We start from the raw sequence: 104,922 nt of genomic DNA, 5'->3' as shown, positions 1-104,922 counted from the left end.
GGTGCAGCACGGCCTCGGCCAGCGCTCCACCTTCGCCTGCGCGCCGACCTGCGCACCCACCGCCACCCTCGGGGACTCGGCCGATACGTTCGGCACCGTCAGCGCTCAAATGCAGCAGCGCGGCACCCTCGCGGGCAATCAGTAGGAGGGGTTGGTCATGGGCGCTGTTCTTCGCCTGCCACGGCGCCTCTGGGGCGATCAGCGGGGTTCCAGCCTGATCGAGTTCGCCCTGGTCTTGCCGCCGATCCTCCTCGTCGCCACGACCATTCTCGAGGTCTCAGCGGCGATGATAGCCCAGCAGGTCCTCGATACCCGAACTGCCGATGCGGCCCGCATGATTACCAAGGGAGGCCTCGACGGCCTCACGGTTGCCGCGGCCTCCGACAAGATCCGCGCAACGGTGTGCCAAGGGGAGGTCCTTCCCTTTCTCACGGGCGCGGCTTGCACCAGCGGCCTGCAAGTCGGGGTGCAGGCGGTTGTCGGCGGTGCCGCCATTCCGCCCGCCGTCACAGGCGGCGCCATCAACGGCGCTGCCTTCTCTGTCACCGCCACCACCGGAGCCTCGGTCTACCTCATCCGGACCGGCCTGACGCTTCCGTCCATGAGCGCCTACTGGAGCAGCTCCCTCAACAACCTCAGCAACGGACGGCGCTTCATCATATCCGGTGCAATAGCCAAGGTTGACCCCTATGCCAAATATGACAGCACCGGCTCCTCGCCGGCCCCCGTATTCTGACGACTTGCCGCGTCTTCGCAGCCTGCGGAGCGTGTTGAACGACACACGCGGCTTGGGTCTGGTCGAATTCGCGCTCGTTCTGCCGATCATGCTCTTCGTCTACGTCATGGCTGTCGGCTTCTCCGACATCATGATGGTGAGGAACCGGGTCGTGAACGCCGCCTATGCTGTGGCTTACACATCGGCAATGGATAGCAGCATCACGAATGCCGAGGCCGCTGCGATCCTCTCCGCCGGCCGGGCACTGCTTTCTCCGGTTGAGGGGAGCTCGTCGATCATCGTCTCCAGCGTAGGGCCGAATGCCGCCAAAAACGGCTACGTCGTGCGCTGGAGCGACGGCCTGGGCGCATCTGGTCTCGCGGTGGGCTCCGCCTTCGTCTTCCCCAGCGGGGCGGCTGGATCGTTTGGAGCCGTGAACAACAAGCCCGTGCAGGTCGCCCTTGTCACGGTCAATTACAGCTCGACCCTCGCTTCGATCTGGAACAGCCTGCCCTGGAAGCCGTTTGACGTGCCGGTGGTCAACACCATGAGCGAACAGGCCTACGCCCTGCCGCTCGCCTCCGGCGGCGCTGAGTGGACAGCGCGCGTTCCCTGAGGCCGAGGATGCAGTTCGGGGCGTCATGAGCCCTGGAAACGCAAAAGGGGCGCTCCACGGCGCCCCTTTTCAATTTCCGCTCGGCTAGCCTGTTTCCGCGCCCGGCTACATGCCGGGCTCGAGCGCGCTCCGGGCCGTCTGCAGCGCCGCTTGATCGTCCATGATCGCCGCATACTCGATGGGATTGTGCTCCTCCAGGAAGCGGAGCGCCGCCAGGTGATACGCGCTCCCGCCATCCGCCTGCTCCCGGACGAACGCCCAGGCGGCCTCGTCCGAATCGAACAGCGCGTCGGGGAGATCCGGATCGTCCATGGTGTCGATCTTGTTCAGGGTCCAGGGGCCGGCCTCGCCATCCCCGTTGTCGAAGATGGCCCACCCCTCGCCGGCGGCCTGCTTGTTGTCGAACCCAGACTTGTTGCTGACCTCGAGCCCCATCTCCGCTTCCTCTCAGTAGGGCGTGGGGGCGGCGAAGCCCCGCGGCACTTCGTACTCGGCGTCGTACCCAGGCTCGGGCTCGGGCTTCCGGCGCGCCGCGAGCAGAGCGGCCTCCACGACAGCGAAGCTCTCCTCGAAATTGAGCAGGTTCTCCGGCGCCTGAAGATCCGCGACCAGCCTGCCGATCGAGTCCTCGAGCGCAGGCCCGGAAATCCCTGTGGCGAGGTCCCGGAACAGCCGTTCCACCCCGGGGATGCTCTGCTGCTGGACGCCCGCCCACTGCGTGTCGAGATGCTGCTTGTAGCCGCGCGCGCGGCCCATGGCTTCCTGGCGCTGGGCCATAGGCGCGTCCGGGTCGGCCGCCACCGCCAGCGCGGCATCGGCCCGGCGCACCGTGGCCTCAAGCGCATTCATATGCTCCTTCCACACGGACATGGCGCGCTCCCGGGCCATGTCCAGCATGACGGTCTGGGCGAGGCTGCTGCCGGGAGCGAGCATCGGTGGAGCAAGCTCGCGGGTTCGGGACAACTTCAACATGATGTCACTCCTTAAGCTGCCAGCAGTCTACGCGCCTGGCTGACGCGGCGCGCGGTGTCGCCCTGCATGGCAAATTCCGTCACCCGGGCGGAGCGCAGGGTATTGCAGAGATCGTCCAGGACACGGCCCAGGAGGGCCCTGTCCTCATCATCGATCGCCGCGCCGTCGATCACGTCCCGCATGCACTCCTCGATCGGCGCCAGCTCCTGCGCGACCTTGTCGGCGATCAGAGCTGACATGCGCTCCTGCACAAATTCGCGCACGACGGCGACGCCGGCGGCCGCCACCTGCTCATCCGTCATGTCGTCAGGCAGCTCCGCGAGCCTGGCCACCAGGAACGTCAGCACCGAGTCCGCAAGGCCGCTCTTGAGCCCGGCATTCTCCGGCAGCTCCAGGAAGGCCTCGATATCCTCTTCCCGGATGCCGGCAAGGGCCCGCTCCATGTGCTGGGAGGCCGCGATCTGGCGGATGCGCTGCTCCGTGGGCGGCTTCACCGCGACGAAGTGGTTCAGGCGATAGAAGGGCACCTTGGGCACGTTGCCGGTGAAGAACGCCGAATAGCGCACCACCCGCACCCCGCCCTCCTTCGCCATCTGCGTTCCGCGCGAGGCGTCGGTCTTGGTGCCCACCACCAGCGTGAACTGGCCGTCCTGCTGGCCGTTGAGGTCGTTCACGTTGAGACGCGGCACACGCTCGGCGCGGCTCTGCGCCGAAATGTCGAACTTCGATCCGATCTTGCCCCGCCGGTGGGTCATCTCCATGGCCGACGACACGAAGGCGGAGCCGGCGGCACCGGAGAACTTCTTGTAGGTCTCCGATTCCTCACCGCCGGTCATGCGGCCTGCATGTCGGAGGTTGGTGTTTTCCCAGGTCGCCTCGGCCTCGTTGGGGTCGCCCTTCTTGAGCGCCGCCAGATCCTGCGTGCCGAACGTGATCGAAACGCCGAAGGAGCGCGCCTGCGCCGGGGCGACGGCAAAGCCCTCGACGACGTAGTAGCCGTACTCGTCGCAGAGGATGTTGTAGGGGATCTCCGAATTCGACGGCCGGCCTTCGATGATCTCGCGCCGGAACCCCTCAAATGGCGTGTCCAGCAGCGAGGCGAGCACGCTCTTGATGCTCGCGACCGCCAGCTTGCCCAGCGCGCCTAGGCTGCTCGGCGAGCGCTCGAGCGACGGCAGGGCCGTGTACATGATCCGCCTGTTGAGCATCAGGTCGCGATAGTCGATCTCCCCCTCGAGCACGTTGAAGACGTGGCCGTACTCGAAGGTGAGGAGGGCCGTGGACCGCACCAGCTGCATTGTGATGTAGCCGTGCTGCTCATAGACCTTGGCCCGCGCCGCATCGGCGCCCTGGTTCTGCTGCGGCGTCGGGCGTCGCGGCCCACGCGCACCGCCGGCGGCTTCGGGGGCGGGCGTGGAGCCGCGTGCCATGGCTTCGGCATGCCGCTCGGCCCACGCTGCGATCGCCGCGGGACCTTCCTCGATCGCCGTCTTGATCTCCTGGTCCGACGATGGTGCGAGGACGTTGGCCGTCTTGGGCTTTGCCATGGCATAGCCCGGCAGCTGCTCGACATAGAGCTTGATCGGGCCGGAGACTTGGTCGAGCTGGAGGCGGGCGAAGTCCTGGGGTGCTTCAGCGCGCAGGTCCACCACCGTGCCGTCGTGGCGCTCGAGGAGCCCGAACCAGATCAGGTTCTCGATCCGGTCCAGGTTGTAGAAGTCCACCAGCAGACGGGGGTTGAAAAGGACATAGCCGCGTTCGGCAAGGAAGGAGAGGAGCGGCATGACGGCGGCGTTGAACATCACCGCGCGCTCCGACCACACGTCCTTCTTGCCGTCCGGAAGCATGCCGTTCATGAGCTCGGCCTTCATCGCCGAGCTGCCCAGGCTGAACGGGTTATAGGTATTGGACATCTTCGTTGCGGTGGCGTCGAAAATGTCCCGGCCACCCATGATGTAGTTGATGAGGAACAGCTCCTCCTCACGGCCGAACAGGCGGCAGATGCGGTAGATCGAATCGAACGACTGCTGCGACGCCTTGCCGTCGATCATCACCGCACCGGAATTGAGCATGAGGGCATTGAAGATGCTGCCCATCATCTCTTCCGTCTTACCCGAGCCGGTGGTGCCGGCTACCAGCCGATGCGTTCGGGTGTCACCCGGTGTCGCCCACACCTCTTCCAACTTCTCGGTGCGGCTGGACCGGGCCGCGCCCAGGTAGACCAGCCCCTCGCCCAGCGCGCCTGTGGAACGGTCCTTGTACCCCTTCTCCGCGAGATAGCGGGGCACCCGGAACGGCAGGTCCCAAGTCCGGCCCTTGTAGCTGTAGCCGATGAGCCAAATGAGGAGCGCCGTGAAGAACACCAGCTCCGCCAGGAACGGCACCGGCGAGAACAGGAACGCGATGAGGGACAAGGTCCCGAACACCCGGAGCGTCCCTTCGGGCGAGCCGATCGCGTCCAGGAATTTCTTGCGGGTGGACCGGCCATCGTCCCGCCGGGAGATGACATCGACCTCCTCGTGCCGCTCGATGCCGTGGTACCGAACCCCTGCCATTCAGGCCTCCGTCGCGACAAATCACGATAAGGCCCGATACTCGCTCATAAACGGCTCGATTGGTAGCCGGTCACACTCCTCTCCAGGCCTCATTGATGCTTGATACAACAAATCGAGACATGCCAGAGCGCCTCCGGCGCCATGAGGGCACTGCTCTCGGTCCCGCTGGCTGATTTTCAGCTAGCGGTGAATTTACCACCCCGCAAAAGCGGGGTGAGCTCACCGTCCAAAAAGAACGGCAAGAACGTCACTCGGTTTTCACCACCCCCCAAGGCGGGGGTGTGCTCACCCAAATGGCTGCGAGGCGCGCGCCAGGCAGCTCTGCTTGCTGTTTTCACCACCCCGCACCTGCGGGGTGCGCTCACCGCCAGTCGATCGCGCTCGCGACGTCGATTCGTTTTCACCACCCCGCAATGGCGGGGTTAGCTCACATATGGCCTGCAGCGCTGAGTGTTTTTCCAGTTTTCACCACCCCGATTTGCGGGGTGCGCTCACCTGCGCGCCGTGCTGTTGAAATGCTCGCTGTTTTCACCACCCCGCAAAAGCGGGGTGCGCTCACCCCGGCCGCTTCTTTTTCTCGCCGCGCTTGAGTTTTCACCACCCCGCAAAAGCAGGGTGCGCTCACCGGCAGCCGTCTTCACCAGGCCCCCCACATAGTTTTCACCACCCCGCACCTGCGGGGTGTGCTCACCGATCAGCAATGCGGCGGTGTTCCAGGTGTTGTTTTCACCACCCCGCACCTCCGGAGTGTGCTCACCGCTCGTTGATAACGGTTGCAAACGGTTATCGTTTTCACCACCCCGCACCTGCGGGGTGTGCTCACCCTGCGAAATCCGCCGCTCCTGCATCGTCATGTTTTCACCACCCCCAAAGGCGGAGTGCGCTCGTCATGCCAATTACAATCGTCAGGCCATCCATGGTTTTCACCACCCCGCAAAAGCAGGGTTCGCTCACCCTTGCCGAGCGTACTCACGCCGTTCGCCCAATTTTCACCACCCCGCACCTGCGGGGTGTGCTCACCTGCCTTCAAGGGATCATTGGCCTGCTCCAAATTTTCACCACCCCGCACCTGCGGGGTGTGCTCACCCGATCCCAAGGGAAGCCCATCATTGTCCGCCCGTTTCCCGAGGCCTGGACTGCCGCAAATCCGAAACTCAGCTGCATGGCTCGAGCACCACTTCCTGGTTTCCGCTCCAATAAGGCGGCCTCAACCTGCCCACGCTCTGCGTCCAGCCGGAGCCGAGATCACAATCCGCCGGCATGGTCCGCCGCAGCCAAGCCATGGGCTCTGCTCCCGTCTGGACTTCCACCTTGGCGACACGCCCCCACCCGTTTCGTGTGAGCTTGCCAAGCGCGGTGATCCGCGCCACGAGCGCCTTGACCCGCTCGGCATCGCCGACACAGAAGGCGTCCACGTGATCGGCCCATTGCGTGGGGATATTGAACGCATAGGCCTTGTAGCGACCGGAGCCCAGATTGATGCTCGAGATCTTGCGGCGGGCCGACCAGATGCCGGCGGCCAGGTCCTGGGCGAACGCCGCCTCGTCTGCACGACGAACCATCGGCACCTGCCTGACTTCGCCCGCGGGACAGATCGTGAGCCAGCTCGCCTGCCACACCCATCCCGACCCGGTCTCGAACCGGGCGAGAGGAAGATCCTCTTGCCCGGCAAACCCAGCAATGCCCCGTTCCCGATCTTCCTCAACGCGCGCCCAGGCCAGCAGGCCGTCGAGGTGGATCGGATACTCCGGCACGATCAGGGGCCGAGCCAGATGCCATCGAATGTGCAGTGGTTCCATCATGCGAGCGACCCGCTCAGCTCCTCGATGACAGCAGCGTCAGCGCCGTCACGGGCTTCATTCCAGGCATCCATCACCTCCTGGATGAGGCTGCTGTCCGCCAAGCGCCTGTCGCCGGGATCGGCGCCCAGCGCAGGGCCGAACACATCCGAGCTCGCGCCGTCACTGCGCCGGATCACGAGCTCCGGCACGGCAAAGCGCCCGAAGCCGATCTGACCAAGCCCGCCGATGCGCTGCTCCCGCACCCAGCGCTGAAGCGCAACGAGCAACAGCCCGGCATGGCGGGGACCGCCATTCACCTCGAAACGAAGCGAGAAATGCACGCCAGGATTTACCGACTCGACTGCAGTAAACGATTGCAGCCCACGCAGCTTTTCTTCTTTTTCTCCCTCCGCTTCAGAAACCTCTTCGCTGGGTGCCTGAGCGTCAGCGCCAGCAGCCTTGCCCTTTTTTCGAGCGGTGGCCTCCTTTTTCCTAAGAGCGCTATCCTGGTACTCGCCGATCAGGTGGCGGTGGTCCTCGCCCAGGATGCGCGTCTGATAGGCAGAATCCGCGAGAGAGAGAAGATCATCGTTGCGTCTCTTGAACGAATACCTCGTCAAGGAATGGCCCGCCCCCGCCACGTACTCCACCGGCACATAGGGCACGAAGCCGTGCGTTGCCGGCGTCACAGCCCAGGCTTCATCGACCCGCAGGTTGCTCCGGCGGATGCGGGTGCCCCCGCCGAACAGCCCGAAGTAGGCATGCGCCTCGCCGGCGAGAATGTCGTCGAACGGGGCGGAAGAGCCATCGGGATTGCCGGTGGCCGCTCCGCACTGCATCACGTTGTAGGCCTTCACCGAAAGGGACTGCCCCTTCTCCAGGAGCGCATCGTAATACTCGCGGGCCGCGCAGCGACGCAGGCGCCCACGGATGGAATTGGCGGGGATGACCGGAATCCGGGTGAAGCCCGCCGTCCGCTCGGGTTCGGCGGCGCCGGATTCAACGAGCCCGCCCACGGGGAAGGCATTCTTCCCGATGTACTGGCGCCGCGTGACCATGGCCGGGAACAAATTCTTCCCCTTGGCCAGGTACGACGACTCGAAACCCTCGAAGTTCACGTAGTTGGTGCCAGGCTCCGTGATGTGGAGCGGCGACAAGGTGGTCAGAACACCATGGATCACGTAGCTCATTGATCGTCTTCCTCTTGGGTCCCAGCAATGTTCGGAGGTTGTTCGGGTGTCGGCCGATTGCGCTTCACAAGGCTCGCGAGGGCCCACAGCTCACCCGGATTGAGGGCGCGGAGACGCGCCAGGTAGGGCCTGGCCTCGGGCACGGCTTCCATGTCGCTGCGGATGACACCGTGACGCAGCGAGCTCGCTTCCCGATCCAGCTCCACGAAGGGATGCGGTGGAGCCAGCTCGGCCGCCTGTTGCGCCTTCGTCGGCTTCCGCGGGCGCTTGCCTCCGGCCGGCACCTCGGCCGCGCTTGAGGCAGCCTGAGCCGCCGATTGGGCGGCCACGGCCACCTGAAAGGCCACGCCGGCCTGTTCGCACCATTCGATGGCCGCCAGCAAGACCGGCCGGCGAATTCGCATGATCCGCTGGCCCAGACGGACGATCAGGAGATCCTTGGAAACCGTCACGGGCGTCCGCCAGATGAGATGCTGCTGCATCGTCGTGGACACCACCGCCACGAAAGGCGGCTCTGGCGGCGTCAGGAAGAGCCAGGCGCGGTGGGCATCCTTGGCGAGCGGAAAGATCCCGTCCCGCGTGACCACAGCCTTCTGGAACAGCTTGAGCGCTCCCGCGCCGAGCAGCACTGCGCATGCCCCGCACACCACGCCGGAGCGCGCCGCAAGCGACAGATCGTCGGTGAAGGTGGGTCCGAACGGCGAAGGGACGGCAAGATCGCCAGCTGCGATCGGTTTGCCGCAACAGGCGCAAACCGACGCATCATTCCAGGGCGAGCCAACGGCGGAAAGACCCCCGCCCGCAAGGGCAATGTCGGACGGGTAGATCACTGGCGGTGCCTCCCCCAAACCGGGCGAAGCTGGCCATAGCCGCGACTGCAGTAGCGGCCCACGTGCCAGACCCCGTCGAGGCGAAGGGCCGACCGAAGCTCGACCCCGATCGCCATGAGCGCAGGCTGCGGCCCGGCGAGGTGGGACAGGCGCTCGATTTTCACGAGCTCCCAAGGATGCTCGGCCAGCTCGATATCATTGCCATCCGGATCGACTGCGATACCGGCCTCGCTGGCATGCAGATCGCTGAGCTGGCGCGCCAGCCCGCTGGTGACGGCAGCGAGGACTGCGGCACGCACCTCGGGCAGCTCCACATCCTGGGGCGACCGGGTGATGCGATCCCTCACTGAAAGCCACCATTGGCGCATGTGCCTCGTCTCGAACACGAGGGAGGCGATCCTGTAGCTCTGAGGAGCTGCCGCGACGCCGACGCGGTTGCTCCCGGTGGTGAGAGCGATCGCGAGAGGCAGGGATGCGTGGTCCGAGACGAGGCGGCGCACGTCACGGACATGGCCCTCGACAAGATCAAAGCCCCGCTGGCCGACCCCGTAGATCCGCACACCGCCGCGCGTCGATCCGAAGCGCACCGGCGCCATTCCGGAGACCGGAGAACCGTTTCTGTAATTGAAAAACTCGCTCGGAATCGGATTGCCGGCGTCGCCGTTCAACCGCGCCAGAAGGGGCCTGAAGGATGATTTGTCCGGCCCGCCGAACAACCGTTTGGCCGCATCGTCCGGCACTGAGAGCTGCATATCTATCCACATTGCCGATTTCCAGACGCGCTCGTTGATATTGATAAATGCTCATCATACGTTATCGGCCATAATCTGATTACGTCAATGGACCTCAATGAAGAACATCACCTGCTACACCCCCACTCTTCCCGAAGTGGCCAATCGCTCCGCCTACGTCCGGGCGCAGATCGAGAAGGCCCTCAGCGCGGGAGCTCATCTCAAGCCCTTGCCTCCCGCGCCCCTCCGGTTGACCGTCTCCATGCCCCCCGCCCTCGCCTTCCAGCTCGAGGCGATCGCCAAGGCCCAGGGCGTCGCGCCCGGCCAGGTCGTTGGCATGCTGCTCGCCGGCCTCGGCGGGGGATCGCCGACAGTGCCAAAGAGAGGCGACGCCGAAGCAGACGCGGCCGGTCTCCGCCGCGAGCAACAGCAGCTCTTCCGAGCGCTCGTGCCCCACCTCGAGGGAGGACGCATCGTTCTCGCCGAGGCCGGAACAGGGACGGGAAAATCCCGCGTACTGGCCAAGACCGCGCGTCACCTCCTCACGCGCCGCCCCGGCGTGCCGGTCATCATCACCGCACCGGCAATCCACAATCTGGTCCACCTGTTGCAGGAATGGACGGAACTGGCGCGGGGCGAAGATCCGTCCGTCCGCCCGCTCCGCACGGCAACCGTGCTCGGCCGAGGCCAGTTCATTGATCGCGAGGCGCTGGGGGCGTTCCTGCGAACGACCGAAGGCAAGGAATTCCTGCAGGTGGCTCACTGGCTCACCGAAGGCTGCCGGCCGGGCCTGACGGCCGACACCGCCCGGCTCGCGGAGCATCTTCCAGGCGTCTCCGGCTTGGTCGCCGATCTCAAGGTGCTCGCGCCGCAGCTGCCGGCGGATCGCTTCGCGCTGGCTCCAGATGACCAAGGCGAAGCTGCCGCGCCCTACATGGCGCTGCGCGACGCCGCACAGGACGCCTCGGTCATTTTCTGCACGCACGCCATGGTCGCCATGCACGCGATCCTGCAGCGGCGGGCCAGCAGCCGCGACGACGCAGACGAGGCCCGGGAGGCACAATCCGGCATTCTCCCCGCCGCGCAGGCCTACCTGGTCGATGAGGCGCACCAGCTCGAGGACAACATCGCGAGCACGGCTTCCCGAGGCCTCTCATTCGTCGCGCTCAAAGCGGTGCTGGGAATCGCCAGCCAAACGCGAGGGCTCGGCGACGTGGCCGCCGAAGTCCTTCAGACGCTCGCGCGAACGATGGATACCCTCGAGCAGCTGCCGGACGATCTCGATCACTCGAACAAGCGCCACCAAGCCCTCTGGAACAAAGCGGCCAGTCGCCTGTCCGATCTGCACGATCACCTGTCATCGCTCGATGCCGCCATTGATCGCTTGAAGCTCCAGGTAGACCCCTACGTGCGGCGCCAGGTGCGGCGCGCCGGCGCCATTCTTCGGGCCGGGCTCGCCCCATCCACCATGAACACCACGCGTGTCAGCTTCAGTCCCATTCGCCGCTGGCCGACGCTCGAAGTGGGGCCGAAATCCGTCCGGCACATTCTCGAGCATCTGTGGAGCAGCGTTGATACCGCCGCTCTGGTATCCGGCACGCTGTTCCTGCCCACCGACGCCGGCTACAGCGCTGGATACATGGCGTTCAAGCTGGCCATTCCGAAGGACCGGCTTGCGGAGACGCCACCCATCCAGCCGGGCTGGATCACAAGCCCCAAGCTCATGCTGCCGGCAGCAGGGCTGGGGCCCAACCTGGTGCCGCCATCGGGCCGCGATATGACGGAAGCGAGCATGAAGCTCTGGCTCGCCCCCGTTGCGAAGGTCGTGCAGCGCGCCGCGCAGTCCGCCTACGGTGGCACTCTCGTGCTCATGTCGGGCTATGACAGGGCGCGCGTGCTCGGCGAAGTCATGGGCGATTGGCCCGGCCTGATCGTGCAGTCCTCGAGCACGCCACTGGAACAGTGCCGCGACAGCTTCATTGCCCTCGCCCGTGCCGGTGAACGACCAGTCTGGATCGCGACCGGAAGCGCCTGGACGGGTTTGGACCTGCGGGACACCATGATCCCCGACGATAGGGCGCACGAGGACCGCTTGCTGAGTGACCTGGTGCTGCCCAACATCCCCTTCGGGGCATTGCAGACCTCGACGCACCGTGCCCGAACTGTCGCCTTCGGCGCGCACTTCGAGTTCATGCAGGCCGCCTTCCTGCTGAGGCAGGGCCTGGGGCGCCTTATGCGTCGCCCTGGGCTGGTCCGTCGCCGGATCTGGATGCTCGATGGGCGGCTCCTGGTGACGCCGCCAGCGCCGTCCGCACGGCAATCCCTGAGGGTCCTATTGCCCTACAAGCAGCGCGAGACCTTCCAGCTCGGCACATAGTCGGCACCATCGCGAGCCCGCCTTGGGCCGCTAGCCGAAAATCAGCTAGCGGTGGTGTTACCACTCCCAAGCGGCAGGTCGAGGCGCCCTCACACGCCCCCGGCCGGCGCGATCGTCTCCGGGTCCTCATCACCGGCCCCGGCCTTGTTCACCCGGCGCGCAACGATCCACTCCTGCAGCGCCGGCGGCGGCCGCCGAAGCACGTCCTTGCCGGCGGTGCCATCGAGCCAAGCGGCGAAGGCGTCAGGATGCAGCATCGCCGGCATGCGATCGTGGTAGCGGTCCATCCAGTCGTCAGCGTCGCGCACGACGATTGTGCAGCTGGTGATGAGCTCGCCCTCAGGGCTCTTCCAGCGTTCCCAAAGGCCGGCGAAGGCGAGCAGTCCGCCATCTGCTGCCGAAAAATAGTGGGGCACCCGGTCCGCCTTCTCGCCGGTCCACTCGAAGAATCCCGACGCCGGGATGATGCAACGCCGCGCGCGGAACGCCCCCCGGAACATCGGAGACGTGTCCGCCGTCTCCACCCGGGCGTTGAAGGTCGCCGGCATGCCCCTGAGCGGCTTCTTCCACCAGGACGGCACGAGGCCCCATCTTGCGGACACCAGCTCAGGCTCGCGCTCGCCCGCGATCAGGATCTGCACTTCGGTGGTCGGGGCGATGTTGTACCGGGCCCGGAGATTTCCGCCGCCTTCGGGTAAGCCGATCGGGCGGCTGAAGGCGTGGATCTGGGCCCACGTGTAGGCCTGCGAGAAGCGGCCACACATCGGCTCAGAGATCCGCCGGCGGCTGCCGGCGGGCCCGGTCGGCCATCCATGAGGCCGAACCGAGGACGCCCTGCGCCAAGGCCGGAACGTACAGGTCGGCATTCAGCTTGGGGAAATGCAGCGCCAGGCCGAACGGCTCGAGCTCGATCTCCGCCAGCTCGGCCGGCGTGGCGCGCTCGAGGCCCTGCACATCGCTGGGCACCAGCTCGAGCAGCGCACCGCCCATGAGGCCGATGATGAGGCGGCCGCAGGTAGGGTCGAAGAAAGCGCTCTCCGCCCTGGGTCCGCGCAAGCGGGCCTCGCCCTGCTCCCTGGCCGCCTCGTAGTCCATTGCGCCGTTTCCCGGGCGGGCTCGCCCTGGTGCGAACTCCGGACCCTACGATGCCCGCGCCGGCCGGCGCCCTGCAACCTTCTTCTTCGAGGCCGGCAGAGGTGCGGCCGGCGGCGCCTTCTTTCGCACCTGGCCGAGGCCGCTCTGCTTCGCCAGCTCCGAGCGCGCCGCCGCGTAGTTGGGCGCGACCATGGGATAATCGGCCGGCAGGCCCCACCTGGCCCGATACTGGTCGGGGGTGAGGTCGTAGCGGGTGCGCAGATGACGCTTCAGGGACTTGAACTGCAGCCCGTCCTCGAGGCAGGTGATGAAGTCCGGCTGCACCGAGCGCTTCACCGGAACGGCCGGAACGGGGCGCACTTCCTCGGCCGGCTCGGGGGCAGTCAACTTCCCGAGCGCCTGGTGTACCGTCGCGATGAGCGCGGACAGATCACCCTGTGCGACCGAGTTGTTGCTCACGAATGCCGAGACAATCCCGACTGTCCGGTCAATGTTCTCATCCGCGGAGATTGACGCGTTATCCTCGGCCATGGGGTCCCCCTGAGCAGGAATGCTCTCCTCACCATCTTTGACCTGATTTGCGGGCGCGCTGCAACTGACGGCTCCCATTGACGAAGAGACGTTGCCCGAGGACAAGAGGCGCGATTCAGATTTTGGAGGTCACATGCTGGGGCGTTTTCTTGTTGCCGCTGCCATGTTCGGCGGCATAGTCGTTTCGGCACAGGCTCAGACCCTCGCGGTGGACATAAAGGCCAGAGGTTTCACCAAGGCGGACGTTGAAAAGGCGATCGACGTATTCCGGCAAAACTGCCAGCCATTGGGCGGGAAGGGCTGGAGCGACATTTCCAAGGTAGAAGCCGAGGTCTCCGAGGAATACGCACCCCACCGCACCGCGAAGGGGTGGAAGACTACCGTTTTCCTCAAGTTGCGGCTCTCGAACGATCCCAAGAGCATCCCGGCCGCCGACAGGGACGCGGGCGTCATTGCTGGGCAAACCCTGCATTTCGCCCTAGGCGGTGGCACCTCGCCCGGCTTCTTCGCCACCAAGCGCGCCTCCCAGCTGCTCTGCGGGCTACCCGTCAACGACAGGGGCGGTGACGAATTCAAGGCTGTTCCGGCGTTCTCGTTCCTCGAGCGATAGCGGCAGAAGCCCTAGACCGGCGACCTTGTCCTCTGGCCCCTGGATAAGAGCCGCGGGCCTCAGGGCTGAAAGCCCCCCGGTTCCGGGGTCGGCTCGAAGCCATCAAGGCGATCGAACAGCTCCCCCGCGAGATCGTCGCAGACAGCCTGGATACCGGCCCAATCGTGCCACCGGGGATCGAGGTGTTTGTACTCGGTGAGATCGGTCTCGCTCAGGTCGAACGGCTGAGCGTTCGTGATCTGCGCCAGCAGCTGCTGCAGCGGCGATTCTCCGTTCTCCTGGGGATAGAGGTCATCGAACGTCCCGAGGGCATCAGAGGCCGCCTCCGTGCCCAGGGCGGCGGCCAGGGCAGCGAAGTCGATATAGTCGCGGGTCGCATTCCGCTTGAGGATCAGCACGGCCTTGATGCGAAGGATCTCGGCCGCGGTGGGAAGCGTGATCCGCGCGCCGTGGCGCTCGACCACGCATGTCTCCAGCGGCTCTCCGCGGATAAGCTGCCTGATCCCCGTCTCGATCCCGTCGAGGCTGCCGAGGATCAGGACCGGGCGGCGGACCCGCGCGGTCTTCCAGCCGGCCACCGATTCCAGTTGGGCCAGCACCTCGTCGAAGCGCGAAATTAGATCCGTCAGCACATGGTCCGCGTCCTGCGAGACCCGATGATGCGCGTGGACGGCCGACGCCGTTCCTCCGACCAGCACCGCATCCGGCAGAATGCTCTGCAGGCGTGAAGCGGCGATCAAGACCCGCTCCCAATCAGGCAACGTTGCGGTGCTTTTCGACATAGTGGTTCCAGAAGTGATAGCGCTGGGCATAGGGGTCCGAGACCCGGGCCGAGCAGACGCGCTTGATCTTGTCCAGCAACTCCGGCTGCCGGCGGACCGCGTTCCGCAGCTCCAACCAATCCCGCATACGCCCACGCTCAATCACGTCGTCGATCGCGGCGAGCGTGTATCGCTGGTGGTTCAGGTGGCGATGGAACATGGCGACGCCCTATAAGACCGACCTCGAGTCTCGCATAACTCTTGCGCCAAAACGAGACGTGGACAGGCGCTCGGTGTCCGGATGGAGAGGCGCAGGAAAGACCTGACTGCCATTCAGATCCAAAGAAAAAGGGCGCCGGCTTCCCGACGCCCTTTAACCTCTGCGGGGACAGTACGCCTCACCAGCCCTTGTAGCTGGGGACGCCCATCGGCACCGGCTGCACCATCGGCTGCGGCGCCACATAGACCTGATGAACCACCTGCGGCTTGGGATGGGCTTCATCCCAGATGGCTTTCAGCCGCTCAACCGAGAAGCTGAACATTTCGCGTGCGAAGCGCCACTCGGCATCCCCGAGGCGTGCGTGCCAGCCCTTGACGGTCTTGATCCGGGCAATCTCGAACGCGGCAGCGATCTGCAGGAAGCCGAGGTTCTCGGAGGTGCGCTCTTCCCGGTTGAACAGCCGGTCAAGATCCTGCGCGAACTGCGCGGCCACGGTGCCGTAGCAGGGCAGCTCCTGTCGCATGACCGCGAGCATGGCCTCAGCAAACGACTTCGTCTCGACATGCACCAGATTGCCGTCCAGACGGCTGAGAGCGTCCAGCCACTGGCCGGCGAACTCTCCGTTGAACTCCTCACCCGCAAGCAGTCGATCATAGAGGGCGAGGAACTGGCTGACACGCATCCGATAGCGCACCGGGTCGCCCTGCCGTGCAAGGCTTCGATCGTCATAACCGGCGAGCAGATCGCTCATTTTCGACATGACAGCCCCCAAATTCCTACCCAACGCAACCTAGAGTAGCCCAACGCTAAGGCTTTGACAAGACCTAATTTTTTAGGCTGAACAGCCGATCTTTATCAGCTGTTTGGACCGCTTCCCCCAGCTCGTTTGTCCGAAGCCCCCATCATCCCCCGCAAGCGCGCTCCCGCGCCCGAGAGGAGATTTGCGGACCCCTGGGCCCCATGGTGCCCCGCAGTCCGGAGACCACCGGCCGCGTTCCCCATGCCGCGGGCGACATTGGCAATGCCTCCCGCAGGATTGACCGGCTGCATCACGTCGCTGCCGAAGCGCGCCGACCACAGGCTCTGCACGCCGATTTCCACCCAGCGCAATGCTGCGTCGCCAAGCTCGGAAATGAGCGCACAGCTGTTCGAGACCACGATCGTGGCGGCGATGCCGTAGACCACGATGGCGGCGACCGACGTGATTGCCGACGTGACCGGCCCAGCGTCCAGGGGGATCATCAGCGCGAACACGCTGAAGAACATGCTGTTGAGGATCGCGAAGGCGGCGAACATGAGCAAGAGCGAGACGATCAGGCCCATGATGATGAGGATTGGTCGAGCCAGCAGGCCGAAGAGCAGGAGATAGCCCTGGCGGCTGGCGCCGATCAGCGAAGGCTCGCGGGCGGGGAAGAAATGCGTGAGCACCCAAATCGGAACCGCGATCAGCGCCTCGAGCCCCACCACCAGCCAGCTGATGACGGCCCCGAAGAAGTAGACAAGGGGAAGGAGCGGCAGGACGCCGCCAATCCAGAAGCCAGCACCAACCAGGATGATACCGAGCCCCCACGAGGCTGCAGCTGTCCGCTGCAGCACACCCGTCACGAAGGGAATGTTGAACCCGGAGGCCACGTCGGAGACCACGCTGCCCCCCAACGCCCAAAGGCCCGCGTCCACGAACCCGACCCCGATCTGCGTCAGGTTGAGGAGCGGATCACTCCACTGCGAGGTGCCGTTGGTGCCCGTGACCTGCAACTTGGAAAGAACCCACCGGAAGGCGGAGGAAACGCCCGCCGCGCTGGAATCAGGAACGCCCACCTGGCCGGCGGTTTCCGAGGGCGTCGCCTTGCCGAAATCGGCGAAGTCGGCATCGAACGACCGCATATAGCCCACGTCGCGCTCGTAGCTCGCGGCGATGACCTGCCAGGTGCTCCCCGTCAGGCGCGGCTGCGCGCCATAAAAGCCGGTGGAGAGGGGCTGGAGGATCGAGGACAGGCTGACCGGAACGGTGAAGGAGAAGTTGATGCCGTTGACGATGTTCTGGAAGAACTGCGCGATGTTGATGTTCGCGCGCTGCCACGAGATCGCAAAAACCCAACCGGCGGCGGCCGTCTGATCCAGGTAATCCTTTGCCAGGTTCTGGATTTGGCCGCTCGCGCCGGACAGCGTCGAGTTGACCGAGTTGCGCAGCGCGCTCTGGGCCGCGGTGACGCCCTGCTTGATGGTCGTCTGCACCTGGGCATCGTTGCGCGCCTGGGTGTAGACCAAGTTGGCGATGCTCTTCGCGGACGCGTCAATCTGCCCCCAGGCCGCGTTCAGCCCGCCGTTCACGGCATTGACGGCGATCGCATTCATGACTTGCCAGGTGGCCGCGTCGGCGGCGGACGTGACCGTCTCGACGTTCCCCCACGCGTTGTTTTGCCCCTGCAGGGCCACTTCCGAAGCCAGGGTGTACTGGACGGACCCGCACAGCGTGTTCGATCCGTTGAACCACGTTCCCGAGTCCGCGAAGGTCTGCGTCGTCGTGATGGTGCCGTAGCCGGTGGCCTTGATCGGCTTTGCGACGATGGGCGAGCCGCGGGAGGCGCTTCCCTGCCCGAAAACCTCGGCAATCTCGTTGAGCCTGTAGGCGCAGACATAGCCAATGGCTCGGGTCCGAATGGCCCCGGCAATCATGCCCCGCAGCTTGTAATCGTCCTCGGGCACGGTCGCGACCTGGCTGTAGCCGCCGGAGGCGATCATGGGCGAAATCTTGGCCCAGAGGTTGTCGGCTGCACCGGAGCCCCAAACAAGGATCTGGATCACCAGCAGCTGCGCCAGGGTAAACCCGGAGCTCACCGGCAAAATCATGATGGCCCCCAGCCCGACGCGGGCCACGGTGTATTTGACGCTGTTTCCGCCCATCGCCTCGCCTTCGCGAGCGGTATCGGCGACCCCCACATAGATCGTGTAGGTGATGAAGATCGAGCCGACGACTGCCACCGCAACGTTGAAGAAGGCCGCGGCAGTCGCGATCATGTTCGCGTCAGAACAGGTCGTGCCCTTCCAAATCGTGTCCACCGTGCAGCCAAGCACGCGGCGCAAGGAGATCAGGGCATAGTCGTTCTGGACCGGATTGAAGATATTGGTGAAGCTCTCGCCTGCCACGGCCGGCCCTCGCGCTCATTCTAGATGAACGACGATCAAGCACGATAAGCGGCGATTTGTCGAGGTTGGCACACCCTGCGGATCATCCTACCGCACGCGCATTCAATCTTTATACAACTTGCGGTTTAGGCCTCTTCAGCTAGACTGAGTTTGGGATCGGCTGCAACGCCGCTGGCTCCCGCATCCTAAGGCGTATCCGCGATGGGACCCACCTCTTAACGCGTCAAAGTCCCAATGTCGCTTTGGCTAAGAATTCCGCACAGACGGTCAACACACTGAGGGGGCTCTCATGAAAGCGCTTTGGACAGCAATAGCTTTGGGCATATCTCTTGCGTCCGTATCCCAGGTACAGGCCCAACAACCACCCCAATCCTACGGAAGCGATACCGTTAAACGCAGCTTCACCATTGTCCCACGAGATATTGATAAACAAACTTTGGGCGGAGGCACCTTCTGCCTCACGGTTCTATATCGCAATAATTACTACTATTATTATAGTGAAAACTATGCCGAAGCCAATACAACAGACGGCCCTTGTGAGAGCAACGGCCCCCGTACAGACATGAACATCGCCCTCAACTGGAAATACAACGGCGATCGACTACAAGGAAAGAGCTGCGATAATACATCGCAGTGCGACTTCAGCGAACGGAACTACGGCATCGGTAAAAAAATTGATTGCGCCAGTGCCACCGCAGGACGGAACGGATGGAGTGCTAGAGTTTCGACCGACCCGGTATCATGCCCCTAAGGCGTCTCTGAGGGCTGGAGGCCGGTGCGCCGGTCTCCAAATCAAGCGGCCCTGTTAACCGTCAGCCCGACCTTGTATCCCGCGTCGCCCGCCATTTTCACGAGCATGTCGAGGCTGAACTGCGCAATCTTGCCACGCTTCAGATCGGAGACGCGAGGCTGAGCCACGCCAAACAGCTTGGCCGCCTCGGCCTGACTGAGCTTCATCTCGGCAATATAGTCGAGCAGCGTTGTCATCAGCTCCGCCCGGAGCTTGAGGTTTGCCGCCTCTTCGGGAGTATCCGAGATCGCATCCCAGACGCTGGAATAGCGGTTATCACTCATCGACCGATCTCCTTATACCTCGCCTTTGCCAAATCTATATCACGAGGCGCTGTCTGTTGGGTCTTCTTCTGAAAGCTGTGAAGTACGTAGATAGCGTCATCGAACTTGGCCACGTATATCACACGGAATTCGCCATTGGCCTCTTTAACCTTGATCTCCATAGCGCCGGGGCCGATGGTCGTCATCGGACCCCAACTGGCCGGCTCTTTCCCGCGTTGAACCTGCTCCAGCTGGAAGCCAGCTTCCTGCCGCGCCTCCTCGGGAAAGTCCTTGAGATCCTTGAGAGAGGTTCCCAGGAAATCCAACGGCTTCAAAATCGGAGACGCCGGCGGCCCCGCGACTTCAGGTTTGGACTTGGGCGGGGATCTGCGAGCGGCCATAGGCAAATTATACAAGTTTTTATATAATCGTAAACACCGGCGATCGAAGCGCGCCGACCGTGCCGCGCTATGGGCGTCCCACTACACGGCAGCTTTCTTCCTGAGCCGAACGCCCGCGCCTTCGCCGTTCTCCGGCACGAAAATGATACCAGCATCCTCAAGCGCCGTCCGGATGGCCTCGGCGGTCTCTGCGCGGCCACCAAGATCGCCGTCGCTCGCCTCGAGGCGCTTAATCGTCGGTTCGGAGATTCCGGACGCCTGCGCCAGGTCGCCCTGCGACCAATCGAGCAGCGCCCGCGCCGCCTTCACCTGCCTAATTGATACTTTTAGTATTGACATCGGCGCCCCTGCCCATCATCAATACCTTTAGTATCAAACATCGGGGTCGGGAGCAAACGGCATGTCGTCAATCACCCACCGTTCCAGCACTGTCGGGCGCTGGCACACCAACCGGCGGACGCAGACCTCCAGCCGCGTCATGGACGTTGATGAGCGGAGGTTTCATCTCCACGTCGCGCCGCTGACACTGCCCGCGGACGCTCCGGTGCCAGCCAAGACGTGGTTTTTCGACGTAACTGAGCGCGCCCACGAGGGCGTGCGTCCCATCTTGCGCGGCTCCGGCTATTCGATGGAGGAGGCAAAGCGGTTCGCTGAAACAGCCGTCCTCCTCGCGTCGGCAGACCCCTCGGCCGCCGCCGGCCACTTCATTCCCGTCTACCCCGAAGCGGGCATCGTGCCGTCCTGCCGGCGCGCGGCGGCCTGATGCCCGAAGCGCTCATCACTTCCGAGCTCGAGCACCTGGTGCGCTCCGGCGCACCGGTCGCCATCGGTGTCTCGGGCGGCAAGGACAGCCAGGCGGCCGCGCTGGCGACCTTCCGCACGCTTGACCAGCTGGGCCACGCCGGCCCCCGCATCCTGGTGCATGCGGATCTCGGCGTGGTCGAATGGAACGATTCACTGCCCGTCTGCGAGAAGCTGGCGCGCCACCTTGGCGTGGAGCTCCTGGTGGTGCGCCGCAAGGCTGGCGGCCTGATGGAGCGCTGGGAGAGCCGCTGGGCCTCGAGCGTCGAGCGCTACACCTCCCTTTCCACGGTCACGCTCGTGCCGTGCTGGTCCACACCCCAGCTGCGCTTCTGCACGAGTGAGCTGAAAACAAAGGTCATCCTGCCCGAGCTCAAGCGTCGCTTCCCCGGGCAGGTCGTCATCAACGTCACCGGCATTCGCCGCGCCGAGAGCGCGTCGCGGTCCCGCGCAACGGTCGCCAGCCCCGAGGCTGACGGCCGGGTCTGGAACTGGCGGCCGATCGTCGAGTGGAGCGAGCAAGAGGTCTTCGCCGCCATCGCCGGCGCGGGCCTGCAGGCCCATCCCGCCTATACCGACTTCGGCATGTCGCGCGTCTCCTGCCGCTTTTGCATCATGAGCAGCCTGCCAGACATGCGGGCGGCCGCGGCACAGCCAGAGGCGCGCGAGCTCCTGATCCGCATGGTGGAGCTCGAGATCACCAGCACATTCGCCTTCCAGGGCGCGCGCTGGCTCGGCGACGTGGCCGCCCAACAGCTCGGGCCTGCGGTCCTCGCGCGCGTCGCTGCCGCGAAGGAAAGCGCACGCCGCCGCGCCGCGGCGGAGAAACGGATCACGAAGGCCATGCTCTACGTCAAGGGATGGCCCACCCGCATGCTGACGGACGAGGAAGCCGACATCCTCGCCAGCGTCCGGCGCGAGGTCTGCCAGATCGTGGGCATCACGTCCGCAGTCGTGGACCGCGACAGCATCCACCAGCGCTACGCCGAGCTGCTCTCCAACAAGACGGCCCGCAGCGGTGTAGCCTCAACCAAGACGGAGCCGCACCTTGCCCACCTCTGAAACCCTCATGCGGCTCGGCCGCCTCCTCGAGCGGGTGCGGGAGGCTCCGGAGAGCAGCCGCGCCCTGGATATCGATATCGCGCTCGAGCTCGACGGATTCGAGCGCGAAGGAGACGGCCTGATCGGCCAGCACCAGGAACAGGGCGGCCGGGTCGTGGGCGCTCCAGAGCACCTGGCCCCGCGATACACCGGCTCGCTCGACGCCGCGGTGGACTTCGTGCGCCGCCGGCTGCCGGACCTGGAATGGACGTGTGGCAAGAGGCAGGGCGTCCATATCGGGCGGGTCCGGCCCTCGCCACTGTGCATCGTGGAAGACGACGCCGCTACCGCGCCCCTGGCGCTCATGGCGGCCGCTCTGGGCGCGCTGGATCAGCTCGCGCGCGCCGCCGAAGATGGAAAGGTTCTGGCATGACCGAAGTTGTGAACGGGTACGCCATCCGCGTGACGCAGGCGGCGATCGAGGGTTTCCTGGCTCTGTACGGCGACCGGAGCCGCTACCCTGGCGACACCGCCGATGAGCGCCGCCGCGACGCGGCGCTGGCAGCCCAGCGCCTCCGGCTCCTGCCCAGCGAGACCGGTGGTGTCCTGCTGACCGCCGTCACGACCGACGCCCGAGCTGAGCTGTCCTTGCACGGCTTCATGGAGACCTACGAGCGCAATTCGGATGAATGCACCGCCGTGATGTTGCAGCGCCTGCCCCTGGCGCTGACGCCGTTCGTCAGCCGGGTGGAAGAGGGCGAGGGCCAGCAGTGCTGACCTTCGCCGACTGCGAGCCCCAGGATTTCCTCCGTCTCGCCCTCGTGGACGGAACCGAGATCCTGGGCAGCCACATCGTGCAGGCGGGCATGCACTTCCTGCACGTTCGTGACGGGTCGGTCTATGGAACCATTGCCGGCCCATTCGCCCCCCAACAGGCCGTTGAGCGGACCGCAACGCGGTCAGAGATCCTGCAGGACCGGAAAGCCCGCCTGCGCGGCACGCCATTCCCGGGCCGGGCTCCGGAGACCCGCGAGGATTTCTCCTATCGCCTCGAGCTCCTTGCGCGGGCGATCGCAAGCGAGACGGACGACGCGCGCCGGCAGGAGCTGCGCTACCAGTTCGACGACGTGGCCGACACCATCTGCCTCGCCACCGCCAAGCGCACATGGCTGCTCGCGGCCGGCCGCTTCGCGCTCACGTCCAACATGCCGCCCACGCTGCGGGACCTGTGGTTTGACGATGTGGCATCGCCCTCTCTCATCCGCCGGCCCCGCCCCCGCGACTTCGACCCGAATCGCTCCGAGCGCGCAAAGCGGGACCGCGTCCCGGCCGAAATCCTGGCGGAGCCGCGTTCCATCCCGAACATGCTTTCGGCTCTCAGGAGCCGGGGCCTCAAGGCCGTCATCGCGCTCGCGGGCGATCCCGCCTACGAACGGGCGCGCATCCAGGTTGATCTGGCGCCGGGTCGGCTGACGCGTTTCGACCTCGATGCCTCGCGCGCCGGCGGCGTCACATCCTGGCGGTGCCGGTGGGCTGGAAACGACAGCGCGGCGGCGAGGAGACGCCACCGCGCTGCAGTAAGATCAGACGCCTACGCTCTCATGATTGAGACCGTAGGCGGACGCACCAGGTGATTTAGACGCTGGTGCCGCCGATGCCGGCGAGGACCGGGGCCGCAGAGCCCATGAGGATAGCGGCGGCGAACAGAGTGTATTTCAGCATGGACATGGGACAACTCCAGGTCAGGGGTTGGGGGTGTGCAGCGTCGAACGGAACCTCTCGCAGAACCAGGCCATCTGCTTCTCCTTCGAGAGCGCATCGACCTCGCCCGGCGTATAGTCGAAATCCTGAAAGCCCGGATCGAGCTCGACGAGCTTTCGGTAAAACCTCAAGGCGGGCTCCTCGACCTCAAGGAAGGAGGCCTGCTCCAGACCATTGTAGATGGCCTGCCAGAGGTAGGGGAATTCCTCGACCAGCGCCCAATGCTTCCCGAGGGCATCCTGCTCGAGGAACTGCGCCTTCAGCTGATCGCACGTCACAACCTGGCCGGCGGCGTTCGGGTAGCCGCGCTTGTACTGCTCGAGATAGATCTGAAACAGGTTGATGACGAGGAGGGCGCGCAGACGCTTCACTCGACCCGTCGCCTCGCCGTCATGGACCTCGCTCTGCAAAAGCCGGTCGGCAAGAACGATCCCTTTTTCCGCAGCGGTCTGGGCGACGATGAGGTGGTGCGAAAACCGGCCCCCGCACCAAGTCGCCTGTCTGTTCCCGTGAATCGCCATGGAGAAGCTCACCAGCAGGCGAAAGTAAAAATACTCCAGCCGTCTGAGACCATCCTCCGGATGGTTCTCCCTGAGCACGTCGTCGAGAACACCGTCATTGATCTCGAGGAAGCGCCTGAGCGCTTCGCTACCAGGCTTCCGCTTCAGTTCGACGAGTTCCTCATGCGCCTCACGAAGGTGCGGGCTCAAGGGCGACGGAACCAATCGCTTGTAGGCCTGACAAATCAGGTTTCGCGTATAGGGCTTCGCACGCCCTGCCTGTCCGGGCCGGTTCCTCAGCCGACGACCATTCGCGAAGAGACCCGTCTCCTCATCGATCTGGGCCTGACTGAGCCCGGATACCAAGCGCATCTCCAGCAACATTGCAGTCAGCATGGGGCGTCGCTCCAGTTCTGGTTTCGGCTCTTAAAATAAGGGCTCACCTGAGCACGCAAAAGCGCATGACAGGTCAGCGAAGCTCGTTTTCGGGGGGCGGGGCGCCCGCCACGGCGCCCCCAGGAGCGATCCTGTGCCCGCTCGTAGCACTCAATGGGCGCGCTCCCATCGCCTTGACCGAGCTGCTTTCCTGGCCTCGCCATCGCGCCTTCGAGCGGGACGGCGAGACACTTCGCAATCAGAAAAGGATCTAAAATGGGCAACTTCGTGAAGCGCGCTGTGGCGGTCGGCGCCACGGCCCTCATCATCAGCGGCACCACGGCCCCCTCCGTCCATGCGGGGGGGCTGATCGCCGATCTTCTGAAGCCGGTCATTGGCGAAAAGGCCGCTCGCGAGCTCGACAAGAAGCACGAGGAGCTGGGCAAGCCGCTCGACAAGGCGGCGGCGGCCGGCGTGGCCGTCGTCATCACGACGACCACCGGCATTCCGGTTCCGCCGGCGCCCTAGCCAAGACGCTCCGGCTCGGCTGGCGCTTCGACCAGACAACCGCGGCGCCGGAGAGTGCCGCGGCCAACGAGCGGAGCCGGGAAGCCGCTCCCCGATCCCGGTACAGTCCGTCAAGGCGGCGATAGCCATGCCGGCGACACGAAAAAGGGCGGCCCATAGTCCGGGCCGCCCTTGGCAGTCTCAAGGTCCTCGGCGCTATATCCCGGACCTGATAACCCGTCCCGTCACTGACCGAACAATTGCGCCGCCCGCTGCTCCAGGTCCGCAATCGAGATGCAGAGCTCCCGCGCCAGCGTCGCGAGCCGGTAGGGAGCCGTCTCCGTGAGAGCCTGGTGGATCTGCACGCGTTCGGCGGCGGATGGCACCTCCCCAAGCAACACGGCCCGGAGGCGCGCCGACGGGAGCACGCCATAGCTCACGCTTCCATAGGCCGCCACCGATTCCAGGGCAGAACGCATCTTCGCTCCTACAATGCCGGCGCCGGCGCAGCTGCACCCACGTCAAACTCACGCTGGCGTGCGAAGTCCTCGCGGAGCGCCGCGAGGAAAGCATCGCGGGCCGGCCGATCGGGCTCATACTGGAACCCCGAGACTTCGGCGAAGTACCCGCCTGCAGTCGCATTCGTTCCGGCTTCCCGAACTCGCTCCGTGACTGACAGCGCAATGGTCCGAGCAAACACCTCACTCGGGCTAAGATAATATTCCATCCGCGTGGCGATCAGCTCTTCCGGAAGCAGCCGCGGGGCAGTCTCCGCAAACACCCGCCGGGCGCTGTCCATCACGCCGTGCTCTTCCATCAGGCCATAACGCTCCTGACGGGTCGCAGGCCGCATGTGGTCTACCGCATGGGCGAGCTCGTGAATTCCCGTTTGACCTTTGTAGGGGGAAAAGCGCACCACCGCCGCCTGTCCGCTCGGCTTGTACCGGATGTTGCCGAGAGTTCCCTGATTTAGGTCCACCTCTCGCGCCACGAGCACCTGGACGGCCTGCCCGGCAAACATCTCGGCAAGTCCGCCTTCGCCGGCAAAGCCGAGATGTTCCTGCATAGCCATCAGGCAGGCCGCGGCGCGCTGCCGGGTCTGCAGCGCCAAATCCTTGGGAATGGTGGCATCCACCACCCGCAGAGGCGCGACCCGGCCAGGGACGGGATCAGTTAGGCCCACGAACTGCAAAACCTCGTGGGACACATTGCCAGGAAGCGGGATGATACCGTCCATGGCGGTGAAGGGGAGACCCACAGCGATTTGGTCGATCGCCCGGAGCCAGATTCGATCGGCCGGTACGACCTCGTGGAGTGCGTCAACCAGCAACCGAGCGGACCCAATCAAGTTCTGCAAGCCCGGAGAGGCCTGGTCCACGAAGAAATCAAGCTCCTCCCGCCCGTCCGCCGCGGCGATCAGGCGTCGCTCATGCGCCGAAAACACCTTGCTTCCCCGCCTCAAGGCATCGAGGCCAAAGCAGATCGCCAGGGTGGCGTCGGCCGCGTCGTGATGCGTCAGAAGCCGCCGCCACAGCGGAATGGCGCCTCCCTCGAAGGGCGTGACTTCGGGCCCCGAGCCCGGCCCCTTGGTGAACCCCATAGCCTGGCGAGCGGCTTCCACCTTCCGGAGGATGTCATCCCTCTTCCAGTCGGGCACGCCGGCGACCTGACGCGCCACCGAGGATGGGTCCGGAGCGCTTTCAGGGGCCGTCTCGACGGAAATGATGGTGGCCTTCGCCTTCCGGGCAACCCGCGACGCGTCCTGGATCTTTACCACCGCGGCGCTGCCCGCCGCGTCCTGGTCATGCTCCTCCCGGAGGGAAGCAAGACGCGGCGCGCCCTCGGAGAAGCGCTTCATTTCCGCGGCTGCCTTTTCGGGCGACCAGTTCAGCGAACCGCTATCGGTTCGCCCCAGCTCCGTAATCTCCTCCTCGCGAGCGAGATACGCGATGGCCGCCGCCACCTCGCGCCAGGTCAGCCCGTCGAGCAGCTGCGGCTCGTAGTCGAACCGCTGGGCCAGAACCTCCACCTGGTGCCCCCGCTGCCCGTACACGGCGAGCAGATGGGCGCCGAAGGCGTCGGCATCGAGCTCGCCGACGGGCGCGCGGTAGGGCGGCAGCACGTCGTCGAGAGGTGCAACCTTGGCGACCTGCTCGCTGCTGCGAAGCTCCCGCATCATGAAGTCGCCGGAGGTGATGCACTCCGCCGCTGCACCCATGAGGTCCGCGAGGCGCCGCGCCTCGGCGCCGGACAGGCTGCCCATGCCGCCGGTCAGTTCCTCGATCCCCTGGGCGACCTCATTCGCCTTCTTTGCACCCTCGGTTGCGAGACCGGGAGGCAAGTTGAGCAGTTCCACGACTCCGTCGAACACGTGGACGAAGCTCTGCAGCTCATGGTGCCCGATGGTTGTCGAGGTCTCCTCGAGACCAGGCACCCGCGCGGCCAGCCGCGACGCCACTTCCGTCGAGCGGCGGGCCAGGAATTCCCAGGTTGTCGCAACACCGAGCTGATCGGCCGTGTCGAGCAGCTGCCCGACGACGGAGAGCGCGGCGTCCACGGTCAAGGCGTCCCCGGCCTCCTTGTCGAGGCCGGCCCGGAACAGGCCGCCGTCCAGCAGCTGGTCCAGCTCGTCCACCTGCGGCTGCCACTTCTCATCGGTCAGCGGCGCGGCCGTGCCGGCGCGATCGAGCTCGTAGGCCGCGTCCGCAATGCAATCCACGGCGTCTTGCGCGGCCTTCTGCCCGAGCTGGAGCACGCCGCCGGCCTGGTTGAGCTGGCGCTCGAGCTTCGTCGCCAGCATCAGCAGCGCTTCGCCGGCCTGGATGAGGTTCCACCTGGTGAGGCCGTTATCGCGCGGGACGCTCAGCTTGCGCAGTTCCTCGTCGCGGGCGCGGATCTTGTCCTGCATCCCCGCACCGCCGGGAAGGGCCGCGGCGGGCAGCCACTCTTCCATGCGGACGGCAAGCGCATCGAGCCCTTCGATCAGATCCCGGCGCGCAATCGCCAGTTGACGCACGAGCCGATCCAGCTCCCGCGCAGCGAGAGCGATATCCCGGCCGTTCAGAACCGCATCCTCATCGACGCCACCGATCAGCGTCGAAACGGCCTCCGCATAGATCTGATCCGCCTTAACCCAACCCGTCTTGAGCTCCTGAAGCTCCTGGCTATCGGCCGTCTTGGCGAAGCCGGACCGGCTGAAAACCTCTTCCAGCCATTGCACCAACTCGCCAGCGCTCGTCTCGTACAACTCCGCCACGGACCAACCCACATCCGCGGACGCCATACGGTTCGATTCACGGCTTTCCCAATGGGAGGTCCCGTCACCAACCTCTTCGCGCGCGCCAGCCCGATACTCGTCGAGCGCGTCGCGCGGCGTCCGCAGAGCGACCGGCGACATGAGCACAAGTTCCTGGCCGGGGATGCGCAGGCCACTGAACAGCTCACGGACGGCCGCTGCAGCCGCCGTATCGCCCGCCGCGCTCAAAGCCAGCACCGCCGCCTCGAGGTGATGCCGGGCAGCACGGTAGTTGCTCGCCAGATCCTGCGTGTGCAGGTCCAGGTTCGAAGGCACGGGATCGGAAGTCAGAGCCATCCGAATGCGCTCCGGCGGGAAGAACGGCGCCAGGAGCTCAGCATAATCCCTTGTGCTCTTGATGTCGCCGTAGTGGTCGAAGTCGCATCCATTGTCATAGGCGACCCAACCGGCGAGAAGCGCCCGCGCCTGCGCCTCCTCCGAGGCGGGCTCGCGAAGGCGGAGCCGGGTAAGGGGCACCCCATCGGCACGATGAACGAGGTCGAGGCGGGCTTCCGGGTGAAAATCGAACCAGCGCTGCATGATCGTGCCCCCCTCAGTCCGCATACTCTTCATCGGCCTCGCCCGGCGGATCGTCGTCCGAGGCCTCGATCATCTCGCCGCCGCCGCCGGCGTCGCCGTCCTCATCCTCATCCACAGGCACCAGCCCTTCGACGGGCGCCGGCTCCTTCGTTGCGTTGAAACGCGGCGCCTCCTTCCAGCGCGCCGGCCGGAGGTGGCTCATGAATTCCGGCTCGGCCACACGCCGATCCACCGTGATGGCCTCAGCGCGAGATCCCATCTGGTCGATGAAGAACGCGCCGTCCTGATAGCTGAGGGTCCGAACCTTCTTGCGCCGGCGCCCGGGCTCCGAGGTTTCCTTCTCGGTCACGACGGCCAGCGCGCTGAGGGTCACTTGCGCGCCCTGCGGGCCCATGTCGCCGGCGGCGACGATGAAGCTCGCCTCCTGGTTCTCCAGCTCCCTCTCGACGAACAGCCAGACGCTGCCGTCGTCGTTCGTCCAGAACGCAAACGAGCCGAGCGGCGGGCACGCCTGCACGGCGAAGAGGTCTTCCAGGAAGTCATGGGCCGAAACCGCCTTGAGGTCCCGTCCGTCGAGGCTCTTGCCGCGAAGGATGTTGCGCGCCAGCGCAATGCGGCCCACGGCATTCTGGGCCGCGCCATTCTGCTGCGTCTCACGCGAAAATGCGTTCATCGGGCCGCTCCTACTCGTCGAGATCGTCGATGAAGCCCGCCTTGCGCGCCAGGGCAACGCGCGAGGCCAGGAGCTTCGGGAAGAAGGTGGTCAGGAACCGGGTGCCCACATCGGAGAAGATCCGCTGGAACGCGCTCTCCGAGGCCTCCGGGGCCACCAGGCGGGACAATGCCGCCGCGCCGGTCGCCAGGCGCTGCTTCCGCTCCCGGTCCTGGGTTTCGACGATATCGCCCATGCTGCGGACGGACTGCCAGGCGCCGAACTCATCCTCGGCCCCCATGTCCCCCGGATCGTCGTCGAATGGCGGGAGATCATCGTCGGCCTCGTCGGCGCTGATGAACTGGCTCTGGAGATCCGCCGGCGCCGGGGGTGGCCCCGCCCGCGCGGGCGGTTCATCGAACGGAATATCGTCATCGTCGAAGGCGCTCATGCGACCGTGCTCCTGATGAGCTCTGCCAGCAGCACCGCCGCCGACACCGCGACAGTGAAGACGGCGAGGCCGATATTGAACCGGCTGTAGGGGGTCAAAGCGTTCCGGCTGCGGCGACGGACCATCACAGGCCTCCCGTCTCGAGGGCGAGCAGCCCTGCCACCACGGCCGTCAGCCGGGCACGCTGCTCGGTATCGACCTGCCGCAGCTTCATGTTCATCGCCCTGAGGCGCGTGAGCTCGATCAGCAGACCACGCTCTGCCTGCCCGGCCAATCCGGCCGACCAGGCGTCATAGGCGGTTCCGCCGCCGTATTGCTCGATCAGCTTGTCCAGCGCCTCGAGCATCGAAAGATCGTCACCGAAGTTGCCCGAATTGAAGTCAGTGCCCCCGTGGGAGCCCTTCGAGGATGCGGCGGCGACCGCCGCCAGCGAGGCCAGCGCCGGCGACCGCAGGCTCTCCACCCGGCGGGCCTGCTGCATCATGACTTCGCCCTCAACGCTCTTCAGGCGACTGTCGGGCTTCGCCGGCGGCAGACCCGCCATGTGGGCCATGACGATGCTCTTGGCGCTGTCGTCCGCCGTGGTGTCGAACAGCACCGCCGCATCGGCGCGCGAGACGTTGTTCAGGCGGAGCTTCACCGCGTCCGGCAAGGGCTTGGCCGAGCCGGGAGACACGTCCAGGCCGGCCGTCCAGGACAGGGCGGTCTCGGACCTCACCTGCAGCGCCGCGTTGACGCCGTTCATCATGCTGATCGTCTTGCAGGCGTTGACGCCCTGCCCCGTGCCGATGCCGTACTCTTCCTGCGCCTTCACGACGCGCTGATTGCGATCCTCCTGCATCAGCGTGGCGGCCAGCGCCTGGTTGACCCCGACCTTGTTCGTGTTCACGCGCTGCCCGCTGGTGTCCACCTGCTTGGTGAAGACCTTCACGGCCGAGGTGTACATCTCGTTGGAGAGCGCGAGGCTTTCGGAGACGGCTGTCTGCAGGCCCTGCACGAGGCCCACGAGCGCGCCCTGCGTCGCGATGTGCTGCTGCCGCCAAACCGGATCGACGACGAAGCAGGTCTGGGCCTGCGCGACGGCGCTCGAGACCAGCACCGCGGCCGCGGCAGCTCCGCAGAGGATGAAGGAGCGAAGAGAAGCGCTCATCGGGCACCCCCCGCCGCCGGTGCCACGGCGGGCTCGACGATCGCCGGTCCCATCGCGGCCTTGATGCGCGCCAGCAGGTAGGCCGCTGTCACGGCCTCCTGGCGGACGCCCGACTTGAGGTTGAAGGCCAGCGTCACGAGGTTGGCCGCCTCCACGCGGATCGCGTCCTGCAGGACGCCCCGCTCCGGTTGGTCCGCCATCTTGGCCGACCACGCCTCGCCGCCATCGGAGGCCAACCAGTGGGCGTTCATCGCCCGCAGCTTCTCGACTGGCCCGCCCGTGGCGTAGTCGCTGGCGATCGAGGCCATGACGTAGGCGGCCGTGGATTTCAGAGCGTCGCGCCCCGCCTTGTCCACCTTGCGTGCATCGCTGCCGGCGCCGGCGGTCTTCTCCTCGAGATCCGGCGGTCCCATGACGAAACTGATGTACTGCGCCGCCTTGGTGGTGTCGCCGGCGAACAGGGAATTGGCGTCGAACGGGCCCGACGCGCCGACACCGCTCGCCCAGGCGTTCTGGGACCCGTAGGCTCCCGGCTTCCAGGAGACGGTCTGCAGGATCTGCGCGCGAGCCTGCGGCGCTGCCTTCACCGCCGCATAAAATGACGATGCCTTGGTGCCGACCGCGCAGGCGCCGTAGCCCGTTGCCTTGTAGCGGTTCTGGGCGGCAGCGATCTCCTGGTTCCGGGCGGAGGTGGTGATGGCGCCTGCGGCCGCCTCGCCCGCCTTCTGCTCCATGAGCACGGTCTGATCGGTCGATGCCGATTCCTGCTTCGTCATGACCTTCAGCGCGGACAGCAGCCGCGCCCGGTTGGCCTGATCGAGCGCGAGCATGGCGGCCTGCGCCGACTCGATCTGGCCGCTAACGACGCCCTGCAGCGCGATCGTCTGGGCGTTGACGCGCCATTCGACCCCGGCGCACGTCTGCGCCGCCGCCGGCATCGTGCCCAGCACGAGCAATGCGAAGCCTCCGATGACACCGCCTATTGCCGCTGCGCGCATAGCTACTCCTCATCTCCGCCCACGGCGCCCGCCACCACCGAATAGAAAGCCCCGCGCGCCGCCGTCATGAACGCGGCCTGGCGCCGGGCCTGCAGCCGATCACCGGCCTCCGCGCCGTTGCGCGCCTGCGCCTTGACGGTCGGCAACGGCGCCACGGTGTCGATGTAATCTCCGGCCGTCATCGCCTCCTCGGGCCCGAGGTCGCGGCGGAGCATGAAGGGGGCCGCATCGGTGTCGCCCGCCGGCATCCCACTGGCGGCGGGCGAGCCGGAACACCAGCCGAGCTTCTGGCGCTCTTCCTTCGTGCAATAGAACGTCCGGCGCGCCTCGAGGAGGCTGACCGCCCGGGCGGACGCATCTCCGCCCGAGGTGAGCCACGTCTGATCGGCGGCTGCGACGGCCTGGGCGACCTTGGCGCTGGACTTCTCGGCAATGGCGTTGGACTGCATGCCGAACTTGGAGGCGCAAACCCCGTAGCCCTGGGCCGTGCTCGCGCCGTAGGCCGTCTTGGCCTGGACGGCGCGGGCGTTCACGCCATGCTGCCCCAGGACGGCGGCAAGGGCCTGCCGGCTCTGGCTCTCCATCGTCCGGTTGCTGTCCGGCGTGGCGTCCACCTGTTTCGTCGAGACCTTGACCGCCGAAACCAGCAGCTCGGTGGAGAGCTGCCAGGCGGTGAGGCCGGCCTGCGCCGAGGCCGGAGTGACCTGCAGGAGCACGATGAACGCCGCAAAGCAGAACCGAGACTGGAAGCGCATGCGTTCACCTCACAATGAAGGGCTGTCACCACCACTGATCGCAGGAGACCGGCCGCCGGCGACGAACCGGCGAATGGCGGCGTGTTCGCGCGGATTGTTGCGCCGGAGGAAGGCCAGAGCCTCTGTGTGGTAGTCGCTTCCGTCCTCCGACTGCTGCACCACATGCAGCCAGGCATCGCCGTCCGTCTCGAAGGGCCCGTCGAGGCGCTGCATCTGCCAATGACCGTCTTCCGACCCCGGGCATTCCGCGATCACCCAGCCTTCGCCCGAGGCCTGCGTGTTATCGAACATGGGCCCCCTCCCCTACTTGCCGAACAGGAGGGCGCCGAAGTCGGACAAGATCTCCTGCACCGTGGTGGCGGCCGAGCCCGAGGACGTGGTCGTGTCTGTGGACGACGTGGTGGTGGGCAAGGTCGTGGACGTGGGCGTGGACGATGCCGTGGTGGTGCTCGAGCTGGTGGACGAGGAACCGAAGATGCTGCCGTAGTTCGTGGTGCTCGAGCTGGTGAGGTTGTACTGGCCCGCGCCGCACGTGCTTGAGACCTTGATCGTCCCGCCGTTGCCGAGGATGGACCTCAGCGACGCGGAGAGGTTGCTCGAAAAGCAGGTCGAAGACGAGTTGAGCTGCGATATCAGGCTGTTCAGCTGCTGGTTGAGCACCTGGCAGACCTGCTGTTTCGCCGCGTTGAGCACGCTCGAGATGATGCTGTCCACGCCGCCGGTCAGAAGACCCGCCGTGTCCGGAATGAACCGCGAGAGGTCGAAGGACTGCAGAAGGTTGCTCGAGATGCAGCTGTTGGCGCCCGAGAAGAAATCCCCGGGGTTGACCTTTGCCGCGTCGATCATCTGGACCTGCCGCTGCACTGCCGCATCCGCGGCCTGTGTCACGAGGCAGTTCTCGTCGCTGGTGGTATCGGCCCTCGCCGCCGGCGCAAAGAGCACCGCGACCATGAGCACAAGGCTGGCAATACCGGAGATGATCTTCACAGCAGGGCCTCCGTCTGACCGTCACGAACCGCCTTCAGGACATCGCCTGTCGCGGCGAGCACGCGCGGATCGAACAGGCCGACAATGTCGAGGGCGCGCCGCGCGGCGGCCTCATCACTCTCGGCTCCGGCCCGCACCACGCGCCGGAGCGGCATGACGAGATGGTCGTAAACCGCGGAGGTCTCGACCTCCCGCGCGCCAACGCCCGATGTGTCCTCGTCCTGCGGTCCGTAGCCGGTGCTGCCGTCCATCGCTCACGCGCTCCTCACACCACCGACCCTGATCTGACGCCGGCCTGCGAGCGCGCCGCCGCAAATCACCACGTCAGGTAGATCAGTCTCGATGAGTGATGATAAACCACGATCTGCGATGGATTTCCATACTGAGAGATCGTTTCGACGGGGAAACGCGAGAACCAGCCGCTCCCGCGACCCGTCGTAGCGCAGCTCGGCGTGCCCTGACGGGCCATCCGAGATAGCCGCGCGCTGGAGGTCGTCTAGATCGGGGGCAGAGCTGACAACGTCCACGAAGCGGCGCACGAGCTGGGCCGCGCGATCGCGGGCCTGCGCGTCAAGATCGAGCTGCTGCTTGGCCTCCTCGCCCTCGATCTTGCTCATCGCGGCTTTGAGGGCCTTGCGAATGCAGAACACCGAATAGTGCGGCTGGGCCCGCGTGCTGCGGATCATGGAGATCAACAGCCCCTTCGGCTGATTGCCCTGCAGCAGCGCATAGATGGCATGGGCCAGCAGGGCGCGGCCGAACCGTTCGATGCCGTGCCGCACAAGCGCACGGGAAATGCCGGGGCCGCTCTCGCTGGCGGGGAAAGCCCGCAGCATCGCGGCCTCAAGATCGCCCATGGTCCATTCAGCGGACGGGTCGAGGCCCAGCAGCAAGGCTCGGATTTCCGCAGCCCGCGGCAGGAACGCCTGCACGTCAGGACGGGAGATCTCCGCAATCAGATCGCCAATCGCGGTATCCGAAATTTCGTCGTCGGAGCCCTTAGAGTCTAAGTATTTCAAATTATTTATATAATTAAGACTCTTACTAGAGGCGTCTGACCCTCCGGAAAGTTGGCGGGTGGGTGCCGAAATATCGGCGGGGACAGGCTCTTCTACGAGCGCGATTTCGCCCCCCAGAACCGACGCCGGGCGCGCTTCAAAGCCGACGAGCTGCGCACAAGGGGTGATGTCGATCGTTGTGCGGGCGCCGTCGTCGCGCACAACGAGACCCGCCGCGCGCAGAGCGCTGATCGAGGCCCGCACCGTCGAATGGCTGCGGCCGAGCAGGCGGCCGAGCTCGTCCACCGTCACATCCACGATGATCCGCTGGGCCGCCTCCATGAGGCGTGCAGCACCGGCCACCTGGAACAGGGTGAGCCGGTCCAGGCCGGTCACGCCGGGCCACGCGGCGATGCGCGCGAACAGCTCGCCGCGCTCGCTGTAGGTCAAAAAACGGGACATTGGCTCCTCCGGTGTGGAGGAGACGCAAGGAGGGGAAGGCTGTCCTAGACGCCCAGATCGGGCGCCGAAACCCACTTGCAAGCAGGCAAAAGCCGGGTATTATCTGAGAGCAATGGTTCTCAGATCGCTAGCCGTGGTGGGTCGGCGCTTCTGGATTGAAAGGCTCGGGGTTGCCGCCCCGGGCCTTTCCTCGTTTTAGATCACCCGTCGCTCATCGCATCTCCGGTATGAAAAAAGGCTGGTCCGCCCGAGGGCAATCCGCCCCTGCAGAGCGCGCGAATCAGCGCTCCGCACGCGGAATGATTGGGCAGCATGAGCAGATTCGCGGCTAGCAGCAAATGCCACGCCGCAAGTATTTGAATTAGCGGAATAATTCGCCATTTTCTACGCCCCCGCCATGGCTGGGGAATGGGTATTGGGTGCAGGCGAATCGGACATGCCGTTCTCCATCTGAAGGGCCACGTCCTTCTTCACTTCCGAGGCGACCGCCTGGGCCTCCTCGAACAGGGCGCGCATGGGCCCGTGGAGGGTGAAGCCTTTCTCGTGCTTTTCGGCGTGCGCGACGAGCTGTTCCCAGCTGGCATCATCGTCAAGATGACCGGCGATCACGCCGGCCGGAACCTTCATGGTGCCAAACTTAACCCGCCAGTTGATGTCAGTGCCGGAGACGGGCAGATCGCCCTTGCCGTGGGTCAACACCAAAATGTCCCCCGTGTTGGAGGGCAGGAGAACCGCCCCCTGGCGGTCGGCTGCGACGCCCTTGGAGAGGCGCGACAGGCGTTTCTGGTCAAACCCGCCGACCTCAATGCCGCCGTGGGAGGCTTCCGTGAGCCGGACCACGGGTTCGCCGGGGCCATCGAAGGGGTTTGGTCCGACCGAGATGGCTGCCGGCACCTTGGCGGCGCGCGTGATGCCCTCCGCCAGCCGCTTCGCCCACGTCTCGAATGCTGGGCCGGCGGCTAGCCTCTGGAGGGCGGCGGTCAAGCGGGAGCGTTCGCGCTCGGGCTCCTCATAGAAGGCGATCCGGCCCAGAGCCTGGATCATCTCCCGGCGCGGCTCCGCCGCGTTCGCGGCGTAGCGCGCCTGGGCCGCGCGGAACGTCTGCGAATAGGCGGCCCCGTAACGCTCTTCCTGCTTCGCCGCCTGCTCGCCCTGCCGGCCGGCGTTCGCCATGGCCTCGGCGTAGTCCACCGTCGCATTGAACAGGTCCATGACGCCACGGAGCACGACCCGATCGTTCGGGGCCGCCACCGTGCGCTCTGAAATGGCCTGATCCAGCTGCTTCATCAGCTTGGGCAGCTTGTTGTTTTTCAGGAGCACGGCGTGGCGCAGCTCGCCATCCTCCGCGGTGTAGATGATCTTCTCGCCGAGGCGCTGCTGCACCGACATGGAGACGGCCGCGAAAATGTTGCCCTCGAGCGTGTAGCGCTTGCGGGTGACTTCGCCGGGCAGGGTCCGATCGAAGAAGGTCTTTGCCGTGGACCGCGTGATCTCGTGCAGCTTCGTCGGGTCCTTGAGGACCATGTCCATGAGGTTGCCGAGCTGGCGGCCATGCTCCTCATCCATGCCTTCACGCAACGCGGCCAGCACCTCGAGGCCATTCCGGATCGCCCGCGGCGGAAGCTTGTTCTCCACCGGCTCCCCATCCTCGGCCGCCTGCTTTGCCCGCTTGGCGGCCTCTTCGGCGGCGAACCGCTCGCCGCCGAACATGGCGGCAAGGGAGATCGTCAGGGTCGATTGCTCTCCAGGTACGGCGAAATCGACTTCCCACTGCCCAAGGGCGAGCGGGTTTTCCTCCGCGAACCGCACGGATCGGATGACGGCGGGAACGAGCGCCGCATCCGCCTCGTGGGTCTCCCCCCAGCTCGAGTAGAACGCGGTGTCCCGGACCGCAGACACCACGTCGGGATTGAGCCCGACCAGCGAGCCGGGCTCGAGGTTGGGGACGATGCGGGCGAGGAAGAGCGCCCGATCGACCGCGTCAAAGATCCCCTTCTCCATAGTGTTGGGCCGGGGGGTGCTTTCACGGCGCCGCAGCACATCATGCGCCACGGCACTCGGGATGATCTCGAGGCCCAGCGAGCCCATGCCCGCGTCGCGGTTGAGCACCCTGTCGAACAGGCCGGCACGGAAATCCACGCCGTTCTGGACAAGATCGTCCAGCTCGGAAAACCGCTCGGCGAGGCCGATGTAATGGCCGTCGTCGGTCCACCTCTCCCGCGTTGCGGCCACGGCTTCCTCGACGCGGTCCCAGCGGACCGGGCGAACCTTCTCCGTGTAGGAGATTTCATTGAGCGTGAGAGGCTTGCGGAACGTCTGCTCGGCCGACATATCACCGGCGATGAGCATCCGGTTTTCCTTCACCCGCGCGCCCCACTCGTAACGGGACAGGCGAAGGGGGTTCTCGCCGTTGGCCTCGAGATCGGCGACGAGCAGGCGGAAGGAGCTTTCCACCTCCGCGAGGATCTGCGTCTGCTGGGCAGACGGCAGGATGATGAGCCGCCCCATGAACTTGCGGGCGATGCCCTCGGGTTCCGTCTCACGAATATCGATGCCGAACCGCTCGGCGAGCGCGGGAGCGTTGGACAGAAACGCGTGAACCACCTTGTCGCCGATGGCGTTGAGCAGGTCCGGGGCGTTGTCGATGTTGGTGGCGTTCTCGCGGGTGGCCCGCGACGCCGAGCTGAGGGACCGGTTCTTGCGATTGTACATCGCCGCCAGCCGGTCGGATGCGGCGAAACCCGGCATCGGGATCGTGTAGCGGCCGGGCTGGACCTGGCCCGTCCGATGAATGCGGCCATCGATCTGCCGCTCATGGGTGATGTCACCCTGCAGCTGCAGCTTAATCATGTTGCGCTGGCGCAGGTCAGGTCCGTTGCGCGGGCTCGCCTGCATCGAGATGCCGGACGATGCCGAGCGGTTCATCACCAGCACGTCCACATCGCCGTTGTTGAACGCGCGCACGATCTCCTGCATGGGCGGCTTGTCGCGGGGCGAAACCTCGTACCCGCCGTCCGCTGTGGCGCTCACCTCGTAGCGCCGCCGCGTCAGCTCGCCCACGGACAGCTCGTAGCGGGCAAGCCGCTCGCGGATGAGGTCGATACCGCTTGTGGTGAGGTCCCCCAGCCCCGCGTCGCGCACGCGTTCCCGGAAATCCTCGAACCAGGGCTCGAGCTCCCTGACGCGGATCTTCTGCACCTCGCCGAAGCCATTGCGCGAAGAGATCCAGAGCATGCTGCCGGCGGTGCGGGCCAGCAGGTCCCCGAGGTCGGGGAGCCGAGTGACCTTGCCCTTCTCGAGCGCTGCGTTTTCGGGGGCCTCGTCGTCCTCGTCCGTGTCGCCTTCATCGCCGGCGAGCAGATACTCGACCATGCTGTCGCCGACGTTCTCCACCACCAGGATCGGCTTCTGGCCGCTGGCGATGGAACCGAGCGTCAGCTCTTCCGCGAACTGCGCCTGGAAGGCGAACATCATGTACTGCGAGATCGTGTGGAAGCGGGTCGCCGGCGACATGGATGTCACCTGGACCTGCGAGGTCTCCGGCTTCTGGCCACCGTTCGCCCGCTCCTCCTCGCTCTTGAGCAGCTTTTCGAGGGCGGACGCCTTGCTCTTCACCTCGCCGCTCTTCTCCATCATCTCGCCGAGGAATTCGCTGACGATGTCCATCTTCTCGCGCAGGTGCTCGTATTTCTCCGGATTGAGATCGACGAGGTTGACGAACTCGCGCATGACGCCGGCCTGGTCCATCTCGCGACTGACCATCGTGCCGGCGCGCGCCATTTCGTAGGCCAGGGCCTCCTGGATGGCGAGCGGCGAGCTCTCCACCAGTTCGAGCAGCTGGTCCGTGGTCATGCCCACGTTCGGCAGGATCGGGGCGTAGAGCTTGATGTTCTTGAGCGACTTGAGCGGCGTTGCCGACGAGTAGATCGGGGTCGCGCCAAGCCGCGACGCCGCTTCCACGATCTCCACCATGCGATGACCGCACTTGGACACGTCGCCGGCAGCGCGGTGCGCCTCGTCGATCAGGAGGATCGGGGGACGGTCGAACTGCTCCATCCACCGGATGACGGCTTCGGCCTTCCAGACGCCGCCGAGATGCGACAGCTGGCTGTAGGTGCCGAGCAGCATGTTGCACGTCGCCGGGATCGTCTTCGTTTCCTGCGCCTTGCGCGCCGTCGCGGCGTCATAGCGGAACAGCACCGTGGGGGCGCCGTTCTTGTCGCGGCCCTCATAATCGAGCACCCGCGACTCCTTGCAATTGTTGAAAATGAAGGGGCGGATGTGCTTTGGCAGCTCCGCCGCCTTCAGGCCGGTCACGTCGCAGAGGTCGCGGCCGATCAGATCCTGGAACAGATCCGGGCGCTCGGTGAAGAACACCACCGGACGCTCCTGGATCAGGCCCATGGCGGCGTGGCCCGCCAGGAACCGGCCCTTGCCGACACCCATGTTGTCGGAATTCAGGAAGCCGGCGCCCCGCTCGGATGCGGCGAACGACAGGGCGAACGCATCGATCTGCTCCGGGCTGAACCGCTGCTCCATCTGCGGCAACGTCATGCCGAGGCGATGGGAGACCATCTCATCGATGTCGCCGAAGCGGCGGCGCACGTCGGCCAACGCCGCCATGATCGGGCTCGAGAGCGACCGCTGAATGCGGGTGGAGGCCTCCCCGAGCTTGCTCATCGGCTCGTAGGGCAACAGGAACGGATCGTCGTCAACGACGAACTCCGCAACGGGAAGCGGAGCGGGCATGGCCCCAACGGTGCCATCCGCAGCCGCCACGACCGACGTAAAGCCAGCCAGGGGAACCGGAGCCTCCGGTTCGGCAGGTGCGGGCTTCTCTTCCGGTGCCGCCGGCGCCGGTGCCGGCCGCCCGGCACGGGGACCGCGAACCGCCGGCGCTCGCGGCGCGCCAGTGCGGCGAGGCGGGGCGGCGCTCGTGGCCGCCTCTTCGTCCTCCGCATCCTGACCACCACCGGCCGGCGTCTCCCCAGCCCCGGCCCCGGCCGCGGGCTCGGGAACGCCGTTCGGAACATCGGCAGGCTCGGCCACGGGCCGTGCCGCAGGAGGGGCAGCAGAAGGTGTCACCGGCGGCGCTACCGGAGCAGCCCCTCCTGCGGCCGCCGCGCGCGCGGCGGCCGATGTGGCGGCCTTGTCGCGTTCGGCGCTCCACATCTGGAGCGCGGCCTGCAGAGCCTGGTCGCGGGTCCATCCCGTGTTCGACGGACCCGGGCTGGCGTGTCGCGCCACGGAGCCGGTGTCGTCGCGCCTGAGCACCGCCCAGCCACGGCGCGTCTCATCCAGGCGCGCTCGCGAGCCGTCCGCCAGGGCGACCACCCGCAGGGCGACGAAGTGGCCGAACGCTTCCGCCGCGTTGTCCGCTTCCGCCACGTCCGCCCAATTCGGGCCGGAAGAGCCTCCATCGATCCCCATGAGCCGGCGCGGATCGCTGCTCGCCTGCGCGCCGGGGGTGTAGTCGGGGCGCCGTGCCCCCACGAGGGAGCGCATATTGGCGCCGGCAATGTCAGCCCATGCGTCGAGCTCATCCGTCGTGCGCAGGACGGGGATCTCGGCCGGGGAAGCCTCCACGGCTTCTTCGGCCGACAGCGGCACCGCCCGTTGCGGTCCCACGGCATAGAGCTGGACCGGGAAGGTCGTGCCCATCTTCCGATAGAGATTGCCGTCGAGGACCGCTGCTCCGGCGATGTCATAGACCGACCGCAGCCAGGTATCGAACTCGCGGCGGGAGCCTTCCAGCTTGCCCTCGTTCACGAAGTCGCCGGCGATGACGATGAAGGCCCGGCCGTCTGCCTTGAGGTGCTGCAAGGCCTCGAAGGCGTAATGATGATCGGGCCGGGACAGGCGCACCTTGCGGCCGTGCAGGTCCGTCGCCATGCGCTGTTTGTAGTCCGTGCCAAAGGGCGGGTTCATAATCAGCATGTCGAATTGCTGACCCTTGCCCACTCCGGCGGCGAATTCCTCGAATGAGGCGCCAATCACCTCGGCACTGTTCCCCAGCGCGGTGCGGGCCCGAGCCGCGCGGGCGGGGTCGATCTCCACGCCGGTGATCTTCGCGCCATGCGCCGCGAGGGCGCTCGCCAGGACGCCATTGCCCACCATCGGCTCGAGCGCGGTCTCGCCGGGCATGGAGGACAGAATGGAGGCGGCGGCGGACGCCACCGTCAGGGGCGTGGAATACTGGTCGAACCGCAGCGTCTCCAGCCCCCTCCCCTCGCGGATGGGAAGACGGGCGTTGAGCCCGCTGGCCACGAGCCGCGGATTGTTGCCCTGTTCCAGCGACCGCTGCACGTAGAATGCGCAGTGCGCCTCCACGTGCTCATGCCAGTCGTTGAACGTCAGTCCGGCGGTGTCGCGCAGCTCGGGCGGCACCGCGTGCTCGTAAAGCTTGGTGAACGACGCACGGTAGAACCGGACGTTCTCCTCGTACATCATGCGGGCCGCGCCACGGGCGCATCCCGACAGCTCTTCGGGCGTCGTCGCCCGGAAAAAGAAGTCACGAATGTCACCCTGCCGGCGTCCGTCCGGCGACATCTCCCATTCGCGGTAGACCTTGTTGGTCTTCAAATGAAGGGCGACCCGCCCCAAGGAGGTTTCCACGACCCGCGCGCCATAGCGCGACACGCCGATGGGAGTGGGGTCGAAAAACGCCTTGTGCATGCCGAGCGTGCGCGAGAACGCAAGCCGCTGCTCGATCAGCGCCTTTTCCGAGACCTCCAACTTCTGCAGGCTCTTGGGATCGAGGCCGACAGCCTTCCAGAAGGTGCGGGTGTTGAACTTGTCGTGGGGCGCGAACAGAAGCAGCGTGCCCTTGGCCTTGCGCGTATCAACCCCCAGCCGACGCAGCTGGGCGATCCCCAGCTTCTCCGCCACCTCCGACACGGCCTCCTCGCGGAAAGCCGAGGCCTCCGGGACGAACACGCACAGCGCGGGCGCTGGCAAATGCGAATAGCGCCCCGCGAGGAATGTCGCGGCGACGCCGTGCTCCCGGAGGTTCGGGATCAGGACGGAGGCCATATGGGTAGTCCTTCTCGATCGGTTGGCCGGGGACCAAGATGCCGCCGAGACATGATGAGTGTCAATAAGTTGTGTTTTGCCGTCATAGACCACCATCCGCGGAGGCGATTAACAACGGTTCAACGTCGCTCATTGCGTCATAGACGAAATCGGCATCCGCCAGCGCCCGGAACGTCACCCGCACGGTGGCCTGAATGAAGCGGCACGCCCCTTCGGGATCGATGCTCCGGCCCGGTTCCAGCTCGAACCCGGAGAGCTGGACGCCGTAGACCGAATTGGGCTCTGCGCCGATCACGGGGCGCAGAGTCACGGCCGATCGGCCGAAGACGCGACCCACCATGGCCGCGGCCGACGCGGCGATCAGCGGCGAGATGAAGCGCGGTTCGACCCAGAGGGCCGTAATGCCCTCCGTTGTCGCGGCCTCGTTGGAGGCCAGGACCTTGCGCAGGCTCTCCACCCGGCCGGGAGCTGAATTCTGGGGCTTCACCAGCCGCAGCAGGGCCTCCCGCTGCCGCGGGCCGAATTCTGAAGGGCTCTGCGCCAGATGCCGCGTCGCCGCGGCCTCGATCGCGAGGTTGTGCAGCGTGCGCACCATGCCGGGGGTGACGTGCAGCGTCATCGAGCTCTCCACTGGCAGCCGGCGACGTGGACGATGTAAAGCGCCACGAGCTGCTGGTAGGGACCGCGCCGCTTGCGGGCGCAGTAGAAGAGGTAGGCGGCATAGAGCGCGATCAGCACCACGCCGATCAGCGTCTTCCCCGCGATGATGGCCCCGAGAAAGCCGAGCGGCCCGACCAGCAGCAGCGAGCCGTGCAACCCTGCGATCGTCGAGATGGGGACGGCGGTCCAGCGCCAGTCGGTCCACATCGTCCAGTCCGTGTTCGGATCAAGCATCGCGGCGCTCCGAGATCTCGCACAGGATGGTGGCGATGCCGGTTCCCACGGACCGGAAGGAGCGCTCTGGCAGCTCGCTCAGGGTGCCGCCGTGGTGCGCCACCAGCTCGCGGAAGGCGTCGAGTGCCTTCCACCGTTTGGCCTCGCGGAACATGACCGACGCGCTCATGACGGCGAGGAGCCGCCCGCCCGGCCGCAGGAGCCCTATGGCGCGCGTGACATGATCGATATCCGTGCCGCCGGCGAACGGGGGGTTCATCACCACCAGGTCGTAGCCCGGGAACGCGCCCGGCTGTGCCGCGCCCCCGACAAGGTCGGAGACCGCGTCGCAGGCCAGGAAGTCAGCCTGCCGGACGCTGGCGAACATCTCCGCCTCAGTGAGGGCCGCGACGTTGGCCGGGTCGATCTCGATGCAATCGACCAGGGCGCCAGCGCCGGCGGCCGGCACCGCCAGGGCACCGCGGCCGGCGCTGGGCTCGAGCATGCGCTCGCCGGCGGTGATCGCCGCACGGTCCACCAGATGCGCGGCGAGGTCGGGCGGGGTGTAGAACTGCCCCAGCGCCTTGCGCTCGCTGAACACCCGGCCGGTGGCCAGGATCTCATCCAGAACGGCTCCGGCGTCGCCCGGGAAGACATGGCCGGATTTCATCCCACCCCAACGGGCGCCCGCCTCGCGCAGAACGCGGTCGGTCTTGAGGTAGAGATCGCGCGCCACCGCTCCGGGGATACGCAGGGCGTGCCCCTCGGCAACCGCCGTGCGCAACACCCCCAGCACTTCGGGAGAGACAAGCATCATGCCCCCTTCCGGGCCTCGCCGCGCCAGAAGCGCGGGCGGGCCACATCCACATGCGTGAAGGTCGGGTAGATTCCGATCCCGCCGGCCGCGACCACGGCTGCAGCGGCCGCCACTGCGTTGGGGGCGAAGCCGGGCACCTTGATATCGGCGGCCTGCCCCATGAGGTGCATGGAGTTGCGGGCGGCACCTTCGGTGTTCGTGTTGCTTTCGAGCGTGCGGAACCCACTCTGCAGCACCAGCGGCACGGCCGAGCCGTGGATCTCCGACAAGCCCGCCTGCAGGCGGGACAGGAGTTCGATCAGTTCCGGGCGGATCTCCACTGCGGTGTCGCTGCGATAATCGCGCATCGCCCAGGACAGAGTGACCAGGCCCGCCGGCAGCCAGTCGCCGCCCGGAAGGCGGAAGTCGGCGAAGACCTCTTCGCCGGACAACCGGCGCAGCCAGAGCGCGGTGGGCCACCCCCGCCGCGCCTCAAGCGCCCGGCGCATGTCGGCGGAAACGCCCTGCCCTTCCGCGAAGGCGAGGCCCGGCAGGGAGGCCAGGAGGGGGCCTACCAGTGCCGTTCTCACAAAGTCACGTCGTGAGAACGGCATGGTCTGGCCCCCCTGCCGGAACTGAGACCACACGGGAGTGGGGCGCCGCCAGGCGCTCCGCTTCCCTGCGGTAGCCATAGCGGTAGAGCGCGCGGATCGCGGTCTCCGCCGAGATATCTCCTTCCTCGAGCTTGCGGGCGACGGTGGCCGACATGGGGCGCCCCCCCTCCCCCCGTCCGATGATCTCGCGCATCCGCTCGAATGCACCGCTGGGCCCGGCGCGCTCCACCTCAAGCCGCACGTCCTCGGTGATGAGCTGCCATTCGCGCAGGCAGATCCGGCCCCCGCCGATGCGCGGGACGAGCACCTGGGACACCAGGAGATGGGTCGAGGACACCACGTCGTAGAAGCCCGGGACCTGCTGGTCCGCCGGGAACCGCTGCGGCAGACGCCGAAACACGTGGGCAACGCTCGAAGCATGCGTCGTGGCGTAGACGGTGTGCCCGGTGTTCGCGGCCTCCGCGGCGGCCGTGATCGTCTCGGCGTCGCGGAGCTCCTGGATTTCGATCAGGCTCGGGTTGCGCCGCATCGCGTTGCGGACGCCATCCGCAAAGCTCGGGACATGCAGGGGCACCTCGTGCTGCGCGATCGTGCAGCACGCCGATGGAACATCGGTGAAAAGGAATTCGATCGGGGCCTCATAGGTGATGAGATTGCCCGTCAGATGCGTGTTGCCGGCGAGGATGTTGCGCTTGAGCGCCGCCGTCGTGGTCGTTTTCCCCGACCCCGTCTCACCCGCGATGATGACGGCGCCCTGCGACGGCGCCGATTCGGCGACGATCTCTGCCTCGAGCGCAATGTCCTCGGGCATGGGCGGCTCACTGCGGATGTAGCGCAGAACGATCTGCATCCCCACTGAGCCGTCGAAATTCATGGCGGTGATGTTGACCCGGAACCGGTACCGCAACAGATCGCCCTGCTCGTCGCGCTCCTCGGGGTCCGCGTACTGCACGGCTGTGTCGAAGGCCTGGCCGGCCATCAGCCGGGGCATGATGCTGTCGTTCGCCGCCAACGCGACGGCAACGCGCCGAAGATCCTCAATCTGCAGCCAGTGACCGGTCAACGAGAACAGATGCCCGTTGATGAAAGCGAGAACCGGCTGGCCGGTCTGAAAGATGATGTCGCTCGCGCCGAGCTTCGCGCATGCAACAAGTACGCGCCGGATATCCTCCTTCGACGCCACTCCGAAGCGCGCACCCGCAAAGCGCTGCCCCTTCGCGCCGAGATAGGTGCCGATCCACGACGCCATCGCCTAGCGCTCCGGTGGCGTCGCTGCGACCTGCGCTGCGACCTGGGCGGCCTTGGTCGCCTGAGCCGCAGCGGAGCTCGCGGGAGCCGCATTGGAAGTCGGAACGCCGGCGGGACGCTGCGGCGGTGGTGGGGGCGGCGGTTCGGCCCCGGACTGGCTGCGGGGCGTCGGGCGCGGAGGCACCGTGCGGTCGCCCAGATATGCGCTCTTGGACGCCAGCTTGAACGATGGAGAGACGATCAGCTCAAGCGTCACGTTGCCGACCGCGGCACGATTGCCGTGCTCGGTCACGCTGAGGTCGTTCCCCGTCCGGGACACCTTCGGCAGGGACACCGCCCCGCTGCCGGCGAGGCTGTGATAGAGCCTCATGCCGTCGTAATCGCGGATCAGCCGCGACAGGTTGACGGCGAACAGGGCGCGGGCCTCCTCGATCCCGTCGAGCCGGGCCTGTTCTGCCAGTTGCTCGTAGCTCGCCCGCTCCTCCTCCGTGCGCGGCACGAAGTCCGGTCCCCGAAACGGCGTTGTCGGCACCGTCGAGATGTTCAGATAGTCCCGCCAGTTGGGCACCTTGAGTGCCAGGCGGGCCGGCGCGACGATGCGGTAGGTGCCGAGCGACAGGCGCACGAGCTTGTCATTCTCCAGCTCGCCGACTTCGCGGACCTCGGTGATGACGGGGGGGATCACCATCCCTTCAACCAGGAGCGGGCGAAAATCGAAACGCCCTTCCAGCGCCGGCGCGACCTGATCGACGGAGATATTGAGGCGGCCGACCTCCTCGGAGAACCCGGCCCGCAGGCCGACCCCGCGGGCGCTGCGCGCCAGAAGCTGGCCGCGAATGCCCTGGGCCATGGCACCCGGCGCATTATAGCCCGCGACCCCGCCGGGCGGATCAACGACGGCCGCCGATGGCGTCGATTGGCCCGGGCCAGTCCCGAACTGAGCCTGCGTCTGGCCAGGAACCTGCCCGGGCGCCGCATAGAGCGCCTGGGCCTGCGGGGACAACTGCTGCTGCTGCTGCCAGCCGGTGTTCGGATAGCCATATGACGGCGTCGGATATCCGTAGGTGGGCTGCTGATACACCGGCGGGTAAATCGTCTGCGCCGCGGCCGGAACCGTAAGAGCTGCCGAAACCGAGGCGCCCAGAAGAATGAGGCTGGCAGATGACAGCAGCCGAACGCGCAACGGCACGGATTGGAGGACCATCGCGACCGGCTCCCCTGCGATCGATCGAACAAAGGTATTCGTCGATCAGGAACATAACGACTCGATAACCCTCGTCAATCCCGGGCACAAAATGGGCTGCAAAGCAGCTTATCGAAGCACAGCGGCATTTATCACGAAAAAAGCCCTCCTGCGGACGGGCGAGGAGGGCTTCGAGTTGGCTGGATAAGGGGTCGAGGATCAGGCGCAGGCCAACGCCATGCTCACGCGGGAGCACCCGCCAAGTGCCGCGCTGGTGCGCGAAAGAGCGGACGTGGACGAAGCAGCCAAAAGCACGGCTGCCTCGGCGAGCATCATCGCCTGTTCGAGGGAACACCCGGTCCCATCGTTAAGCAGGATATATGCGGCACCATCCGGAAGCTCGGAGACGTGGAAAAGCCAAGTCTTGGCGTCCACTTGCGAGATCTGAATGAAAAACCGGCGCTCGTCCTGGACATCGTCTCGACACCAAAAACGTCCATCAAGGACGGATCTCCAGCGGCCTGGTGATGCAGGTATATAATCGCTCGTATTCATCACGGCCTCTTCCACGAAGGCCGTATTTGACCCCCTCATGCTCCGGCCCTCGCATTCGTTAGAGTAGCGACGGCATATCCGGGACAAACCCTCGATCACCGCCGATAAGACTTAACAAGCTGTGCATTGCTCGTGTCAATCCTTAAGGGTTCTGTGAGAAGGGGTGTTGAAGTGCCGCGAGGCCGTCCCCAAAATGGGGGATGACTCCGGTTACTTTCTCTCGATGCGAATAAGCCGGCTTAGGAGATGGACGCATTCATCGGATGGGCGCGTGCTCTGGGCGAATGCACGTAGCGTAATAGCCAGCTCCGCATCGATAAAACTGGTAGGCAGACGCAGGACGAATTCTTGGCTGTCATCCCGGAAACTCACGGGTGGTACGCGTCTACGCCGTCGCTCCAAGTAACTTGCTGCCCCTACGGCGGGGGTGGGCTCCATGGCATGCAAAAAGCGCATGTCTGGCGAAGATATGTATGCGCGGCATGCATAGATTGAGAAACCGTTTACAAAGTCTCTCTGTAGTACAGCGTTGAAAGCTTTGTGTTTTAGGCAAATTGTATACAGCGGCGCATCCGGGCCCACGACAGTCGCATCCGTGAACAAGGCGCGAACGGTAGTGAAGGTATCTCCTAACTCTTCAATCCACGCGGTGATCGTGTCCTTTTCAACCGATGCGATCGCCTTGGAGGCCTCAAACGGCACGATTTCCCCAGAGGAGTTGCGCACAAGAGCGCGTTCACCCGAGGATGAGTATTGATACTGCAAAGCTTCTGATGGCCCCAGAACTGCGTCTGACGCACTGCCCAAGAATTGGGCTTCCCATCGCGGATACAAACCACTGTCCGGCAGCGGCAAAGGCTCAATGCCGGCCTCCGTCGTTGCCCATATCCGTGAACTCCCCCCTGCGGCATAAATGAGCGCCTGCCGGCTGTCCTCCTTCTTCTCAATCCACTTGCGCTGGACGGCGGCCAGGCGAATCCCCTCTATCGCTTCGGGGCTCAAGACGCTGACCGTCCGCGGGACCGACAACGGCTCGTCATCGAGCGGCTGCACCTGCCCGGCTAGACGCGAAAACGCAGCGGATAGCCGAGAGGCGTCGTTGCCATCGCTCGTCATCACCACAAGGTCGTGCGACAGCGCCCTGCCCCCCAGGGCAGCGATCGCCGCCACCGCCAGCAAGGCGTCTTCGTCGTCAGCGCCGCCGCCGGTTGGAAGCACCGAGCCTGAGCGCCGAACGAACGGTCCCGGCGCAACGGGAGGGCCACCCACGCGGACGATCCCCCCACCCACCGCGAAAAGTGCCGGCGCTCGATGGCCGTAGAGCAGGGCCTGCGTTTCAACCTCGCTCACGGGGCCAGCCACAAGCCGGGCCGGGAAGTGGACCGCAACCGGCGCGTCGCCGTCAGTCTCGCCCGGGCGGGCGGCGGATACCCACCTGCTGGTCAGATCGAGGAAGATCGGATCGAAATCTTTCATGGGCCTCACGTTGTGCTTCGGACCAGGCGGCGCAGCCTCACAGGCCGGCCGCGGCCTCGATCGCGGCGCGCTTGCAACGCAGCCACGCCCTCGCGGAAATCAGCTTGTCGGTGTCCGTCCAGCCCGGGCCCGTCGAACGGCGCTTCAGCCGTGAGCGGATCAGCTTCAGGCGGCGCGGCACCCGCTGCCAGTGCTCGCCGCAGATCCACTCGGTGCCGGGCCCCAACGGCGGCTCGTTTTTCCGGTCGCCGCGGGTCCGCTCGCAGAACGGAACGCAGCACCTCACCCGAATGGCAACACCAGGACCTGGGATCGTGCCGGTCCGGCAGGTCGAGCACTGCAAGGTGCCGGCCCATTGCGTCCACTCGAGCTCGCCCGAGCAACGCGAACAGCAGCCGCCCCGGAAGACAAGCCGGCCCCGCGCCGGTTCATCAATCTGCGACGAAGACTTCGCGGTCATGCCGGCCCCCCGGAACCGCTGGCGACGGCATCGCGTTGCGATTCACCATGAAGCCCGACTGGAAAAGGCCACTGGCACGGGTTCTCCGCCTCAAGGGCGGTGAAGAGCTCCGCACGCTCCGCGACGCAGGCGAATTCGCGCAGCGCAGGTGGGGCCAGGTCCGGAAGTCGGCCGCCATCCAGCACACCGTGGAACTGCTGATGCGCGCCGCGGAGACGGGCGACGCCGGTGACATCGCCGAGGCCACAGCACAGCTCGAGCACACGCTGGTGAGCCGTCACGAGATCTAGGCCAGGCATGGTGTGACCTCCTCAATGGGAGGATCGGCTTCAACGAAGGGGCGGGATCGCAGCTGACGGCACACGGCTCGGGTCACGTCGCGCCCCGGCATTTCCCATGACATTGCGTGGAAAAGGTCGCACCGGGTCCACCGGGACGGAACCCGCATGCCAGCCCTCGCCGCTTCGGTGCGCAGCTCAGAATTCCACAGAAGCTCGAGGAGATCAGGCGAGGCCAATGGCTTCGACCGGCCCTCACGTCCGCGGCCGGGCAGCTTCCAGCCGCCTCGCGTGTCCCCTGCGATCTCCGGATATCGCCACGTCTCAGCGCCCGAAGGCAGCTCGGGCCCCTTCCAGATCGCATAAGACCCCGGCAAAGTCTGGAACTTCCGGACCTCGAACCACTTCGCTGCGGCCACCACCGCGACGAAGTGGCCATAACGCGTGAAAGCCTTGGTCTGCGCCTCGACCCGGTCGAGGGTATCCTTCTCCGACTTGATCTCGAACAGCAGGATGCGTTCGGGTTCCACCGCCGCCACATCGACGCGGCGGCCGCCGCAAACGAGCTCGTGAATGATCCGGGCCTGCGGCAAGTGGGCACGAAGGTACAGGACGAGGGCGTCGCGGATCTCCCACTCCGCCGCGGACCCGCGGCGAACCCGGGCCGGCGTCTCCGCCGTCGCCGCGACGACATCAACCGCGGACATGACCAGCCGGCGGCGCGAGGCCCGCCCTCTCCGACAGAACACGCCCCGGCCGATGCCACGGCCAGAACCCCTGAGCCCCGCGAGCGGGAACAGGTTCGTCGAAGCGCTCCACGTCAGACAGGGGCCAACCGAACATGCTGTGATCCTGCCGGTCGCTGTCATTCAGCCCGGCAAGGCCCGGCGCGATCTCGTTTGCAGGCACGCCACGCCCAAGGACGGCTGTCCCGAGGACCGCCGACAAAGGGAGAAGACCGGGCGCATCGAGCGCGCGCTTGAGAAAGTCGAGCGCGTCCGCCAACAGGCCCGTGGTCCACGCATCCTCACCGGCAAGCCGGTCAACCAGGTCACGCACCTCGGCCGGCCGGACCGGCCGTGCCCCGGCGTGGATCGCGATGCGCCGCCCAACCCTTCCCGCGGGAGGACGGCGGGACCGGAACTCGTAGGGCTTTACGCGGTAGACGATCAGCGAAGCCCAGGGCTGCCAGACGGTCAGCGCCCCGAGGGTGCCATCGTCTTCGATCGCCTCGAGCACGGAAGGTGCGTTCATGACCGTCCCCTCTCAGGCGCTGGGCCGCCCCGGCGTGTTGTCGTTCAAGCCCGGCGAACCGGGCTGACGGGCGGGCCAGCCACATAGCGTGGCCCGAGACGCCGCCCGAACAGGCGGCGTCGGACGGCGAGGAGCGAGCCCGAGCAAGGGAGCGAGACGCGCGGAGAGGGCTCTCAGGAGCTTCTGCGTGACGAAGGTCTGCCAATCCAAATCCATCACAGGCCCTTCTGCGAAAGCTGGTCGCGAACGAACTGGTCGGACGCCGCCTGGCGCTGCGACGCTGACAGCGTGGCGCACCCTGCCAACAGCAGGGCAGCGGCGACCACGGCGAACCTCCGTAATGACGACATCATGGGCACTCCGGCTTCTGCGACCCACTCGGCCGCAGACCGCATCATGTGCCCGCCGTTAGCGACGATCAACGCAAATAAGCGTCGATAAACGACAACGAACGCATTTCCGCGCCTCCTACCTGTGTTACGCTGATTGCCGGACGGTAACGTAGGTTAGGAATGAATATGGATAACCGGAGCGAAGGGCCGCCCAAGGGCGGCGCCGAGGCGAGCCGGAGGAGCGAAGCGACGGAGCGCGAGTACGAGAGGCGGGCGCGACGCTTCCTCGAGTGGCTGAAAAGCCGCTCGATGCCCGCCGATTGGCAGGGGCTCGTGCTCGCCTACGAGGCCCTGACGCGGGATCTGAAGCCGGCGAGCCGGCGGCAGTACCGCGCTGCGCTGCGGTTTTGGATCGAGCGCTACCTGTCGATGCTGGCTGCAACGCAGTTCAGCGAGCAGGTGGCCGAGATCGACCGCCGATGGCGGGCGGCGCGGAAGGGGGGAAAGGCGGGCGGGGGTGGTGGGCGCAAGGGCGGCGGGCTCTTGAGACAGATGCCGGAAGAGGTTCGGCGGCAGATCGCGACAACTCTCTATGCGCTCGGAACGACCTACGGCCTCATCGCGGGTGACATCATTCTTGCCGGTCCCGTGCTCGGTTTGCGGCCGAAGGAGTGGGCGGAAACGACCCTCGAAGGCGATGTTCTGCGGGTGAAAAACTCGAAATATATCGAGGGGTTACGGGCCAACGGCCCGGTGCGGGAATTGGTGGTGGATCGGGCGAAGATGGCGCCCGACGAAATCGAGGCCATGAGCCGTCTCGTGCTCTCCATGCAGGGGCGGACCTGGGCCGCGTTGCGACCCAAGCTGCAGCCGGTTCTCAAGGCGGTGATCGGCGATCTCGTGAGCGGGGGGATCATCGCGAAACGCTGGAAACGCCTGCGTTTCTACGACGCCAGGCACCAATATGCGGCCGAGCTGAAAGCGACGCTGGATGCCACGAAGGGCGAGGTGGCGGCGGCGATGGGGCACGCCAGCGCGATGACGGCGCTGCACCACTACGGGCGGCGCAAACGCGCCGAACGGCCTTCGGCGGTGCGGCCAACGGCCGAATCCGTCGCGGCGGTGAAGGCGAACACCGTGGCGCGGCTGACGGCGCAGATGGTGAAGCGGCGGAGGACCGGGCCCGAAGGGGCGGCCGGGCCTGCCGCTTCCGGAGCCGGGGCGTCGGTGAAAGTGGACAAATAGGATAGAATTCAATGGCTTGCGTAAGAACGGGCCGATATGTCGCGACTGATTGAGGCTTATCGAGACACATAAGGCGTTGTCATCCGATATCATCCGATGTAATCGGATATCATCCGATGTAATCCGTTATCATCGATCGACGACGGAGCAATGCGGAGAGCGCGAGGACTGCAATGCCGATGACGCAGGTCGAGGCCAAGGGTTCCGCCCGCAAGCCGGGTGTTGGGAAGGCAGCGCCGCCTCGGGCGGCCAAGAAGGAGACTCCGGACGTGAACATCCCTGTCACTGCAATCGAGGGCGAGGTGGCGGACCTGTCCACGGCGCCGAAGCCGGTGGCCCTCCCGGGCCCGGCTCTCTGCGTCGCCGTGGACGATGGTCATTCGGAGACCAAGATCGCCTATCTCCGGGATGGCGTGAGCGGGCCGATCGTCACCACGTCGTTCCCCAGCCGAACCGCCCGCGGCCTGATCGAGGTCGATGCGCACGGCGGCGCAGGTGCGAACGCCTACCGCACCTATGATGAAGAAGAGCGCGTCGGCGGCGGCGATGGCGATATCATCATGATTGTCCCCCGCGGCCGAAATGCCGAGGAGACGGGCGACAATCGGACCCAGGACTATCCCACCAGCGACCGTAACCGGGCCCTCGTCCACCATGCGCTGCACCTGGTGGCGCCCAAGGGCGCTCAGGTCCGGATCGGGACCACCCTCCCCTATTCCGACTTCCACCAGCCGGTCACGGGGGCACACAACGTTCGGCTGATCGAGGCGAAGAAGGCCAACATCGCCAAGCCCGTGCGGCTCATCGACCGTAAGTCCCTCGCGAACCTGCCGCTGCCCTACGAAGTGGCCGACCACGGCGTGTACTCCGAGGGCGTCGCCGCGTTCTTCGACTGCATGCTCAACCTCGAGGATGGCGCCCTCAGCCTCAACGCTCCGTTCTGTGAGCGCTTCGACTATGTCCAGTCGTTCGCGGTCGTGGATGTGGGAGGCAAGACGACGGATATCGTCTACGGCACGTGGTCGGGAAACCCCGAGGACCAGCCGATGATTAACATCGCGCAGTCCGAGAGCCTGAAGGCCGGCGTGCTCGATGCCGCCGACGATCTCGAGAGCCTCATCAAGAACCAGTTCAACGTGCGCTCGGTGGTGGACCGGGAGAACGCGCTGGTGAAGCGGAAGGTGCCCATCTACGGCGAGCTCCGCGACATCGGCAGTCTGGTCGATGCCGCGATCAAGCCGCTCGCCACGCGCATTCGCGAGGCGGTCTATCGGCACGCCGAGGACGGAAGCGGCCTCGCCTATGTGATCTTCGTTGGCGGGGGCAGTGTGCTGCTGCAGCAGCACCTCGAAGTGCTGTTCGATGCCAGCCTCGTCTATGTGCCTCCGGAGCCGCGCTTCTCCAATGCGCGCGGCGTTCTGAAGATCATGCTCGCAGAGGGAGATGGCGCCGACCACTGATGGCCGGCGTGCTCATGGCAGCTCCGTTCCCAAGGACGGAGCGCGCGGCAGAGGGGTTAGCCGTGACGAATAAAGAAGAACTGCCCGAAGCGGCAGGCCGGAGCCCGCGGCAGGGCGAAATGGTCAAGCGAGATGGCTTCACCTGGCCGCTTGCCCTGGCTGGCTATCGAGATCTGTACGACCACCTTTACACCCATCAACCCCCCGGGCGCCGTCGCGCCGTCATGCAAGAGCTGATGCTCAGGGGTCTGCAGGCCCAGACAGGTGGAGCGCTATCGCCCCCGCCGGTCGTCACATCGCAAGCGTCGGTGATGCCGCCGAAGGCACGGCCGACCCCTGCGGTGCGTCCCCCCTCCGATCTACCGCCCACCTCGCCGGCACCAGCGGGCGGCAAGGTGAAGCTCGGGGCGGTCAGAGGGTTCAAGGCCTGAGACTTGTTCGTATCGGCCGAGGAGAAGTGTCCATGATCCGCGTCCGCACCCCGGTTGACCTCCTACGTCTCACGCGCGGGGTGTTCCTTCCCGCGGGCCTCTTCAGCATCAGCGGCCCCCTCCTCCTTGGTGAGCTGGTGCCGCAGCCCGCCGCCGGGCTGTCCATCGCGCTCGGGCTGCTCTTCGTGCTCCTGGTCTACTGCGAGCATGTGCTGGCCCCCCGGCTCCCGGCGGAGCCCACGGGTCGGGCAGATGGAAACCACGACTTCGTGCCGAAGCGGGTCCGGCACGCCTGGCACGATGCCGAAGCGATCTTCTGGCGGCACATGCCCCCTGACCTCGCCGATCACGCCCGAGCTGAGCTCGAAGCGGCGCGCAGAACGATGCGCCGCGCCATCTATGGTGGAGACTTCTGATGCGAATGCCGCGTGTTTCAATCGACCTGCCCGCGGCAGGTCTCAGCCTGATCCTCATCGTCAGCGGCGGTGGCGCCCTGGTGAAGGGCGGCGAGCCTGGCTTCCTGGTGGTTTGGCTCGGCTCGGTGTCGTTCTATCTGCTGTTTGCAGATCAGTCGGCGCGAGGGCATCGCGCGCAGCTCGTGCGCAGATACCTGATGGCGGCCGTTGCGTGCAGCATCGGAATCGCCTCCGCGGCTTCGCTGCTCGCCGGCCCGACCACAGCCAGCGTCATTCTCCACCTTTGCCTGATCGTGAACGGCGTGGCCACGGGACACGTCGCCTACGGCCTGTGGCGCGCGTCGCGGCTGGCTGGCGTGGAGGCCGCTCATGACTAAGTGGGATCTCGGCTCAAGGCCGAAGCCCTTCGCGCCGGCCTCCCGGCCGCCGGCGATCGCGGCCGCGTTCTTCGCCGGAGAGTGTGCAATCGCCGGACTGATCGTGTTCCTGGTGGCCGTCGAGCTCAGTCCTCCGGGAAGTGAGGCGGCGGCTGCTCTTCCTCAGGGAGCGGTGGTGCTGGCGGCGTGGCTCTTCACGACCGCCCTCCTCACGATTGGCGTTGGCATCTCCGTGGGCATCTCAACGTTGCTCAAGGAGCGGCGTGCCCGTGCTGCGCACCGCGTGCGCCATGATGGAGGCGCTTGATGCTCAGTCGGTGTTTTGCCCGTCTCGGTAGGTCGGTCGTCTTGCACGGGCTCGTCTTCATCGCCGTCTGCACCATCTCGAGCGGCTGCTTCATGGCGCTCACGCTGCTTGCCACCAACCCCGTGGTGGCCGCCGTCTTCCTCTACGTCGTCGCATTAATGGGACTAGCTTTTTTGTTGGCCTGGTGAGGGGCGGGCGGGTGCGACCCCGACCACGAAATGGATAAGGCGAAGATCATGATTGATGCACACTCCGTCCGGCGCGCGCCGGCCTTCTCGATCGACCGGCCGGCGGCAGTGTCTGCCGCGCTCGTAGCCCTGGGTGGCTTCTTCGCGATGCACGACGCCGGAGAAGGCTGGGATGGCGCCCTCATGGTCATGCTGGGCGTCGCCTCCCAATACCTGCTCACGGCCGACCGCCCTCCGGTGGTGGGTCCGCGGTTTGTCACGGGCCGCATGAGCATCCTCATCGCGATCCAGGTTGCCATCCTGGGCAGCTGGCTCGCGAGCCTGCTAGCGGACCCGATCGTTGCCCGGTTGGTGCTGCTCGGCGCGCTCCTGTTCAACGGCATCGTCTTAGGGTGGGCCGTGAACATGACCATCAGCAACCGTCGAGCCCGGGCCCTGGCGAAAGCTCTCGAAGATAATCGTCGTGGAGCACGCCGATGAACAGCGAACCTCGCAAAGCCCACGGTCGTCGGCTCTCGGTCAACTGGCCCGCGGTGGTGATATCTGGCTGTTTGCCCGTTGTGGGGTATCCGGCGCTGCTTCACGGTGGCTTCTACGGTGCTCTCATGGTCGTGCTGGGCGTTTCGGCGGCCTATATGATCCTGGCGCACCTCACCGTCGCCCAGATGGCTATCCGCCGTTCGCTTGTGCTCGGTCTGCTGCTCGGTCTCCTGTTCAGCACCGTGGCCGGTTCACTCGCACTGGGTTACGCAGCGTCGTCTCCAACATTCGCTCGGCTGGGGCTTCTGACCACCCTCCTGTTCAACGGGGGCGTGTTCACCTGGGCGTTGGACGCCGCGATCTATCGCCGCCGCCGAGCGATGGAGGACGAGGCCGCCGATCGCCGCCGGCGCGAGAGCGAGAGGGAGGCGAATCTTGACTGACGTTTCCTCTCATCAGGCCGCGGCACGCCGCGAGCTGCTGCAGATTTTGCCGGCCGGGCTACTTCTCGGTGTGACCCTGCTCGCGAACTTCGAGTTGTGGGAGATCGCCACCGCGACTGCCGTGTTCGCCGCCGCCGGCGTCTGCTTCGTGGTCAGCGGCGCCCTCGTCTTTGGCTTGAAGGTCGTTCTGGGGAAATTCTTCGCCCGCCACGGCGTGTCCGCGCGGGTGCGAGCCCTATGCGCCGAAGGCGCCTTCATCGGGCTGATCGTGGTCGTCTTGCTCGCCCAGCTCGTGGAGTTTCTGCCAACGGCGGATCGCGGTGCGGCTCTGCCCATCGTCGTGGCCGGGTTGGCGGCGTGGGTCGTCTTTGTGGCGGTGCTTGTCGGCGGAGCGGCTGTTGCTGCCCGGCTCCAGAGGCGTCGCCGCCTTCATCGCAACGCTCCGAGAGCGGGCACCTAAGGGAGAGCGCAGATGATCTACCCACGGAATGAATTCAACGACGGGGTGGCGGCGTTGGCGGGGTTTCTAGCGGGGTCAGTCGTTGGCGGCATCCTGATGATGGCCGCAATCCTCTATGCGAGGACAAACGACCTGGTGGGGCCAGAGTCTCCCGGGTGGACGATCGCTCTATTCGTCCCCTCGCTCGCCATCGCGCTGGTGGGCGGTTGCACGTGGCTCTTCTACCAGCTGTTCCTGCGCCTGCAGCGGCGCATCGAGCTCCGCTGACATGGAAGCGCGAGATCTCCCGCCCCCGGCGAAGCGCTGGACGCCCGAACAGACGCGCGTCCTCAATGCCGAGGGCGCGGTGTCTATCGTCCACGCCAGGTCTGGCGCCGGCAAGACGACGGTCCTTCGCGGCTACGCCAAGAAGCGCCCCCAGCGCCGCATCCTCTACCTGGTCTTCAGCAAACCGAACCAGATCGAGGCGGAGGCCTCATTTCCCTCGAACACGAAGCCCCAGACCAGCCACTCTCTCGCCTTCGGCGTCACCGGCCTGCGCTATCGCCGCAAGGGGCTGGCCGACACAAAGCCGGTCGCGGTGAGCCGCATCTTTGGGACGAGCAACGCCACCGCGTCCGCCGCCATCGGGCTGGTGAGGAAGTTCCTTTCGTCGGGCTGCGATACGGTCGCAGCGGTTGTGGACCCCCGCAACATGAAGGACCGAAGCGCCCTGCCCTATGCCGAACAGCTCTGGGAGCTGATGAAGGACCCCAACCGGCGGGACGTGCCCATGCCGCACGACGGCTACCTGAAGCTATTCGACCTCGAGGGGCACGTCGTGAAAGGCTACGACGCCATCCTTTTCGACGAGGCCCAGGACGCCAACCCTATCACCGTCAACATCCTCAAGCGGCAGAACATCCCCCTTGTGGTCGTAGGCGACCACTATCAGTCCATCTATGGGTTTCGCGGCGCAGTGGACGCGCTCGAGCAGTTCTCGGGGGAGCACTTTATGCTCACCAACACCTTTCGGTTCGGTCCAGAGATCGCCCAGGCCGCCAATTCGGTGCTCTCGATGTTCGGGGAAAGGGACCTCATTGTCGGCCGTGGCGGGCCGTCCCAGCTCCACAGGGACGGCAAGCCGGAGGGCCCCTACACGTTCCTGTCGCGCACCAACGCGGGCGTCATCCACCATGGCATCGCTTCGGGCACCAAGAAGCTGCACTTCGTCGGTGGGTTCGAGAACTACCGGACCGAGCGGATTCTGGATGCCTACTTCCTCTACGCCCGAATGCCGGGCGAGGTCCGGGACCATGAGTTCCGTGAATTCTCCCGGTTCGATCAGCTCGTCGAGTACGGCGAGGAAATCGACGACATGGAGATCAACGCGATCGTGGAGATCGTGAAAGCGTTCGGCATGACGACACCCCTCCGTCTCGACGACCTGCGCGCGCGATCCGCGGTGCCGGCCGAGCAGGCGGAAATAACCATGGCGACATTCCATCGCTCCAAGGGCCTGGAATGGGACAACGTTGTTCTGGGCGACGCATTCGACTGGTCGAAGTTCCTCGAGGAGGACCCGCGCAAGCGCCTCGCGAAGTTCCGAGAAGAGCTGAATTTGCTCTATGTGGCGGCGTCTCGCGCGCGAAAGCATCTGTGGATCAATGCGACGCTCGAAGCGATCATGCGGGCCTATCCCGTTGGCTAAGCCACCCATCGGCCTGGAGCCACCCGCGCAGGCCTCCCTTTTCGGAGATCCCGAGGACGCCCACGATGCCGGCAGCACGGTGGCGTTTCCGCTCGATGCCGGCGTTCGCGGCGACGCCCTGTTCACAGGCCCGAATTCCGAATATCGCCTTTGGCTGTCCCGCGTCTGGCGGCTCGACGCTGCCGGCGCCTTCGATGTGCCGTTCGCGCTCTGGATCGGCATGAATCCAAGCACAGCCGGCCCGCGCGTCGATGACCGCACAGTTCGCCGAGAGATCGAGTTCACCCGCAAGATGGGCCTCGAGAGCTATGTGAAGGTCAACGTCTGCGATTACCGGGCGACGCAGCCGAAACGGCTGCTCGCGAGCGACGTGTTGCCGCGCAGTCCTGATAATCTGTCAACCATCATCAGCCTCGCGGAGCGTGCAGCGCGAGTCGTGCTCGCTTTTGGGTTGCTGCCGAAGCAGCTTCGCTTTATGGCTGACGAAACGGTTCTGGCCCTCTCGTCGCGGGGTATTGAACTGTCCTGTGTAGGGTTCACCAAGGATGGCCTCCCTCGTCATCCTCTCTATGTGCCCGGCAGCAGCGAGATTGTCCCCTTTAAGCGGGGCGAATAGTGGCAAAGCTGCAACACGACGCGCGATCAACGTCGATAAGCCACAATAAGCCTTGATTCGTTCCGGAGATCGCCGCAGATTTGCGAAGGGTCAGGGTCAGTCTGGCCGGATCGCAAGGGAATTCCTCTTATGAAGCACCTGTTCGCCGCATCGCTCATCGCCGTGGCCGCCCTGGGCGCGCTTGCCGCCCCCGCCACCGCCGCGGATCTCGCCACCTATCCGATCAAGGCTCCGCTGGCGCCGCCCGTTCCCGTGATGAGCTGGACCGGCTTCTATATCGGCGGCGCGGTGGGTGCGACCTTCGGTTCGACCCCCTTCAACGTGGAGCAGTTCGGCTACACCACCAACGTGGGCGAATACGGCTCCAGCTCGTTCTCGGCCGGCCTGTACCTGGGCTACAACTGGCAGGTCGCGCAGAGCTGGGTGTTCGGCCTCGAAGGCGAGGCCAACTGGCTCAACCAGTCCTTCTCCAACAACAACGGCCTGAACAGCACCTTCCTGAAGTCGGACTGGCAGTTCGCGATCTCCGCCCGTGGCGGCTATCTGCTGACCCCGTCCTCGCTGCTCTTCGCCAAGGTCGGCTGGGCGTTCACCGACGCCAACATCAACAACATCTACACCCTGCCCGGCGTGACCTACAACGACGGCTATCGCAACGGTGTCCTCGTCGGCCTCGGCCTCGAAACCCTGATCGCCAACAACTGGACGGTCCGCCTGGAAGGCGACTACACCATCAACACGCAGAACGCCTCCATCGGCGTGCCCGCCGCCGGCGCGAAGATCCAGTTCTCGCCCGACTTCCTGACCGCCCGCCTCGGCGTCGGCTACAAGTTCTGAGCTCTCAGTCCTCCCCTCTGGCCCCTGACCTAACCCCCTTGCTTGCCAGAGAAACTGAAAGGGCGGTCCTCCGGGACCGCCCTTTTTTCTTGCCTTCCGCTGCTCCACCCGGAGATCCGAAATGACCTATCAGCCTCCCGGACTGTCCCATGATGTGCAGCGCGAACGCGCGCTGATGCTCTGCGGCGCGATCGTGCCGGTGCTTTGCGCTCTCGAGGCGGCCGGCCTGGTGGGCGACAGTCCGTCCGAGCGCATGGACCTCTTCCATGTGGATCGGATCGACAATCTGGTGTCTTTCAGCCGCCTCACCAAGGGGGACGGCACCTTTATCGACTTGCGCAGCGACGCGCCTGCGGTCCTCGCCAGCCTCGAGCTCGCCTGCATCTCGCGGCCGCTCGCCGAGGTGGTCAGCAATCTGCCGGGCCACGCGGCCTCGAGGCCGCGGCGGCCAATCCAGATGTCGCATGAGGAGGCAGCAGAATTCCGGATTGCCATCACGGCCGACGATCGCGATCTCGATGCCTGGGCCCGCCGGCGGGCGGGTCAAGTGGCGCGCCAGGAGGCCGCCGGCACCCCGCTTTCGGACTTCGCGGCGGCCCGGCGCACCCTCTACGTCCAGAACGCCCTCGTTCTGCGCCAGGTGCGCGCGTTTCGCGGTGTGGCTGCGCTTCTCGGCCTCTAGATCGGCGGACAACTCGGCCGGCGCTACGGCGCGAGGTCACAAATGAAAAGGCGCCGCGGGAGTCCCGCGGCGCCTTCTTTGTTGGTGGGGTCGTTCAGTTGCAGCGGACGAACAGGGCGTTGTTGATCTCGACTGCATTCGGGCCCTTCACGAGAACGCTTACCGATCCATCCCCGTCACCATCGGCCTCGGCGGCCGGCTTGCACTTGAGGGGCGGAGCCCGATAGGTCGTTCCCTTCGCGGTCCACTTGGGCAGCGCGCAGACGCGGCGGCCACCCGAATCGCCCTCGATCCAGCTCTTGTCGGAGATCTCGACCCATGCCACCGGGTTCGAGCACATGGCTTTGCGCTCGGCGTCCGTCTTGGGCTCTTCATTCGATTGGGAGACCACCCACTTGCCCGGCTCCATCGGTGCCGGCGGCGCGCCGGCGCCCTGGGCGGTTGCTGCCGCCCCCACCAGCGCCCATACGGCGGCCGCGATCAACCCTGCCCGCTTTGCCTGTTTCATCATCGTTGTCCCTGACCTTTTTCAACGATTTGAAGGGGTCATCAAACTTGCCGATCTGATCGCCCCACGCGTCATAGCCGCTTATCACCTCTGTTGCGAAGAGCTCGGCGCCAAAATGCTCCGGTCTCATCCGCTCGAGGATCTTGTGCATCTGCGGGGGCTTGCGTGAGTGCTCCCGGCGCAGATAGTCGATGTGGCTTTCGATCAGACTGTAGTCGTCGGTTTCAATCCAGTCCTCGGTTTCGATCAAATTGCGTTGGTTTTTCACGTAAATCGTCGGCTTGCCGATGGTGCCCACCAGAAAGGGTTCCGTCGAGGACCGGAAGATGTACCCCGTGCCGAAGCACGCCTTGCCGTATTTGGTCCTTTTGACCCATGCCCCCCCCGTCTTGTACTTGAAACCCCAAACATCCATGAGCCGCATGGCCTGGTTCAGGTGCGGCCAGGTGCTCCACATCACCAGGAGGCAGTCGTCGGTCGCGAGGTGGGAGACCGGCAGCTGCATCATTTCGGGCAGCGGCATGGTCCGATAGTGCTTCTCGGGGCTCTTCTCGTAACCCTTCGCGGAGCGCATCGTGTACTGCCATGCCGGGTCGGCGAGAATTTTGCCGTACTTCATCGGTGTCAGCGTCGGGAACGGCCACGCTGGTCGCGTAGGAAGGCCGTGGGCGGCCGGGAGCGCTTCGGGGGTTGTCATCGCGCGGACGCGCTCCCCTCCGCCGTCAGCAGCCGCGGGGGAAAGCGGAACTGCTGGCACATGGCCATGTCGAGAAGGGCGTTTTCGTCCGGGGGCTCGTTGGAGCCCGGCCGGCGCTGCTGCTCACGAGCGGTGAGCGCATCGAAATATACCTGGTCGGTTGTGGGCAGAACCTTGATGCCGGCGAGCCGCGCGAAGCTCTCCGCGCCGTGCATCGCCATTTTGGCGTCGAGTCCGTGGCGGTCCATCAAGATCGTCGCGGCCTGGTAGATGGCGGCCGAGCTGGTGAACACCTTCTTGGCGGCCTCGATCGCCGTCGTCAGGTCCAGCGCCTCGGGTCCGTCTGCAAGGATCTCCGCAATCGCGGTTCCGGTGACATAGACGATCATGCGTGGCCTCCGTTGGCCTTGCCGAGGCCGATCTGCTCCTGCAGCGGCTTGATCCGGTCGCGCAGGCTCATCTCGTTGACCTGGCGCTTCAGCTCGTTCTCCACGGCGACCTTGACGGCCTCCGTCAGGCCGACACCGAGCTTGCGCGAAAGGGCGCGAACGGCCCGCTCTGTTGCGTCATTACGAACGTGGAAAGCCATCAGCAGCGCCCCCTCGGCATGGCATAGAGAATTTCGGAGTACCGCAGCTTCTCGATGAGCGTCGCCGCGCTATAGGCGTGCTGTTCGCACACCTGCACGCGGGCGACCTGAACCCTCTCCTCGATCTCGGTGCGGACACACTGGCAGATGACGAAGCTCGCTGCGGCGCGCAGCGCCCACGGCGAAACCTCGACGGAATCGCCGGCAATCACACGCCGGAAATGAGCGTCCAGCCGGCCATCGGCCGGATGGGGCTGCTCGAGCGGACAGGTCCGGTGGGACGGCAGATCGAGCACATAGCTCTGCAGCACCTGCACCGGGGCGAGAAAGCGCGGAAGCTCGGAACGCTCCAGCTCCACCCGCAAGCCCTGCCTGGTGCGCAGCACGCCGAACCAGAGCAGGTTCTCGATGTGGCGCAGCTCGAGATAGTCGATCGGGGACAGTTCGACGCCGCAGCGGTGCGCCTGGCGCCCGAGGGCCACGAGGCCACGGCCGAGGCTGTCGGCGCGTGCAGCCGCAGGACCGGGCGTGCGCTGGAATGCGCCGCGCTCGATGGCGTCGTGGAAGGTGGCCGCGAAGTGCGCGAATGTGACGTGCATCATGCCCCCCTGTCGTTTCCGGTTAAGCCGCCGCGCTGGTGGCCAGCGCTTCGCATCTCAGGCCATTGGCGAGCTCGCCGAGCACGTCCGCATGGCACGGTGCGCATGCCGTGCAGCTGACGCCGAAGGGCTTGCCCGCCTGGTGCGCGGCACAGAGCCGGCACCAGCACGCGAGGTTTCGGCCCCGGAGATCCGGAAGCCGCGTCTTGATGTCGAGGAAGTAGCCCTCGCCAGCGCGGCCGCCGCGCGCGATGGCGAGGCATGCGTGGCGCTGCCACGTGGCCGGCTGCGTCATGCAGATGGCGAAGCGCCGGACGCTTGCAGCGCGCTCGTCGGGCGTGTCGTTGACGATGACGAACGGGTTCCCGAGCCGGGTGGCGCGGTCCACCTTCACTGTGTTCGGAGGCATGCGCCAGCCGGCGCGCCGCTGCAGCTGGATGCGGGCCGGTCTGGTCATGCGGCGAGCCTCGCGGCCTCGGGGCGAGAGTCGTGGATACGACCCTCGAGGAGCCGTCCGGCCTGGCGCCGGCCGACACGGACCATGGCGGGACCCCACTTCCAAGGATGCACCGTCTCACTGCCCTTCATGCCAAGCCGTTTGGCATCCTCGGCCGGGAGCCATTCGCCATTCTGCTTGTGGTGGAAGGCGACGCCCGCCGCAGCCGCCTGGTCGCGCAGCTGGACGGCCCAGCGCGGGTTGAGGGGCGGAGCCTTGTAGGGTCCCTGATCGGTCGGCCCGCCGGTGATGATCCACTGCAGCTGATCGATATGGCGGGACGCGTCGATCTCGCTGAGGAACGGCTCGATCGAGACGAAAAGGAAGGCCGATCCCAGGGCGCCCTGGGCCTCGACGAGCTGGGGCATGCGCTGATCGAAGCGAACCTGGTCCTCGCAGCTCGTGCCCAGCGCCACGTTCGGCGGCAGGCCGCCGGCGGCCTCGGCCATGGGGATGATGTTGCCCGGGCGCTTGGTGAGCGCGAGGTAGAGGAGGTTGGGGGTCTCCCGCATCACGTCGAACACGGCGCGCCGCAGCGGCTCCGGCGCGCGATTGTCGAAGATGTCGCCCAGGGAGAGGGGGAAGACGAACGGACGCTCACCGCGTTTGGCCGCTTTCCGGTCAAGCCGATACGGCAGCCGGAAGGTGCGTTTCGCGGCCTGGCGCCGCTCTCCATGAGGTCCCCATTCGACCCGGCCGAAACGCCGTTCCATGAGGTGTTCCGCATAGCAGCCGTCGCAGCCCGGGGAGACCTTCTGGCAGCCCGTCCAGGGGTTCCAGGTGGCATCCGTCCAGCTGATGGAAGTGATCTCGCCCATAGCCGTCTCCTCAAGCCGCAGCCGCTGCCGGAGCGCTGCCGGCGGTGCGCGCGCCGCCGGCGGCCGAAAGCTTCCAGCACTTCTGGGTGAGATAGTTCGATGCCTCCTCCTCGAGGTCGCCGGCGCGCTGGAGGCGCCGGCACGCCGTGAGCACGCGGGCGGTGGTGATCCCGTGCCACTCGCTGAGGTCGGAGCCAGGCTTACGGAAGCTGCCTTTGGCCAGGATGTTGCGGATGACATAGGTCATGGCATCGGTGCGATCCGACAGGATCTTGATGATGTCGTTGTCCATGGCGGTGGCGGACCAGCGCCGGCGGGAACGTGAAGCCGTTGTCATGACGCAAGCTCCGGAGTGTCCACGGAAAGGGCGATCGTCAGGGGCTGGACCCAGATCGGGTCGCTCGACAGCAGGAAGGTTTCCCCGCTCCAGGCGAGGAGCAGGGTCCGGCCGAAGACGCCGGCGAGGGTCTGCGCCGCCGCCGGCGGCACGGCATTGCCAATCCGCTCGCGCCAAGCGCTGTCGGACTTGCCGTCCATCTCGAAGCTCTGCCACTCCTCCGGATCGAAGAGGGACTGCAGGGCGGCGAGCTCGAGGGTGGTGAAGGGCCTGTGCCAGGTGCCATCCTGAGCGTGGATGACCGCCACCAGGCGATCATTGGGCTGAGGCAGGGCAGCGGGGCATTCGTCAGCGCCTGCGTCCTGCAGGGGCGTGCGCGGGTCCGCAACGGACCATTTGCCTCGGTCATACTTGGCGTAGCCCGGCACGGCGACGCTGGTGTCAGCCCAGCCCATGACCCCGTAATGGCCCTGGCTGTTGTAGCTGTGCGCGCTCCGGGTCTCGCTCTGCAGGCCGGTGGGCCGGGGGTCGGCCACGGCGAAAGCCCCCTGCCCCGTGGTGCTGGCACCGATGACGCTGCCGGCGGGCTCCTCGTAATGGGTCACGCGATACTTGCCGCCACCGCCGAAGCCGGCGGCGGCGCGCGGATCGGCGACACACCCCGCCCCTGATCCCGGGCCGCGGTTGGTCCCGATCACGGCGGATGCGGGCTCGTCCCAGCCACCCACCGAGAATTTGTTGGTGTGGGTCGCCTCGGTGCCGCCGGTGCGGGGATCGGCGACGGCGAGGCCGCCTGCAGGGCCGCCCGGCCCGGCCACCGCCGGCGCGGTGCTGTTCCAGGGCACGATGCGGAACACGTTGTTGAAGCGCGGCGGACCGGGGATGCGCGGGTCGCAGATCGCATAGGGTCCGGTGCCCACCGACACGTCGCCCTTCACGACCGGCGCGGGATCTTCCCACCGGCGCACGCCGAGCTGAACGGACTTCGCATGCCCATTCACGCGCGGGTCGGCGATGCTGAATGCACCGGCGCCGGGCCGGCCGTTGCCGCTGATCGCGACAGAGGGATTGTCCCATTCCTTCACGCCGAGGAAACCCGCCCCTTCCCAGCTGCTGCTGGTGCGCGGGTCCGCCACCGAAAACCGGCCGGTGGTGGCCTCGGCCTGCGCCGTGACCGTGCCGCTGCTGGCGTCCCACGGGAGCACGCCGAGCGTGCCATCGCGCCAGCTCCGATCGGGGAAGATGCCGAAGTCGGCGAGGTGGCCGTTCTCGACGCGAAGCCGATTGAGCGAGCGCCAGTCGGAGCCAGCCTCGACGAAGGCAAGGCGAACCCATGTCTTCCATTGCAGGGCCGGCATCCGGTGCATGGGGCCGGCCCGCTCATCACCGGGCAGGGGCAGAAGATCCAGCACTTCGCCGACGCCGCGCAGGCGGCGCTTCGAGGGCTGGTAGAGATAGGGCGGAACCTTCTTGCGGTGGCGCGCCGCCAGCAGGTAGCGCTTGCGGGTCTGGGCGAGGCCCCCGAGCTCGCCGCAGTCGTAGACCGTCTCGGCGACGGCATAGTCATAGGCCTCGAGCAGGGCAATGATCTGGTCGATCAGGCCGCGCCCGCGCGTCGCGATGCGGGGCACGTTCTCGAACAAGAAGAATTCCGCCGGATCATCCTTGTACGCCTCGAGCGCCAGCCAGATGGAGCGCAGCGCCAGCCCGTTGAGGGCCTGGTACTTCGGCGACAGGGACAGGCGCTCCGAAAGCAGGCCGGAGAAGCCCTTGCACGGCGAAGACGTGAACCAGATGTGGGGCCGCTCGTAGCCCATGGCGCGATGCACATCGGCGATCGTGATCTCTTGCCAGCCCGGGGGCGGCTCGTGGCCGTGGAAATCCCGGTACTGCTCGAGGGACATGAGGTCGAGCAGCGTGCCCTTAACGCCGGCGAAGCGCTCGAAATCGCGGATCGCCGCCGGGTCATTGTCGATTCCGCCGATGTTGCGGAATTTCGCCCGCAGGTTTCCCACCCGGGCATCGCCCTTCCGGAAGCCATGGGCGCCGAAGCCCGAGCCGCAGGCCATGTAGCCGACGCGGATTTCTCTCACGAGGTCCATCTGCATGGTCATGCGTCCTCGCTTGCGTAGCGGGCCATGGCGTCGGCATCGGCCTGACGGCGCACCTTCTGGGCCAGAAGGGCCAGCAGCCTGCGCATCTCCGGCGAGCTGACCTCGAGGCCATCGAGCTTGCGGATTGCGTGCAGGATGGTGGTGTGGTCGCGCAAAAACATGCGACCGATCTCCGGCATGGACCGGGGCGTCATGCGCTTGCAGAGCGCCACGGCGATCTGTCGCGGCTCAACGATGGTCTTGTGCCGACGATGGGATATGAGGACGCTGGTTGTGATGCCGAAATGCTCCGCCACGACGCGCTGGATCAGACGGATCGTGATGCGCGAGTCGACAGCGTGCGGGTCGATGAGGTCGTTGCGCAGGCGCTCCACAGTGGCCGGCGTCAGCTCTTCTCCGCGCGCCGCGGCAAAGGCGAGACCCTTGAGCAGCCCAGCCAGCTTGTGGCCATCAAGGTCGGGGACATTCACCACGGTATCGAGCACCGCGGGCGGAACCTGAAGGCTGGGGGTGTGCAACTGCTGGGCGGTAATCATGTTGGTGGCGAGCGCCAGGGCGAAGTCCCGATCGAACGGGCGGAGCTCCACCACCAGGGCGTGGGTCAGCAACGTGCCCAGCTCGCCTTGCTCGAGCTGCCCCGGCGGCCTCGGTCCGGTCAGGATGAGCGGACCCCGATCGATCAATGCGCATGCAGCGATCTCGTGCCATCGATCCGCATCGTCAATGACCTTGGCCGCGGGGCAGATCGCCGCCGAGGCCTGGGCGATCGTGGTCTTGCCGAGACCGCGCCCGCCCCAGATGTACAGGGGCCCCGGGATCTTGCGCGCCGCCAGCATTTCGATCGCCGCCAGGGCTGCGTCGTTCTGCATGCCCCGCACGATCAGCTCCGGAAGGGGGCGGGCAACCGGGACCGCCGCCCTCGGGCGGACGCGAGGCGTTTGCACCGGGCGGAGGCGCTGATGCACTTCACGGGCACGCGCCCGCAATTCCTGGGCAGTCAGGCCTGCGGATGGATCATCCGGCTGCAGAGCGAGCGGTCGGTTGTGGGATGAGAGCATGGTGGGTTCTCCCGGCTACACGAAAATTTTCAGCGGCTAGACGGCTGGGCGTGCAAAAAGCGCCCGGCGGCCGGAGCAAGGCGCTCCATGAGCTTGATGGCGCCGGCGCTGGTGCCCAGGCGCCGCATGGTTCCCTTGAGAGGTCCGAAGCGGTGCAGATCCGCGACGAACGGCCCGCGCGGCAGCAGCGCAGCCCCGCCACACGGCATCCGCCCGGTTCGGTAGTGTCGCCGGGTGATGACCCATTCCTCGCCGCTTTCCGCGGCGGCGTGGAAGTGTTCGATGGCGTCGGGCTCTTGCACCAGGTCCTCGGGCGAGCAGTGTCCGATGCCGCAAGGATCTGGGACGCTGACGCAGGCCAGCGTGAGCTGGTGAGAGTGCGCGCCGCAGGGGCAGCCATAGTCGGTGAAGGAGGCCTCGACACGGCCGTGAAGCTCGGACGGCAATCCGGGGATCACGAGCCGGCCCTGCTCGACCAGCATGATGTCTGAGCTCCAGCAGGAGGCGCAGCGGGCCAGCCGGCCCTCCTCCACCTGCTCGGTCCTCATCACCAGGGGCGACGCCTTCAGCAGGCGTTGTCCGAAGGACCGGCGCGCCGGCGCCGGCCACACGGCCTGAACCGCGTTCATTTCGAGCTTCCCTTCCTGCTTTTGAAAACCTTGTCGATCGCGGCACTGGCGTCCGACATGAGGACCTTGTCCGGCCAGCCCGCCGGGGCCGGGACTTTCTTGTCGCTGACAAGAGTACGCAGCAGGTCCATCTGCTTGTCCGAGGCATAGCGGGCTTCGCCGGATGAGCTCGAGGACGTGGCCCGGCCGCCCGTTCGCCCCCCTCCCCTGCCCTTGCCCGCAGCGGAGCTCTTGCGCGCCCCGCTCGAGGAGCCCTTGCGGTCGGTCCCGCCGGACCGTGAGCCCATGATCTTGTCGAGTAGCTGGGAGGCCGCGAGCTTGGTGATGGAAGGCCACCCGTCCGGAGGCTCCACCTGCTTGTCAGCGATTGCCTTCGTGATGGCGGCGATCTGCTTCTCAGAGGCCGGCTCGGCGGACATGCGTTGCGTAAAGGCGGCATCCTTGACGCCGTTGTACTTCTTGATGTTGTCGTCGATGAAGGCCTTCAGCAGTGCCGCGCTGGCCAGCGCGTCTTCCGAGAGGGACAGACCCAGGATCTCGGCGATCGTCCGAGCGAATGAGGCCTGCTTTTCGGAGGGGGGGAACGGCGCGTTGGGATCGTAGCCCATGGCGCCCATTTCCTGGTGCAGGCGCGCGTGCATGCCGGCGATCACGGGCTGGTATTGGGCCTTGCCCTGCGCGATCTGGTCGAGCTGTTCCTCCGCGTCGCGGGTGAAGTCGAGCTCAACGAATGAGAACTTGCCCTTGAGCGCGCTCACCACCATGCGCCCCAGCGGGGTCGGCACGAGATATTTCTTCTGCTCCGCGACGTACTGGCGCTTGGTGATGATCGTCGCCAGGATCGAGGCGTAGGTGGACGGCCGCCCGATGCCTTCCTTCTCGAGCTCCTTGATGAGCGTCGCCTGGGTGTACCGGGACGGAGGCTTGGTCTCCTTGGCGAGGACTTCGCCGCTGTCCGCGGTCTTCCTGCTGCCGGGCTGCAGGATGGGCACGGCTCCCCCACTCCCCTCCCCGCCCTTGTCGCCGTCCTCCTCTTCCTCCTCGCCCTCTTTCATCGTGAGCACGAGGAAGCCGGGCGCCTTGAGCACGCGCCCGCGCGCCGTGAACAGGTACGTGTCGGGTCCGTTCTGCGCCTCGAGCACGTTCGTCGTCGCGAAATACTCGGCGGGAGCGAGCTGGCACGCCGCGGCACGCTGCCAGATCAGGGCGTAGAGGCGCTGCTGGTCGGCATCGTCGCCGGCGGCTTCGTTTTCCCAATGCGTCGGCCGAATAGCCTCGTGGGCTTCCTGCGCGCCCTCCTTCGATCCCCATCTGCGCGGCGACGGCGGGAGGGGCCAGTTACGGTCGGCGGCGAGCGCGCGGATCTCCGCGATGGCCTCGTCGGAGAGGTTCTGGCTGTCCGTCCGATGGTAGGTGATATGGCCGCCCTCGAACAGCTTCTGGGCGAGGCCCTGGGTGAATTCCGGCTTGAATCCCAGCCTGGCCGAAGCGGCCTGCAGGAGGGTCGATGTGGTGAACGGCGGCGACGGCTGGCGCTGGACCGGCTTCTTGTCGCTGCTGATGACCTTGAAGTCCCGGCAACCTGCCGCCAGGGTGGCCCGGCCCTTGTCGAGGAGATATTCCTCGCCGGACTTCAGAAAGGGCTTGGTATCCCACTCGGCGTTCCACGCGCCGCCGTCGAACACGACGCGGGCGCCGAAATGGTTCGTCTTGCGGAATTTCTCGATCTGCTCTTCCCGGTCCACCACGAGGCGCACGGCAGGGCTCTGGACACGGCCCGCGCTCGCGCCCGTTCCCACGGCCCGCGTCAGGATTGGGGACACCTCGTAACCCACCAGGCGGTCAAGGACACGCCGCGCCTCCTGGGCGCGCACCAGGTCATCGTCGATGGTTCGGGGGGAGCGAACGGCCGCGGTGACGGCCTTTTCCGTGATCTCGGTGAACGTGACCCGCTTGGGCGCCTTGAGCTTCAATGCCTGCTGAATATGCCAGGAGATGGCCTCGCCTTCGCGGTCCGGGTCGGTGGCGAGGAAAACTTCGGTTGCCCTTTCCGCCAGTTGGCGGAGGCGCTGGACGTGATCCTTGCTCTTTGGAGGGACGATGTAGCTGGGCCGATAATCCGGCGCGCTGACGCCCACGGCGTCCACCGGCAGGTCACGAATGTGGCCGAAGCTCGCGGCCACGGTCCAGCCGTCTCCGAGGAACTGCTGTATCTTCTTGGTTTTATTCGGACTTTCGACAATGAGCAGTCGCATTGCATCGCTCGCGCATGGGCCCGTGAAGGGCGATAAACGATGATAAACCATGCATAAGTCTACACAAGCATGTTGACAAGCCGCGATGAGGCCGCGATTGTTTGATTGCTGAGGTGTTGTGCGGTTTTTGTCTCAGCTGACCGCCCCTCGAGAATTGGAGTGACCGGACCTCTGAGCGTTTCCCCTTCTTGCGCAATCACTGGCGGAGCTTCGGCTCCGCCATTTTTTTTGCCGCTTAGGCGCGGCCGGTGCTGGCGGAGCGCCGGTCTTGCGGCGCATGGGGGCGGCGCCGATGCAATCCGATGTAATCCAATATCATCCGATGTAATCCAATATCATCCGATGTCATCCGATGAAATCGCGTGCGGTGTGTTTGCGGTCGGGGCAAACAAAAAGGCGCCCGTTGGGGCGCCTTCTGTCTCGTGCTGAAGTGGTACGCAGACCTACTTGGACTTGCCCTCGGCCATGTCGAGAAGCTGAACGATGGCGTCGATATACGTCAGCCTATTGTCGTCACAGTAGGTGACGAAGCGATTGACCTGATCCATGGGCCCTTTGACGTAGACCTGGTGCGAAGGCATGTCGGGATCGCGCCGCGATACGCGCTTCTTGGGCGTTAGCAGGGGGGCAGCCGGCGCGGCCCGCCTCTCGGGGGGCGGGATTACCGGCTTTTCCAAGTCGTTGGCCGGTTGCCGGCTTTGGAAGCCGGCCTGGCGCGCGACTTCATCGAGCTTGGCTGCCTGTTCCGGCGTGGGTTCGGGCGGTGGGGCGACGACGGGTTTCGTCGCGAATTTGAAGCGCGGACTGTCGCTCATCAGGCGACCTCTTCCATAATAGCCTCGGCGTCGAACTTTTCTCCCGTCAGCGCCGTCATGACTTCGGCGGTGAAGAGCCGTGCGTTCTTCTGAGCCGCGGCGAGATTGCTCACGTGCTCGGAATCGAGCTCATAGACCGTCAGGCCGTCCAGGAACTGCTGCTTGAAAGCCGCTCGGTCATTCAGATGGGTGTCGAGCACGGGGATGTGTGCGTCCTGCAGTGCCCGCCGGACGGTCCGTTCGATCCGGGTCGCGATCGCCGTAGATGTCCGGGTGAACGCGACGACATAGGGGATGGGACGCTCCAGGTGCTCTTCCTCCTGCACGATCAGGTTTGTCGCCCGGGCCGCCTGATCCGTGTCCAGCGGCGACGCCTGCATGGGGATGATGACCAGGTTGGCGCGAGAGATTGCACGCGAGACCAGAAGCGATGCCGTTCCCTCGAGATCCACGATGACGTGGTCGTAGCCCCCTGCCCTGGGGTCCGCGACCTCCTTGATGACTTTGAACAGGTTCTCTTCCGTAACGTCGTCCATGACGACCAGGTTCGATTTGGTCTTGGCAAGCGCCTTCCACGCCGACAGCGGGCGGTTGGGGTCACAGTCAAGGATGCAAACCCGCAGGCCCTGTTCGGCCAGGGTTGAGGCGACGACCAGCGCGGTCGTTGATTTCCCGGCGCCGCCCTTTGAGTTGGCGAAGACGATCACGGCCATTCCATGCGCTCCGTAGGCCAGCCACATGAGCTGGCAAGATAGGCAAGCTAGGCAAGCTAGCATAGCTGGGCAATCTATACGACCTTGCCAATCTCGGCAAGGCGGGCAGGCTTGGCGATATCGGCAAGGCGGACAAGATGGGCAAGGCGGGCCGTATTGGCCATCTAGGCAAGGTGGGAAAGATCGGCAAGGTGGGAAAGCTATGGATATATTTCCCACATATCCAAGGATATCCAGAGATATCCGGAGAGAGCGGCCGGGCATCGGGCGCTCCCCGCCCTGGCGCTACTCGTGTCCGGCAGTGCGGCCACCAGCGAGGGCGCTGGGACAGCGGCGCGCACCGATGACTGCCGATAAATTACGATCAACCGCGATAAGCGGCACATAAGCCGTTGATCGCCGCGATGAACTCGTTAAATTCAAGCTTACCATGCGAGCAATTTCGGCCATCATAGCGCTTGCCGGCGCGGTCTCAATCATCGGCGTCGCCGAAGCTGCGACCTGTCTCGTCCACCGAACCAATTCCGGCGGCGGAGAGAAGATCGTCTCACCCTACGGGGTGGACCGTACCGGACGAGCCTCCGCCGGTTGGCATCAGGGCCTCGACATCACGAACAGCGCAGGCATGGGCGATCCCATCCTCTCGGGGACCAACGGCACGGTCAATTTCAGCTACCAAGCCCGAGGCGCCGGCAACTATGCGACCGTCACGTCTGGCGACATGCGATTCCTCTACATGCACATGCGCCGTGTCCTGACCGAGCTGAACGGCAAGAGCGTGTCGGCAGGCCAGCAGATCGGCGAGATGGGATGTTCGGGCCTCGCGAACTGTCCGGTTCATCTCCACCTGGGCGCGATGATGCGAGGCGATGCGTTGCAGGGGAGCGGCGCAGCAGGGCGTGTCTGGCGCGAGGGGGCCGGTAAATCCGGCACGCCGTTGACGGCTGACCAGATCAAGAGCGCGATGCCCACCGCGTGGTACCTCGTGAACCCCGAGCCGTTCCTCGACCACCAGATCCCGTTCGACGGCTCGGGCGGTCAGCCGGCTGTCTATGGGCCCCAGATGGGCGGGTGGCGCAGCCAGACCCTTCCGCGAACCTGCTCGCCCGACCAAACGACATTCGAGAACCCTCGTCTTGCCAGCACCACGGGCACTGGCTCATCAGACGCGGCCCTGGATAGCCAGGCCACCAACAGATCGGGAAGCGAGGGCTTCGCTGCAACCATGGCCGGCCAGGAGCGGCGCGGCGTCGTCGTGGAGCTTGCGAAGCAGACCACTGCTGAGCTCGCGCAGACGGCTCAGTCCTCAGCGCTGGCCTACCAGGCCCAGATGGACAGCGCGATGGCGCATTTGCTGGTGGAGGAGGTGGATGGGGCGACACGGTAGTGATTACGGGAGGAGGGCAGGGGAGAGGGTGCCCCGAAGTCGGCGGTGTGCCGGGCTGGCTCTCGCGCTTGCCGGTGCGGTGCTGATGGGCTTGCCGCCGGCGGCCGCGGGACCGGCGTCCGAGGTCGGTTCAAAGCCCGGTCAGCCAGGCTTCTCATATCGAGCGCCGCCGCCCAGCGCCGCCTATGTGGCGCCGACGCCCGAGGCCGATCCGAGGGACACCCGGATCGACGAGCTGTTTCAGCGGGTCAAAGACCTGGAGGAACGCTTGGAGGTGATCGAGCAGAAAGCAGCGGCGCCCAAGGCGCTCAAATAACGGCATCCCACGAGAAAACCAACAATGCCAACGTCCAACTCCGAACTGACGGTCCTCACCTATGCGAAGGATATCGTCTGTGCCTTCCTGCAGAAGAACCCGCTCAACGCGAGCGATCTGCCGGGATTCGTTGAAGCCGTCCACACGGCTTTGAAGAAGGCGGACCTTCCCCAGGGGCGGCAGGGGCCAACTCCCGCCGTCCCCATCGACAAGTCGGTCTTTCCTGACCACATCGTCTGCCTCGAGACGGGCCGCAAATTCCTCACGTTGACCAAGCACCTCACGGCGATGGGCATGACCCCGGCCGACTACCGGGCAAAGTGGGGCCTGCCAGCGTCCTATCCTATGAACGCTCCGAGCTTTTCCGCCTCGCGAGCCGACAAGGCCAGGGCGGCCGCTACCAGGGCGCGCAGCCGGCAGGAGTCCCACGAGGCTGCTCCTGCTGCCGCCGCCGGCGGCGCTCCGGAATAGGGGAGGGGACTTTGGATCTCGGTCAGGTTCTCATCAACGCAAGCTCGAGCTTCACTCTTGGCGTTCAGCTGACGCTGTTGCTCGGCGCGATCTTCGGCGTCTGGGTCTCGGGCCGAGGGATGATCGACATCTACATCCTCGCGGCCGGCGACAACCGGTTCTCCAACCGGCAGCCGAGCATCTTCGGCGGCTTCATCCGCCTGATGCTGGGGGGCGCCATGATCGTGGCGCCTGCACTGCTGTGGATCGCGGCCAACACCTTCGTTGCCGGCGGGACGAACACGGAGGCCCTTTTCAACTATTCGAGCTCGTCGGGCAACAGTTACTGCGACCAGATCAGAGTGGCCGTGTCGTACCTGTTCATGCTCGTGGGCGTGATCGCGTGGTTCAAGGCTGGCGCCATCCTTCACGACAACGCATCCGGCGGGGGAATGGCCCAGCGCTCAGGTTCGCCGATGCTTTATTTCGTGGGGGGAGTGCTGACGTTCTTCATCACGGACGTTTCGACGATCCTAACGAACACCCTCGGCATTTCGGTCGGGCTGTCAAATGTCTGCACCGCCCTCCAGTAAGGGCGGTGCAGAAACAGCGTCAATCGTCGCTCTTGCGGCCGCCGGCTCTGCCGCGCGGCTTCTTCTCGGCCTTGATGGCCCCCGCCTCTTCCGAGCCAGCCGCGGGACGCATGCCCAGCGGCGAACCCCGCTTCTTGATGGTGTTGAACATCTGCTCCTGCCGAGCGTTATGATGATCCTCCGCCACCATGGGGTAATCGTAAGGAAGGCCCCAGCGGTTCACGTAGTCGATCGGGGACATATTGTGCGATTGGCGCAGGTGGCGCCGCAGGATCTTGAACGGCTTCCCGCACTCGAGGCAGTAAAGTCTGTCCTTGTAGACGGTTTTGCGAATCCGTTCGTCAACGGATGCTCCGGCCAAGGACCCTTCGAGAGCTTCGGGTGGCTCCGGCTGCTGCGCCGACCCGTTGGACAGGTCCGGGAACTGCGGCTGACCGGCATGGGCCGGAACCAGATCCCTGACATTGTCCTCATCGGTGCTGAACAGCTGGAATTCGACGATAGCCATCGTCTCCTCCCGTGTGAGGGAGGTTTGGCCCCGCCACCAGGCCTTCAACCTCAGCACCACGTCATTCAGGTCCGCCTGGTCCTTCCTTCTTTTCAAGGAAGTCGAGGTGTCGATCATAGAGTCCTCATTCCTTTCGACCGGCACTCCCCTGTCCAGCACCGATACATTGGGCGATCAAGCCACGTATGGCACGCGCGAGCGGCATTCCTCGGTATCCGTTATCGAGCCTCCATGCGTCAAGCCACGACTTGACAGCGAGTGGGAGCATCAAAAACGGCAACACGAGGACGATGACCATCGTTGATCCAGATCGAGTGTGCATGGCCCACAGCGAACCGGCGATCATCACCGAACACATGGATAGCACGATCCCGCTCGCTAAGGAACGGTGTTTTCGCACCACAATGGAGCGGTTAACCGACTGATTTTGTTGGAGATCGCGACGAAGCTGCGGGGATGTCCGCCCAGTTGCACCGGAAGGCCCCCATTCACACGACTGATTTGGGCAATGCGTTTCTGCGCCGTCCGTGTCGAGGCGCATCAGCTCTCCGCACGCCGGGCAGACCCCGGCGCGGCCCTTCATTCGTTCGATACGAAGCTCCGTGCGGCGCACGGCGGCGAGCAGACCGATTCGCGGTAAGGGCGGCAGCAGCTTCATTGAGGTGGCCTCAGTGACAATTTAGACGCGCGCAAAGGCGCGCATAGACATGATAAACGTTGATGAACGGTTGGACAGGTGGCGAATATCGGATAAAAACAAGGCTGAACAGCGCTAACCGCTTGGAGTGCTCATGTCGCAAGCTGATCCGCACGCCGTCGAGCCCGCCGCTCTCCCTCTGTCTCCGGGGGCGGGCAAGGGTGAATTCGTCATCAAGGTCAAGCTGAGCTGGCTGACTTCCGTCCTGCCGTCCGTGGTCGCGGTGGGGTTGGCGATCTACGCGTTCGGTCCGTGGGAGAAGGGCTCGGAAGCGCACAACCGCAATTACGAGCGCCCGGCGCCTTCCTTTCAGCCGGCCTATGGCGGTGCTCCGGGCGCCTATGTTCCGCCCGCATACGGTACTCCCGGTTCCTATGCCGCCGAACCGCGCCTTGCGCCGCCGCCGGCAGCGCCGCCGGCGCTGGTCCGCGCCCCCGAAGCGCCGCAGGCTCCTTCGGCCGCCAATGCCTTGGTCGCCACCAACGACCCGAATGCGCGGCTCCTCACCGACGCCGAGGTCTCGGGGCGCGTGCTCGAGCTGATCGCGAAGTTGCCTTCGGTCCAGGATTTCGACGGCCAGGCTGTTCCGCCGGCGAAGGCCATCCAGGTGTTCTTCGATCCACGCTGCCCGTACTGCCACAAGGCCTATGACGCATTGGCGGGCAAGCTACCGGTCAACTGGATACCGGTGGCGGCCCTCGGAGATGTGGCCGATGGCAATGCGCGCGCCCGGTCGATCCTGCAGGCGCCAGATCGCAGGTTGGCACTCAAGAAGTCCTTCGGCGGCGACGCCCTCCCTGCCGCCGGGCCTTCGCCCGAACTTGATGCGCAGCTCGGGGGCTCTTTCGAGGCCTTTGCGCAGATCACGCAGATGCTGAAATCGGCCGGGAGCCCCCAGCTGGGCGTTCCCACGTTTCTGGTGCCGCGGCCGGATGGGCAGGTCACGATCTACGTCGGCTACGACCCGGACATTCTCGCCAAGCTCACCCGCATCTATCGGGGGTGACGCACGTGGCCGTGCCCAGGTTCCCATCCTTCGGATTTCCGTCTGAGCGCCTGCCGCAGCCGCCATCGGCTGCGGCCGCCGGCGTCATACGGCTCGGCGGTGCCGCCTCGATCCTGCTCGGAGCCTTGGTGGCCTCCGTGTTCATCAACGTCGTTCTGGCCGGACGCATCGTTGCCGCGGCCGATGCACTGCCCTTTGTGGCGGATGGCGGCGTCGCCGGCTGCCAGGCCACGCCCTTTCGCGCGCGCAGCGGAGGTGCGCAATGAGCGCCAGAGAGACCTTGTCCGGAAACAAGTCGAAGGAGCGGATCTCGGAGGAACTCTACGTCCGCGAGACCCTCAAAAAGTACCTGTGGTCGATGATGAGCGTGCTCGGTGCGGGGCTGTTCTTCAGCATCATCCTCAACCTCCTGCTGGGCTACGCGATCATCTGGCGGTTCCCCGTCAAGCAGTTCCTGTGGACTTCCGACGCGAACGCGGTGTGCGCCGCCACGCCGCTGGACGAGCCCAGCGTGAGCCAGGCCCGGCTCAAGGATCTCGCGGCAACCGCGGCGGTGCAGATCAACACGTTCGACTATGCCAACTGGCGGGTTCTCATCAATGCAGCGCTCGACAAGTTCTTCACACCCCATGGGCGTGACGAATATCGGTCGGTGCTTTCGAGCACCGGCATCGTCCAGAAGGTCGTAGACCAGTATCAGGTGGTGTCAGCCGTAACCATGGCGCCCCCGAATATTGCCGCGGAGGGCAAGAAGGGCGGACGGTACTTCTGGGAGGTCGAAGTCCCCACGACGATCTACTACCAGACCAACGCAGACAGCAAACGCGAGAACCGTCTGCTGACCTTCACTATCGTCCGCGTCGAACCCTCTCCGATCAACCCGAATGGCGTCGCGATCGACGCCGTCACCTCCACCCAGCTGCTCACAGGGCAGATGAACCAGTTGAACGTGCCGAGGATCAACCGATGACGATGAGCACCACATCGCGCGCCGCCCTGCTCGCATCGGGGTTCCTGCTCGCCGCCTCCGGGCCGGGAAGCGCCCAGCAGCAGGCGACTTCACCTCAGGGGCAGATCATGTACGCCTGTCCGCCCGGTTATGTGTGCTCGCCGAGCCCTCAGCCCGGGAACATGCCCCCCAGGCAGCTTACGCAGCAGGAACTGGACACGGTGCGCGGCGCCGTGGTGCGGGACGCGGCGGGGGCCATCCTCACGCCCGGAGAAGTGCAGGATCTGCGAGACCGGGGCATCAATGCCCAATCGGCCGCTAACTGGCCTGGCCTTTCGCGTGACACGCTTCCCGAAGCCGAACCGCGCGTGATCCAGATCGCCGACGCCTCGAAGCGCGTCCCGGACAAGATCACCCTCGCCATCGGCGTCGTGACCCCCATCACCTTCCTCGACAAGCGCGGCAAGCCCTGGCCCATCGCCAGCGTCGCTTATGACCCACGTACCTTCTCGCAGGATGGCAACGGGTGCGGGAACAACCAGCAGCAGGCCCCGGCCGCGCTGACCGGTGAGCGGCCGACAACGATCACGCTGATGCCCTGCAGGTACCAGACGTTCGGCAACATCTCGGTCTCGCTCGAGGGGCTGGGCACGCCCATCGTCCTGCTCGCCCAGAGCGGGTTCGGCACCGGCAAGATGGACCTGCCCGTGACGGTCCGACTTACCGGGGCATCCCCGGAGACCGTGGCGCAGGCTCGGATCGATGAGACCGAACGCAAGAGCAGGGCCCTGATCCGTGCCTACAACACGGTGCCGGCTGTCCCTCCTGGGGTGGACCCTGAGCTCGATTCCTTCCTGACCGGTGTGCCGCCGAAGGGCGCGCAGCCCGTGCGGACGGACCTGCGCGAGGTGTCGGCCTGGCTCTACAACGGCCGGCTTTATCTCCGGGGGCCGGTGACGGTCATCAACCCGGCTTACGACGCCATGGGCGCCGGCACGGATGGCCAGTTCATCTGGCGCTTCAATACCCCGATGGCTCGCGTCCGCGTCGTGCTCGACGGCGGCGAAGAGCGCCCTGTGACGATCGGACTGTGAGGAGAGGCCCGTGAAGCTCGGTAAGCTCAAGTTCGCCGGGGCCGCCGCTGCGGTCGTGGTTCTATTCGCCACGGTGTATGTCGCCACGGATCGCAAACGGGATGATCTCGGCGGCGTCGCGTCTTCCAAGGTGGCTGGCGGAGCACCCGTCGCAAAGAACGACACGATGGCGCCCGTGTCACCCAGCGAGGCGACAAAGCGGGCGACCACCAACGCGCAGAGCGCGGAAGCCGCGCAAGCGAAGGAGCGCAGCTACGTCGCGCCGCCCGTCATCATGGCGTCCGAAGCCCCCCGCCGTGGTGAGGACCTGCCGCCGCCGGCTCCGCCGCCTCCGGTGACGACCTCGTCCACGGCTGCGCCGGTGCCGCCGGTCCAGCAACAGGCCACCTACTCAGGCGCTGGTGCGCAGCAGGGCCCGACCATCATCTACGCCTATCCGCAGCCGCTCGCCGACCAGGAGCTTCGCAAGCGGGTCGAAAGCCAGATCACGTCCGTCCTCAAGCCAATGGATGGCGGGTTCGTGCTTCGCAGCTTCCAGCAGCCCGCTCCGGCCGCCGGCTCGGGCGCCGCGGTTGCCGGCGGCAGCGGCTACGCTCAGGGTGGCCGCGGCGCGGTTGGGCCCGCAGTCCTTGCCGCCCGCAGCGGCGACGTGGCCTATGCCACGCTGGATCGCGGCTTCAACTCGGTCGATCCGCAGGCGCCCATCTTCGCCACCATCTTCGACTATCGCGAAGGCCAGGCGGTCGGGCCGCTCCATGGCGCCCGCGTTCTGGGGCAGATCACCTATAACCGCGAACAGGCGGCCGTCACCTTCAGCTCGCTGATTATGCCCAGCGGCTACCAGGTGCCGATCAAGGGGATCGGCATCACCGAGACGGACGGCAGGACCGGCGTCGCCCAGAACGTCGATTACCACTATCTCGAGCGCTACTCCGGGCTCCTGGTCGCCGGCCTGATCCAGGGCGCTGGCCAGGTGGGCCAGCAGCTGGTCCAGAACAATCAGGGCTACGTCGTCACGAGCGGCGGGACCTACGTGTCGAATTCGACACCGACGACGCTCCTGCAGGCGGGCCTGGCCGCTCTGCAGCCGGTTGGCAATGCTCTGTCGAACGCCGCGGCCCAGCAGTTCAACAAGCCGAACACGATCTCTTCGCCGCCGGCGATGGGCCTCGGCATCGTGTTCATCGAGCCGCTGCAGATCCCCATCGACCAGATCCAGCGATCGGCCGCCATCACGCGCGCCGCTGAAACCAAGCAGTAGGGGAGGGGGCTTTGGGAACATCGGCAACGCTCCCGTCGATCCTGCAGGGGTTGATCGACGACATGCCCAACCTGCTCACCATGCTGGTGGTGATGCTGGCCGCAGTGGGGCTCGCCATGGCGGCCTTCGCCCTCTTCAAGATCTACCAGGCTATCCAGAACGGCGACGGCGCCCCCGGCGGGTGGCTGGTGGCCTTTGCCTGCGGTGCCGGCCTGACCATCGTCGCAGTGATCGCCGGCCAGGCCTCCCTCCTGATCGTGGGAGCGGGATCATGACCCTTCCTTCATCTGGGGAGGCCGGACGTGACCCCCGGCACCCCCGGCCGGGCGCCTACTTGCCTGGCCTGACCCCCGTCGTGCGACGGCGGCTCGAGCTCACCATCGCGGCGCTCTCCGCCCAGGACGGGGCTCGCGAGAGCAAGCTCTATGTCATCCGGGATCTGGAGCTGCGCGCGCACATCCTCACGGACTTCATCACCAAGGCGGTCGGGATTACGTCGCCGCGGTTCGACGCAAGCGAAGAGGCGCGGACGCAGTTCATCGTGCTGATCGAGGAGGAGGGCTGATGGCAGGGCTGTTCGGCAGTCTTTTCGGCAGCAAGGCCTCCCGCCGCGGTGCGGGCTTCGCTGCGGTCGATCGGTATTGCGATGTCGCGGGCTTCTCCGAGACGGAGCCGGTCTTCTACGGCCACGACGCTTCCGACTGCACCCTGATCGAAATCGAGGGCGTGCGGACCATCATGTCCGGGGAAGAGTTCGAGACCGCGCTCCAGATCCACTTCGTTGGCGGTGTCTCCCAGCTCCTCAAGCGGGCCGGCCACTCCCTCACGATCTCCTATGAAAGCTCCGCCAATATCGAGGACGATCTGGAGCGCTTCGTGGGCGCCCAGCGCCGCAATTCCGACCTGAAGCAGCTCGGCGTCGAGGCCGTGACCGACGAAGGCGAAGCGATCATCCGGCGCGCCGCGCGCCGGGAGCGCATCCTGATGGCGGTCTGGACCTCGCCCAAGGCGGCCCTGGTTGAAGAGGTCAAGCGGGAAAGAGCCGAGAACGCGGAGCGCTGGCGCACGATGCCGCCGGCGCGCAATGCCACGCCCTCCCAGCTGGCCCTGGCGGCCCTCAGCGGCCCACATGCCGCCGCCGTGCGGAAAGTGGTGGACGCCCTCGAGTCCTCCGGTCTGAGGGTCCGTGTTCTCGGCCCGGACGAGGACGGCCGCCGGCGTGATCTCACCGAGATCCGCAAGGCGGTGCTTTACCACGAAACGCCGGACGGCTGGTCGCCCTTCGGCCCGACCGAGCGGACGTATCCGGGCGCCAAGGCGACCGTGGATGATGACACCAGCGAGCTGTTCTCGCCGCCGGTGGCGCAGCAGATCCTCTCGAGCGGCGCCATCGCATCGGCGAACCTGCGCAACATCGCCATGGGTGGCCGCAACTATGCCGTGGTCGCCGTCTCGGTCTTTCCGAAGATCCTCCAGCACTTCAACCAGCTCATCGCCTCGATCGTGAACCATCGGGCGGCCGGCATGCCGTTCCGCATCGCGTTCCACTTCGAGGATATCGAAGGCGCCAGCGGCTTTGGGCTGCGCAAGGTGCTCGCCGGCCTGGCGAGCTGGACGAGCCCGACTACCAAGAACCTCTTCCAGGCGCTGCGCACCCTGCAGGAGATCCACGAGCGCGATATGGACACCGTGTGCAAGGCCCGGATCATCGCCACGACGTGGGTCGAGCCGGGCGAGCCGCCGGAAATCCTTGAACAGCGCCGGAGCTACCTGGTGCGCGCCCTCATGAGCTGGGGCGACGCCCTGGTCATGGAGGCGCCCCACAATCCGATGCGGGCCCTCGCCGAGACGGTGCCCGGAATGACGATGCGCGCCGTGGTGCCGCCGGCAACGCTTGCGCCCCTGTCTCACGCCGCCGCGATGCTGCCTTTCCACCGGACGGCACCGATTTTCAGCCGAGGGGAGTCGGTCTTCCTTTCGACAGACGGGAAGTTGATGCCCCACGAGGCCTTCTCGGCCGACCAGAATTTCTGGCTGTCGCTGATCTATGCGACCCCGGGTTCCGGCAAGTCGGTGCTGCTCAACCGCCTCAACTATGATTTCACCGCGTACAGCGGAGGGCGAAGGCTCCCCTTCATCTCCATCATCGACGTGGGGGTGTCGTCGAGCGGCTACATCCAAGTGGTGAAGAATGCCCTGCCCGAGGGGCGTCAGCACGAGGCGATCTATGTGCGTCTCGAAAACGCCACGCATCACGCCATCAACCCGTTGGATCTGGGGCTCGGTCGCCGGTATCCGCTCCCGCGTGAATCGGCCTTCGTGGAGAACTTCCTTTCGACCCTGTTTGGCCTGCGCGGCCCCGGCACCGAGCTCTCGGAACAGCTCATCACGCGTGTCATCAGTCGCCTCTACAAGTCGAAATCGGACCTCGAGTTCACGAACGCCGCAAACGCCTGGCAGGCCGGCATAGAGCCTGAGCTTGATCGCCATGCCGAGGAGCTGGACCTACCCCTGCGGGACAGGACGAAGTGGTGGCAACTTGTCGATGGCTTCATGCTGGCCGGCAAGCCGATGCTGGCCATGCGGGCGCAGCGCTATGCGATGCCGCGTCTTGAGGATGTGTCGGCCATTCTCAGCGAAAGCATGATCCGGGAGGACTTCCCCCCCCTCCTCGTGCAGATGGCGCAGCGGTCGATCGAACGCGCCGTCGAGAAGTACCCGATCTTTTCCAACGTCTCACGCCTCGATCTTGGCGAGGCACGGATCATGTCGATCGACCTGCAGGACGTGGTCCAGCGCTACAAGAGCGAGGAGGCCGACCGCAACAACAGCCTGTTCTTCATGGCGGCCCGACAGGCCTTCCTGTCCAAGATCGGCGGGTATGCCGAGGAAATCCGGTCCATGGCGCTTCCGTCCGGAGACCTCCGCGGGGTCTATGAGGCGTACTGGCAGGCGCATTACGACGACATTGCCGAGACGCCCAAGCGTCTTGCCATGGACGAATACCACCTCACCGGCGGGACCGAGGGCATCGCCCGGCTGGTGCGCTCCGACGCTCGCGAGGGCCGAAAGTGGGGCCTCGAGATCATCCTGGTCTCCCAGCTCCTCGAGGACTTCAAGGGCATGAAGGACATGGCGTCCACCGTCATGATCCTCAATGCCGACAGCCAGCAACTGCGCGAGGAGGCGCGGAGCGTGTTCGGCTTCAGCGATGCGGTGAAGAAGGATCTCGAGCGCCACGTGCATGGCCCGCGGAAGGGTCGCGGGGCGAGCTTCCTGGTCCGGTACATGCTCCGGGAGGAAGAGCGCTGGGCGGTCATGACCAATCTGATGGGACCGCGCCTGCTGTGGGCCCTGACCACCAAGAAGGAAGACCGCCTGGTGCGCGACGAGCTGTATCGGCGCGTCTCGGTCAATGAAGCCCTGCGCATTCTTGCCCAGCGATACCCCGATGCGTCGGCGATTGAGCATTGGGAGCGGGTGCAGGCCTCTACAACGGATACGGACACACGAATTCCCAAGATCATCGTCGATCAGATCATGGGAGAACTACTTGCCGGAAGCGGCGAGCGCCCAAGTGGCAGACCCACCACCCTACTTGCAGCCCAATAGAAGGAGCATCCCCATGCTGCTCGGCCTGAAGTCCGAGATGTTCAGTGCGGCCGGCGAACCGCCCGCCATCCGGAGCACGGCGGGCCCGCTCGCCGCTGCGCGCGCCCGCGTGGCGCACGCCTATTACGGGTGCCTCGCGTCGGCCAGCGTCGTCTGCCTCTCCGCCCTGCCGGCGGCGGCGCAGACCTCGACCACCGATCCGGCCGCACCGCTCGATTTCCTGAAGACGGCCCGTTCGACGGCCTCGAGCTCCAATCTCAACACCACGTCGGTGACGACGTTCGGCGGCAACATCGCGACGATCGTCGCCATCGCCGCCGGCGTGGTCGGTCTCATCCTGGCGGCGGTCAGCGGCAAGAAGCTCTACGACGCGGTGCAGAACGAGAACAGCCGCGAGAACGTCGGCGCCTCCGTCGCCGGCCTCGCCATCGGCGCCTTGCTCACCATCATCGGCATCATCGTCGGCGCCACGACCAACTTCGCGACCGGCTGATCCTGGGCCGGCGGCCGGCTCGCGCCGGCCGTCGTCGCCCTGCATTTGCGATCTGATGATGGAGAGGTGTGATGGACCGGGACCGTGCGACGATCGACAAGCTGGCGCAGGACTGCGGCCTCGCGCCGTTCACCTATTCGCCCGCGGGCGGGGAGGAGCGCTCGGAGATCTGGGGGGCGTGGGCCGATCGCGTCGAGGGGATATCGACCAACCCCGACGTTTGGACCGACCCACAGGCTCACGAGGAGGCGGTGCGGAGCGCCGACGCCTATGCGGGGCATCCGCGCGCGAAGCCGCACCGGCTGCCGAACGAACCGCAGACGAGCCCTCGGATCGCGGACTACTGGCCTTTCGTGCGGGCTTTTGACCGCTTCGAGCGGGAGAACCGGGCGCTGGACGGCGTCCAGCCCCTCGTGAAGGCCGAAGCTCACGTGGAGCGGCCCCTGGTCGTCATCGTTCATCCCGGCGATCTGGTGGAGGGCCTGAAGGACCATGGGCCGGATTACGACATCACCGCCGACGCCATGCACGACCAGGCGCACGACATCCAGCTGGAACTCGGCGCCGGCGCGGAAGTGGTGGTGCTCCACAACGGCGACAGCCTCCGCCTGTTGAAGGAAACCGACTGCCTCGGCCAGCAGCACCTGGCGCGCGCCGTCCAGGCCGCGATGGACACGGGCTTCGTCGCCTGGGGCCGGGACATGGAAGCGGCGGGCCGCTGGCTCGTGGAAGGGCTCGGCGCGGCGGAACGCCCCTACGTCCTGCTGACCGGCACCTATGCCGGCGTCGAGCATGGTGCGACGGCGATGCTCGGGGCCCTGCTCGAGGAGCACGGCGCCGAGGTGCGGATCAGCGACAACGTGATGGCCCGCCAAGGGTCCTACGACAATCGCTGGGAGCCCGGGTCCAATGCGGTCGCCGTGGCGTCCGCCGGCATGGGGATGTGACGCATCATGGCGAATGGTGGCTCCCCCCGCGACTTCAATGAATGGCTGCTCGCCGGCCTCCTTGTGGCCCTCGTAACCTTCGTGGGTTCGATCCTGTGGCTCGTGCTGAGCCCGGTCCTGGGGCCGGTCTACCGGATCAGCCGCCTGGTCGAGACGGTGGGACTGTGGAGCTTCACCGGGTGGGGGCGCTATTTCGCGATGGTGCCAAGGAAGGGTGGCTACGAGTTCTGGTCTCTCTTTCTCTCGAGTATCCCCTTCGGGGTGTTCTTCTCGATCCTGATCGGCGTGATGGGCTATTCGGCCTGGCAGAAGGTGCGGGCCGCCCATATCGGCAATTTCACCGCCCACGATGAGCCGCCCAGCTATCGAGACATCATGGGCAAGGTGGCGCCGCTCTATCCCCACAATGCGTTCTTCCTGCGGTTCGACATGAGCGCCTACCCGCAGGACCGCGGCGCCGCGGGCATGCCGATGACGGCCCAGGAATTTCTACGCTCGGCGGACGCCATCTCGGTGGTGGGTGGCCTCCCTCGGTTCGACCTGGAGAAGGCCCGGGCCGGCCTCATCGCCAACTTCGGCCCCAAAAACCCGTTCCTGCGCTGCTACGACACCTCGGGACCGCGGCCCCGCCTGACGGCGTCCCGCGATGACGTGAGCGCGATCGTCGCCGACCTGCCCTGGCACCACGCCGTCGTGCTCTATGCGACGCTGGCGCGGATCAACGCCATGACCGGCAAGGACGAGAAGGCCTTCCTCTCCACCATCAAGCGCGTGGATGAGTACATGCGCGACGTGTGGCGCGAGATCATGAAGGCGGTCGAGGCCGAGAAGACCCGCGAAGTGGTGCTGGATATCCACGACGGCCTCGCTACGGAGAAGCCGCCGGTGGCGCTCGCCGCCTTCCTGCAGGAGCGGGCGCCGGAATTCACAGTCGTGAAGAACGCCCGCCTGGCCCTTCCCCTGCTCATCACAGGCAGTGCGACGGCCGACGAGATCGCCGACCTGAACAAGCGCATCCCGATCACGGGCGTGGATGAACCGAAGGCGCGCCTCGCGATCGACCCGGTTCTGGCGCGGCGCGGCTTCATCGCCGGCGTCCTCGCGCACGCCCTCGAGGAGACGCGCAAGTCCGGCATCTTCCCGCCGAACGGCTTCCTGTGGATGCGGTTTATCGACCAGCCGCTGTGGCGCTCCCTGATCTATGTCGGGATGGCGACGCCGTGCGCCGAGGCCTCCGGCCTGTTTGAGCACTACCGGGCCGAGACCCGCCTCGGGGCGGCCATCCCGGAGCCGTTCGTCGAGGATGCGCCGGCGGCCCTGGTGCGTGAGGCGCGCCGCTACGTCCTCAATGTTGATGGCCTCCCCCATTTCGACGCCAGCGTGAAGAACAGCCTGCTGCTCTCGCGCGAGGAGCAGGAGACGGCTGCATGAACGCAATGCACGTGGATGGCTTCACCAACCCCTCGCATATCGTCGTCAACGAGGGGCGATGGGATGCCGAGATCGTGGCGCGGCACAAGCCGGGCCACCTCTCCATCAAGACAGGGCCTCGCGGCCGCGCCTGGTTCATTGGCGCCGCGCCGGTCGCCCTCATTCGCCCGAGCCGGGGGCTCTCCTTTCTGTCTGTCGTGGGGTTCGAGTGGGTGAAGAACCGCCAGGCCGGCACCTACATGCGCGAGAAGTCCTTTCCCGAAGACTGGCTCGCACAACAACACCTCTTGCGACTGCTCGGTGAGAAGGAGCGCCTGCTGTGACCCAATTCTCCCACCCACTTCCCAGGAACGCCCGGTTCGTCAGCCGGGTCGCGGTGCAGGACAGCGGCGACTACAACGAGCGCGGCGCGCCGGCCGGCCAGATCGGCATCATCGACAGCGTGATCGGGCGCGCCGATGCGGTCCAGTATTCTGTGGTGTTTTGGCCATCGGGCATCGCCAACTTTTGGGAGCCGCACGAGCTCGATCAGGGCGCCGAGCCGCTGCTGCCCGGCGATCCTCGAGCGCCATCGCCGGCGCTGTTCGACGTGGTCAACCAGGTGAACCAGTGGTTCGTGTCCGACCTCGTGGATGAAGGCGCTGACCTCTTGTGCGTGCCGGTGAACGACGCGGCGGCGGCCGCGGCGGCTCTGCAGGGCGTGCTGGACGCTGGGCAAGTCTGCCCGCTGCTGGATGGGGACGAGCTCGCCGCGGCCGTGGAGATCCTGACGCAGGCGATCGCCGCTGCCGGGAAGGGGCGCGAGATCCAGCTTTCGTTCGAGACGGCGGATCAGCTGGCCGCCGCTGTGGGTGTCGCGGATCGTCTCGGAGGCGCCGACACCGCCCCCGAGCCCGAGCCCCTGCTCTCAAGCCCCTCGCTCTAACGCCAACCGCCGCAGTGCATCCGGAGCGCAAGCATGCCCGCCATGTCCGTCACCCTGGAAGAGAAGTCCCGCTACACCATCGTGGTCGAAGCGGAGGATCGGGAGGCGGCCGTGGAGGCCGCCACGGAGATGTTCTGCCAGTCGGAGAAGCCCTTCTCCGACTTTGAGGGTGAGCGCGATGAGTTGAGAGCATTCGACGTTGTCGATGCGCGGCCTTGGGAGGTGCTTACGGAGACCCGCCTGGAGCGGGAGGCGGCGGCCGAGGCCGCGAAGGCGGCGAAGTCCGAGAGCCCCGAAGCCCAGGCGATCGGGGACCACGCGGCATTGCTGAGTAGCGCCCTCGATTATCTGGAGCGCTATGCGGATCTGAACGACGAACCCGCCGGTGGAGATTGCCGCCGGCTGATCGCCAGCATCGCTAAGGTGGTGGGATCTGCCCCGTCCTCCTTGACGCCGGCAGAAGACGACAAGAAGAGCCTCGCCGAGGCGACCGCTCGCGCCTACGGCTGGGAACATGGCGGCGACGGTGACGGCATTTGGTGGGACACCAACGAGGCCGATAACTGGAAAGGGGCGGTGTCTTGGGGCACGACCTTCGCGTCGGCTGCGGAGGTCTGCGAGGCCCATGCGCTCGATCTACGAGCCGGTCAGATGTTTCACAACGAGGAAAGGTGTCGCCGCCTGACCGATGTTGACGGCAAGGCCATCGCCGCGTTGTCGGAGCGGGAGATGGAGGCCGTTTCCGAGCTGTCTCCCATGATTTTCGATGCTGGCGCGGACCCTCGTTATGCCTTCGTCGCGGCCATGGCATCGAGATCCGTCACTCAGCACGGCATCCTGATCGCCGTTGAGCTGCGTCTGGCTCTAACCGACAACGACGTTGCAACGCTCTCGGGCCTTCGGGAGTCGTGGGAGCCTCAAGGCGCCGAGATCTGGCTCACGGCCGGACCGCACGCCCTTTCCCCGCTGGAGATGTGGGCGTTCCTCCCCGACGTGATGGCCCATTCCGGCTTCGTCAGCATGATGACTGACCAGCTTTTCGAGGTGGCTGACGCAAATGCGCTGGATCAAGCGGGTGAGCCTGCGCCAGCGCCAGCGATGTGATGGAGACCAACATGAGCACGAAGGTTGTAATCGTTCATCCGGAGTGGGGGGTTTATCTGGGAAACGCCATGGGGCTCGGCTTCTGGTCGCTGCTGGACTCGGCGGGCCAGTCCGTGGCGGTGATCTTCGCCGGCGAGGCGGAGGCCGAGGCGCACATTCGGTCCTGGGATGAGAACAACACGCCCTCGGCCTACCAGCTGGTGCCTGTGGCCGCAGGTGGCCGGTGGGCTTCCTTGGCGGAGCTGCGCAACGCTGGCCTTGCGTCCCTCCTGGGAGACATGGAGGAAAATGCCAGGCGCGAGAGCCTGTTCCGGATGCTGTCTGACGGCGTGGTCCCGGATGGGAACGACGTGTGGTCCGAGCGCGCGGCGATGTTCAATGCCGCCATCCTGCCGGTTCTGTCGCTTCTGTCCGACCGCGGCTATGTGACCTTCAATCCGCAGCTCCTGCTGGACTTCTACAACCTGGACCGGATCGAGAACCTGATCTGGTTCGGGCTTCTGGAGCGCCACGACGGCACGGTCGTGAATCTGCGCGAGGAGGCGCCGCACGACTTCGCCCGCCTCCAGCTTGACCAGGTCTCCGGCCCTCTCAAGATCTATGTCGAGCAGCTGCCCGGCTATGCCATGGCAAAGCCGCAGGGGCCGAACCGGATCGGCCCGACCTCCGATGCGGAGATCCGCGCTGCGTTGGGCGGCAAACTCGATCCGAAGCGCATCACGGCATGGGCCTCTCGAGCGGCGGAGGTTGCGACTGTCACCAGCCCTGCCCGGGCCACGGTCTACGAGCAGCACGGCTTCATCACCATGCAGCTCGCCCGCTCGGCGGCCGAGCTCGGCGCAACACTCGCCTGATGTGGCCGGCGGCAGGCCGGCGCCACGCCCATCCCCATTGATGCAGGAGCAGGCCATGGCAGCCAAGATTGAGACGAGACTGATGATCGGCGGCGCTATCACACCGGCCGTCCTGAAGCAGCTGCGCCCGTTGCTCGACGAGTATTTCTCGGAGCCGCAAGAGCAGGTTGACTATGCCCTGGCCAAGGGATTTCCGATTACGATCGAGGAGGAGATCTATTTCGGAAGCACGGGTGACATCGAGGCCTTTTGCGAGCAGAAGGGGCTCCCGTTCCTCAAGTGGAGCAGCGGCTTGCCCGGACAGTATGACGCCTCGGTGCGTCATTGGCAGCCGGGCATGGACAAGCCGGCCGAGTTCGGGCCGGCCGAGGCTCGGTTTGCACGGTTGTCGCTGCTGGAAATGGAGGCGCAGGCCGATGACTATGGGGTCCGCCCGCAGGATTTGGCCCGGTTCAAGCGGGCAGCCCACGATGCCGTGCCGCCCATCAAGCTCGAGCAGGTGGCCACGCCTTCGGTATCCGCCGGCTCGGGTGTCCCGGCGGCACAGCCTCTTATCGAAGTGATCCGCAATCTCGTCAGAGCCTATGACGACGGTCTCAATGATGACGGACAACGCGGCGGCGCGCGGGTGCCCACGGGCGGCGACTACAATCGTCTGTTCGAGATCATCATGAGCGATCCGGTGCCGGCCGCGCGCCAGGTGCGTGCGCCCGCGGCGCTCGGCAAGGGGCCGGAGCAGGAGGCGCTGAAGGTCCTGCAGGCGTTCGTCTCGGAGTGCGGCGGCTATCCGCCCGACTTCCTGCGGGAGGTGTTCGGCCAGGCTGAGGATCTGGTCCTTAAAGAGCGGCGCCGCGCTTCGGCGCCGCCGGCCGCGAAGCTGCCGGCAAGCCCGATCGAGCCGGCGGCTGCGTTGGAGCAGATCCTCGGCGCCCTGCGGTTGGCAGCGCCGGTGGCGGAGGACGCCATAGCCGATATCTATCTCGAGGGGGTGCCGCTCGATCCCACCAAGGAGGCTGAGCAGCGGTCCAACCTGGAAGGCGCAGAGCGGGCCCTCGAGGCCGTGCGCCAGGCCATGGCGGTCGCTGTGCCGCTCCTGGAGCGCTTTCAGAGGGAGGCCGCGGCTGCTGCCGCGGCTGCCGCCGCGCTGGCGGCGAAGCCTCCGATGGAGGTCTATGAGGCCACTGCCAAGCTGAATGGATGGCGAACCGAAGGGCTGCATTGGTGGAATGCGCTCGACTATGTGAGCTGGGACGACGCCCAAGCCGTCGGCGTCCTCTATTCCAATGCCCGGACCCTCTGCGAAGCCGAGGATCTTGACCCCAAATTGGGAGTAGGAACGGTCTTCTCCGAGAACTGCACCTTCATCACCGATAAATTTGGTGATGTCCCCGCCGGGACGAAGGATGTCCCGCTCGAGATGGTCGAGCGCCTACGTCCCCTTCTCAATGGGGAAAACATCCGTGTTGCCATCAAGGACGGCCAGATAGGTCTTCAGATCGAGGAAGCGTTCGACTTCACGGCCCTGCCCTTCGATGCGAGGGTTGGCCCGGAACTGGCCAGCGCCCGCACTCGCTTCCCGGAAGCTGAGATCTGGCTCACCAAAGGCGACTACATCAAGGGCGGAGACACCGATATCGCGATGCGGGCGTTCATCCCGGCCACCCGTGTTGCGGAGGAGCTGGTGAGCGAGCTGAGCGACGCCATCTACTGCATGGTGGTTGATACTTCTGGCACCAGCTTCACCCTTTCGGCTTCGGCCTCTCCTTCAATTTGAAATCTCAGGGGGGCGGCATGTTCAAGAAGCTGGAACGCACCAGTAAGCAGGTGGGCGGCTTGCTCGCCGGCGATGCTGTGTACTCGGCACAGGAGGAGCGAGGGCTGACCACCCTCTTCCTCGGCCGGGCCGGGACCTTCGTGGAGGTGGGAGCATATGATCCCGTCTTCCAGAGCCAGACGCTTCACCTCGAGATGATGGGGTGGAGGGGGCTGCTGGTGGAGCCGGTTCCGGAGCTCGCCAACAACCTGCGGGCGTCCCGGCAGGCGGACGTGGCGCAAGTCGCCTGTGTGGCGCCTGAGGCGGCCGGAATCGGGCGGGTGGCGCTCCTCGAGCGCCGGGGGAACAGCACCATCGTCTTCAACCCGAGCAAGATCGGCCCGGAGGATGCCGTCCTGGACGTGCCGGCGGCGACGCTCGATGCCGTGCTCGAGGGCGCGGGCCTCTCCCGTATCGACTACATTTCCGTCGATGTGGAAGGGGCGGAGCCGGAGGTTCTGAGGGGCCTGACGCTGAAGCGGTTCCGGCCGAAGCTGGTTGTCGTGGACGATCGCGAGCGGTTCGGCGAGACCCGCGCGGTGATGAGGTCCGGCGGCTATTGTCTCGTCCGTCGTACCGGGCACAACGCGTGGTTCGTGCCGCTGGCCGTGGCGCGTCACCTGTCATGGCAGGCGTGGGCGCAGCTCGTGTGGACGTACAGCTTTGGCCGGTTCTTCCGGCGCCGTCTGCGGTCGGGGCTCGCCCGCACCGCCTGAGAGGGCGTAAGCTGGCCTACTGCCGGTAAAATGGCTGGTGGGCCGGCGGCACCTCGACGGCATCGCCGCACCAGTGTCGCGCCCGCGCCAGCTTGGCGGCATGGCCCGGGCGATAGGGCAGGGCGAGGCCGATAGCCTCCAGCTTCGCACCGACTTCTGCACCGTCCACCAGCACGTCAGCGAGCGTCCGACCGTACACATCAAGGCGGCCCGACCGGCGCAGCTCGATCGTTCGAGCCTGGACGAGCATCGTGCGGAGTGCCTCCTTGGCGCGCAGCCCGGCCACGAGCTCGGCCTCGCACCGGGGCTCATGGGTTTCGGGCGCGTCAATGCTCAAAAGCCGGATGCGCTCGCGGTGGACCGAAATGGTGTCGCCGTCGATGATGAACACCGCGGCATTGGATACCATCTCAGACGAGACAGGGCCGGTAGCCTGCGCGGCCGCCGGCGTTCCTCCCATGCCCAGCGCGAAGATCATCATCATTCCGGCCGCAGCGGCGGCGATGGGGGCCTTTCCTCTCTTTTCGAGCCAGCTCGCAGGCAGCTCGGCGCCGGCGGCGATGGCGGCCTTCCGGGCGCGGCTGGCGCGCTTCATCCAGAATTCGACGCGCATCGCCGCTTCCTTGCTCGGAAGCGCGATCGCCCGCAGCAGTGAGCGGACCCCGCCGTGGCTGCGCACATACTTCGCCCCCCGCGGCGAGGCGTGATCCCGCATGCGCCGGTCCACGTCGTTGGTGACGCCGCAGTAGATCGACCCGTCCCCGCATTCAACGAGATAGGTGCTCCACACCTGGTCGGCGGTCTTCGGCTGCACGGTCATCTCCAGTCAGAAGAGGGAGGCCTGCCGCGGCGTGGGCGCTGCAGAGGCCGGCTGCGCGGCGGGCGCCGGCGGGGCGGAAGGGCGAGGATCAGGGTCCGCGTCGGGCAGGCCCAAGGTTCGCCGACAGAGCGAGAGAGATCCTTGGGCCACGGGCATGCCGGCGGCATTCACCACCATGTAGTAGGCTGCGACGGAGCCGATGATGACGGGTTCGATGGTGTACGGGCCATCGTGGCGATGCTTGAGCATCGGCGCTGTTCCTGTCAGCCGTGGTGGGATCTGGGGCGAAGGCTGCGCACCAGCGCCCGGTAATAGTCAAGCACATAGATCCTGATTGCCGCGGACAGGTTTGTCGTGGCCCGCCGTGCATCGATCTCGTTGACCAGTGCGGTGGCTGTGATTCTGCGCTCGCGGGAGATGTCCTGCAGGGCTTCCCAGAATGGGGCTTCAAGCGTCACGGAAGTCTTGCGGCCTGCCACCACGACGGAGCGCTTGAGCTCCGAGCGTCTGATTTTGCTGGCTTGTTCGTGAGGCGACTTGGGCGACATCGGGCGTCCAATCATGTGCATGATTGAACGCATAACGTGTGCATGATAATGGGTCAATAACATGCACACGAAATTAGGTGTCGTTTGACTCCCTTTCATGCACACGTTAGCCATCGCCGCATGGGCCGGACTAAACTTTGGAGCGAGCGACTGCACGTCACGCTACCCGCAGGGGCGAAGACGCGCATTGCGGCTGTCCTTGCGGAAGGCGAAGACACGCTGGATCTGGTCCGAGCTGCCATCGACAAGGAAGTGCGTCGGCGCGAACGGGCGCAGAAGCGCTCCGTGCCCCAGGACGACGGCCGGAAGCTGCCGGCCGGCGGCGAGGGCGACTGATCCTCTTCACGCTGCATCCTGATCGCTGGGCGTCGTGCCAGTGTCCTTGCCATGGACAAGCCGAAGGCCTGTTCCGGGCATATCCGGCGGCCGCGGTGCGGGCAGCTCGAGGTCGGGCAGGAAGACGCCGCAATAGGCGTGGTACTTGCGGGCCTTCTGGTCTGGCTTCAGACGGGGATAGGGACACGTCCAGGCGATGCGGTCTAGCAGCTCCTCGATCGAGCACTCGGCGCCGTGCTTTTCCGCGAGGCGGGCCAGCCGCGCCTGGCCGTTGCGAGCGCACACCCTGCAGGCGATCCGGACGACCACCCAGGGGTAGTCGATGATTCTGCGCACCGGTTCACGCTCCACCGTCTGCGTCCCGCTCCGGAAAAGAACAAAGAGGGAACATAACAGAGGGGGCGGCGCTTTCAAACCTGTGCTTGAATTGCCCCAACGGAGGGAGGCGACGATGCAGATCGACGGACCCCGGCGGCCAGAGGGCCACCCGGACAGGGTGCTTGATTGCGAAATGAGCATGGAAGCCGCATTCCGTCAGCTCGCGGCCGCTGGCGAGGTGGCGGGATGGTCCGGCGATGAGGTCGCCCAGGCACTGCTCGGCCTGGCACAAGCCCACATTGATGGGCGGCGCGCAGACGGGGAATCGAACAGCGCCTCAGGAGCCGGCAGCGTCGTTGCGGGCGAGGAATAGCGACAGCGCCGTGCGCAGCCGTTCCACCATCAGGGGGATGCTGCGCCCGTCGAGGTTCGAGTTGCGCTCATACACCTCGAGGAACCCGACGCAGCTTGGGGCCGCCAGCGGGTTCGAGCGATGCGCTGAGACCGTGACAGTGCCATCCGACGCGGAGGCCAGGCAGAGCCTCTGCACAGCCAGCATCACGTCCGCCTTGCGGGTCGCTCGATCGTCGCCCGGGTACCGGTCACGATCGCCGTACACGGCGAGAAAGCCTTCGACCAGCATCGGCGTCACGCGCAGGGCGTAGCCGTTGAGTTGGGCGGGGGAGGTCATCCTCTGCATCACGTCCTCGCATCCTTGTCGGCGCCGGCGCAGCTGGAGCAGACCTCCTCAGCGATCCACGTGCAACCCTCCGGACAGCCAATGGCGTCCGTGCAGCCGCAGTGGCGGCAGGCCCTGATCCCCAGCGCCGAGAGACGGGGGAGCCGGGCCTCGCCATTCGAGAACGCTTCCGGGGCGTGCTGCTCGAGGTGCTGCTGGATCACCTGCATCGCCTCGATCTCGGCCGCGGCATAGCCGTGGTCGGGTATCAGGCCGGCGGTCTGGCCAAGGCGTCCCAGGGTCATCGTGATGGCCGCAATGCCGATCTGCTGCTGCACCTCGGGGGGGAGAGCTGCCCAGATCGCGGCCGGCTCGGTGAAGCCGACCGGGGCATCTCCGAACACAGTGGTTAGGTCGAACATGCTCTCCTCCTTTCCTGGAGCGCAGGATACATCAGATCGCAGAAGCCTGGAGCGCCTCGCTGCCCAGGTTGGCCCCGCCCAGGTTGGCCGCACTTCGCAGGAAGGCCACGGCCTGGGGGCGAAGGTGCGCCGGCAATTGCTCGACGATCGTCGCGGCCTCGTAGGCCTTCGCTCCCATGAGGGGGAAGCCCGCCTCATTCTCCTCCTCGGTACCGAGGAGCAGGTAGGAGACCGAAATGTCCAAGGCAGTTGCCAACTTGACGGCAGCCACGCAGGAGAGGCCGTTGCGGCCGTTCTCGTACTTCTGCATTTGCTGGAATGTCACTCCGATCACCTCGCCCGCCTTCTCCTGGCTCAGTCCCTTGCGCATGCGGGCAAACCTGAGGCGAGCGCCGATAGCCGTGTGCCGCTCCTGATCTTCGCTATGATTCCTGGGCATGGTCATTCTCCGGTAGAGGGTGCGAGGGGGAAGAGGTCCGGCGCTGCCGGAGCGGCGGCCGTTGCCGCCGCCCAAGCGGCTTCGCCGGCAGGGGTCAGGGTGATGGAGATAGTCTCGCCGCCGTAGCCGCCCCAGACAGCCAGTTGGCGCGAAACGAGACGGCCCACGACGGAAGGGTTCGCTCCGAAAATGCGCCATGCAGCCGTGCCGCAATTGACCTGCCGCACCTTGCCATCTCGGATGAGGCCCAGCGTCTCGAGCGCCAGCGGGGTGAGCTTCATGGTTCAGCTCATCCTCTCAAACCGATATCCGGCCTGGCGGATGTCGCAGGGCTTGGCGGTCGTGATGTAACGGTCGTCCCACTCCGCCGCGCCAGCGCGGGCGAGATCGACAGGACCGTTGACGCGCTTCGCCATCCGCCCGGCCCGTGACCGAGCGGCGCTGTCGCTACGCAGGGGGACGAGCGTCACCTCCGCCTTGCTTGCGGTGCTGCCGAACTCGTCTCCGGCATAGGCATGAAACTCGAATTGCAGCATGTCCATCTCCTGTCGTCGGAGTGTTCTGGGGCGCGTGGCTAGGAGCCGCGCATTCTCTCGGATTCCAGCAGTGGCTGGATCACCGCGCACAGGCGATCACGCCGCCGGTCCGCTCCGGGATCGCGGGAGGCGTTCGAGCCGTGCCCGAGCTCCAGCAGGACAGCTTCGGCGATCCTGGTCGCCAGCTCTCCCCAATCCGGAGCACCTGCGGGCGCCGTCGCGGGCTTACCCACGCCGGCGGCAGGGATGTCGTTCCGCTCGATGAGCATAGCGATCATCTCATCCCGCGTGAGCGGCCAACCGTTGGCGCGCTTCTCGGCGTCGGTCGCGAGGAGGAAGCCCGTGCCGGTGTGATGGGCGACGCTCATCTTGAGCCACCCATCGGTCCAGTCCGACAGCGGAACGTTCTGCGGATGCTGGGCTCCAAGGTGCGGTCTTGGGAGAGTGCGGGTCATGGAAGATCTCCTCACATGAAGCCGAGCCATTCGCCGGCGTCGTTGCGACCGAGGCTCAGGCGATCGTGAAATTCCCGCTCCGCAGCGGTCATCTCATCGTCCCCGTCGTGGCCGTAGCGCAACTCGTGCTCGTACTCGGCAAGCCGTGCGTCGATCTCGGCGTCGAGCTCGTCCTCGCCCAGGGAGGCCGCGATCTCGGCGTCACTGGCGCCCTCCTCGATCATCGAGCGGATGGCGCGGACGGTGAACATCGTTCGGGAGTTGTGCCGCATCTGGTTGGCTCCTATCGTCGGTTATGAAGGTCAATGATCGAGCACCAGAGGCGGCCGTGCCGCCGGGAATGCTGGCGTCATTGACGTTGGTTGTATTTGACCGGGACTTATCGTCATTGTCAATACTAAAAGTATCAAACAAGCGTCGCCGCAACCCGATCCACTCCGACCCCCAAAAGGAGATCCTTATGGCGTCAGAAACACAGCGCGCGGCGGTTGAGCGCATCGGCAAGCAGTACGGGTTTTCAATCGAGCCAACCGGGGGAGGGGCAGAAGCTCTGCGCCGCGGCACCGCCGATGGGGGCGCGCTCGTCGTGACAGCAGGTGAAGACGGGCTTGGGCTCGAGGCAGACGTAAGCGCTCAGGATTGGTACGTCGGCCGCTACCACGCGGATTCGGGCTTCATCTTCACGCTGGAGCCCGGCCGGTTGGAGGAGGTCCTGGCGGTGGCGGGGCTGTTGCCCCCGCCGGCCCAGGGCGTCGAGGTCTGTCTTTCCTGCCAAGTACGCGCGCAGGAGCACGGCGCTGGCCTGGTGCTCGAGCAGGTTCGATCGGGTTCCACGTCCGAAAATCCTGTGAGTGCCCTGGCGGTCAACTTCCCGGAAGCGAGCATCGAGCTCGATGAAGGCGGGATCATCCGGGCGCAGCTGCCAGCGGCCGCTCTGGACGCAGGCCGCCTCGATCAGCTCGCCACGGCTCTGGGGGAAATGGCGGGCATCGCGCCGGATTATATTGCCGGTGCTGAGGGGCTGGCGCCGTAGCCGCGCTGGCGCCGGCGTGACGGCTACTTGGGTGCGTCCGGGGTGACTGGCTCCCTCAAGGCCGAGATGCCCGCCTCGATCTTCGCGAGGAGATCAGTGATGCCTTCCTGGGCTTCATCGTCCTCGAACCCGAGGATGAAGAGCCGCGCCGCGGCCAGGCCCTCGAGCGCCGCGGTGCGCTGGGCCTGTCCAAGCCCATGAGGTGCCTTGAACATCAAGCTTCGGGTTCCGTCATGCCGCGTCCAGGGAAGGCGCCAGCAGACGTTGAACCACCAGAAGCCGAAGCTCGAGAAGGGGCCGTCGTACCACTCCTGCGCATAGCCGAAATAGCGGAGACGCGGGCCCAACCAGTTCGGGGTGTAGTAAAGCCAATAGTAGTCGTCGATGCCGCGGCGCGACCATTTGACAGCGCCTTTCGTGAATTTGAGCATGGTGTGATCCTCAAGATGAAGGGGGTGATTGCCGGGGCGGCCAATTGGAGGCGCCCTGGCGGATGGAGTAATTCCCGGGCGGCTCACTCGTAGTGGGGGCGGCTCTCCGGGAAGTGGGCGGGCGCAGTGTTTTCGTAGACATGCGCCTCGTGCCGGCCGCCATCGTACAGCACGCTGCCGACCGAGCGCTTGCTGCGCTGGAGACGCGTCAGCAAAGCATTGGCGCGACGGGCGACCGCGAACGCGCTGGTCTCGGTCCTGCGCACCGCGAATACACGGACGAGCGTGCCAGTGTTAAACCACCAGCCACCTTCCTCCGACCCCCCGTAGGCCTTATTGATCTCGTAAAATGCGATGACGTAGCTCATTTGGAAGTCCTCAATCGGAGGTGCGGACGGCACTATCCTTTGCGAAGGCTTCTCCGGCCGTTTGTGCGGCGCCTGCGGTGCCGAAGCGGCGAGGGGAGCCGTCCTTACGGCAAAGTCGGAGCCCCCGAACCTCGACCTCGTAGATGGTGCCGAATTTGCGCATGTTGGGGCGTGGGATGACGACGATCTGAGACATGGTCCGCCCTTTTCAGCGACGCCTTCAGGAGGCGCAGTTGGCGCCCACAAGCCACGCCGCAGCGCCGTGCTCATCCAGATACGAGACCGCAATGGCAGGCCCGAACTTCTGGCAGTTGTCCTCGAGCCAGGTATTGGCGGTGGCCTCGTCGTCGAACGTCCGAGAGGCGAACAGGATGCCGGCCGCCATGCCAAATCCACCCGAGTATTGGTGGCCGTTCTCGTGACGATCCTTCTCTTGGGCGTCGAGGAATCCTGCCTCGACCTGCTTTCGGATCAATTTTCCGTCCATCTTCATGGAGTTGAACACAGCACCCATGGCAGCTTGCCTCATCTGGCGTGAGCTTCCGCCGTTGCGAAAGTAGCAACATTGCTACATTGCCAATCGGGGTTGTGCAAGCTAAAAATAGCAACGTAGCAACAATGCGCGGAGGCGGGCATGCCCACCACCTTTTCAAGTCGGGATTTCAATCAGGATGTTGCTCGCGCGAAAAAGGCGGCGCTCACGGGTCCGGTACTCGTGACCGACCGAGGCCGTCCGACGCATGTGCTGCTCTCATTTGAGGCTTACACCCAGCTGCAAACGGTGCAGCCGACGCTGGACGTGCTGCTTGGCATGCCGGATGGCGACGACATCGACTTCGAGCCTGCTCGCCTGGGCGATGTCACGAGGCCTGTAGAGCTGTGAGCTATTTGCTGGACACCAACGTCCTCTCCGAGCTGCGGAGGACCGCGCGGGCCGATGCCAATGTCTTGGCTTGGGTTCGGAGCGTTCCGACCTCCAGCCTCTACGTGTCGGTGATTTCGATCCTCGAGATCGAGAAAGGTGTGCGCCAAGCAGAGCGCAGTGATCCTTCAAAGGGGCTTGTGCTGAGGCGTTGGCTGGATACCGGAGTTCTGGCGGCGTTCGCCGGCCGCGTGCTGGACGTGGACGTGCCTGTGGCCCGATGCTGCGCCGGGCTCCATGTCCCAAACCGGAAGTCCGAAGGCGACGCGCTCATTGCCGCGACGGCGATCGTTCATGGGCTCGCGGTAGTGACCCGAAACGTTCGGGACTTCGAGGGGTGCGGGGTCCCTATAATTGATCCGTGGGTCGCGGCGTAGCGCCGCCTCAGGTTGAGGCGGCGCTCATCGAGGCACGGTATGAGGTCAGCGCGCCGCCTTCCCCTGCATCCAGCGTTTGCGCTGGTAAGCGATCGCGCCATCCGTCACACCGAAGAATTGCGCGAGCTCCACGTTCCGCTTGTTCTCCTCGAAAAACAGACGGAGGCGCTTCAGGCCGGCGTCGGTGAATGCTCCGTCGCGGATGTAGGTATCATCCTCGCTGCCGAACTTGGCCTCGTGGAGCTTCCAGAGACGGTCCAATTCCTTCTGCGCCGAGCGCAGAGCATCGCCCAGGAGCTCGAGCGCAACACGTTGCTCGTCGCGTTGATCGGAAATCGTCTTCAAAGCCACGGCAGCATCTCCGCAATGATAGATCATTGGGGAAATATAATAGATCACTTCGGACAGCGCAAGCCGGAGATGGGTGAGCGCTGTGAAGGCGCCTGGAGAAGAGCCTTGCCCACGACCTGGCGGCCTTCACCGGTGGCCTGAAGATCCACCCAATCGTCGCATTCGCCGCGGCGTGCCATTTCTCGCGCAGCCGCCTTATTCGGAGCGTCGATGATGGCAGTCCGCAGGACGATCTCCTTCACGGTCACAGCATAGAGCGGCATAGCCAAATCCTCAGCTGAAGCGTTCATCGCGGGAGCAGGGCGCCCACGCCGGCGAGGCGCAGGCGCCCTGGGCTTGGTCCGTCGTGCCAGCCGGTGCAGCAATCTGGGCAACCAGGCTGAGGCGCGGGGTAACGACGATCCGTGAAATGGCGCGCCTAATTGGCTGTGAGCGCTTTGATGAGTTCGCGGCCGGCCATTTCGGCCTCGGCATACTCATCGAGCGCGTTCGCGATAGCGCCGTCTTCGTCAGTGAACATGCTCTGCATCTGCTCGATCTGCGTTGCCATTTCGCTCATGGCGCTGAGCATGAGTTGAACCACTTCTGCGGGCGTGCGCGACATCTCAGTTCCTCTCGACGGTGGTGGGGAAGTTGGCTGGAACCGCGCAGAAGGCCTGCCAGTGGGCATTCAGACGAGCGGCATCCGTTGCTGGCACCAACAGGGAGTGGCACCCGGAGGGGCCGGAAAGCACAAATCGGCGTTCGGCGGCTGCGCAGACCGCCGTAGCGCTTAGAGTGACCTGTCCCCAACGGGTGCAGGCGTTGGGGGTATTGAGCAGGAAGTCGCGTCTGGCGGCTGTGATCGTTGCAGGCTGGATCATCGTCACGGGTGGTGTGCCTCCGCTGGATCGAAGAAGATTGGCGTGGGTCAATCGTCGAACGTCTCCAGTTCGCCGATCGCGTCGGCGTCAGAGTCGAACAGCAGGTAGTCGCAGCTCAGCGAGCGGGCGAGACGGCGGCACTCGACGACTTCATTCGGCCACCCTTCATCAGTGGTGCTGTCGTCTTGGTCTCCTGCCCAGACAAGGAACCCATACGTCGTCTCATGGACATGAGTGGGCACGGAGAGAGCCCACTCGTTTCGCGTGCTGGGGGTGAGGTGAGCCGTCGAAAGGTCCAGGAACTGGCGAATGTACCGGGGACGAGGGGAGGAAGTCGCGGCGCTGCTCATGGTTCGCAATCCGTTGTGGGAAGCCATTGATTGACAATTCTCATAACTCCTATCATAATGTCAAGCACAAGAGTTATGATAATTGCAAAATAGGCGTTCCATGAAGCGTGGCTACATTCGGCTTTCACGTGCGGGCCCCCCGCTCGAGGCGCAGCAGGACGCATTGCGGCGTGCCGGCATCGAAGACTTCAAGCGGGTGTTCGTGGACGTGATCGTTCCTGGGCGCCGGGGCGGGGTTTTGCCCGAGCGCGAAAAGGCCATCCTCAAGCTCTTGAGTGGGGATTATCTGGTCGTCGCGAATGCTGGTCGCCTTGGCACATCACAAGCTGATGTCCTCGCCACCCTCGAGAAGGTGGGGCAACGAAATGCCGCCGTCCTCGACGCAGAGACGGGCGAAACCATTCGATGGCACCCGGACGTTGTTCGGGTGCTCGCGTTCGCGCAACGCGCGGAGGGCGTTAACCGCAAGGAAGTGGCTGCCAAGATGAGCCAGCAGCGCGCGGCGACCGGCCGCTTGGGAGGAGCGCCGCCCAAGAATTGGAAAGTAAGCGAGGAGGTTGCCCGTGGCCTGTGGGACGATCTCTCTCGTACCGTTGAATCTGTCGCCGAAGAGGTCGGCGTCAGTGTGCCCACCCTTTATCGCCGCCTCGGCCAGCGCGGCGCACGCAACGACTAGGAGAAACTTGATGTTTCACATCCGTAAAACCTTTCACTCTGTTCACGGCTTCATGAGTCGGAAAGTGAAAATCATTGATGTGATTACGGTGACGTGCATTCTCATTGGAACGGTTGGCCTTTTTTACGTAAAGGGCCATGGAGGCTGAGCGGCGATCCCAAGGCGCGCCAGGCGATGGCTGCTGGGGGATCTGTTGAGCATCTAGACGCCAGGATGGCGTCAGGCATAGGAGCGGGCAATGGGCGGAGACGCGAAGGCTTGGCGACGGGCGGCGACGGCCTACGCGGGCATAACGGCGCTGTTGTCGTCCGTCAGCATGCTGGGAGACCGGCTTGTGCCGGGACAGACGGATGCGCGCGCGGCGCAGTTGGCGGGCGATGCGCTTCCCGTCTTTGCCATTCTTGGTGCGTTGGCGCTCCTGCTGTCGCCCGTTGCATGGTCCGGCGCTTTCAAGGTTCTGGGCGAATTTCGTCGAGGGGTGGGGCGGCTTCCGGATTATGGCCCGCATCCAGGTACAGGGCTCCTTATTGCCCTGACAGGTGCGGGAGCACTCGCGGGTTCTCGCGGCGGCCTGATGGGAGCGATTGGCGGAGCGGCCTTCATGTTCATTTGTATTGGCGCGATGTTCGCGTTCGGCGCCGTGGATCGGGCTCGGGGTCAGGCCAGGCTTGACCGGAAACGGCGAGGCGAGGATCGGTGATGGTTGCGTCTGCTGTTGCAAGATAGCAGACGCTCGCCGGATCAAATCCAGGTGGCTCTGTCGGTAAACCGGTCATAAGCAGTTACGCGAGCAAGCGGGATCTGGATGCTGGCGCGGCGATAAATTTCTGAACGTAGATATGACATCTCATCTTCAAGTTGGCTTTCGCAAACGTCGATGACCCACGCTTTGCCTTGAGCGGGCGTGGTGTCCACCCATTTGTAACCTCGCGCCTTCAGCTTGTCCTTTTGCTCAAATGGGGTGTTCGAGGCCCAGATTCTAATGCTCTCGGCGCGGGCCGCGTCCAGGAGCCGTGACATCGCAGAAACGCCTGACTTCGGCAGCGGCCGCGCCAGTAGCTCGATCACGGCTCGGCAGTCGTCACCGGCGCGGTGGGCGCCGTGAAACAGGCCGCAGCTGTTGAGCAACTGGCCAAGCCTAACGCCGGCGAATCCTTCCTCCTTCCAGGGCACTTGCGTGAGCGAGCACGCCCACGGCTTGTCACGAAAGATCGGAAAGGAGCGCTCGACGACGTTGCGATCGAAGTCTGCGTTGTGGGCGATAACCAGGTCCACCTCAGAGACGAAATTTGCGACCTCCTCGGCCCCGATCTCACACCCTGCCACCATACTGGCGTCTATGCCTGTGAGCTGGCTGATTTCGGAAGGGATCGCCTTTGCCGGCTCCCGTAGGCGCTCAAAGCCCTCGCCAACGTCGAAGATGGTACCGTCCCGCCCATAGGTGAACGGCACCATGGCGAGCTCGATGATTTCATCGTCTGCGGCGAGTCCGGTCGTTTCGACATCGAGCACCAGGCCTCGCCAGATCCTCTCACCTGGGGGCGCCACAGCGATCGCGTTTCGGGGCTGGAGCCTGCGCAGGACCTGATAATCGCCGGAAGCCTCTAGAGCGGCCGCCATGGCTTCCAGGTCGTTGGCTTGCTGGTCGTTTTCCATCGCGCTCTGCCTTAAGGAGTGGGCTCGGGGCCGGAATTCTAGTTCAACGATCGCCATCGAGCTCACGAGTGCGTCTTTCCATGGCCTCGTCAAACTCTCCTCGCTCGAAAGCCGCGCGTTCTTGGATGGCCTCTTCTCGCGTAATCCCGAACGTCCACCGATGGCATGCGATCGGCCGATCAATCTCTACGAGCTGACCCTCCTCAAGGCCACAGTAGAGACACCAGATCACGCGTCGCTCAAAGCCGAACGGCGCCGCGATCTCGATCCGGCATTTAGCGCACAGGCAGCCGAAGCCTTCACCTCTGCGAACAGCATCTCTGCCTGAGGCTGCATAAAACTCCGGAAGGGAGGATGCGAGCTTTAATAGGGGCGCGCGCATCGGAGCTAATCCGGTGACGCCATAGGTGTGGGGCTGGCCGTTGTGACGAGGAGTTTCCCGAGCGTCGCGATCTCCCCAGGGGGCAGTTGGAAGACGACCCACCCGTAACCCGGATGACGAAAAGCGAGCGTTGCAGCTCCATCCGGCGCCATCGTCCCACGCCATATGGGATCGGAGACGGGTAGAACGCGAGATCCAGGGTCGAGCTCACGTACCACCTCCGGCGCCATGTTGGCGCGCACCATCGCCAAGCGCTCGATGGTGCCGCTGAGCTCTGCGGCATCCTGTTTAAGGAACACGCCTGGAACCTGGTCGCCCTCCAGGATCAGGGTTACTGCCTCGCGATCGTCCGCCAGGACGGCTCCAAGCTGCACCTGCATCGCGCGCTCCAATCCGCTGTCGCTGGGCCCGAGACGAATCTCAGCCGAAGATGATGCCGGCGTCCAGGGCGCCGTACATGCGCGCAAGCTTCTGCATGGGAGAGCCGCCGATCAGCCCTGGATCGACATGGTAGGCGGCATCGATCACGGCCTGGAGCTTACGGTAGTTCATGAGGCCGGGCCGGAGGGAGCACCAGCGGAAATA

General features: G+C 65.7%; 135 protein-coding genes (1 of these 135 only partly in view). 55 read left to right on the top strand and 80 right to left on the bottom strand.

The genetic code is table 11. From position 1 onward, the window contains the following. The 3 genes in view from V5F74_RS25140 to V5F74_RS25130 are tightly spaced (at most 34 nt apart) and all read left to right on the top strand, a layout consistent with a single transcriptional unit that may run on beyond the window. On the top strand, nucleotides 1-145 hold the end of the coding sequence (locus V5F74_RS25140) for a pilus assembly protein N-terminal domain-containing protein (RefSeq protein ID WP_394010426.1). The gene continues 365 nt to the left of window position 1, outside the view; the window shows 145 of its 510 coding nt (coding positions 366-510); its start codon lies beyond the left edge, outside the window; the stop codon is at nucleotides 143-145. 12 nt (nucleotides 146-157) lie between these two features. Next, nucleotides 158-736, top strand: a complete 579-nt coding sequence (locus V5F74_RS25135) for a TadE/TadG family type IV pilus assembly protein (RefSeq protein WP_394010425.1) — start codon at nucleotides 158-160, stop codon at nucleotides 734-736. Between the two features lie 34 nt (nucleotides 737-770). Beyond that, nucleotides 771-1,331, top strand: a complete 561-nt coding sequence (locus V5F74_RS25130) for a TadE/TadG family type IV pilus assembly protein (protein WP_394010424.1) — start codon at nucleotides 771-773, stop codon at nucleotides 1,329-1,331. 105 nt (nucleotides 1,332-1,436) lie between these two features. Here the strand turns inward: V5F74_RS25130 and V5F74_RS25125 are convergent, their stop codons facing one another. From V5F74_RS25125 to V5F74_RS25090, 8 genes are all read right to left on the bottom strand, one after another. Beyond that, entirely contained in the window at nucleotides 1,437-1,766 is a 330-nt protein-coding gene (locus tag V5F74_RS25125; RefSeq protein WP_394010423.1) for a hypothetical protein, read from the bottom strand. A gap of 12 nt (nucleotides 1,767-1,778) precedes the next feature. Beyond that, entirely contained in the window at nucleotides 1,779-2,303 is a 525-nt protein-coding gene (locus tag V5F74_RS25120; RefSeq protein ID WP_394010422.1) for a hypothetical protein, read from the bottom strand. Nucleotides 2,304-2,314: 11 nt separating this feature from the next. Next, complete coding sequence (locus V5F74_RS25115) at nucleotides 2,315-4,858, bottom strand: TraM recognition domain-containing protein (RefSeq protein ID WP_394010421.1); 2,544 nt, start codon at nucleotides 4,856-4,858, stop codon at nucleotides 2,315-2,317. 491 nt (nucleotides 4,859-5,349) lie between these two features. After that, nucleotides 5,350-5,712, bottom strand: coding sequence for a hypothetical protein (locus V5F74_RS25110; protein WP_394010420.1), 363 nt, complete (start codon nucleotides 5,710-5,712; stop codon nucleotides 5,350-5,352). A gap of 300 nt (nucleotides 5,713-6,012) precedes the next feature. Then, nucleotides 6,013-6,660, bottom strand: coding sequence for a type IV CRISPR-associated protein Csf3 (gene csf3, locus V5F74_RS25105; RefSeq protein ID WP_394010419.1), 648 nt, complete (start codon nucleotides 6,658-6,660; stop codon nucleotides 6,013-6,015). Beyond that, the gene (gene csf2 / locus V5F74_RS25100) at nucleotides 6,657-7,829 is read right to left on the bottom strand and encodes a type IV CRISPR-associated protein Csf2 (RefSeq protein ID WP_394010418.1); all 1,173 of its coding nucleotides are present in this window, start codon (nucleotides 7,827-7,829) and stop codon (nucleotides 6,657-6,659) included. Before csf2 ends, csf3 begins: the two co-directional genes overlap by 4 nt. Continuing rightward, the gene (gene csf1 / locus V5F74_RS25095) at nucleotides 7,826-8,659 is read right to left on the bottom strand and encodes a type IV CRISPR-associated protein Csf1 (protein WP_394010417.1); all 834 of its coding nucleotides are present in this window, start codon (nucleotides 8,657-8,659) and stop codon (nucleotides 7,826-7,828) included. Before csf1 ends, csf2 begins: the two co-directional genes overlap by 4 nt. Beyond that, complete coding sequence (locus V5F74_RS25090) at nucleotides 8,656-9,411, bottom strand: hypothetical protein (protein ID WP_394010416.1); 756 nt, start codon at nucleotides 9,409-9,411, stop codon at nucleotides 8,656-8,658. The genes csf1 and V5F74_RS25090 overlap by 4 nt, the downstream gene beginning before the upstream one ends. A gap of 97 nt (nucleotides 9,412-9,508) precedes the next feature. Here V5F74_RS25090 and csf4 point away from each other — a divergent pair, with 97 nt between their 5' ends. After that, nucleotides 9,509-11,767: a type IV CRISPR-associated DEAD/DEAH-box helicase Csf4 gene (gene csf4, locus V5F74_RS25085; protein ID WP_394010415.1), complete on the top strand. Its 2,259-nt coding sequence runs from the start codon at nucleotides 9,509-9,511 to the stop codon at nucleotides 11,765-11,767. A gap of 89 nt (nucleotides 11,768-11,856) precedes the next feature. Here csf4 and V5F74_RS25080 read toward each other — a convergent pair whose 3' ends face one another. The 3 genes from V5F74_RS25080 to V5F74_RS25070 are packed head-to-tail and all read right to left on the bottom strand — an operon-like array spanning nucleotide 11,857 to nucleotide 13,393. After that, complete coding sequence (locus V5F74_RS25080; RefSeq protein WP_394010414.1) at nucleotides 11,857-12,531, bottom strand: SOS response-associated peptidase; 675 nt, start codon at nucleotides 12,529-12,531, stop codon at nucleotides 11,857-11,859. A 4-nt stretch (nucleotides 12,532-12,535) separates the two neighbouring features. Next, the gene (locus V5F74_RS25075) at nucleotides 12,536-12,862 is read right to left on the bottom strand and encodes a DUF2442 domain-containing protein (RefSeq protein ID WP_394010413.1); all 327 of its coding nucleotides are present in this window, start codon (nucleotides 12,860-12,862) and stop codon (nucleotides 12,536-12,538) included. Nucleotides 12,863-12,907: 45 nt separating this feature from the next. Beyond that, nucleotides 12,908-13,393, bottom strand: a complete 486-nt coding sequence (locus tag V5F74_RS25070; protein ID WP_394010412.1) for a MucR family transcriptional regulator — start codon at nucleotides 13,391-13,393, stop codon at nucleotides 12,908-12,910. Between the two features lie 133 nt (nucleotides 13,394-13,526). Between V5F74_RS25070 and V5F74_RS25065 the strand changes: the two genes are divergently transcribed. Beyond that, entirely contained in the window at nucleotides 13,527-14,003 is a 477-nt protein-coding gene (locus tag V5F74_RS25065) for a hypothetical protein (protein WP_394010411.1), read from the top strand. 59 nt (nucleotides 14,004-14,062) lie between these two features. On the opposite strand, the gene V5F74_RS25060 is transcribed toward V5F74_RS25065, so the two are convergent. From V5F74_RS25060 to V5F74_RS25045, 4 genes are all read right to left on the bottom strand, one after another. Beyond that, nucleotides 14,063-14,785 carry a nucleotidyl transferase AbiEii/AbiGii toxin family protein gene (locus tag V5F74_RS25060; protein WP_394010410.1) on the bottom strand — a complete coding sequence of 241 codons (723 nt, stop codon included), beginning with the start codon at nucleotides 14,783-14,785 and terminating at the stop codon, nucleotides 14,063-14,065. Then, nucleotides 14,757-14,984, bottom strand: a complete 228-nt coding sequence (locus tag V5F74_RS25055) for a hypothetical protein (RefSeq protein ID WP_394010409.1) — start codon at nucleotides 14,982-14,984, stop codon at nucleotides 14,757-14,759. The genes V5F74_RS25060 and V5F74_RS25055 overlap by 29 nt, the downstream gene beginning before the upstream one ends. A gap of 178 nt (nucleotides 14,985-15,162) precedes the next feature. Continuing rightward, nucleotides 15,163-15,744 carry a hypothetical protein gene (locus V5F74_RS25050; protein WP_394010408.1) on the bottom strand — a complete coding sequence of 194 codons (582 nt, stop codon included), beginning with the start codon at nucleotides 15,742-15,744 and terminating at the stop codon, nucleotides 15,163-15,165. 95 nt (nucleotides 15,745-15,839) lie between these two features. Beyond that, nucleotides 15,840-18,131: a DotA/TraY family protein gene (locus V5F74_RS25045; RefSeq protein ID WP_394010407.1), complete on the bottom strand. Its 2,292-nt coding sequence runs from the start codon at nucleotides 18,129-18,131 to the stop codon at nucleotides 15,840-15,842. A gap of 289 nt (nucleotides 18,132-18,420) precedes the next feature. Here V5F74_RS25045 and V5F74_RS25040 point away from each other — a divergent pair, with 289 nt between their 5' ends. Continuing rightward, entirely contained in the window at nucleotides 18,421-18,882 is a 462-nt protein-coding gene (locus V5F74_RS25040; RefSeq protein ID WP_394010406.1) for a hypothetical protein, read from the top strand. Nucleotides 18,883-18,923: 41 nt separating this feature from the next. Here V5F74_RS25040 and V5F74_RS25035 read toward each other — a convergent pair whose 3' ends face one another. The 3 genes from V5F74_RS25035 to V5F74_RS25025 form a co-directional block, all read right to left on the bottom strand. Then, nucleotides 18,924-19,205, bottom strand: coding sequence for a helix-turn-helix domain-containing protein (locus V5F74_RS25035; protein ID WP_394010405.1), 282 nt, complete (start codon nucleotides 19,203-19,205; stop codon nucleotides 18,924-18,926). Continuing rightward, nucleotides 19,202-19,519, bottom strand: a complete 318-nt coding sequence (locus tag V5F74_RS25030; RefSeq protein ID WP_394010467.1) for a type II toxin-antitoxin system RelE/ParE family toxin — start codon at nucleotides 19,517-19,519, stop codon at nucleotides 19,202-19,204. Before V5F74_RS25030 ends, V5F74_RS25035 begins: the two co-directional genes overlap by 4 nt. 147 nt (nucleotides 19,520-19,666) lie before the next feature. Then, nucleotides 19,667-19,894: a helix-turn-helix domain-containing protein gene (locus V5F74_RS25025; protein WP_394010404.1), complete on the bottom strand. Its 228-nt coding sequence runs from the start codon at nucleotides 19,892-19,894 to the stop codon at nucleotides 19,667-19,669. 91 nt (nucleotides 19,895-19,985) lie between these two features. On the opposite strand from V5F74_RS25025, the gene V5F74_RS25020 reads away from it, so the two are divergent. The 5 genes from V5F74_RS25020 to V5F74_RS25000 are packed head-to-tail and all read left to right on the top strand — an operon-like array spanning nucleotide 19,986 to nucleotide 23,061. Further along, nucleotides 19,986-20,348 (top strand): hypothetical protein, encoded by a 363-nt coding sequence (locus tag V5F74_RS25020; RefSeq protein WP_394010403.1) that lies wholly within the window; start codon nucleotides 19,986-19,988, stop codon nucleotides 20,346-20,348. Next, nucleotides 20,348-21,448, top strand: coding sequence for a phosphoadenosine phosphosulfate reductase domain-containing protein (locus V5F74_RS25015; RefSeq protein ID WP_394010402.1), 1,101 nt, complete (start codon nucleotides 20,348-20,350; stop codon nucleotides 21,446-21,448). Before V5F74_RS25020 ends, V5F74_RS25015 begins: the two co-directional genes overlap by 1 nt. Beyond that, the gene (locus V5F74_RS25010) at nucleotides 21,435-21,860 is read left to right on the top strand and encodes a hypothetical protein (protein ID WP_394010401.1); all 426 of its coding nucleotides are present in this window, start codon (nucleotides 21,435-21,437) and stop codon (nucleotides 21,858-21,860) included. Before V5F74_RS25015 ends, V5F74_RS25010 begins: the two co-directional genes overlap by 14 nt. Beyond that, on the top strand, nucleotides 21,857-22,204 hold the full coding sequence (locus V5F74_RS25005; RefSeq protein WP_394010400.1) for a hypothetical protein: 348 nt from the start codon (nucleotides 21,857-21,859) through the stop codon (nucleotides 22,202-22,204). Before V5F74_RS25010 ends, V5F74_RS25005 begins: the two co-directional genes overlap by 4 nt. Beyond that, on the top strand, nucleotides 22,198-23,061 hold the full coding sequence (locus V5F74_RS25000; protein WP_394010399.1) for a hypothetical protein: 864 nt from the start codon (nucleotides 22,198-22,200) through the stop codon (nucleotides 23,059-23,061). Before V5F74_RS25005 ends, V5F74_RS25000 begins: the two co-directional genes overlap by 7 nt. A 108-nt stretch (nucleotides 23,062-23,169) precedes the next feature. On the opposite strand, the gene V5F74_RS24995 is transcribed toward V5F74_RS25000, so the two are convergent. Continuing rightward, nucleotides 23,170-24,084: a hypothetical protein gene (locus V5F74_RS24995; RefSeq protein ID WP_394010398.1), complete on the bottom strand. Its 915-nt coding sequence runs from the start codon at nucleotides 24,082-24,084 to the stop codon at nucleotides 23,170-23,172. Nucleotides 24,085-24,339: 255 nt separating this feature from the next. On the opposite strand from V5F74_RS24995, the gene V5F74_RS24990 reads away from it, so the two are divergent. Next, complete coding sequence (locus tag V5F74_RS24990) at nucleotides 24,340-24,591, top strand: hypothetical protein (protein ID WP_394010397.1); 252 nt, start codon at nucleotides 24,340-24,342, stop codon at nucleotides 24,589-24,591. Between the two features lie 224 nt (nucleotides 24,592-24,815). On the opposite strand, the gene V5F74_RS24985 is transcribed toward V5F74_RS24990, so the two are convergent. From V5F74_RS24985 to V5F74_RS24880, 22 genes are all read right to left on the bottom strand, one after another. Continuing rightward, the gene (locus V5F74_RS24985) at nucleotides 24,816-25,049 is read right to left on the bottom strand and encodes a hypothetical protein (protein ID WP_394010396.1); all 234 of its coding nucleotides are present in this window, start codon (nucleotides 25,047-25,049) and stop codon (nucleotides 24,816-24,818) included. A gap of 8 nt (nucleotides 25,050-25,057) precedes the next feature. Further along, on the bottom strand, nucleotides 25,058-28,405 hold the full coding sequence (locus V5F74_RS24980; RefSeq protein ID WP_394010395.1) for a hypothetical protein: 3,348 nt from the start codon (nucleotides 28,403-28,405) through the stop codon (nucleotides 25,058-25,060). A 13-nt stretch (nucleotides 28,406-28,418) separates the two neighbouring features. Continuing rightward, the gene (locus V5F74_RS24975; RefSeq protein WP_394010394.1) at nucleotides 28,419-29,078 is read right to left on the bottom strand and encodes a hypothetical protein; all 660 of its coding nucleotides are present in this window, start codon (nucleotides 29,076-29,078) and stop codon (nucleotides 28,419-28,421) included. A gap of 10 nt (nucleotides 29,079-29,088) precedes the next feature. After that, complete coding sequence (locus tag V5F74_RS24970; protein ID WP_394010393.1) at nucleotides 29,089-29,508, bottom strand: hypothetical protein; 420 nt, start codon at nucleotides 29,506-29,508, stop codon at nucleotides 29,089-29,091. Beyond that, a complete protein-coding gene (locus tag V5F74_RS24965; protein WP_394010392.1) occupies nucleotides 29,505-29,633 on the bottom strand; it encodes a hypothetical protein in 129 nt (42 codons plus the stop codon). The genes V5F74_RS24970 and V5F74_RS24965 overlap by 4 nt, the downstream gene beginning before the upstream one ends. After that, entirely contained in the window at nucleotides 29,633-30,658 is a 1,026-nt protein-coding gene (locus V5F74_RS24960) for a hypothetical protein (protein WP_203196980.1), read from the bottom strand. The genes V5F74_RS24965 and V5F74_RS24960 overlap by 1 nt, the downstream gene beginning before the upstream one ends. Beyond that, nucleotides 30,655-31,614 (bottom strand): hypothetical protein, encoded by a 960-nt coding sequence (locus tag V5F74_RS24955; protein ID WP_394010391.1) that lies wholly within the window; start codon nucleotides 31,612-31,614, stop codon nucleotides 30,655-30,657. Before V5F74_RS24955 ends, V5F74_RS24960 begins: the two co-directional genes overlap by 4 nt. A gap of 44 nt (nucleotides 31,615-31,658) precedes the next feature. Continuing rightward, the gene (locus V5F74_RS24950; protein WP_394010390.1) at nucleotides 31,659-32,411 is read right to left on the bottom strand and encodes a hypothetical protein; all 753 of its coding nucleotides are present in this window, start codon (nucleotides 32,409-32,411) and stop codon (nucleotides 31,659-31,661) included. Nucleotides 32,412-32,420: 9 nt separating this feature from the next. Continuing rightward, on the bottom strand, nucleotides 32,421-32,702 hold the full coding sequence (locus V5F74_RS24945; protein ID WP_394010389.1) for a hypothetical protein: 282 nt from the start codon (nucleotides 32,700-32,702) through the stop codon (nucleotides 32,421-32,423). A gap of 12 nt (nucleotides 32,703-32,714) precedes the next feature. Further along, entirely contained in the window at nucleotides 32,715-33,398 is a 684-nt protein-coding gene (locus V5F74_RS24940; protein WP_394010388.1) for a hypothetical protein, read from the bottom strand. Then, on the bottom strand, nucleotides 33,395-33,649 hold the full coding sequence (locus V5F74_RS24935) for a hypothetical protein (RefSeq protein ID WP_203196975.1): 255 nt from the start codon (nucleotides 33,647-33,649) through the stop codon (nucleotides 33,395-33,397). Before V5F74_RS24935 ends, V5F74_RS24940 begins: the two co-directional genes overlap by 4 nt. Nucleotides 33,650-33,652: 3 nt before the next feature. Then, nucleotides 33,653-34,858: a hypothetical protein gene (locus V5F74_RS24930; protein ID WP_394010387.1), complete on the bottom strand. Its 1,206-nt coding sequence runs from the start codon at nucleotides 34,856-34,858 to the stop codon at nucleotides 33,653-33,655. 384 nt (nucleotides 34,859-35,242) lie between these two features. Beyond that, on the bottom strand, nucleotides 35,243-41,890 hold the full coding sequence (locus V5F74_RS24925) for a strawberry notch-like NTP hydrolase domain-containing protein (RefSeq protein WP_394010386.1): 6,648 nt from the start codon (nucleotides 41,888-41,890) through the stop codon (nucleotides 35,243-35,245). Between the two features lie 82 nt (nucleotides 41,891-41,972). Further along, nucleotides 41,973-42,509: a hypothetical protein gene (locus V5F74_RS24920; protein WP_394010385.1), complete on the bottom strand. Its 537-nt coding sequence runs from the start codon at nucleotides 42,507-42,509 to the stop codon at nucleotides 41,973-41,975. Then, entirely contained in the window at nucleotides 42,506-42,784 is a 279-nt protein-coding gene (locus V5F74_RS24915; RefSeq protein WP_394010384.1) for a hypothetical protein, read from the bottom strand. The genes V5F74_RS24920 and V5F74_RS24915 overlap by 4 nt, the downstream gene beginning before the upstream one ends. Next, nucleotides 42,777-43,580 (bottom strand): hypothetical protein, encoded by an 804-nt coding sequence (locus tag V5F74_RS24910; protein ID WP_394010383.1) that lies wholly within the window; start codon nucleotides 43,578-43,580, stop codon nucleotides 42,777-42,779. The genes V5F74_RS24915 and V5F74_RS24910 overlap by 8 nt, the downstream gene beginning before the upstream one ends. Then, the gene (locus V5F74_RS24905) at nucleotides 43,577-44,149 is read right to left on the bottom strand and encodes a YcbK family protein (RefSeq protein ID WP_394010382.1); all 573 of its coding nucleotides are present in this window, start codon (nucleotides 44,147-44,149) and stop codon (nucleotides 43,577-43,579) included. The genes V5F74_RS24910 and V5F74_RS24905 overlap by 4 nt, the downstream gene beginning before the upstream one ends. A gap of 4 nt (nucleotides 44,150-44,153) precedes the next feature. Next, nucleotides 44,154-45,422, bottom strand: coding sequence for an ATPase, T2SS/T4P/T4SS family (locus V5F74_RS24900; protein WP_394010381.1), 1,269 nt, complete (start codon nucleotides 45,420-45,422; stop codon nucleotides 44,154-44,156). 3 nt (nucleotides 45,423-45,425) lie between these two features. Next, the gene (locus V5F74_RS24895; protein ID WP_394010380.1) at nucleotides 45,426-46,625 is read right to left on the bottom strand and encodes a type IV secretory system conjugative DNA transfer family protein; all 1,200 of its coding nucleotides are present in this window, start codon (nucleotides 46,623-46,625) and stop codon (nucleotides 45,426-45,428) included. A 198-nt stretch (nucleotides 46,626-46,823) separates the two neighbouring features. Continuing rightward, a complete protein-coding gene (locus V5F74_RS24890; RefSeq protein WP_394010379.1) occupies nucleotides 46,824-47,159 on the bottom strand; it encodes a hypothetical protein in 336 nt (111 codons plus the stop codon). A 210-nt stretch (nucleotides 47,160-47,369) separates the two neighbouring features. Then, nucleotides 47,370-48,635, bottom strand: a complete 1,266-nt coding sequence (locus V5F74_RS24885; protein WP_394010378.1) for a hypothetical protein — start codon at nucleotides 48,633-48,635, stop codon at nucleotides 47,370-47,372. 37 nt (nucleotides 48,636-48,672) lie between these two features. Beyond that, nucleotides 48,673-49,095 carry a hypothetical protein gene (locus V5F74_RS24880; RefSeq protein WP_394010377.1) on the bottom strand — a complete coding sequence of 141 codons (423 nt, stop codon included), beginning with the start codon at nucleotides 49,093-49,095 and terminating at the stop codon, nucleotides 48,673-48,675. A gap of 47 nt (nucleotides 49,096-49,142) precedes the next feature. On the opposite strand from V5F74_RS24880, the gene V5F74_RS24875 reads away from it, so the two are divergent. After that, on the top strand, nucleotides 49,143-49,385 hold the full coding sequence (locus V5F74_RS24875) for a hypothetical protein (RefSeq protein ID WP_394010375.1): 243 nt from the start codon (nucleotides 49,143-49,145) through the stop codon (nucleotides 49,383-49,385). Here V5F74_RS24875 and V5F74_RS24870 read toward each other — a convergent pair. Beyond that, the gene (locus V5F74_RS24870) at nucleotides 49,382-50,080 is read right to left on the bottom strand and encodes a hypothetical protein (protein WP_394010374.1); all 699 of its coding nucleotides are present in this window, start codon (nucleotides 50,078-50,080) and stop codon (nucleotides 49,382-49,384) included. The two genes, V5F74_RS24875 and V5F74_RS24870, sit on opposite strands and share 4 nt — an antisense overlap. Then, a complete protein-coding gene (locus V5F74_RS24865) occupies nucleotides 50,067-50,627 on the bottom strand; it encodes a hypothetical protein (protein ID WP_394010373.1) in 561 nt (186 codons plus the stop codon). Before V5F74_RS24865 ends, V5F74_RS24870 begins: the two co-directional genes overlap by 14 nt. A 518-nt stretch (nucleotides 50,628-51,145) precedes the next feature. Here V5F74_RS24865 and V5F74_RS24860 point away from each other — a divergent pair. The 14 genes from V5F74_RS24860 to V5F74_RS24795 all read left to right on the top strand — a co-directional run bounded on the left by V5F74_RS24860 (nucleotide 51,146) and on the right by V5F74_RS24795 (nucleotide 60,591). Continuing rightward, the gene (locus V5F74_RS24860) at nucleotides 51,146-52,204 is read left to right on the top strand and encodes a hypothetical protein (protein WP_394010372.1); all 1,059 of its coding nucleotides are present in this window, start codon (nucleotides 51,146-51,148) and stop codon (nucleotides 52,202-52,204) included. A 173-nt stretch (nucleotides 52,205-52,377) separates the two neighbouring features. After that, nucleotides 52,378-53,664 (top strand): plasmid segregation protein ParM domain-containing protein, encoded by a 1,287-nt coding sequence (gene parM / locus V5F74_RS24855; protein WP_394010371.1) that lies wholly within the window; start codon nucleotides 52,378-52,380, stop codon nucleotides 53,662-53,664. 463 nt (nucleotides 53,665-54,127) lie between these two features. Beyond that, a complete protein-coding gene (locus tag V5F74_RS24850; protein WP_394010370.1) occupies nucleotides 54,128-54,511 on the top strand; it encodes a hypothetical protein in 384 nt (127 codons plus the stop codon). Continuing rightward, nucleotides 54,511-54,888, top strand: a complete 378-nt coding sequence (locus tag V5F74_RS24845; protein WP_394010369.1) for a hypothetical protein — start codon at nucleotides 54,511-54,513, stop codon at nucleotides 54,886-54,888. The genes V5F74_RS24850 and V5F74_RS24845 overlap by 1 nt, the downstream gene beginning before the upstream one ends. Continuing rightward, on the top strand, nucleotides 54,881-55,195 hold the full coding sequence (locus V5F74_RS24840; protein ID WP_394010368.1) for a hypothetical protein: 315 nt from the start codon (nucleotides 54,881-54,883) through the stop codon (nucleotides 55,193-55,195). Before V5F74_RS24845 ends, V5F74_RS24840 begins: the two co-directional genes overlap by 8 nt. A gap of 41 nt (nucleotides 55,196-55,236) precedes the next feature. Then, complete coding sequence (locus V5F74_RS24835) at nucleotides 55,237-55,383, top strand: hypothetical protein (protein WP_394010367.1); 147 nt, start codon at nucleotides 55,237-55,239, stop codon at nucleotides 55,381-55,383. 30 nt (nucleotides 55,384-55,413) lie between these two features. Beyond that, nucleotides 55,414-55,863, top strand: coding sequence for a hypothetical protein (locus V5F74_RS24830; RefSeq protein ID WP_394010366.1), 450 nt, complete (start codon nucleotides 55,414-55,416; stop codon nucleotides 55,861-55,863). Then, nucleotides 55,860-56,306, top strand: coding sequence for a hypothetical protein (locus V5F74_RS24825; protein WP_394010365.1), 447 nt, complete (start codon nucleotides 55,860-55,862; stop codon nucleotides 56,304-56,306). The genes V5F74_RS24830 and V5F74_RS24825 overlap by 4 nt, the downstream gene beginning before the upstream one ends. Further along, the gene (locus V5F74_RS24820; RefSeq protein WP_394010364.1) at nucleotides 56,299-56,766 is read left to right on the top strand and encodes a hypothetical protein; all 468 of its coding nucleotides are present in this window, start codon (nucleotides 56,299-56,301) and stop codon (nucleotides 56,764-56,766) included. Before V5F74_RS24825 ends, V5F74_RS24820 begins: the two co-directional genes overlap by 8 nt. A gap of 12 nt (nucleotides 56,767-56,778) precedes the next feature. Continuing rightward, nucleotides 56,779-57,033 (top strand): hypothetical protein, encoded by a 255-nt coding sequence (locus V5F74_RS24815; RefSeq protein ID WP_394010363.1) that lies wholly within the window; start codon nucleotides 56,779-56,781, stop codon nucleotides 57,031-57,033. Nucleotide 57,034: 1 nt separating this feature from the next. After that, nucleotides 57,035-58,456, top strand: coding sequence for a 3'-5' exonuclease (locus V5F74_RS24810; protein WP_394010362.1), 1,422 nt, complete (start codon nucleotides 57,035-57,037; stop codon nucleotides 58,454-58,456). Beyond that, on the top strand, nucleotides 58,449-59,072 hold the full coding sequence (locus tag V5F74_RS24805) for a DUF1643 domain-containing protein (RefSeq protein WP_394010361.1): 624 nt from the start codon (nucleotides 58,449-58,451) through the stop codon (nucleotides 59,070-59,072). Before V5F74_RS24810 ends, V5F74_RS24805 begins: the two co-directional genes overlap by 8 nt. Before the next feature lie 129 nt (nucleotides 59,073-59,201). Next, nucleotides 59,202-59,909 (top strand): outer membrane protein, encoded by a 708-nt coding sequence (locus V5F74_RS24800; RefSeq protein ID WP_394010359.1) that lies wholly within the window; start codon nucleotides 59,202-59,204, stop codon nucleotides 59,907-59,909. A 121-nt stretch (nucleotides 59,910-60,030) separates the two neighbouring features. Continuing rightward, a complete protein-coding gene (locus V5F74_RS24795; RefSeq protein ID WP_394010358.1) occupies nucleotides 60,031-60,591 on the top strand; it encodes a hypothetical protein in 561 nt (186 codons plus the stop codon). 94 nt (nucleotides 60,592-60,685) lie between these two features. Here V5F74_RS24795 and V5F74_RS24790 read toward each other — a convergent pair whose 3' ends face one another. The 14 genes from V5F74_RS24790 to V5F74_RS24725 form a co-directional block, all read right to left on the bottom strand. Next, on the bottom strand, nucleotides 60,686-60,982 hold the full coding sequence (locus tag V5F74_RS24790; RefSeq protein ID WP_394010357.1) for a hypothetical protein: 297 nt from the start codon (nucleotides 60,980-60,982) through the stop codon (nucleotides 60,686-60,688). Continuing rightward, a complete protein-coding gene (locus tag V5F74_RS24785) occupies nucleotides 60,963-61,796 on the bottom strand; it encodes an MT-A70 family methyltransferase (protein ID WP_203196950.1) in 834 nt (277 codons plus the stop codon). The genes V5F74_RS24790 and V5F74_RS24785 overlap by 20 nt, the downstream gene beginning before the upstream one ends. Next, nucleotides 61,793-62,185, bottom strand: a complete 393-nt coding sequence (locus V5F74_RS24780; protein ID WP_394010356.1) for a type II toxin-antitoxin system VapC family toxin — start codon at nucleotides 62,183-62,185, stop codon at nucleotides 61,793-61,795. Before V5F74_RS24780 ends, V5F74_RS24785 begins: the two co-directional genes overlap by 4 nt. Continuing rightward, nucleotides 62,182-62,385, bottom strand: a complete 204-nt coding sequence (locus V5F74_RS24775; protein ID WP_394010355.1) for a type II toxin-antitoxin system VapB family antitoxin — start codon at nucleotides 62,383-62,385, stop codon at nucleotides 62,182-62,184. Before V5F74_RS24775 ends, V5F74_RS24780 begins: the two co-directional genes overlap by 4 nt. Further along, on the bottom strand, nucleotides 62,385-62,987 hold the full coding sequence (locus V5F74_RS24770; protein WP_394010353.1) for a hypothetical protein: 603 nt from the start codon (nucleotides 62,985-62,987) through the stop codon (nucleotides 62,385-62,387). The genes V5F74_RS24775 and V5F74_RS24770 overlap by 1 nt, the downstream gene beginning before the upstream one ends. A gap of 19 nt (nucleotides 62,988-63,006) precedes the next feature. Next, a complete protein-coding gene (locus V5F74_RS24765) occupies nucleotides 63,007-63,441 on the bottom strand; it encodes a DUF4326 domain-containing protein (protein ID WP_394010352.1) in 435 nt (144 codons plus the stop codon). Then, entirely contained in the window at nucleotides 63,438-64,298 is an 861-nt protein-coding gene (locus V5F74_RS24760) for a DUF5131 family protein (RefSeq protein ID WP_394010351.1), read from the bottom strand. The genes V5F74_RS24765 and V5F74_RS24760 overlap by 4 nt, the downstream gene beginning before the upstream one ends. 10 nt (nucleotides 64,299-64,308) lie before the next feature. Beyond that, nucleotides 64,309-64,635 carry a hypothetical protein gene (locus tag V5F74_RS24755; protein ID WP_394010349.1) on the bottom strand — a complete coding sequence of 109 codons (327 nt, stop codon included), beginning with the start codon at nucleotides 64,633-64,635 and terminating at the stop codon, nucleotides 64,309-64,311. Then, a complete protein-coding gene (locus tag V5F74_RS24750) occupies nucleotides 64,632-66,749 on the bottom strand; it encodes a DNA cytosine methyltransferase (protein ID WP_394010348.1) in 2,118 nt (705 codons plus the stop codon). The genes V5F74_RS24755 and V5F74_RS24750 overlap by 4 nt, the downstream gene beginning before the upstream one ends. After that, a complete protein-coding gene (locus V5F74_RS24745; protein WP_394010347.1) occupies nucleotides 66,746-67,618 on the bottom strand; it encodes a helix-turn-helix domain-containing protein in 873 nt (290 codons plus the stop codon). Before V5F74_RS24745 ends, V5F74_RS24750 begins: the two co-directional genes overlap by 4 nt. Nucleotides 67,619-67,836: 218 nt before the next feature. Next, entirely contained in the window at nucleotides 67,837-68,436 is a 600-nt protein-coding gene (locus V5F74_RS24740) for a hypothetical protein (protein ID WP_394010346.1), read from the bottom strand. Next, nucleotides 68,433-70,691: a type I DNA topoisomerase gene (topA, locus tag V5F74_RS24735; RefSeq protein WP_394010345.1), complete on the bottom strand. Its 2,259-nt coding sequence runs from the start codon at nucleotides 70,689-70,691 to the stop codon at nucleotides 68,433-68,435. Before topA ends, V5F74_RS24740 begins: the two co-directional genes overlap by 4 nt. A 443-nt stretch (nucleotides 70,692-71,134) precedes the next feature. Beyond that, nucleotides 71,135-71,506, bottom strand: a complete 372-nt coding sequence (locus V5F74_RS24730) for a hypothetical protein (RefSeq protein WP_394010343.1) — start codon at nucleotides 71,504-71,506, stop codon at nucleotides 71,135-71,137. Then, nucleotides 71,506-72,219, bottom strand: coding sequence for a division plane positioning ATPase MipZ (locus V5F74_RS24725; protein WP_394010342.1), 714 nt, complete (start codon nucleotides 72,217-72,219; stop codon nucleotides 71,506-71,508). Before V5F74_RS24725 ends, V5F74_RS24730 begins: the two co-directional genes overlap by 1 nt. 430 nt (nucleotides 72,220-72,649) lie before the next feature. Between V5F74_RS24725 and V5F74_RS24720 the strand changes: the two genes are divergently transcribed. The 4 genes from V5F74_RS24720 to V5F74_RS24705 all read left to right on the top strand — a co-directional run bounded on the left by V5F74_RS24720 (nucleotide 72,650) and on the right by V5F74_RS24705 (nucleotide 74,965). Continuing rightward, the gene (locus V5F74_RS24720; protein WP_394010341.1) at nucleotides 72,650-73,606 is read left to right on the top strand and encodes a M23 family metallopeptidase; all 957 of its coding nucleotides are present in this window, start codon (nucleotides 72,650-72,652) and stop codon (nucleotides 73,604-73,606) included. A gap of 85 nt (nucleotides 73,607-73,691) precedes the next feature. Beyond that, nucleotides 73,692-73,922, top strand: coding sequence for a hypothetical protein (locus V5F74_RS24715; RefSeq protein ID WP_394010340.1), 231 nt, complete (start codon nucleotides 73,692-73,694; stop codon nucleotides 73,920-73,922). Nucleotides 73,923-73,946: 24 nt separating this feature from the next. Next, a complete protein-coding gene (locus tag V5F74_RS24710) occupies nucleotides 73,947-74,393 on the top strand; it encodes a MucR family transcriptional regulator (protein WP_394010339.1) in 447 nt (148 codons plus the stop codon). An 11-nt stretch (nucleotides 74,394-74,404) separates the two neighbouring features. Continuing rightward, nucleotides 74,405-74,965, top strand: a complete 561-nt coding sequence (locus V5F74_RS24705; protein ID WP_394010338.1) for a hypothetical protein — start codon at nucleotides 74,405-74,407, stop codon at nucleotides 74,963-74,965. Between the two features lie 19 nt (nucleotides 74,966-74,984). Here the strand turns inward: V5F74_RS24705 and V5F74_RS24700 are convergent, their stop codons facing one another. Then, a complete protein-coding gene (locus tag V5F74_RS24700) occupies nucleotides 74,985-75,590 on the bottom strand; it encodes a MucR family transcriptional regulator (RefSeq protein WP_394010337.1) in 606 nt (201 codons plus the stop codon). Between the two features lie 7 nt (nucleotides 75,591-75,597). Then, on the bottom strand, nucleotides 75,598-76,131 hold the full coding sequence (locus V5F74_RS24695; RefSeq protein WP_394010336.1) for a hypothetical protein: 534 nt from the start codon (nucleotides 76,129-76,131) through the stop codon (nucleotides 75,598-75,600). A 133-nt stretch (nucleotides 76,132-76,264) separates the two neighbouring features. Between V5F74_RS24695 and V5F74_RS24690 the strand changes: the two genes are divergently transcribed. The 17 genes from V5F74_RS24690 to V5F74_RS24610 all read left to right on the top strand — a co-directional run bounded on the left by V5F74_RS24690 (nucleotide 76,265) and on the right by V5F74_RS24610 (nucleotide 92,375). Then, nucleotides 76,265-77,176 carry a hypothetical protein gene (locus V5F74_RS24690; RefSeq protein ID WP_394010335.1) on the top strand — a complete coding sequence of 304 codons (912 nt, stop codon included), beginning with the start codon at nucleotides 76,265-76,267 and terminating at the stop codon, nucleotides 77,174-77,176. A gap of 137 nt (nucleotides 77,177-77,313) precedes the next feature. Next, complete coding sequence (locus tag V5F74_RS24685; RefSeq protein ID WP_394010334.1) at nucleotides 77,314-77,442, top strand: hypothetical protein; 129 nt, start codon at nucleotides 77,314-77,316, stop codon at nucleotides 77,440-77,442. Next, nucleotides 77,439-78,146, top strand: a complete 708-nt coding sequence (locus tag V5F74_RS24680) for a DotI/IcmL family type IV secretion protein (RefSeq protein WP_203197074.1) — start codon at nucleotides 77,439-77,441, stop codon at nucleotides 78,144-78,146. The genes V5F74_RS24685 and V5F74_RS24680 overlap by 4 nt, the downstream gene beginning before the upstream one ends. Further along, complete coding sequence (locus V5F74_RS24675) at nucleotides 78,143-79,219, top strand: DotH/IcmK family type IV secretion protein (protein ID WP_394010333.1); 1,077 nt, start codon at nucleotides 78,143-78,145, stop codon at nucleotides 79,217-79,219. The genes V5F74_RS24680 and V5F74_RS24675 overlap by 4 nt, the downstream gene beginning before the upstream one ends. A 10-nt stretch (nucleotides 79,220-79,229) precedes the next feature. After that, nucleotides 79,230-80,480 (top strand): DotG/IcmE/VirB10 family protein, encoded by a 1,251-nt coding sequence (locus V5F74_RS24670; protein ID WP_203197072.1) that lies wholly within the window; start codon nucleotides 79,230-79,232, stop codon nucleotides 80,478-80,480. A gap of 11 nt (nucleotides 80,481-80,491) precedes the next feature. Continuing rightward, on the top strand, nucleotides 80,492-80,755 hold the full coding sequence (locus V5F74_RS24665; protein WP_203197071.1) for a hypothetical protein: 264 nt from the start codon (nucleotides 80,492-80,494) through the stop codon (nucleotides 80,753-80,755). Then, nucleotides 80,752-81,045, top strand: a complete 294-nt coding sequence (locus tag V5F74_RS24660; RefSeq protein WP_394010332.1) for a hypothetical protein — start codon at nucleotides 80,752-80,754, stop codon at nucleotides 81,043-81,045. The genes V5F74_RS24665 and V5F74_RS24660 overlap by 4 nt, the downstream gene beginning before the upstream one ends. Beyond that, the gene (locus V5F74_RS24655; RefSeq protein ID WP_394010331.1) at nucleotides 81,045-84,092 is read left to right on the top strand and encodes a hypothetical protein; all 3,048 of its coding nucleotides are present in this window, start codon (nucleotides 81,045-81,047) and stop codon (nucleotides 84,090-84,092) included. The genes V5F74_RS24660 and V5F74_RS24655 overlap by 1 nt, the downstream gene beginning before the upstream one ends. A 13-nt stretch (nucleotides 84,093-84,105) precedes the next feature. Continuing rightward, complete coding sequence (locus V5F74_RS24650; RefSeq protein WP_394010330.1) at nucleotides 84,106-84,585, top strand: hypothetical protein; 480 nt, start codon at nucleotides 84,106-84,108, stop codon at nucleotides 84,583-84,585. Nucleotides 84,586-84,656: 71 nt separating this feature from the next. Further along, entirely contained in the window at nucleotides 84,657-85,532 is an 876-nt protein-coding gene (locus V5F74_RS24645; protein WP_394010329.1) for a hypothetical protein, read from the top strand. A gap of 6 nt (nucleotides 85,533-85,538) precedes the next feature. Further along, nucleotides 85,539-86,963 carry a secretion/conjugation apparatus DotM-related subunit gene (locus V5F74_RS24640; RefSeq protein ID WP_394010328.1) on the top strand — a complete coding sequence of 475 codons (1,425 nt, stop codon included), beginning with the start codon at nucleotides 85,539-85,541 and terminating at the stop codon, nucleotides 86,961-86,963. Further along, a complete protein-coding gene (locus V5F74_RS24635; protein WP_394010327.1) occupies nucleotides 86,960-87,286 on the top strand; it encodes a hypothetical protein in 327 nt (108 codons plus the stop codon). Before V5F74_RS24640 ends, V5F74_RS24635 begins: the two co-directional genes overlap by 4 nt. Beyond that, on the top strand, nucleotides 87,283-87,888 hold the full coding sequence (locus V5F74_RS24630; RefSeq protein WP_394010326.1) for a hypothetical protein: 606 nt from the start codon (nucleotides 87,283-87,285) through the stop codon (nucleotides 87,886-87,888). Before V5F74_RS24635 ends, V5F74_RS24630 begins: the two co-directional genes overlap by 4 nt. A gap of 33 nt (nucleotides 87,889-87,921) precedes the next feature. Next, the gene (locus V5F74_RS24625) at nucleotides 87,922-88,992 is read left to right on the top strand and encodes a hypothetical protein (RefSeq protein WP_394010325.1); all 1,071 of its coding nucleotides are present in this window, start codon (nucleotides 87,922-87,924) and stop codon (nucleotides 88,990-88,992) included. An 11-nt stretch (nucleotides 88,993-89,003) separates the two neighbouring features. Beyond that, entirely contained in the window at nucleotides 89,004-89,846 is an 843-nt protein-coding gene (locus tag V5F74_RS24620) for a hypothetical protein (RefSeq protein ID WP_394010324.1), read from the top strand. A gap of 55 nt (nucleotides 89,847-89,901) precedes the next feature. Continuing rightward, on the top strand, nucleotides 89,902-91,620 hold the full coding sequence (locus V5F74_RS24615; protein WP_394010323.1) for a hypothetical protein: 1,719 nt from the start codon (nucleotides 89,902-89,904) through the stop codon (nucleotides 91,618-91,620). A gap of 17 nt (nucleotides 91,621-91,637) precedes the next feature. Continuing rightward, nucleotides 91,638-92,375 carry an FkbM family methyltransferase gene (locus V5F74_RS24610; protein ID WP_394010322.1) on the top strand — a complete coding sequence of 246 codons (738 nt, stop codon included), beginning with the start codon at nucleotides 91,638-91,640 and terminating at the stop codon, nucleotides 92,373-92,375. 16 nt (nucleotides 92,376-92,391) lie between these two features. On the opposite strand, the gene V5F74_RS24605 is transcribed toward V5F74_RS24610, so the two are convergent. Genes V5F74_RS24605 through V5F74_RS24595 form a run of 3 tightly spaced genes read right to left on the bottom strand, consistent with a single transcriptional unit; the run spans nucleotide 92,392 to nucleotide 93,743 of the window. Further along, nucleotides 92,392-93,189 carry a GIY-YIG nuclease family protein gene (locus tag V5F74_RS24605; protein WP_394010321.1) on the bottom strand — a complete coding sequence of 266 codons (798 nt, stop codon included), beginning with the start codon at nucleotides 93,187-93,189 and terminating at the stop codon, nucleotides 92,392-92,394. 12 nt (nucleotides 93,190-93,201) lie between these two features. Beyond that, the gene (locus tag V5F74_RS24600; protein ID WP_394010320.1) at nucleotides 93,202-93,444 is read right to left on the bottom strand and encodes a hypothetical protein; all 243 of its coding nucleotides are present in this window, start codon (nucleotides 93,442-93,444) and stop codon (nucleotides 93,202-93,204) included. Between the two features lie 14 nt (nucleotides 93,445-93,458). Further along, nucleotides 93,459-93,743, bottom strand: coding sequence for a ribbon-helix-helix domain-containing protein (locus V5F74_RS24595; RefSeq protein ID WP_394010319.1), 285 nt, complete (start codon nucleotides 93,741-93,743; stop codon nucleotides 93,459-93,461). Between the two features lie 120 nt (nucleotides 93,744-93,863). Between V5F74_RS24595 and V5F74_RS24590 the strand changes: the two genes are divergently transcribed. Further along, the gene (locus V5F74_RS24590) at nucleotides 93,864-94,079 is read left to right on the top strand and encodes a hypothetical protein (protein ID WP_394010318.1); all 216 of its coding nucleotides are present in this window, start codon (nucleotides 93,864-93,866) and stop codon (nucleotides 94,077-94,079) included. A 6-nt stretch (nucleotides 94,080-94,085) separates the two neighbouring features. On the opposite strand, the gene V5F74_RS24585 is transcribed toward V5F74_RS24590, so the two are convergent. The 8 genes from V5F74_RS24585 to V5F74_RS24550 form a co-directional block, all read right to left on the bottom strand. After that, nucleotides 94,086-94,430 carry a hypothetical protein gene (locus tag V5F74_RS24585; protein WP_394010317.1) on the bottom strand — a complete coding sequence of 115 codons (345 nt, stop codon included), beginning with the start codon at nucleotides 94,428-94,430 and terminating at the stop codon, nucleotides 94,086-94,088. Nucleotides 94,431-94,734: 304 nt separating this feature from the next. Further along, nucleotides 94,735-95,088: a hypothetical protein gene (locus V5F74_RS24580; protein ID WP_394010316.1), complete on the bottom strand. Its 354-nt coding sequence runs from the start codon at nucleotides 95,086-95,088 to the stop codon at nucleotides 94,735-94,737. 8 nt (nucleotides 95,089-95,096) lie between these two features. Continuing rightward, on the bottom strand, nucleotides 95,097-95,498 hold the full coding sequence (locus tag V5F74_RS24575) for a hypothetical protein (protein ID WP_229644281.1): 402 nt from the start codon (nucleotides 95,496-95,498) through the stop codon (nucleotides 95,097-95,099). 31 nt (nucleotides 95,499-95,529) lie between these two features. Continuing rightward, entirely contained in the window at nucleotides 95,530-95,937 is a 408-nt protein-coding gene (locus V5F74_RS24570) for a helix-turn-helix domain-containing protein (protein WP_394010315.1), read from the bottom strand. Between the two features lie 2 nt (nucleotides 95,938-95,939). Next, a complete protein-coding gene (locus tag V5F74_RS24565; RefSeq protein ID WP_394010314.1) occupies nucleotides 95,940-96,218 on the bottom strand; it encodes a hypothetical protein in 279 nt (92 codons plus the stop codon). Nucleotides 96,219-96,221: 3 nt separating this feature from the next. After that, nucleotides 96,222-96,473, bottom strand: coding sequence for a hypothetical protein (locus V5F74_RS24560; protein ID WP_394010313.1), 252 nt, complete (start codon nucleotides 96,471-96,473; stop codon nucleotides 96,222-96,224). A 38-nt stretch (nucleotides 96,474-96,511) separates the two neighbouring features. Next, a complete protein-coding gene (locus V5F74_RS24555; RefSeq protein ID WP_394010312.1) occupies nucleotides 96,512-96,928 on the bottom strand; it encodes a hypothetical protein in 417 nt (138 codons plus the stop codon). Between the two features lie 11 nt (nucleotides 96,929-96,939). Next, the gene (locus tag V5F74_RS24550; RefSeq protein ID WP_394010311.1) at nucleotides 96,940-97,200 is read right to left on the bottom strand and encodes a hypothetical protein; all 261 of its coding nucleotides are present in this window, start codon (nucleotides 97,198-97,200) and stop codon (nucleotides 96,940-96,942) included. A 188-nt stretch (nucleotides 97,201-97,388) separates the two neighbouring features. Here V5F74_RS24550 and V5F74_RS24545 point away from each other — a divergent pair, with 188 nt between their 5' ends. Then, on the top strand, nucleotides 97,389-97,961 hold the full coding sequence (locus V5F74_RS24545; protein ID WP_394010310.1) for a hypothetical protein: 573 nt from the start codon (nucleotides 97,389-97,391) through the stop codon (nucleotides 97,959-97,961). A 23-nt stretch (nucleotides 97,962-97,984) separates the two neighbouring features. On the opposite strand, the gene V5F74_RS24540 is transcribed toward V5F74_RS24545, so the two are convergent. The 4 genes from V5F74_RS24540 to V5F74_RS24525 all read right to left on the bottom strand — a co-directional run bounded on the left by V5F74_RS24540 (nucleotide 97,985) and on the right by V5F74_RS24525 (nucleotide 99,274). Then, on the bottom strand, nucleotides 97,985-98,392 hold the full coding sequence (locus V5F74_RS24540) for a hypothetical protein (RefSeq protein ID WP_394010309.1): 408 nt from the start codon (nucleotides 98,390-98,392) through the stop codon (nucleotides 97,985-97,987). Between the two features lie 83 nt (nucleotides 98,393-98,475). Next, entirely contained in the window at nucleotides 98,476-98,760 is a 285-nt protein-coding gene (locus V5F74_RS24535) for a hypothetical protein (RefSeq protein WP_394010308.1), read from the bottom strand. Between the two features lie 10 nt (nucleotides 98,761-98,770). Then, on the bottom strand, nucleotides 98,771-98,956 hold the full coding sequence (locus V5F74_RS24530; protein ID WP_394010307.1) for a hypothetical protein: 186 nt from the start codon (nucleotides 98,954-98,956) through the stop codon (nucleotides 98,771-98,773). A gap of 24 nt (nucleotides 98,957-98,980) precedes the next feature. After that, nucleotides 98,981-99,274 (bottom strand): hypothetical protein, encoded by a 294-nt coding sequence (locus tag V5F74_RS24525; RefSeq protein WP_394010306.1) that lies wholly within the window; start codon nucleotides 99,272-99,274, stop codon nucleotides 98,981-98,983. Between the two features lie 120 nt (nucleotides 99,275-99,394). Here V5F74_RS24525 and V5F74_RS24520 point away from each other — a divergent pair, with 120 nt between their 5' ends. Both V5F74_RS24520 and V5F74_RS24515 read left to right on the top strand, forming a co-directional pair. Beyond that, the gene (locus V5F74_RS24520; protein WP_394010305.1) at nucleotides 99,395-99,643 is read left to right on the top strand and encodes a type II toxin-antitoxin system Phd/YefM family antitoxin; all 249 of its coding nucleotides are present in this window, start codon (nucleotides 99,395-99,397) and stop codon (nucleotides 99,641-99,643) included. Continuing rightward, on the top strand, nucleotides 99,640-100,059 hold the full coding sequence (locus tag V5F74_RS24515; protein WP_394010304.1) for a type II toxin-antitoxin system VapC family toxin: 420 nt from the start codon (nucleotides 99,640-99,642) through the stop codon (nucleotides 100,057-100,059). The genes V5F74_RS24520 and V5F74_RS24515 overlap by 4 nt, the downstream gene beginning before the upstream one ends. Before the next feature lie 45 nt (nucleotides 100,060-100,104). Here V5F74_RS24515 and V5F74_RS24510 read toward each other — a convergent pair whose 3' ends face one another. From V5F74_RS24510 to V5F74_RS24495, 4 genes are all read right to left on the bottom strand, one after another. Continuing rightward, nucleotides 100,105-100,410: a hypothetical protein gene (locus V5F74_RS24510; protein ID WP_394010303.1), complete on the bottom strand. Its 306-nt coding sequence runs from the start codon at nucleotides 100,408-100,410 to the stop codon at nucleotides 100,105-100,107. 44 nt (nucleotides 100,411-100,454) lie between these two features. Continuing rightward, entirely contained in the window at nucleotides 100,455-100,673 is a 219-nt protein-coding gene (locus V5F74_RS24505) for a hypothetical protein (protein WP_394010302.1), read from the bottom strand. A 155-nt stretch (nucleotides 100,674-100,828) separates the two neighbouring features. Then, the gene (locus V5F74_RS24500; protein WP_394010301.1) at nucleotides 100,829-101,014 is read right to left on the bottom strand and encodes a hypothetical protein; all 186 of its coding nucleotides are present in this window, start codon (nucleotides 101,012-101,014) and stop codon (nucleotides 100,829-100,831) included. A 306-nt stretch (nucleotides 101,015-101,320) separates the two neighbouring features. Next, complete coding sequence (locus V5F74_RS24495) at nucleotides 101,321-101,623, bottom strand: DUF5983 family protein (protein WP_394010300.1); 303 nt, start codon at nucleotides 101,621-101,623, stop codon at nucleotides 101,321-101,323. Between the two features lie 100 nt (nucleotides 101,624-101,723). Here V5F74_RS24495 and V5F74_RS24490 point away from each other — a divergent pair, with 100 nt between their 5' ends. Continuing rightward, nucleotides 101,724-102,299 carry a recombinase family protein gene (locus V5F74_RS24490; RefSeq protein WP_394010299.1) on the top strand — a complete coding sequence of 192 codons (576 nt, stop codon included), beginning with the start codon at nucleotides 101,724-101,726 and terminating at the stop codon, nucleotides 102,297-102,299. A gap of 238 nt (nucleotides 102,300-102,537) precedes the next feature. Then, nucleotides 102,538-102,999, top strand: a complete 462-nt coding sequence (locus V5F74_RS24485) for a hypothetical protein (protein ID WP_394010298.1) — start codon at nucleotides 102,538-102,540, stop codon at nucleotides 102,997-102,999. A 41-nt stretch (nucleotides 103,000-103,040) separates the two neighbouring features. Here the strand turns inward: V5F74_RS24485 and V5F74_RS24480 are convergent, their stop codons facing one another. Continuing rightward, the gene (locus tag V5F74_RS24480; RefSeq protein WP_394010297.1) at nucleotides 103,041-103,955 is read right to left on the bottom strand and encodes a 3'-5' exonuclease; all 915 of its coding nucleotides are present in this window, start codon (nucleotides 103,953-103,955) and stop codon (nucleotides 103,041-103,043) included. 121 nt (nucleotides 103,956-104,076) lie between these two features. Between V5F74_RS24480 and V5F74_RS24475 the strand changes: the two genes are divergently transcribed. Beyond that, entirely contained in the window at nucleotides 104,077-104,283 is a 207-nt protein-coding gene (locus V5F74_RS24475; RefSeq protein ID WP_394010296.1) for a hypothetical protein, read from the top strand. Nucleotides 104,284-104,342: 59 nt separating this feature from the next. Here the strand turns inward: V5F74_RS24475 and V5F74_RS24470 are convergent, their stop codons facing one another. Next, on the bottom strand, nucleotides 104,343-104,717 hold the full coding sequence (locus V5F74_RS24470; RefSeq protein WP_394010295.1) for a hypothetical protein: 375 nt from the start codon (nucleotides 104,715-104,717) through the stop codon (nucleotides 104,343-104,345). Nucleotides 104,718-104,922: the final 205 nt, after the last annotated feature.

It is taken from the genome of Xanthobacter aminoxidans, from assembly GCF_043193615.1.
GTDB classification, from domain to species: Bacteria; Pseudomonadota; Alphaproteobacteria; order Rhizobiales; family Xanthobacteraceae; genus Xanthobacter; species Xanthobacter aminoxidans.
Note: the sequence above shows the minus strand (reverse complement) of the source record. Positions and strands in the feature narration are given on the sequence as shown.

What these genes read in the sequence shown, in the direction of transcription:
- V5F74_RS24680 (WP_203197074.1), top strand. Translation starts at nt 77,439, where the DNA reads ATGAGCGCCAGAGAGACCTTGTCCGGAAACAAGTCGAAGGAGCGGATC.
- V5F74_RS24945 (WP_394010389.1), bottom strand. Translation starts at nt 32,702, where the DNA reads ATGTTCGATAACACGCAGGCCTCGGGCGAAGGCTGGGTGATCGCGGAA.
- V5F74_RS24815 (WP_394010363.1), top strand. Translation starts at nt 56,779, where the DNA reads ATGATCTACCCACGGAATGAATTCAACGACGGGGTGGCGGCGTTGGCG.
- V5F74_RS24860 (WP_394010372.1), top strand. Translation starts at nt 51,146, where the DNA reads ATGGATAACCGGAGCGAAGGGCCGCCCAAGGGCGGCGCCGAGGCGAGC.
- V5F74_RS24600 (WP_394010320.1), bottom strand. Translation starts at nt 93,444, where the DNA reads ATGCTCAAGCATCGCCACGATGGCCCGTACACCATCGAACCCGTCATC.
- V5F74_RS24870 (WP_394010374.1), bottom strand. Translation starts at nt 50,080, where the DNA reads ATGTCCGCGGTTGATGTCGTCGCGGCGACGGCGGAGACGCCGGCCCGG.
- csf3 (WP_394010419.1), bottom strand. Translation starts at nt 6,660, where the DNA reads ATGATGGAACCACTGCACATTCGATGGCATCTGGCTCGGCCCCTGATC.
- V5F74_RS24770 (WP_394010353.1), bottom strand. Translation starts at nt 62,987, where the DNA reads ATGATGCACGTCACATTCGCGCACTTCGCGGCCACCTTCCACGACGCC.
- V5F74_RS24865 (WP_394010373.1), bottom strand. Translation starts at nt 50,627, where the DNA reads ATGAACGCACCTTCCGTGCTCGAGGCGATCGAAGACGATGGCACCCTC.
- V5F74_RS24740 (WP_394010346.1), bottom strand. Translation starts at nt 68,436, where the DNA reads ATGAACGCGGTTCAGGCCGTGTGGCCGGCGCCGGCGCGCCGGTCCTTC.
- V5F74_RS24535 (WP_394010308.1), bottom strand. Translation starts at nt 98,760, where the DNA reads ATGAGCTACGTCATCGCATTTTACGAGATCAATAAGGCCTACGGGGGG.
- V5F74_RS24895 (WP_394010380.1), bottom strand. Translation starts at nt 46,625, where the DNA reads ATGGTCCTCCAATCCGTGCCGTTGCGCGTTCGGCTGCTGTCATCTGCC.
- V5F74_RS24720 (WP_394010341.1), top strand. Translation starts at nt 72,650, where the DNA reads ATGCGAGCAATTTCGGCCATCATAGCGCTTGCCGGCGCGGTCTCAATC.
- V5F74_RS24975 (WP_394010394.1), bottom strand. Translation starts at nt 29,078, where the DNA reads ATGAACGCATTTTCGCGTGAGACGCAGCAGAATGGCGCGGCCCAGAAT.
- V5F74_RS25115 (WP_394010421.1), bottom strand. Translation starts at nt 4,858, where the DNA reads ATGGCAGGGGTTCGGTACCACGGCATCGAGCGGCACGAGGAGGTCGAT.
- V5F74_RS24910 (WP_394010383.1), bottom strand. Translation starts at nt 43,580, where the DNA reads ATGATGCTTGTCTCTCCCGAAGTGCTGGGGGTGTTGCGCACGGCGGTT.
- V5F74_RS24580 (WP_394010316.1), bottom strand. Translation starts at nt 95,088, where the DNA reads ATGACCTCCCCCGCCCAACTCAACGGCTACGCCCTGCGCGTGACGCCG.
- V5F74_RS25090 (WP_394010416.1), bottom strand. Translation starts at nt 9,411, where the DNA reads ATGCAGCTCTCAGTGCCGGACGATGCGGCCAAACGGTTGTTCGGCGGG.
- V5F74_RS24840 (WP_394010368.1), top strand. Translation starts at nt 54,881, where the DNA reads ATGACTAAGTGGGATCTCGGCTCAAGGCCGAAGCCCTTCGCGCCGGCC.
- V5F74_RS25110 (WP_394010420.1), bottom strand. Translation starts at nt 5,712, where the DNA reads ATGACGATGCAGGAGCGGCGGATTTCGCAGGGTGAGCACACCCCGCAG.
- V5F74_RS24915 (WP_394010384.1), bottom strand. Translation starts at nt 42,784, where the DNA reads ATGCTTGATCCGAACACGGACTGGACGATGTGGACCGACTGGCGCTGG.
- V5F74_RS24590 (WP_394010318.1), top strand. Translation starts at nt 93,864, where the DNA reads ATGGGCCGGACTAAACTTTGGAGCGAGCGACTGCACGTCACGCTACCC.
- V5F74_RS25080 (WP_394010414.1), bottom strand. Translation starts at nt 12,531, where the DNA reads ATGTGTGGCCGCTTCTCGCAGGCCTACACGTGGGCCCAGATCCACGCC.
- V5F74_RS24800 (WP_394010359.1), top strand. Translation starts at nt 59,202, where the DNA reads ATGAAGCACCTGTTCGCCGCATCGCTCATCGCCGTGGCCGCCCTGGGC.
- V5F74_RS24750 (WP_394010348.1), bottom strand. Translation starts at nt 66,749, where the DNA reads ATGACCATGCAGATGGACCTCGTGAGAGAAATCCGCGTCGGCTACATG.
- V5F74_RS24560 (WP_394010313.1), bottom strand. Translation starts at nt 96,473, where the DNA reads ATGCTGCAATTCGAGTTTCATGCCTATGCCGGAGACGAGTTCGGCAGC.
- topA (WP_394010345.1), bottom strand. Translation starts at nt 70,691, where the DNA reads ATGCGACTGCTCATTGTCGAAAGTCCGAATAAAACCAAGAAGATACAG.
- V5F74_RS24950 (WP_394010390.1), bottom strand. Translation starts at nt 32,411, where the DNA reads ATGCGCTTCCAGTCTCGGTTCTGCTTTGCGGCGTTCATCGTGCTCCTG.
- V5F74_RS24795 (WP_394010358.1), top strand. Translation starts at nt 60,031, where the DNA reads ATGACCTATCAGCCTCCCGGACTGTCCCATGATGTGCAGCGCGAACGC.
- V5F74_RS24745 (WP_394010347.1), bottom strand. Translation starts at nt 67,618, where the DNA reads ATGCAGAACGACGCAGCCCTGGCGGCGATCGAAATGCTGGCGGCGCGC.
- V5F74_RS24875 (WP_394010375.1), top strand. Translation starts at nt 49,143, where the DNA reads ATGAAGCCCGACTGGAAAAGGCCACTGGCACGGGTTCTCCGCCTCAAG.
- V5F74_RS24555 (WP_394010312.1), bottom strand. Translation starts at nt 96,928, where the DNA reads ATGACCCGCACTCTCCCAAGACCGCACCTTGGAGCCCAGCATCCGCAG.
- csf4 (WP_394010415.1), top strand. Translation starts at nt 9,509, where the DNA reads ATGAAGAACATCACCTGCTACACCCCCACTCTTCCCGAAGTGGCCAAT.
- V5F74_RS24710 (WP_394010339.1), top strand. Translation starts at nt 73,947, where the DNA reads ATGCCAACGTCCAACTCCGAACTGACGGTCCTCACCTATGCGAAGGAT.
- V5F74_RS24700 (WP_394010337.1), bottom strand. Translation starts at nt 75,590, where the DNA reads ATGATCGACACCTCGACTTCCTTGAAAAGAAGGAAGGACCAGGCGGAC.
- V5F74_RS24925 (WP_394010386.1), bottom strand. Translation starts at nt 41,890, where the DNA reads ATGGCCTCCGTCCTGATCCCGAACCTCCGGGAGCACGGCGTCGCCGCG.
- V5F74_RS24490 (WP_394010299.1), top strand. Translation starts at nt 101,724, where the DNA reads ATGAAGCGTGGCTACATTCGGCTTTCACGTGCGGGCCCCCCGCTCGAG.
- V5F74_RS25050 (WP_394010408.1), bottom strand. Translation starts at nt 15,744, where the DNA reads ATGTCGAAAATGAGCGATCTGCTCGCCGGTTATGACGATCGAAGCCTT.
- V5F74_RS24900 (WP_394010381.1), bottom strand. Translation starts at nt 45,422, where the DNA reads ATGGCGTCGTGGATCGGCACCTATCTCGGCGCGAAGGGGCAGCGCTTT.
- V5F74_RS24550 (WP_394010311.1), bottom strand. Translation starts at nt 97,200, where the DNA reads ATGCGGCACAACTCCCGAACGATGTTCACCGTCCGCGCCATCCGCTCG.
- V5F74_RS24650 (WP_394010330.1), top strand. Translation starts at nt 84,106, where the DNA reads ATGCTGCTCGGCCTGAAGTCCGAGATGTTCAGTGCGGCCGGCGAACCG.
- V5F74_RS25060 (WP_394010410.1), bottom strand. Translation starts at nt 14,785, where the DNA reads ATGTCGAAAAGCACCGCAACGTTGCCTGATTGGGAGCGGGTCTTGATC.
- V5F74_RS24500 (WP_394010301.1), bottom strand. Translation starts at nt 101,014, where the DNA reads ATGTCGCGCACGCCCGCAGAAGTGGTTCAACTCATGCTCAGCGCCATG.
- V5F74_RS24655 (WP_394010331.1), top strand. Translation starts at nt 81,045, where the DNA reads ATGGCAGGGCTGTTCGGCAGTCTTTTCGGCAGCAAGGCCTCCCGCCGC.
- V5F74_RS24480 (WP_394010297.1), bottom strand. Translation starts at nt 103,955, where the DNA reads ATGGAAAACGACCAGCAAGCCAACGACCTGGAAGCCATGGCGGCCGCT.
- V5F74_RS24830 (WP_394010366.1), top strand. Translation starts at nt 55,414, where the DNA reads ATGGATAAGGCGAAGATCATGATTGATGCACACTCCGTCCGGCGCGCG.
- V5F74_RS25015 (WP_394010402.1), top strand. Translation starts at nt 20,348, where the DNA reads ATGCCCGAAGCGCTCATCACTTCCGAGCTCGAGCACCTGGTGCGCTCC.
- V5F74_RS24920 (WP_394010385.1), bottom strand. Translation starts at nt 42,509, where the DNA reads ATGACGCTGCACGTCACCCCCGGCATGGTGCGCACGCTGCACAACCTC.
- V5F74_RS24620 (WP_394010324.1), top strand. Translation starts at nt 89,004, where the DNA reads ATGAGCACGAAGGTTGTAATCGTTCATCCGGAGTGGGGGGTTTATCTG.
- V5F74_RS24635 (WP_394010327.1), top strand. Translation starts at nt 86,960, where the DNA reads ATGAACGCAATGCACGTGGATGGCTTCACCAACCCCTCGCATATCGTC.
- V5F74_RS24935 (WP_203196975.1), bottom strand. Translation starts at nt 33,649, where the DNA reads ATGGACGGCAGCACCGGCTACGGACCGCAGGACGAGGACACATCGGGC.
- V5F74_RS24595 (WP_394010319.1), bottom strand. Translation starts at nt 93,743, where the DNA reads ATGTCGCCCAAGTCGCCTCACGAACAAGCCAGCAAAATCAGACGCTCG.
- V5F74_RS24785 (WP_203196950.1), bottom strand. Translation starts at nt 61,796, where the DNA reads ATGACAACCCCCGAAGCGCTCCCGGCCGCCCACGGCCTTCCTACGCGA.
- V5F74_RS24570 (WP_394010315.1), bottom strand. Translation starts at nt 95,937, where the DNA reads ATGCCCAGGAATCATAGCGAAGATCAGGAGCGGCACACGGCTATCGGC.
- V5F74_RS24640 (WP_394010328.1), top strand. Translation starts at nt 85,539, where the DNA reads ATGGCGAATGGTGGCTCCCCCCGCGACTTCAATGAATGGCTGCTCGCC.
- V5F74_RS25005 (WP_394010400.1), top strand. Translation starts at nt 21,857, where the DNA reads ATGACCGAAGTTGTGAACGGGTACGCCATCCGCGTGACGCAGGCGGCG.
- V5F74_RS25120 (WP_394010422.1), bottom strand. Translation starts at nt 2,303, where the DNA reads ATGTTGAAGTTGTCCCGAACCCGCGAGCTTGCTCCACCGATGCTCGCT.
- V5F74_RS24675 (WP_394010333.1), top strand. Translation starts at nt 78,143, where the DNA reads ATGACGATGAGCACCACATCGCGCGCCGCCCTGCTCGCATCGGGGTTC.
- V5F74_RS24525 (WP_394010306.1), bottom strand. Translation starts at nt 99,274, where the DNA reads ATGGGTGCTGTGTTCAACTCCATGAAGATGGACGGAAAATTGATCCGA.
- V5F74_RS24765 (WP_394010352.1), bottom strand. Translation starts at nt 63,441, where the DNA reads ATGACCAGACCGGCCCGCATCCAGCTGCAGCGGCGCGCCGGCTGGCGC.
- V5F74_RS24760 (WP_394010351.1), bottom strand. Translation starts at nt 64,298, where the DNA reads ATGGGCGAGATCACTTCCATCAGCTGGACGGATGCCACCTGGAACCCC.
- V5F74_RS24545 (WP_394010310.1), top strand. Translation starts at nt 97,389, where the DNA reads ATGGCGTCAGAAACACAGCGCGCGGCGGTTGAGCGCATCGGCAAGCAG.
- V5F74_RS24645 (WP_394010329.1), top strand. Translation starts at nt 84,657, where the DNA reads ATGGACCGGGACCGTGCGACGATCGACAAGCTGGCGCAGGACTGCGGC.
- V5F74_RS24985 (WP_394010396.1), bottom strand. Translation starts at nt 25,049, where the DNA reads ATGCGTTCTGCCCTGGAATCGGTGGCGGCCTATGGAAGCGTGAGCTAT.
- csf2 (WP_394010418.1), bottom strand. Translation starts at nt 7,829, where the DNA reads ATGAGCTACGTGATCCATGGTGTTCTGACCACCTTGTCGCCGCTCCAC.
- V5F74_RS25035 (WP_394010405.1), bottom strand. Translation starts at nt 19,205, where the DNA reads ATGAGTGATAACCGCTATTCCAGCGTCTGGGATGCGATCTCGGATACT.
- V5F74_RS24575 (WP_229644281.1), bottom strand. Translation starts at nt 95,498, where the DNA reads ATGTTCGACCTAACCACTGTGTTCGGAGATGCCCCGGTCGGCTTCACC.
- V5F74_RS24610 (WP_394010322.1), top strand. Translation starts at nt 91,638, where the DNA reads ATGTTCAAGAAGCTGGAACGCACCAGTAAGCAGGTGGGCGGCTTGCTC.
- V5F74_RS24825 (WP_394010365.1), top strand. Translation starts at nt 55,860, where the DNA reads ATGAACAGCGAACCTCGCAAAGCCCACGGTCGTCGGCTCTCGGTCAAC.
- V5F74_RS25135 (WP_394010425.1), top strand. Translation starts at nt 158, where the DNA reads ATGGGCGCTGTTCTTCGCCTGCCACGGCGCCTCTGGGGCGATCAGCGG.
- V5F74_RS24615 (WP_394010323.1), top strand. Translation starts at nt 89,902, where the DNA reads ATGGCAGCCAAGATTGAGACGAGACTGATGATCGGCGGCGCTATCACA.
- V5F74_RS24695 (WP_394010336.1), bottom strand. Translation starts at nt 76,131, where the DNA reads ATGAAGCTGCTGCCGCCCTTACCGCGAATCGGTCTGCTCGCCGCCGTG.
- V5F74_RS24565 (WP_394010314.1), bottom strand. Translation starts at nt 96,218, where the DNA reads ATGAAGCTCACCCCGCTGGCGCTCGAGACGCTGGGCCTCATCCGAGAT.
- V5F74_RS24880 (WP_394010377.1), bottom strand. Translation starts at nt 49,095, where the DNA reads ATGACCGCGAAGTCTTCGTCGCAGATTGATGAACCGGCGCGGGGCCGG.
- V5F74_RS25055 (WP_394010409.1), bottom strand. Translation starts at nt 14,984, where the DNA reads ATGTTCCATCGCCACCTGAACCACCAGCGATACACGCTCGCCGCGATC.
- V5F74_RS25070 (WP_394010412.1), bottom strand. Translation starts at nt 13,393, where the DNA reads ATGGCCGAGGATAACGCGTCAATCTCCGCGGATGAGAACATTGACCGG.
- V5F74_RS24780 (WP_394010356.1), bottom strand. Translation starts at nt 62,185, where the DNA reads ATGATCGTCTATGTCACCGGAACCGCGATTGCGGAGATCCTTGCAGAC.
- V5F74_RS25020 (WP_394010403.1), top strand. Translation starts at nt 19,986, where the DNA reads ATGTCGTCAATCACCCACCGTTCCAGCACTGTCGGGCGCTGGCACACC.
- V5F74_RS24690 (WP_394010335.1), top strand. Translation starts at nt 76,265, where the DNA reads ATGTCGCAAGCTGATCCGCACGCCGTCGAGCCCGCCGCTCTCCCTCTG.
- V5F74_RS24725 (WP_394010342.1), bottom strand. Translation starts at nt 72,219, where the DNA reads ATGGCCGTGATCGTCTTCGCCAACTCAAAGGGCGGCGCCGGGAAATCA.
- parM (WP_394010371.1), top strand. Translation starts at nt 52,378, where the DNA reads ATGCCGATGACGCAGGTCGAGGCCAAGGGTTCCGCCCGCAAGCCGGGT.
- V5F74_RS24990 (WP_394010397.1), top strand. Translation starts at nt 24,340, where the DNA reads ATGGGCAACTTCGTGAAGCGCGCTGTGGCGGTCGGCGCCACGGCCCTC.
- V5F74_RS24625 (WP_394010325.1), top strand. Translation starts at nt 87,922, where the DNA reads ATGCCCGCCATGTCCGTCACCCTGGAAGAGAAGTCCCGCTACACCATC.
- V5F74_RS24715 (WP_394010340.1), top strand. Translation starts at nt 73,692, where the DNA reads ATGGGCTTGCCGCCGGCGGCCGCGGGACCGGCGTCCGAGGTCGGTTCA.
- V5F74_RS24885 (WP_394010378.1), bottom strand. Translation starts at nt 48,635, where the DNA reads ATGAAAGATTTCGATCCGATCTTCCTCGATCTGACCAGCAGGTGGGTA.
- V5F74_RS24970 (WP_394010393.1), bottom strand. Translation starts at nt 29,508, where the DNA reads ATGAGCGCCTTCGACGATGACGATATTCCGTTCGATGAACCGCCCGCG.
- V5F74_RS24505 (WP_394010302.1), bottom strand. Translation starts at nt 100,673, where the DNA reads ATGCCGCTCTATGCTGTGACCGTGAAGGAGATCGTCCTGCGGACTGCC.
- V5F74_RS24980 (WP_394010395.1), bottom strand. Translation starts at nt 28,405, where the DNA reads ATGCAGCGCTGGTTCGATTTTCACCCGGAAGCCCGCCTCGACCTCGTT.
- V5F74_RS24520 (WP_394010305.1), top strand. Translation starts at nt 99,395, where the DNA reads ATGCCCACCACCTTTTCAAGTCGGGATTTCAATCAGGATGTTGCTCGC.
- V5F74_RS25065 (WP_394010411.1), top strand. Translation starts at nt 13,527, where the DNA reads ATGCTGGGGCGTTTTCTTGTTGCCGCTGCCATGTTCGGCGGCATAGTC.
- V5F74_RS25125 (WP_394010423.1), bottom strand. Translation starts at nt 1,766, where the DNA reads ATGGGGCTCGAGGTCAGCAACAAGTCTGGGTTCGACAACAAGCAGGCC.
- V5F74_RS24530 (WP_394010307.1), bottom strand. Translation starts at nt 98,956, where the DNA reads ATGTCTCAGATCGTCGTCATCCCACGCCCCAACATGCGCAAATTCGGC.
- V5F74_RS24930 (WP_394010387.1), bottom strand. Translation starts at nt 34,858, where the DNA reads ATGTCCCGTTTTTTGACCTACAGCGAGCGCGGCGAGCTGTTCGCGCGC.
- V5F74_RS24730 (WP_394010343.1), bottom strand. Translation starts at nt 71,506, where the DNA reads ATGAGCGACAGTCCGCGCTTCAAATTCGCGACGAAACCCGTCGTCGCC.
- V5F74_RS24810 (WP_394010362.1), top strand. Translation starts at nt 57,035, where the DNA reads ATGGAAGCGCGAGATCTCCCGCCCCCGGCGAAGCGCTGGACGCCCGAA.
- V5F74_RS24775 (WP_394010355.1), bottom strand. Translation starts at nt 62,385, where the DNA reads ATGGCTTTCCACGTTCGTAATGACGCAACAGAGCGGGCCGTTCGCGCC.
- V5F74_RS24495 (WP_394010300.1), bottom strand. Translation starts at nt 101,623, where the DNA reads ATGAGCAGCGCCGCGACTTCCTCCCCTCGTCCCCGGTACATTCGCCAG.
- V5F74_RS25075 (WP_394010413.1), bottom strand. Translation starts at nt 12,862, where the DNA reads ATGGACTACGAGGCGGCCAGGGAGCAGGGCGAGGCCCGCTTGCGCGGA.
- V5F74_RS24540 (WP_394010309.1), bottom strand. Translation starts at nt 98,392, where the DNA reads ATGCTCAAATTCACGAAAGGCGCTGTCAAATGGTCGCGCCGCGGCATC.
- V5F74_RS24965 (WP_394010392.1), bottom strand. Translation starts at nt 29,633, where the DNA reads ATGGTCCGTCGCCGCAGCCGGAACGCTTTGACCCCCTACAGCCGGTTC.
- V5F74_RS24660 (WP_394010332.1), top strand. Translation starts at nt 80,752, where the DNA reads ATGACCCTTCCTTCATCTGGGGAGGCCGGACGTGACCCCCGGCACCCC.
- V5F74_RS24850 (WP_394010370.1), top strand. Translation starts at nt 54,128, where the DNA reads ATGATCCGCGTCCGCACCCCGGTTGACCTCCTACGTCTCACGCGCGGG.
- V5F74_RS24485 (WP_394010298.1), top strand. Translation starts at nt 102,538, where the DNA reads ATGGGCGGAGACGCGAAGGCTTGGCGACGGGCGGCGACGGCCTACGCG.
- V5F74_RS24960 (WP_203196980.1), bottom strand. Translation starts at nt 30,658, where the DNA reads ATGAGCGCTTCTCTTCGCTCCTTCATCCTCTGCGGAGCTGCCGCGGCC.
- V5F74_RS24845 (WP_394010369.1), top strand. Translation starts at nt 54,511, where the DNA reads ATGCGAATGCCGCGTGTTTCAATCGACCTGCCCGCGGCAGGTCTCAGC.
- V5F74_RS24755 (WP_394010349.1), bottom strand. Translation starts at nt 64,635, where the DNA reads ATGACAACGGCTTCACGTTCCCGCCGGCGCTGGTCCGCCACCGCCATG.
- V5F74_RS24995 (WP_394010398.1), bottom strand. Translation starts at nt 24,084, where the DNA reads ATGCTGACTGCAATGTTGCTGGAGATGCGCTTGGTATCCGGGCTCAGT.
- V5F74_RS24890 (WP_394010379.1), bottom strand. Translation starts at nt 47,159, where the DNA reads ATGAATACGAGCGATTATATACCTGCATCACCAGGCCGCTGGAGATCC.
- V5F74_RS25040 (WP_394010406.1), top strand. Translation starts at nt 18,421, where the DNA reads ATGAAAGCGCTTTGGACAGCAATAGCTTTGGGCATATCTCTTGCGTCC.
- V5F74_RS24470 (WP_394010295.1), bottom strand. Translation starts at nt 104,717, where the DNA reads ATGCAGGTGCAGCTTGGAGCCGTCCTGGCGGACGATCGCGAGGCAGTA.